This is a genomic window from Chryseobacterium sp. FR048 (genome assembly GCF_056844665.1).
In genome coordinates this window covers 461,372-576,714 of the sequence record NZ_JBXDSE010000003.1, presented here as the reverse complement: position 1 = coordinate 576,714, position 115,343 = coordinate 461,372, and the positions used below count along the sequence as shown (strand labels likewise).

The 115,343-nt window shown below is 36.0% G+C and carries 107 protein-coding genes, 2 tRNA genes, 1 other RNA gene and 1 pseudogene (2 of these 111 running past the window's edge); 75 read left to right on the top strand and 36 right to left on the bottom strand.

The features are described from left to right. The 10 genes from AC106K_RS12000 to AC106K_RS11955 form a co-directional block, all read right to left on the bottom strand. On the bottom strand, positions 1–383 hold the 5' portion of the coding sequence (locus tag AC106K_RS12000; protein WP_482445556.1) for a class I SAM-dependent methyltransferase. Its footprint begins 349 nt before the window's first position; the window shows 383 of its 732 coding nt (coding positions 1–383); its start codon is at positions 381–383; its stop codon lies beyond the left edge, outside the window. Positions 384–434: 51 nt separating this feature from the next. Then, positions 435–1,661, bottom strand: coding sequence for a hypothetical protein (locus AC106K_RS11995; RefSeq protein WP_482445554.1), 1,227 nt, complete (start codon positions 1,659–1,661; stop codon positions 435–437). A 131-nt stretch (positions 1,662–1,792) separates the two neighbouring features. After that, positions 1,793–1,993 carry a YqaE/Pmp3 family membrane protein gene (locus AC106K_RS11990; RefSeq protein WP_185114465.1) on the bottom strand — a complete coding sequence of 67 codons (201 nt, stop codon included), beginning with the start codon at positions 1,991–1,993 and terminating at the stop codon, positions 1,793–1,795. An 80-nt stretch (positions 1,994–2,073) separates the two neighbouring features. Then, positions 2,074–2,769: a M949_RS01915 family surface polysaccharide biosynthesis protein gene (locus tag AC106K_RS11985; protein WP_482445552.1), complete on the bottom strand. Its 696-nt coding sequence runs from the start codon at positions 2,767–2,769 to the stop codon at positions 2,074–2,076. A gap of 20 nt (positions 2,770–2,789) precedes the next feature. After that, positions 2,790–2,862: transfer RNA gene (locus AC106K_RS11980), tRNA-Lys, on the bottom strand. A gap of 4 nt (positions 2,863–2,866) precedes the next feature. Continuing rightward, a tRNA-Lys gene (locus tag AC106K_RS11975) sits at positions 2,867–2,941 on the bottom strand. 14 nt (positions 2,942–2,955) lie between these two features. After that, positions 2,956–4,266, bottom strand: coding sequence for a hypothetical protein (locus AC106K_RS11970; RefSeq protein ID WP_482445551.1), 1,311 nt, complete (start codon positions 4,264–4,266; stop codon positions 2,956–2,958). Between the two features lie 45 nt (positions 4,267–4,311). Next, on the bottom strand, positions 4,312–4,728 hold the full coding sequence (locus AC106K_RS11965) for a hypothetical protein (RefSeq protein ID WP_482445549.1): 417 nt from the start codon (positions 4,726–4,728) through the stop codon (positions 4,312–4,314). A gap of 26 nt (positions 4,729–4,754) precedes the next feature. Continuing rightward, positions 4,755–5,138: a hypothetical protein gene (locus AC106K_RS11960; RefSeq protein WP_482445547.1), complete on the bottom strand. Its 384-nt coding sequence runs from the start codon at positions 5,136–5,138 to the stop codon at positions 4,755–4,757. Between the two features lie 17 nt (positions 5,139–5,155). Beyond that, positions 5,156–7,174, bottom strand: a complete 2,019-nt coding sequence (locus AC106K_RS11955) for a M3 family metallopeptidase (RefSeq protein ID WP_482445545.1) — start codon at positions 7,172–7,174, stop codon at positions 5,156–5,158. Between the two features lie 205 nt (positions 7,175–7,379). Here AC106K_RS11955 and AC106K_RS11950 point away from each other — a divergent pair, with 205 nt between their 5' ends. Further along, the gene (locus AC106K_RS11950) at positions 7,380–7,904 is read left to right on the top strand and encodes an SRPBCC family protein (protein WP_482445543.1); all 525 of its coding nucleotides are present in this window, start codon (positions 7,380–7,382) and stop codon (positions 7,902–7,904) included. A 132-nt stretch (positions 7,905–8,036) separates the two neighbouring features. Here the strand turns inward: AC106K_RS11950 and AC106K_RS11945 are convergent, their stop codons facing one another. After that, the gene (locus tag AC106K_RS11945; protein WP_482445541.1) at positions 8,037–8,483 is read right to left on the bottom strand and encodes a DUF805 domain-containing protein; all 447 of its coding nucleotides are present in this window, start codon (positions 8,481–8,483) and stop codon (positions 8,037–8,039) included. Positions 8,484–8,557: 74 nt separating this feature from the next. On the opposite strand from AC106K_RS11945, the gene AC106K_RS11940 reads away from it, so the two are divergent. The 5 genes from AC106K_RS11940 (at position 8,558) to rimM (ending at position 11,697) form a co-directional block, all read left to right on the top strand. Further along, positions 8,558–9,007: a hypothetical protein gene (locus AC106K_RS11940; protein ID WP_482445540.1), complete on the top strand. Its 450-nt coding sequence runs from the start codon at positions 8,558–8,560 to the stop codon at positions 9,005–9,007. Positions 9,008–9,117: 110 nt separating this feature from the next. Then, positions 9,118–9,753, top strand: a complete 636-nt coding sequence (locus AC106K_RS11935) for a DoxX family membrane protein (protein ID WP_482445538.1) — start codon at positions 9,118–9,120, stop codon at positions 9,751–9,753. Positions 9,754–9,863: 110 nt separating this feature from the next. Then, positions 9,864–10,376 (top strand): nitroreductase family protein, encoded by a 513-nt coding sequence (locus AC106K_RS11930; RefSeq protein ID WP_482445536.1) that lies wholly within the window; start codon positions 9,864–9,866, stop codon positions 10,374–10,376. A gap of 200 nt (positions 10,377–10,576) precedes the next feature. After that, positions 10,577–11,140 carry a 30S ribosomal protein S16 gene (locus tag AC106K_RS11925; protein ID WP_047098722.1) on the top strand — a complete coding sequence of 188 codons (564 nt, stop codon included), beginning with the start codon at positions 10,577–10,579 and terminating at the stop codon, positions 11,138–11,140. A gap of 14 nt (positions 11,141–11,154) precedes the next feature. Next, positions 11,155–11,697 (top strand): ribosome maturation factor RimM, encoded by a 543-nt coding sequence (gene rimM, locus AC106K_RS11920; RefSeq protein WP_482445534.1) that lies wholly within the window; start codon positions 11,155–11,157, stop codon positions 11,695–11,697. 110 nt (positions 11,698–11,807) lie between these two features. Here rimM and AC106K_RS11915 read toward each other — a convergent pair whose 3' ends face one another. From AC106K_RS11915 to AC106K_RS11895, 5 genes are all read right to left on the bottom strand, one after another. Then, positions 11,808–13,448, bottom strand: coding sequence for a serine hydrolase domain-containing protein (locus tag AC106K_RS11915; protein WP_482445532.1), 1,641 nt, complete (start codon positions 13,446–13,448; stop codon positions 11,808–11,810). Positions 13,449–13,533: 85 nt separating this feature from the next. After that, positions 13,534–14,448 (bottom strand): helix-turn-helix domain-containing protein, encoded by a 915-nt coding sequence (locus AC106K_RS11910; protein ID WP_482445531.1) that lies wholly within the window; start codon positions 14,446–14,448, stop codon positions 13,534–13,536. Positions 14,449–14,604: 156 nt separating this feature from the next. Then, the gene (locus tag AC106K_RS11905) at positions 14,605–15,444 is read right to left on the bottom strand and encodes an SDR family NAD(P)-dependent oxidoreductase (RefSeq protein WP_482445530.1); all 840 of its coding nucleotides are present in this window, start codon (positions 15,442–15,444) and stop codon (positions 14,605–14,607) included. Between the two features lie 120 nt (positions 15,445–15,564). Then, positions 15,565–16,371: a helix-turn-helix transcriptional regulator gene (locus AC106K_RS11900; RefSeq protein WP_482445528.1), complete on the bottom strand. Its 807-nt coding sequence runs from the start codon at positions 16,369–16,371 to the stop codon at positions 15,565–15,567. Further along, positions 16,368–17,297: a helix-turn-helix domain-containing protein gene (locus AC106K_RS11895; RefSeq protein ID WP_482445526.1), complete on the bottom strand. Its 930-nt coding sequence runs from the start codon at positions 17,295–17,297 to the stop codon at positions 16,368–16,370. The genes AC106K_RS11900 and AC106K_RS11895 overlap by 4 nt, the downstream gene beginning before the upstream one ends. 371 nt (positions 17,298–17,668) lie before the next feature. Here AC106K_RS11895 and AC106K_RS11890 point away from each other — a divergent pair, with 371 nt between their 5' ends. The 7 genes from AC106K_RS11890 (at position 17,669) to rpoN (ending at position 26,161) form a co-directional block, all read left to right on the top strand. Continuing rightward, positions 17,669–18,319 carry an LA_2272 family surface repeat-containing protein gene (locus tag AC106K_RS11890; protein ID WP_482445525.1) on the top strand — a complete coding sequence of 217 codons (651 nt, stop codon included), beginning with the start codon at positions 17,669–17,671 and terminating at the stop codon, positions 18,317–18,319. Continuing rightward, a complete protein-coding gene (locus AC106K_RS11885; RefSeq protein WP_482445524.1) occupies positions 18,316–18,777 on the top strand; it encodes a hypothetical protein in 462 nt (153 codons plus the stop codon). The genes AC106K_RS11890 and AC106K_RS11885 overlap by 4 nt, the downstream gene beginning before the upstream one ends. Before the next feature lie 19 nt (positions 18,778–18,796). Then, complete coding sequence (locus tag AC106K_RS11880) at positions 18,797–19,873, top strand: fatty acid desaturase family protein (protein ID WP_482445522.1); 1,077 nt, start codon at positions 18,797–18,799, stop codon at positions 19,871–19,873. A 37-nt stretch (positions 19,874–19,910) separates the two neighbouring features. Further along, positions 19,911–20,552: a hypothetical protein gene (locus tag AC106K_RS11875; protein ID WP_482445520.1), complete on the top strand. Its 642-nt coding sequence runs from the start codon at positions 19,911–19,913 to the stop codon at positions 20,550–20,552. Positions 20,553–20,658: 106 nt separating this feature from the next. After that, positions 20,659–22,383 carry a helix-turn-helix domain-containing protein gene (locus AC106K_RS11870; protein ID WP_482445519.1) on the top strand — a complete coding sequence of 575 codons (1,725 nt, stop codon included), beginning with the start codon at positions 20,659–20,661 and terminating at the stop codon, positions 22,381–22,383. Between the two features lie 705 nt (positions 22,384–23,088). Next, a complete protein-coding gene (gene asnS, locus AC106K_RS11865) occupies positions 23,089–24,537 on the top strand; it encodes an asparagine--tRNA ligase (protein WP_482445517.1) in 1,449 nt (482 codons plus the stop codon). Between the two features lie 160 nt (positions 24,538–24,697). Next, on the top strand, positions 24,698–26,161 hold the full coding sequence (gene rpoN, locus AC106K_RS11860) for an RNA polymerase factor sigma-54 (protein WP_482445515.1): 1,464 nt from the start codon (positions 24,698–24,700) through the stop codon (positions 26,159–26,161). A gap of 253 nt (positions 26,162–26,414) precedes the next feature. Here the strand turns inward: rpoN and AC106K_RS11855 are convergent, their stop codons facing one another. Genes AC106K_RS11855 through AC106K_RS11845 form a run of 3 tightly spaced genes read right to left on the bottom strand, consistent with a single transcriptional unit; the run spans position 26,415 to position 29,256 of the window. Next, complete coding sequence (locus AC106K_RS11855; RefSeq protein ID WP_482445514.1) at positions 26,415–28,037, bottom strand: AMP-binding protein; 1,623 nt, start codon at positions 28,035–28,037, stop codon at positions 26,415–26,417. Between the two features lie 60 nt (positions 28,038–28,097). Beyond that, positions 28,098–28,772 carry a beta-carotene 15,15'-monooxygenase gene (locus AC106K_RS11850; protein ID WP_482445512.1) on the bottom strand — a complete coding sequence of 225 codons (675 nt, stop codon included), beginning with the start codon at positions 28,770–28,772 and terminating at the stop codon, positions 28,098–28,100. Then, on the bottom strand, positions 28,765–29,256 hold the full coding sequence (locus tag AC106K_RS11845; RefSeq protein ID WP_047098737.1) for an RNA polymerase sigma factor: 492 nt from the start codon (positions 29,254–29,256) through the stop codon (positions 28,765–28,767). Before AC106K_RS11845 ends, AC106K_RS11850 begins: the two co-directional genes overlap by 8 nt. A gap of 487 nt (positions 29,257–29,743) precedes the next feature. Between AC106K_RS11845 and rnpB the strand changes: the two genes are divergently transcribed. Beyond that, positions 29,744–30,069: RNase P RNA component class A (gene rnpB / locus AC106K_RS11840), an RNA gene on the top strand. Between the two features lie 100 nt (positions 30,070–30,169). Here rnpB and AC106K_RS11835 read toward each other — a convergent pair. Together AC106K_RS11835 and AC106K_RS11830 are read right to left on the bottom strand one after the other, a co-directional pair. Then, positions 30,170–31,039 (bottom strand): polyphosphate kinase 2 family protein, encoded by an 870-nt coding sequence (locus tag AC106K_RS11835; RefSeq protein WP_482445509.1) that lies wholly within the window; start codon positions 31,037–31,039, stop codon positions 30,170–30,172. A gap of 194 nt (positions 31,040–31,233) precedes the next feature. After that, positions 31,234–31,698, bottom strand: a complete 465-nt coding sequence (locus AC106K_RS11830) for a DUF1573 domain-containing protein (RefSeq protein WP_047098740.1) — start codon at positions 31,696–31,698, stop codon at positions 31,234–31,236. A 128-nt stretch (positions 31,699–31,826) separates the two neighbouring features. Between AC106K_RS11830 and AC106K_RS11825 the strand changes: the two genes are divergently transcribed. From AC106K_RS11825 to AC106K_RS11805, 5 genes are all read left to right on the top strand, one after another. Further along, entirely contained in the window at positions 31,827–34,442 is a 2,616-nt protein-coding gene (locus tag AC106K_RS11825; protein ID WP_482445507.1) for a valine--tRNA ligase, read from the top strand. A 93-nt stretch (positions 34,443–34,535) separates the two neighbouring features. Then, complete coding sequence (locus tag AC106K_RS11820) at positions 34,536–35,171, top strand: DUF4241 domain-containing protein (RefSeq protein WP_482445506.1); 636 nt, start codon at positions 34,536–34,538, stop codon at positions 35,169–35,171. Between the two features lie 68 nt (positions 35,172–35,239). Beyond that, entirely contained in the window at positions 35,240–36,130 is an 891-nt protein-coding gene (locus tag AC106K_RS11815) for a ribokinase (protein ID WP_482445504.1), read from the top strand. Between the two features lie 89 nt (positions 36,131–36,219). Continuing rightward, positions 36,220–37,062, top strand: coding sequence for an alpha/beta hydrolase family protein (locus tag AC106K_RS11810; RefSeq protein WP_482445502.1), 843 nt, complete (start codon positions 36,220–36,222; stop codon positions 37,060–37,062). Continuing rightward, a complete protein-coding gene (locus tag AC106K_RS11805; RefSeq protein WP_482445501.1) occupies positions 37,062–37,706 on the top strand; it encodes an HD domain-containing protein in 645 nt (214 codons plus the stop codon). Before AC106K_RS11810 ends, AC106K_RS11805 begins: the two co-directional genes overlap by 1 nt. Here AC106K_RS11805 and AC106K_RS11800 read toward each other — a convergent pair. Continuing rightward, positions 37,703–38,935, bottom strand: coding sequence for an outer membrane beta-barrel protein (locus AC106K_RS11800; RefSeq protein ID WP_482445500.1), 1,233 nt, complete (start codon positions 38,933–38,935; stop codon positions 37,703–37,705). The two genes, AC106K_RS11805 and AC106K_RS11800, sit on opposite strands and share 4 nt — an antisense overlap. Positions 38,936–39,005: 70 nt before the next feature. Between AC106K_RS11800 and AC106K_RS11795 the strand changes: the two genes are divergently transcribed. Continuing rightward, a complete protein-coding gene (locus AC106K_RS11795; protein WP_482445499.1) occupies positions 39,006–39,605 on the top strand; it encodes a hypothetical protein in 600 nt (199 codons plus the stop codon). A gap of 59 nt (positions 39,606–39,664) precedes the next feature. On the opposite strand, the gene AC106K_RS11790 is transcribed toward AC106K_RS11795, so the two are convergent. Together AC106K_RS11790 and AC106K_RS11785 are read right to left on the bottom strand one after the other, a co-directional pair. Continuing rightward, positions 39,665–39,895, bottom strand: a complete 231-nt coding sequence (locus AC106K_RS11790) for a hypothetical protein (RefSeq protein WP_482445498.1) — start codon at positions 39,893–39,895, stop codon at positions 39,665–39,667. A 178-nt stretch (positions 39,896–40,073) separates the two neighbouring features. After that, positions 40,074–40,964, bottom strand: coding sequence for a DUF72 domain-containing protein (locus AC106K_RS11785; RefSeq protein ID WP_482445496.1), 891 nt, complete (start codon positions 40,962–40,964; stop codon positions 40,074–40,076). Between the two features lie 365 nt (positions 40,965–41,329). Between AC106K_RS11785 and AC106K_RS11780 the strand changes: the two genes are divergently transcribed. Continuing rightward, positions 41,330–44,515, top strand: coding sequence for a TonB-dependent receptor (locus AC106K_RS11780; RefSeq protein ID WP_482445494.1), 3,186 nt, complete (start codon positions 41,330–41,332; stop codon positions 44,513–44,515). Positions 44,516–44,864: 349 nt separating this feature from the next. On the opposite strand, the gene AC106K_RS11775 is transcribed toward AC106K_RS11780, so the two are convergent. The 3 genes from AC106K_RS11775 to AC106K_RS11765 all read right to left on the bottom strand — a co-directional run bounded on the left by AC106K_RS11775 (position 44,865) and on the right by AC106K_RS11765 (position 47,968). Then, on the bottom strand, positions 44,865–46,523 hold the full coding sequence (locus AC106K_RS11775; protein WP_482445493.1) for a ribonucleoside-diphosphate reductase subunit alpha: 1,659 nt from the start codon (positions 46,521–46,523) through the stop codon (positions 44,865–44,867). A gap of 55 nt (positions 46,524–46,578) precedes the next feature. Beyond that, positions 46,579–46,869 (bottom strand): hypothetical protein, encoded by a 291-nt coding sequence (locus tag AC106K_RS11770; RefSeq protein WP_482445492.1) that lies wholly within the window; start codon positions 46,867–46,869, stop codon positions 46,579–46,581. Positions 46,870–46,993: 124 nt separating this feature from the next. Further along, on the bottom strand, positions 46,994–47,968 hold the full coding sequence (locus AC106K_RS11765; protein ID WP_047095854.1) for a ribonucleotide-diphosphate reductase subunit beta: 975 nt from the start codon (positions 47,966–47,968) through the stop codon (positions 46,994–46,996). A 424-nt stretch (positions 47,969–48,392) separates the two neighbouring features. On the opposite strand from AC106K_RS11765, the gene AC106K_RS11760 reads away from it, so the two are divergent. The 37 genes from AC106K_RS11760 (at position 48,393) to AC106K_RS11580 (ending at position 89,703) form a co-directional block, all read left to right on the top strand. Continuing rightward, a complete protein-coding gene (locus AC106K_RS11760) occupies positions 48,393–49,082 on the top strand; it encodes an ABC transporter ATP-binding protein (protein ID WP_482445490.1) in 690 nt (229 codons plus the stop codon). 92 nt (positions 49,083–49,174) lie between these two features. Further along, positions 49,175–50,404 carry an ABC transporter permease gene (locus AC106K_RS11755; protein WP_482445488.1) on the top strand — a complete coding sequence of 410 codons (1,230 nt, stop codon included), beginning with the start codon at positions 49,175–49,177 and terminating at the stop codon, positions 50,402–50,404. A 138-nt stretch (positions 50,405–50,542) separates the two neighbouring features. After that, positions 50,543–51,814 carry an ABC transporter permease gene (locus AC106K_RS11750; RefSeq protein ID WP_482445486.1) on the top strand — a complete coding sequence of 424 codons (1,272 nt, stop codon included), beginning with the start codon at positions 50,543–50,545 and terminating at the stop codon, positions 51,812–51,814. Between the two features lie 119 nt (positions 51,815–51,933). Further along, positions 51,934–53,145: an efflux RND transporter periplasmic adaptor subunit gene (locus tag AC106K_RS11745; RefSeq protein ID WP_482445484.1), complete on the top strand. Its 1,212-nt coding sequence runs from the start codon at positions 51,934–51,936 to the stop codon at positions 53,143–53,145. Positions 53,146–53,262: 117 nt separating this feature from the next. Next, a complete protein-coding gene (locus AC106K_RS11740; protein ID WP_482445482.1) occupies positions 53,263–53,829 on the top strand; it encodes a hypothetical protein in 567 nt (188 codons plus the stop codon). 94 nt (positions 53,830–53,923) lie between these two features. After that, positions 53,924–55,438 carry a glycosyltransferase family 39 protein gene (locus AC106K_RS11735; protein WP_482445480.1) on the top strand — a complete coding sequence of 505 codons (1,515 nt, stop codon included), beginning with the start codon at positions 53,924–53,926 and terminating at the stop codon, positions 55,436–55,438. A 112-nt stretch (positions 55,439–55,550) separates the two neighbouring features. Next, a complete protein-coding gene (locus AC106K_RS11730; RefSeq protein ID WP_482445478.1) occupies positions 55,551–56,456 on the top strand; it encodes an NAD(P)/FAD-dependent oxidoreductase in 906 nt (301 codons plus the stop codon). 150 nt (positions 56,457–56,606) lie between these two features. Next, entirely contained in the window at positions 56,607–57,872 is a 1,266-nt protein-coding gene (gene glyA, locus AC106K_RS11725; protein ID WP_482445477.1) for a serine hydroxymethyltransferase, read from the top strand. A gap of 55 nt (positions 57,873–57,927) precedes the next feature. Beyond that, entirely contained in the window at positions 57,928–58,386 is a 459-nt protein-coding gene (locus tag AC106K_RS11720) for a regulatory protein RecX (RefSeq protein ID WP_482445475.1), read from the top strand. Between the two features lie 643 nt (positions 58,387–59,029). Next, positions 59,030–60,958 carry a polysaccharide biosynthesis protein gene (locus tag AC106K_RS11715; RefSeq protein WP_482445474.1) on the top strand — a complete coding sequence of 643 codons (1,929 nt, stop codon included), beginning with the start codon at positions 59,030–59,032 and terminating at the stop codon, positions 60,956–60,958. A 38-nt stretch (positions 60,959–60,996) separates the two neighbouring features. Continuing rightward, positions 60,997–61,821 (top strand): polysaccharide biosynthesis/export family protein, encoded by an 825-nt coding sequence (locus AC106K_RS11710; RefSeq protein ID WP_482445472.1) that lies wholly within the window; start codon positions 60,997–60,999, stop codon positions 61,819–61,821. Between the two features lie 6 nt (positions 61,822–61,827). Further along, complete coding sequence (locus AC106K_RS11705) at positions 61,828–64,224, top strand: GumC family protein (RefSeq protein ID WP_482445470.1); 2,397 nt, start codon at positions 61,828–61,830, stop codon at positions 64,222–64,224. Beyond that, a complete protein-coding gene (locus AC106K_RS11700) occupies positions 64,224–65,519 on the top strand; it encodes a nucleotide sugar dehydrogenase (protein WP_482445468.1) in 1,296 nt (431 codons plus the stop codon). The genes AC106K_RS11705 and AC106K_RS11700 overlap by 1 nt, the downstream gene beginning before the upstream one ends. 6 nt (positions 65,520–65,525) lie before the next feature. Beyond that, a complete protein-coding gene (locus AC106K_RS11695) occupies positions 65,526–66,212 on the top strand; it encodes an FAD-dependent oxidoreductase (protein WP_482445465.1) in 687 nt (228 codons plus the stop codon). Then, on the top strand, positions 66,172–66,717 hold the full coding sequence (locus AC106K_RS11690; protein WP_482445463.1) for an FAD dependent oxidoreductase family protein: 546 nt from the start codon (positions 66,172–66,174) through the stop codon (positions 66,715–66,717). Before AC106K_RS11695 ends, AC106K_RS11690 begins: the two co-directional genes overlap by 41 nt. 42 nt (positions 66,718–66,759) lie before the next feature. Further along, positions 66,760–67,884 (top strand): DegT/DnrJ/EryC1/StrS family aminotransferase, encoded by a 1,125-nt coding sequence (locus AC106K_RS11685; protein ID WP_482445461.1) that lies wholly within the window; start codon positions 66,760–66,762, stop codon positions 67,882–67,884. Between the two features lie 12 nt (positions 67,885–67,896). Then, positions 67,897–68,469, top strand: a complete 573-nt coding sequence (locus tag AC106K_RS11680; RefSeq protein WP_482445459.1) for an acyltransferase — start codon at positions 67,897–67,899, stop codon at positions 68,467–68,469. A gap of 9 nt (positions 68,470–68,478) precedes the next feature. Further along, on the top strand, positions 68,479–69,489 hold the full coding sequence (locus tag AC106K_RS11675; protein ID WP_482445457.1) for a Gfo/Idh/MocA family protein: 1,011 nt from the start codon (positions 68,479–68,481) through the stop codon (positions 69,487–69,489). A 2-nt stretch (positions 69,490–69,491) separates the two neighbouring features. Further along, the gene (locus AC106K_RS11670) at positions 69,492–70,775 is read left to right on the top strand and encodes an oligosaccharide flippase family protein (RefSeq protein WP_482445455.1); all 1,284 of its coding nucleotides are present in this window, start codon (positions 69,492–69,494) and stop codon (positions 70,773–70,775) included. Between the two features lie 6 nt (positions 70,776–70,781). Continuing rightward, positions 70,782–71,243, top strand: coding sequence for a GNAT family N-acetyltransferase (locus AC106K_RS11665; protein ID WP_482445453.1), 462 nt, complete (start codon positions 70,782–70,784; stop codon positions 71,241–71,243). Positions 71,244–71,253: 10 nt separating this feature from the next. Further along, positions 71,254–72,210: a hypothetical protein gene (locus tag AC106K_RS11660; RefSeq protein ID WP_482445451.1), complete on the top strand. Its 957-nt coding sequence runs from the start codon at positions 71,254–71,256 to the stop codon at positions 72,208–72,210. Between the two features lie 46 nt (positions 72,211–72,256). Next, the gene (locus tag AC106K_RS11655) at positions 72,257–73,561 is read left to right on the top strand and encodes a polysaccharide deacetylase family protein (RefSeq protein WP_482445449.1); all 1,305 of its coding nucleotides are present in this window, start codon (positions 72,257–72,259) and stop codon (positions 73,559–73,561) included. A 155-nt stretch (positions 73,562–73,716) separates the two neighbouring features. Continuing rightward, positions 73,717–74,985, top strand: coding sequence for a hypothetical protein (locus AC106K_RS11650; RefSeq protein ID WP_482445447.1), 1,269 nt, complete (start codon positions 73,717–73,719; stop codon positions 74,983–74,985). A 3-nt stretch (positions 74,986–74,988) separates the two neighbouring features. Continuing rightward, a complete protein-coding gene (locus AC106K_RS11645; RefSeq protein WP_482445445.1) occupies positions 74,989–76,152 on the top strand; it encodes a glycosyltransferase in 1,164 nt (387 codons plus the stop codon). A gap of 6 nt (positions 76,153–76,158) precedes the next feature. Continuing rightward, on the top strand, positions 76,159–77,988 hold the full coding sequence (locus AC106K_RS11640; RefSeq protein WP_482445443.1) for a hypothetical protein: 1,830 nt from the start codon (positions 76,159–76,161) through the stop codon (positions 77,986–77,988). Between the two features lie 126 nt (positions 77,989–78,114). Beyond that, positions 78,115–79,257, top strand: coding sequence for a hypothetical protein (locus AC106K_RS11635; RefSeq protein ID WP_482445442.1), 1,143 nt, complete (start codon positions 78,115–78,117; stop codon positions 79,255–79,257). 8 nt (positions 79,258–79,265) lie between these two features. Further along, the gene (locus AC106K_RS11630) at positions 79,266–80,489 is read left to right on the top strand and encodes a glycosyltransferase family 4 protein (protein ID WP_482445440.1); all 1,224 of its coding nucleotides are present in this window, start codon (positions 79,266–79,268) and stop codon (positions 80,487–80,489) included. A 40-nt stretch (positions 80,490–80,529) separates the two neighbouring features. Beyond that, the gene (locus AC106K_RS11625; RefSeq protein ID WP_482445438.1) at positions 80,530–81,747 is read left to right on the top strand and encodes a hypothetical protein; all 1,218 of its coding nucleotides are present in this window, start codon (positions 80,530–80,532) and stop codon (positions 81,745–81,747) included. A 20-nt stretch (positions 81,748–81,767) separates the two neighbouring features. After that, positions 81,768–82,370 carry a sugar transferase gene (locus AC106K_RS11620; protein WP_482445436.1) on the top strand — a complete coding sequence of 201 codons (603 nt, stop codon included), beginning with the start codon at positions 81,768–81,770 and terminating at the stop codon, positions 82,368–82,370. A 9-nt stretch (positions 82,371–82,379) separates the two neighbouring features. Next, a complete protein-coding gene (locus AC106K_RS11615) occupies positions 82,380–82,973 on the top strand; it encodes an acetyltransferase (RefSeq protein WP_482445434.1) in 594 nt (197 codons plus the stop codon). A 20-nt stretch (positions 82,974–82,993) separates the two neighbouring features. Further along, on the top strand, positions 82,994–84,130 hold the full coding sequence (locus AC106K_RS11610; RefSeq protein WP_482445432.1) for an aminotransferase class I/II-fold pyridoxal phosphate-dependent enzyme: 1,137 nt from the start codon (positions 82,994–82,996) through the stop codon (positions 84,128–84,130). A 13-nt stretch (positions 84,131–84,143) separates the two neighbouring features. Further along, the gene (locus AC106K_RS11605; RefSeq protein ID WP_482445430.1) at positions 84,144–84,713 is read left to right on the top strand and encodes a sugar transferase; all 570 of its coding nucleotides are present in this window, start codon (positions 84,144–84,146) and stop codon (positions 84,711–84,713) included. 14 nt (positions 84,714–84,727) lie between these two features. Beyond that, positions 84,728–85,273: a dTDP-4-dehydrorhamnose 3,5-epimerase gene (rfbC, locus tag AC106K_RS11600; protein WP_047095889.1), complete on the top strand. Its 546-nt coding sequence runs from the start codon at positions 84,728–84,730 to the stop codon at positions 85,271–85,273. 95 nt (positions 85,274–85,368) lie between these two features. After that, entirely contained in the window at positions 85,369–86,670 is a 1,302-nt protein-coding gene (rimO, locus tag AC106K_RS11595) for a 30S ribosomal protein S12 methylthiotransferase RimO (RefSeq protein ID WP_047095890.1), read from the top strand. Between the two features lie 374 nt (positions 86,671–87,044). Then, on the top strand, positions 87,045–87,794 hold the full coding sequence (locus tag AC106K_RS11590; protein WP_482445427.1) for a hypothetical protein: 750 nt from the start codon (positions 87,045–87,047) through the stop codon (positions 87,792–87,794). Positions 87,795–87,801: 7 nt separating this feature from the next. Continuing rightward, the gene (locus AC106K_RS11585) at positions 87,802–88,518 is read left to right on the top strand and encodes a hypothetical protein (RefSeq protein WP_482445425.1); all 717 of its coding nucleotides are present in this window, start codon (positions 87,802–87,804) and stop codon (positions 88,516–88,518) included. Positions 88,519–89,331: 813 nt separating this feature from the next. After that, positions 89,332–89,703 carry a septal ring lytic transglycosylase RlpA family protein gene (locus AC106K_RS11580; RefSeq protein ID WP_482445423.1) on the top strand — a complete coding sequence of 124 codons (372 nt, stop codon included), beginning with the start codon at positions 89,332–89,334 and terminating at the stop codon, positions 89,701–89,703. Between the two features lie 834 nt (positions 89,704–90,537). Here AC106K_RS11580 and AC106K_RS11575 read toward each other — a convergent pair. The 4 genes from AC106K_RS11575 to AC106K_RS11560 form a co-directional block, all read right to left on the bottom strand. Continuing rightward, the gene (locus tag AC106K_RS11575) at positions 90,538–91,302 is read right to left on the bottom strand and encodes an exodeoxyribonuclease III (RefSeq protein ID WP_482445421.1); all 765 of its coding nucleotides are present in this window, start codon (positions 91,300–91,302) and stop codon (positions 90,538–90,540) included. Next, positions 91,299–91,592 (bottom strand): YciI family protein, encoded by a 294-nt coding sequence (locus AC106K_RS11570; RefSeq protein WP_482445419.1) that lies wholly within the window; start codon positions 91,590–91,592, stop codon positions 91,299–91,301. Before AC106K_RS11570 ends, AC106K_RS11575 begins: the two co-directional genes overlap by 4 nt. Positions 91,593–91,703: 111 nt before the next feature. Further along, positions 91,704–93,248 (bottom strand): T9SS response regulator signal transducer PorX, encoded by a 1,545-nt coding sequence (gene porX, locus AC106K_RS11565; protein ID WP_482445417.1) that lies wholly within the window; start codon positions 93,246–93,248, stop codon positions 91,704–91,706. 132 nt (positions 93,249–93,380) lie between these two features. After that, positions 93,381–95,021, bottom strand: a complete 1,641-nt coding sequence (locus tag AC106K_RS11560; protein WP_482445415.1) for a S41 family peptidase — start codon at positions 95,019–95,021, stop codon at positions 93,381–93,383. Between the two features lie 286 nt (positions 95,022–95,307). On the opposite strand from AC106K_RS11560, the gene AC106K_RS11555 reads away from it, so the two are divergent. The 9 genes from AC106K_RS11555 to AC106K_RS11515 all read left to right on the top strand — a co-directional run bounded on the left by AC106K_RS11555 (position 95,308) and on the right by AC106K_RS11515 (position 103,378). Continuing rightward, positions 95,308–96,534, top strand: coding sequence for an HD domain-containing protein (locus tag AC106K_RS11555; RefSeq protein WP_482445728.1), 1,227 nt, complete (start codon positions 95,308–95,310; stop codon positions 96,532–96,534). 71 nt (positions 96,535–96,605) lie between these two features. After that, the gene (gene lpxD / locus AC106K_RS11550; protein ID WP_482445413.1) at positions 96,606–97,637 is read left to right on the top strand and encodes a UDP-3-O-(3-hydroxymyristoyl)glucosamine N-acyltransferase; all 1,032 of its coding nucleotides are present in this window, start codon (positions 96,606–96,608) and stop codon (positions 97,635–97,637) included. Then, the gene (locus tag AC106K_RS11545; protein WP_047095899.1) at positions 97,630–99,027 is read left to right on the top strand and encodes a bifunctional UDP-3-O-[3-hydroxymyristoyl] N-acetylglucosamine deacetylase/3-hydroxyacyl-ACP dehydratase; all 1,398 of its coding nucleotides are present in this window, start codon (positions 97,630–97,632) and stop codon (positions 99,025–99,027) included. The genes lpxD and AC106K_RS11545 overlap by 8 nt, the downstream gene beginning before the upstream one ends. After that, positions 99,028–99,816 (top strand): acyl-ACP--UDP-N-acetylglucosamine O-acyltransferase, encoded by a 789-nt coding sequence (gene lpxA / locus AC106K_RS11540; protein ID WP_047095900.1) that lies wholly within the window; start codon positions 99,028–99,030, stop codon positions 99,814–99,816. It abuts the gene before it with no gap. Positions 99,817–99,823: 7 nt separating this feature from the next. Further along, positions 99,824–100,177: a hypothetical protein gene (locus tag AC106K_RS11535; RefSeq protein ID WP_482445410.1), complete on the top strand. Its 354-nt coding sequence runs from the start codon at positions 99,824–99,826 to the stop codon at positions 100,175–100,177. A 12-nt stretch (positions 100,178–100,189) separates the two neighbouring features. Beyond that, complete coding sequence (gene efp / locus AC106K_RS11530) at positions 100,190–100,756, top strand: elongation factor P (RefSeq protein WP_047095902.1); 567 nt, start codon at positions 100,190–100,192, stop codon at positions 100,754–100,756. 67 nt (positions 100,757–100,823) lie between these two features. Continuing rightward, positions 100,824–101,726, top strand: a complete 903-nt coding sequence (locus tag AC106K_RS11525) for a UDP-3-O-(3-hydroxymyristoyl)glucosamine N-acyltransferase (protein ID WP_482445408.1) — start codon at positions 100,824–100,826, stop codon at positions 101,724–101,726. A gap of 90 nt (positions 101,727–101,816) precedes the next feature. Continuing rightward, positions 101,817–102,689, top strand: coding sequence for a succinate--CoA ligase subunit alpha (gene sucD / locus AC106K_RS11520; protein WP_123910440.1), 873 nt, complete (start codon positions 101,817–101,819; stop codon positions 102,687–102,689). 17 nt (positions 102,690–102,706) lie between these two features. Then, a complete protein-coding gene (locus AC106K_RS11515; protein ID WP_482445407.1) occupies positions 102,707–103,378 on the top strand; it encodes a porin family protein in 672 nt (223 codons plus the stop codon). 251 nt (positions 103,379–103,629) lie between these two features. Here the strand turns inward: AC106K_RS11515 and AC106K_RS11510 are convergent, their stop codons facing one another. The 3 genes from AC106K_RS11510 to AC106K_RS11500 form a co-directional block, all read right to left on the bottom strand. Then, positions 103,630–104,940, bottom strand: coding sequence for an ABC transporter permease (locus AC106K_RS11510; RefSeq protein WP_482445405.1), 1,311 nt, complete (start codon positions 104,938–104,940; stop codon positions 103,630–103,632). 4 nt (positions 104,941–104,944) lie between these two features. After that, positions 104,945–105,856, bottom strand: a complete 912-nt coding sequence (locus AC106K_RS11505) for an ATP-binding cassette domain-containing protein (protein ID WP_047095907.1) — start codon at positions 105,854–105,856, stop codon at positions 104,945–104,947. A 104-nt stretch (positions 105,857–105,960) separates the two neighbouring features. Further along, positions 105,961–106,311 carry a T9SS type A sorting domain-containing protein gene (locus tag AC106K_RS11500; protein ID WP_047095908.1) on the bottom strand — a complete coding sequence of 117 codons (351 nt, stop codon included), beginning with the start codon at positions 106,309–106,311 and terminating at the stop codon, positions 105,961–105,963. A 118-nt stretch (positions 106,312–106,429) separates the two neighbouring features. Between AC106K_RS11500 and hemB the strand changes: the two genes are divergently transcribed. Further along, positions 106,430–107,419 carry a porphobilinogen synthase gene (gene hemB / locus AC106K_RS11495; protein ID WP_482445403.1) on the top strand — a complete coding sequence of 330 codons (990 nt, stop codon included), beginning with the start codon at positions 106,430–106,432 and terminating at the stop codon, positions 107,417–107,419. An 81-nt stretch (positions 107,420–107,500) separates the two neighbouring features. Here the strand turns inward: hemB and AC106K_RS11490 are convergent, their stop codons facing one another. Continuing rightward, the gene (locus AC106K_RS11490; RefSeq protein ID WP_482445402.1) at positions 107,501–107,689 is read right to left on the bottom strand and encodes a hypothetical protein; all 189 of its coding nucleotides are present in this window, start codon (positions 107,687–107,689) and stop codon (positions 107,501–107,503) included. Between the two features lie 122 nt (positions 107,690–107,811). Continuing rightward, positions 107,812–108,105 carry a TM2 domain-containing protein gene (locus tag AC106K_RS11485; protein ID WP_482445400.1) on the bottom strand — a complete coding sequence of 98 codons (294 nt, stop codon included), beginning with the start codon at positions 108,103–108,105 and terminating at the stop codon, positions 107,812–107,814. A gap of 227 nt (positions 108,106–108,332) precedes the next feature. Here AC106K_RS11485 and lptB point away from each other — a divergent pair. The 7 genes and pseudogenes from lptB to AC106K_RS11450 form a co-directional block, all read left to right on the top strand. Further along, a pseudogene (gene lptB, locus AC106K_RS11480) lies at positions 108,333–109,058 on the top strand (LPS export ABC transporter ATP-binding protein); the annotation flags it as partial. A gap of 682 nt (positions 109,059–109,740) precedes the next feature. Further along, positions 109,741–110,586 (top strand): RteC domain-containing protein, encoded by an 846-nt coding sequence (locus AC106K_RS11475; RefSeq protein WP_482398010.1) that lies wholly within the window; start codon positions 109,741–109,743, stop codon positions 110,584–110,586. A 251-nt stretch (positions 110,587–110,837) separates the two neighbouring features. Beyond that, positions 110,838–111,191, top strand: coding sequence for a helix-turn-helix domain-containing protein (locus tag AC106K_RS11470; RefSeq protein ID WP_130143472.1), 354 nt, complete (start codon positions 110,838–110,840; stop codon positions 111,189–111,191). Positions 111,192–111,202: 11 nt separating this feature from the next. After that, a complete protein-coding gene (locus AC106K_RS11465; RefSeq protein WP_482398009.1) occupies positions 111,203–111,493 on the top strand; it encodes a helix-turn-helix domain-containing protein in 291 nt (96 codons plus the stop codon). A gap of 98 nt (positions 111,494–111,591) precedes the next feature. After that, on the top strand, positions 111,592–113,076 hold the full coding sequence (locus AC106K_RS11460; RefSeq protein ID WP_482398008.1) for a DUF3945 domain-containing protein: 1,485 nt from the start codon (positions 111,592–111,594) through the stop codon (positions 113,074–113,076). Positions 113,077–113,082: 6 nt separating this feature from the next. After that, complete coding sequence (locus tag AC106K_RS11455; RefSeq protein ID WP_482398007.1) at positions 113,083–115,167, top strand: type IA DNA topoisomerase; 2,085 nt, start codon at positions 113,083–113,085, stop codon at positions 115,165–115,167. Then, positions 115,167–115,343: the 5' end (the start) of an ORF6N domain-containing protein gene (locus AC106K_RS11450; RefSeq protein ID WP_482398006.1), read on the top strand. It continues 708 nt past the right edge of the window; the window shows 177 of its 885 coding nt (coding positions 1–177); it begins with the start codon at positions 115,167–115,169; its stop codon lies beyond the right edge, outside the window. The genes AC106K_RS11455 and AC106K_RS11450 overlap by 1 nt, the downstream gene beginning before the upstream one ends.

Here is a 115,343-nt window from a genome sequence, read left to right as displayed (position 1 = left end):
TTCTGCACCAGGGTATCAAATGACTCTACATAATGTAAGGTCAGTGAGCTCAGGACAAGATCAAACTGCTCAGCAGGATAATCTACATCTTCCAGGGCTTTTCTTTCATAATGTATGCCTTCCAGATGGTTTATTTCCTGAGCTTTTGCCAGCATTCGTTGTGAAAGATCAATTCCGATTACAGATTTTGCTCCGTTTTCCATCGCATAGCGGCAATGCCATCCAAAACCACAGCCCAGATCAAGGACTTTCTTTTCTTTAAAATCCGGCAGCATTGTTCTGAGGGCATGCCATTCTCCGGCACCTTCCAGTCCCAACTGGGATCGGAGCATTTTCTCATACTGGTCAAAAAATGACGGGTTGTCGTATTTATTTTCTTTCATAAGATCAAATGGATTGGTTACATTATATGGGGGTTGGTTCACCCTCTGTTGTTAATAAAGCTCATAGCGTATCGTCTCTTTCCCCTGATTTTTTACGATCACAGATTTTGCCTCATAAATATACTCTGTTTCACTAGAGGTTGTAAATTCAGTACCTGAAGCATTTTTGGGGTATAAAAGGCTGGCTTTGGTAAGATGGTTCTTATCATTATATTCAAAGACCATTTTAGCATTGAGAGTAGGGCCGAAATAGGATTTCATTTCTGTCAGCAATCCGTTTTTATAGGTATACTGATCCTGATATGATTTTGCCCCACCTTTTATTTCAGAAACTTTGGTCAGAAGATTTTTTTCATATTCAAATTGTTTCTTTCCCAGATCAATACCGCCGGAATAATCAGTCATTGAAGATATATTGCCAGCGTTGTCATAAGTATATTGGGTGAAGCTTTGCCCGCTGCCATATTTTACCATTCTGTTTTTGGAATCATAGGATATAGGATCTATCATTCCTGAGCTTTTACCCATTATTTCTCCATTGCGGGTCGCTTCCTCTTTGTATTGGATGCCAATCAGGTTTTTATTGGTATCATACAGAAATTCTTCTGAGATGGTCTTTTCCATCATGTTGTCCTTTATTTTTCTGTCTCTTTTGGCAAGCAATCCGTTTTTGTAGGTATATTGTTCGGTGCCGTTCGCAGATTTTACAGAAGAAATCTTACCATTCAGATAAGTAATATCGGTCTGTTGTTCGGAAGTGAGTTTCTTATCATTTCCTGTGAAGGTAAACTCCTGAGTACGGAAAGAAGTCACCTGATTTTTATTGTTGAGAGTTGCCGTATACAGACTTTCTGTTTTGTTGGATTCGGCATAGGCCACACTGCCCATTCCATTTTTTGCTGTTTCAGCTTCTCCCGTTCTTAGAGACTCCCGGTTGGCTGCTTCTGTTTTTTCTTTATCTGGGAAGTAGAGGTATTGTCTTTCGGTAAGAATCCCATTGGTGTAGGTACATTTTATGGTCTTTTTGAAACTGCCCTGTTGGGTTTCCTCCTTGATGACATTGCCATTTTTATCATATTCCGTTACCCCTGCAGAAGTAATTTTTTTCTTGATAGGCAATTTTTTTAAATTCAGATCTTCCACTTCCATATTGGGAGTGACCAGGAAATTTATTTTGTTGACCCTTACTTCGGGAATAGCGTAAGTAGGGCATATGTTCATTTGTGCAGAAGCCGTGAGAGAGGCTGTTATCAATAATAAAGGTAAGTATTTCATCATAGGTTTAATATTTAATAAGGGATAAAATTACAACTATTGGCTGAATAAAGTTTTGAAAAATCCAGCTTTTAAAAACAAAAAAATCCTTTACAGAACTAAAGGATTTTAAGGTATAGGGGTAAAAACTATTTTTATTTTTGACTTTCACGTACTGCGCGAATCAAATCTTCGTTGCGTTTATTGGCTCTTTCATTATTTAAAGACATAACCGCCCAGATCGCTGCAGGAAGCCAGCCAATCAGTGTGATCTGTAAGAAAAAGCAGATGATTCCGGTAAGCACTTTTCCCCGAACGATAAAAGACAGAAAGGGGAGTACAACAGCTAAAAACATGATTTAAAGTTTTTTAAGGTTATTATTGAGTTGGTTTATCAAATGTATTGATTTTTGGTTTAATGAAAAAAGAGGGCCAATTACTCCTCCATGTGCTCATTCCACAATTTTTCAGCATAGTCTCTGAAAGCTTTTGGACCTTGTTGAAACGCTTTATCAAAGGTATAAGAGCCGCCTTCAAATACCGGTTTGCCGTGGCTTTCCATTCCAGTTCGTATTTTGGATTGCCCACGCATGGCAAATTTTTGTTTTCCTTCATACATGATGATCTTTAAATCTGAAGGACTTATATCACCTTTACAGGCCATTTCATACATCACCCAGATTTCAGCAATACCATTTTTATCAAGATCTGTTACCCTTAAAGAGTTTTTCTTAAATGCGGCATCAATATCTACTATACAGTCTTTGATAAAGTCATTCACCTTCCACACTTGTTGGTTATTTTCCAGAGAATAGCAATGGGCAAAAACTTCAGCATCACTTCCGTCATTTTCATGCGAAAAGCTTTCATTGATGTAAACTCCGGTTTCGGAGGTAAGCACTAAATACTCGCCTGTCTTATCTTTCCATCGGAATCCGTCTTTAAAATTTCCTTTGTATTTCAATGCATTCGGAACCTGAGCAGAATCAATTCTTGTAGTGACCAAAGAATCTGTTTTTTCCACCTGATTGGTTTCCGGAACTTTTGTCTCAGCGATTGAATCTTTCTTTTCGTTTTTGCAGTTTAAAAATAACAGGAGGGGAAGGGTATAAAGGAAGTACGTTTTTTTCACAATCATTATATTTCTTATTGGTCTGATAACAGGGCTCGAACCTGTGTCCTCCCGGACCAAGAGCCGGGTGCTCTGCCACTGAGCTATATCAGAAATCAGGATAGGTGCAGGGCTCGAACCTGCGTCAACCCGGTTAAAGAGCCAGGTGTTCTACCACTGAACTAACCTATCCTTTTATTTTTCTTTTCAGAGTTTTCCTGAAAAATATTTGTTTTGTCTTAAAATCTTAGCCAGGAACGGATTGGAGACGGTGACTCCATGTACCAGTTCCGGGGTTGGCCTGAACGGGCTCACTCCATGCGGCCGAGGGGCAATCCATCCTGATTTTTCAGGATCAATGTCTGCCTGCTGACATGCGTTGGCAATCATTTCCCTGTTACAGAAAGCTTTTTCCTGAAAAACTTCCCATGGCAAAGGTACAATATTCCAGACTTCTGTATTGGGATCGATCTTTCCGCCGGTTGATAAATGCCAGGCAATAACATCGGCGGCCATAAGGCGCATTACTTTTCCGAAGCAGACCTCGTCAAGAATAAATTCCATTCCAAGGGCATAGATGAGATTCATCCAGTTGTCTCTGGCTTTATTCCAGGCTCCGGCAGTATTGTTCCAGGTCGTTGAATCATTACCTTTCTTTACAGCCATCGTTTTTCGGTAGATGTCATTGTCATTCCAAAGTTCTTCCAAAAAGCCCGAAACTTCTTCAAGAATAAGAGTCCATTGGCCTAATAATTTTCCTTTCTGTTCGTCTGTAAGATGCTGCAGCACTTCTTTGTCGGAATAGCTGTAAGAAATTGCCGACCAGTTTGTCGTACCAGAATTTTGTTTACATCTGTTGAAGAGCATTTCACATATTTCATCAAAAGGTCTGTCCTGACTTTGATTGGTAAATACACTTCTGAGATTACTCCTGGCATTGAAATAAGCAATAAAACAGGCTGTATTCAGATCTTTGCTGAAGTCTTCAAAACTGATGGTATGGGAAAGCCCATGTTTGGCAATTTTCTGAAGTTCGATCTTTTTTGATTCTTGAATGAATTTTTGAAGTCTTATTTCAATCCGCTTCAAAAGCCGCCATTTCTTGTTGTAATTTCGTTTTGAAATATCCAGCCCGGCAAGTTTTCTCAGATCTTTATTCAGACGATCCTTTCTGAAATCATTTTGCCCGACATTCTTGTGAATAAGGGGAGAAACTTCATTCAGGAAGGTTTCAATTCCGTCTGCATTATAATGTCCTGAGTTTTCTTCCTGATCAATTTTAAAGATCTCAATCGCTTTTTTGATCTGTTTGTCTGCACCAATCGCTTTTCCAAAAGTTTCAAGCATTGAAGTATAGCCGTAGATGTTGTTCTTCAGAGAACGGTTGGCCGCTTTACTCAACGTTGCCAGTTCATGAATGGCTAAATGACTTCTCATTAATTCAACGATCATTTCCGCTACATCTTCGGGACGGCGGCGTTGATCCAGGGTTTGATAAAGCTGTTCAATGGTGGTCATTTCGTGATATTTTACTTTTGGTTCTGGTGTCTTCTTAATCTTTCTCTATGAAATCAATTCTTTCAATGTTTTATCCGTTTTCAACAACTCTCCCTGAGGAATCTGGTGATTAAGATAAGTAAACAATAAATTGGTTACCCAGCTGTTTTCAATATCGTGAATATAATAAGAAGAGATCAGTCCAAAATCATCGGAAATATAAGCTGGCAGTTCTGATGAACCCGTAGCCCTGAAGATGGACACAAAGATTTCTTTTCGGATGTCGCTGATTTTATCTTCGGTTTCTTCATCCGTTATTTTATCCTTAACAGCCTGGTAGGCTTTCATCCACAAATCTGAGAATGTGGAGGTATCTCTGTTATCTAAGATTTCATCAATCTTTTCCGAATCAATATGGTGAAGAGCAGCTTTTAACGATTCATTAAAAGCTGCTGCTAGTTGATGTATTTTTTCTGTTATCATTAAAAAAAGATATGATCCAAAAGTTCTTAACGGGATTGCGGTTCAAAATGCGCTTTAAAGGTAAGAGGGTTCTCTACTTTTTCTTCAACATCTTCAAGATACTCTAAATATTCTGACTGATGTTTCTCCATATAAATCATCACAATAGTCAGGTTTACAAAAAGATTTTTATCCTCTGAGCCTAAACTTAAAGCCTTTTTTAAATAATCTAAAGCTTTCTCATTTTCTCCCATATCAGAATATATTGCACCAATATTGGTAAGTGCAGAAGTATTCTCAGGTTCTATCAGTAGAATTTCATCTAATTCTTTAACTAAAAGATCGTTTAAAGTATCCCAATGGTCTTCATTTTCCCATCTTTTGGCCTGGAGTTTTTTTACGTTCTCCAGTCTTTGCACTGTATTGTTCATTTTCCTTGAAAGTTTTCCTATCCGAATGCTCTTTTCAACAAACTTTCCACCTTCGGTTCGCTTCCTCTGAAGTTTTTATACAGTTCCATAGGATCTTTTGTTCCCCCTGAAGAAAGCAATACTTTATATTTTGCTGCAATCTCAGGATTGAAAATTCCGTTTTCTTTAAAATACTGGAAAGCGTCGGCATCCAATACCTCTGCCCATTTGTAAGAATAATATCCTGCAGAATATCCGCCCTGGAAAATGTGTGAGAAACTTGGGCTCATGGCTGTTTCAGGGTTTGTAGGATACAATGCGGTAGCTTTGGTGTACTTATCTTCAAAGTCTTTTACACTTTCGTTCTCCAGCTCTCCAACTTTTGTATGGTAGTTCATATCCAGAAGTCCGAAACCTAGTTGTCTTAAGGTCTGGTAGCCCTCCATAAAGTTTTTGGACTGCTCAATTTTTTCGATTTTTTCATCAGGAAGTACTTCTCCTGTTTTATAATGCTTGGCAAAAGTTTTCAGGAACTCAGGCTCGTAGCAGAAGTTTTCCAGGAACTGAGACGGAAGTTCCACAAAATCCCATTTTACAGAAGTTCCGGAAAGGCTGGGATATTGGGTATTAGCCATCATTCCGTGAAGGGCATGTCCGAATTCGTGGAATAAAGTAGTCACTTCCTGGAAGGTTAATAAACTAGGCGTATCTTTTGTCGGTTTGCTGAAATTGCAGACAATTGAAATATGCGGGCGTGAATTTTCCCCGTTTTGCTTGTACTGATTTTTATAGCTGGTCATCCATGCGCCGGCTCTTTTCCCTTTTCTTGGGAAATAGTCCACATATAGTAGAGATTTATAATTTCCATTTTCTTTTACCTCATATACTTTTACTTCTTCATGGTATTTCGGAATATCATTTCTTTCCTCAAAAGTCAATCCGAAAAGTTTTCCTGCCAGTCCAAAAACAGCATCCTGAACCTGGTTCAACGGGAAGTAAGGTTTCAACTCCTCATCATTAAGATCGAATTTCTGCTTACGAAGTTTTTCTGCATAGAAAGCATGGTCATAGCTTTGCATATCTTCAATGCCGTCAGCTTTTGCCAGAGCTTTTAATTCTTCGATCTCTTTATCTGCATAAGGTTTTGCTTTTGTTAAAAGTTCGTTCAGAAAGTCAAAAACCTTTACCGGAGACTTGGCCATTCTTTCTTCAAGAACAAAATCTGCATAATCTTTATAGCCTAAAAGAGCTGCTTTTTGTTGTTTCAGATTAAGAAGCTCCTTGATCATATTCTGGTTGTCATATTCTCCGCCGTCAAAAGATTTTTTACCATTGGCCAACGCAAGTTCTTTTCTCAGTTCGCGGTTTTCAGCATAGGTCATGAACGGGATATAGCTTGGATACTGTAAAGTTACAACCCAGCCTTCAAGATTTCTTTCTTTAGCTTCTTCAGCATATTGCTCGATGATGGCTTCCGGAATTCCTGCAAGGTCTTCTTTATTGGTGATATGTTTAAAATAAGCATTTGTAGAGGCCAATACATTCTGCCCGAACTGTAAAGATTTTAAAGAAAGATCCATGCTGATGTTCTTTAATTTTTCTTTGTCTTCATCATTCAGTAAGGCACCACTTCTTACAAAACCTTTGTAGGTTTCATTCAAAAGCATTTCCTGCTCTTCATTCAGGTTGTATTTTTCCTTTTCATCATATACTTTTTTGATTTTGCTGAAAAGAGCTTCGTTTTGAGAGATCTTTGACGAATATTCTGTCAGGATCGGAGAAACTTCCTGAGCGATCTGCTGGATCTCATCACTGGTCTCGGCAGAATTCAGGTTGAAAAATATATTGGATACTACATCCAGCTGTTCTCCGGAATAGGCAAGTGCTTCAATAACGTTTTCGAAAGTAGGGGCTTCAGGATTATTGACGATGGCATCAATTTCCGCTTCAGACTGTTGAATCAGTTCTTTGAAAGCCGGAAGATAATCTTCGTTTTTAATGTCAGTGAATGGTGCTGAGTGGTATGGTGTAGTGAATTTCTCTGTTAAAATATTCATTTTTCGATTTTTATATAAGGTAAATTTAATGATTCACTGTGGAATCCTGACAGAAATGCTCAAAAATAATGCCCGAACAGGTTGATATGACAAAAATGCATTATCTTTAAATAATCTTGTCATATGGAAAGTGAGGTAGGAATATTTAATTTTGGAAAGAGATTCAACAGTCATCTTAAAATACATAACCTTAAATAAATAGACTATGAAAACATTCTTAAAAATCATTGGAACCATCCTTCTGCTGGTGGTAATTTATGCAGTAATTGCTATACTGTTTTTCAGTAAAGATTATCACTATGAAAAATCTATTGTCATTAACGCTCCGAAGGAGAAAGTATGGCAGCATGTAGGCTCTTTGAAAGGATACAATACCTGGGACCCGTTCTCTAAAGAAATAAAAAACTTCTCTGTTACCTATTCCGGTGAAGGGGATAAAATAGGAGATTCTTACCATTGGAAAGGAGATGACAGCGAAGGAGAACAAACCATCACTGAGATCGTTCAGAATGAAAAACTGGGTACTCAGCTTCACTTCATTAAACCTTTTGACGGAATGGCTAAGTGTAATTTTGTACTGACCCCCGAAGGAAGCGGAACGAAAGTAACCTGGATGATTGATAATGAACTGACGGCCATGATGAAGGTTATGAAGCCTATGATGAATGGCAATATGGATAAAATGTTCGGCCAGGGACTGAATGATCTCAAGAAAATTGCAGAGAAATAAAAATTATTTTCTGACCTTATAGTAAATTTAGGAAGACTGCTTTAAAATTGTAAAGCAGTCTTTTTTATGGTAAACCGTTGTGTTGAATGAAATGTTTTCAACAAAGCAAAGCTTTTTAAGGATGAAGTATAGCTATTTTCTTTTATTACAGTGGCAGTGCTGATGTCCACAATGTCTGCAATGGTTGCTGTGTACCATATTACTTAGCAGTGCATTCTGAAAGTCATCTGTAGTGGTATTGATGGTATCATTGCCTTCACCTTTAGGATTGGGGCCATATTTATTAACTCCATAATCACTGCCACCCAATACCATAAAGAAAAAATATCCCGGAATAAACTGATACAGTCCGCTGTTGCCTCTGTCATGGCATCTTCTGGCTCCTTTCAGTAAAATAAAAACAAGGAAAGGGAGTATACAGAAACCCAGCATTCCTTTTCCGTCTTCTGACAATTGATAATGCTTTTCAATTAACGTTAGCGGATAGGCTAAAGCATAAAATATAATAAGAGAAATGACATATTCTCCTCTGGTAATCCTTCCTTTGCGGGAGAACTGATTTAAAATTCTATGGATCATTAGTTTTTTTATGAAGTGACGAAAATATAAATTATTATTCTAAAAATATTATCTTTATATAAAGAATCGATTGTATGGAGAAGATTGTATTTGAAAAAAGTGATATCAGAGACTTTGTAAAAACTACCATTGCAGAGAAAATTGAGAAACTTAAAAATTTTATTGAATTTACCCTGGAGGCCAGCCGTGAAATTAAAAAAACTCCGAAATATGACAGCATAAGGGAAGAGATGCAGGAAGAAATCTATCAGATGCAACGTCAGCTTGGAGCTTTGAATGATCTTAAACGGAATATGGCAAAAGTCCTCAATACCGCTACCGAAAGAGTACAGCTGGGATCGTTGGTGATTACCAATAAAGCCCGTTTTTATATTTCAGTTTCATTAGGCGAATTCTTTTTTGAAGGAGATCGTTTCTATGCTATTTCCCCGGAAAGCCCTATGGCCAAAAAGATGATGGGAATGAAAGCCGGAGATGAATTTACTCTGAACAAGATTCATCAGAAAATCGTGGAGGTTTTATAGGAAAGATGCCAGATTATGGATTTTAGATAGAAAGGCCTGAAAGAGTGTTAAATACTCTGTAACGATTTAGCCTTAATCAGCAACTAATATCCATAAACTTACACTAATACATGAAATTTGAAAAATTAAGAACCAGCAGATTCAATCAGTGGGTAATCATTCATCTCCGCTACCTGATAGGATTTGCCTTTTTTCCATCGGGATTAGTAAAGCTTATGGGAAACAGGTTCACGAGAATCTCAACGGATAATCCCATCGGCTATTTCTTTGAAGCCTTATACCAATCTGGATTTTACTGGAATTTTTTGGGACTGGCCCAGATTACGGCAGGAATTTTACTGATGACACAACGCTATGCCACGCTTGGAGCATTGATGTTTTTAACGATATTAACCAATATCTGGATCATCACCATCAGCCTTTCATTCAAAGGAACCTGGATCATCACTTCTTTAATGATGATAGCAGTTCTTATATTGGTAATATGGGATTGGCATAAATTTCTTCCGCTTTTCAGTTATAATAAGACAAGTACAGTAAAAGAATATCCAGATCCGGCTCCTATATGGATTGTTGCAGGAATGATATATGCCGTCAGCTTTATTGCATTGTATATGCTTGATCCTGTAAAAGGGAATATATATGAAAAAGGATTAACCGGAATATTGGTTGTCATTATTTTATCAACTTTTGCGTTCAGTAATTATAAAGCTTACAGAAATCGCAGGTTAGTGTCGGATGCCTAATGCCATAATTATTTAGAGGATAAAAGCGTGCCATCTCTTCTCCAAAACTTTCAACAATTTCAATGATTTTAAATGGAACAGATTGACTTCCATGTTGTAAATTTGCAGGTATGAATAAAGCAGAAGTTTTAAAAGAAATTATAGAGCAAAGAAGAAGTATTTTCCCAAAAGATTATACCGATACAGAAATAACTCAGGCAGTCATTGATGAAATTTTACATTCAGCGACACTGGCTCCGAATCATAAACGTACGAAACCTTGGCGTTTCAAGATCTTCAAAGGAGAAGAAAAAGCAAAACTGGCTTCAGAAATGCAGGCGATCTATAAAGCGACTCAGCCTGAGCAGCTTTTCCTGGAGAAAAAATACAATGACATAGGCTTTAAAATCAATAAAGCAAACGTGGTTGTATCTATCGTGGTCAATTTCAGCGGAATGGTTCCGGAGTGGGAAGAGATTGCTGCGACTTCAATGGCAGTACAGAATATGTACCTTACCTGTACAGCAAACAATATCGGATGCTACTGGAGTTCTCCTAAAATTGTAGACTTCCTGAAAGAATCTTTGACGATAGAGGAAAACCAGAAATGTCTGGGGCTTTTCTATATGGGAAACCTGGATTAATAGCCCTGATTGAGCGGCCTGTCTGAGCTCTTTTTCTTTGCAAAAGAAAAAAGCGAGTAGCGAAAGCAGGTCCCCGGCTTCTGAGAAAATAATTGAATTTTTCAAAACTTTTTACTTGGGGCTTTTTACTTCAAACTTTTTTACTATCTTTGCACTCTTAAATATTTAACTGGGACGAGTTCCCGTAAAATTCAAACATTATGTCAGTAAAAATCAGATTACAAAGACACGGTAAAAAAGGAAAACCTTTTTTCCACATCGTGGTTGCAGATTCTAGAGCTAGAAGAGATGGTAGATTCATCGAGAAACTAGGAACTTACAACCCAATTACTAACCCGGCAACTATCGAGTTGAACGTTGATTCTGCTGTACAGTGGTTAAACAACGGTGCTCAGCCTACTGATACTGCTAGAGCTATCCTTTCTTACAAAGGTGCCCTTTACAAAAAACACTTACAAGGTGGTGTAGCTAAAGGTGCTTTTGACGAAGCTGAAGCTGAGAAGAGATTCAACGCTTGGGTAGAAGCTAAAGATGCAAAAGTTCAAGGTAAAGTAGAAGGTTTAGCTACTGCTAAAGCTGATGCTAAGAAAGCTGCATTAGAAGCTGAAGTAAAAGTAAACGAAGCTAGAGTAGCTGCTGCTGCACAAGCTGAAGCTGATGCTAAAGCTGCTGAAGAGGCTGCAAACGCACCTGCTGAAGAAGTTGCTGAAGCTACAGAAGGAGAAGCTCCTGCTGCTGAAACTGAAGAAAACACTGAAGCTTAAGAACAATTTCTGTCATGCGTAAAGAAGATTGCTATTTTTTAGGGAAAATCACACGCAGACATGGACTTGCGGGTAACGTGATCCTTAAATTGGATACCGACCAACCCGAGCTTTACAATAAATTGGAATCAATATTCGTTGAAATCAACGGATTATTGGTTCCATTTTTTATTGAAAAATCATCATGGAGCAAACTGGATGCTCTGAATCTTGCCTTCAAAAACTCTTCTGAGGCAATGGTAGACCAGGCTTTAGGTAAAAGTGTTTACCTTCCGCTGGCTTCTCTCCCAAAACTTACAGGCAAACAATTCTATTACCACGAAATCATCGGATTTGAAATTTTTGATGAAAATAACAATAACTGTGGAGTGATCAGATCCGTAAATGATCAGACTGCACAGGTGTATTTCATTACCAATCTGGATGGCAAAGAAGTGGTAATCCCTATGATCAAAGACTGGATTCTTGAAGTAGACCGAGAAGAAAGAACAATCAAAATGGAACTTCCTGAAGGTCTTATTGATGTTTTTCTGGTTCCTACGAAGAAAGACGAATAGTTTTGCAATAAGCAATAAGCAATAAGCAATAAGCAATAAGCAATAAGCAATAAGCAATAAGCTATTCTTTTTCACTTTTCTACATTACTTCATTAACGATTATTTATTACTCATTTTAAGGCGGGTAAAAGATATTCCTGTACCATCTTATCAGCCTGTGAATGGGCGTAAGGCTGGTTGTATGCCTTTGCTGTAATGACCATGACAACGGGGATTTCTGTAAATATGATAATCTTGTTTCCTCCATTTCCACTGCACTGATAGGCTTCAAAGTTTTTACTTCCTACTTTATAGACCTTTCTCCAGAATAAATATCCATAACCTTCAAAGTCTTTGTTATCGGCAAAATAATTGGTGAATGATTTTTTGACCCAGGCTTTATCTAAAATGGTTTTTCCATTCCACATTCCGTTATTTTTATACAACTGACCGAATTTGGCGAAATCAAGAACATTCATTCGTAATCCTCCGGCCAGTGAAGGCTTTCGCTGAGGAGTAAACTGCCATTGGTAACGGGTGATTCCCAGAGGCTGAAATAATTTCTGATCGGCATAATTTTCCAATCCCTTTGGAACTCTTTTATCCAGAATATCTCCGGTGGCAACAACACCTGCTGTGAAATAACTCCAGTGTTCTCCAGGTTTATTCTCTGTCATGGGTAAATCCAGTGTAAATTTTACCCAATTCTCCGTAGGATACATATTCTCTTCATTTCCGGGAGAATCTGAGTCTTCATCATTTCCATCAAACCCGGAACTCATTGTCAGCAGACTTTTTAGGGTGACGTTATCTTTCTGAGAAGAATAATTTTTAAATGCTTTCAGATCATAGAACTCTTTCAGATATTGATTTTCACTTTTCAGATAACCTTCTTTGATGGCAATCCCGGTCAAAGCAGAAGAAAAAGACTTTCCTACAGACCGTGTATCCTGTAAAGAATCTCTTCCGGAACCATTGAAATACTCTTCCAGCAACAGTTTTCCGTTTTTAATGACTGCAATGCCGGTAATATTTCTGAATCTGTTTTCAGCGATTTTTTTATTCAGATTTCTGATCATTCCGGGATCAAACTTCTCAGAAGAAGTAGTCCACCCACTGTTGGGCTGAATGGACTGAACGGCAATTTGAGCTTCATTGACATGTTTTTGGGGAACTTCCAGACTGATGGTTCCTGATGCAATGAGACTACCGATCTTTACTTCCGGTGTTTTAAGATAAGGACGGATTTCAATTTTCAAAAGATGCTTTCCAGCTGTCAGGGCATCAATTCCGTCATGTCCCATATAAAACCGCATCCATAAATACCTTCCCCATGAATCTTCATTTTGGCTGCTGAGGAGAGGAATCCTTAAAGCTGTTTTAAATTTTTTATTCTCAGGGGTTCCTGCACCTGTATTCAGATTCTCTGTGTAGATCAGCTTTCCGTCAACATAGAAAGTAAATTGATAATTTCCATTTCTGATGAGTTCCTCCACTGCCCAACCAGGTTCAAGCTGATGAAGATAATTGACCAGTGAATTGTCAAAAAAAGCATGAATGCCCAGATCTCCGTTTTCCTGAAATTGAGCAGAAGTAAGCATATCCGAATCTTTCAGGTTGTCAAGAGCAACATTTTTGGTGAGAAAGATAATTTTACCGGAATATTTTTTCTGAATCGGACTCTCAATTTTCTCAGGGTTGACTATATTGTTGCTTTGTCCCTGGTGAAGACAAGATGTAAAAATAAAAGCCAATAATAGAAATGGTTTCATCTGAAGAAGTATTTAAACAAAAATAATAAACTTCCTGACAGCAAAATAGAATGAAATTAACATGGCTATTTGGGAAACCTGTATGCTAATTGAAAAGCTTTCTGAACTCTCCCGGCGACTGATTCGTTTTTTGTTTAAAAAGTTTACTGAAAGACTGTGGATGTTCAAAACCGAGTTCATAAGCAATTTCGCTCACGGATAAACTTGTTGTGCTCAAACGTTCTTTTGCAGAATCAATTAATTTGTTCTGAATATGCTGTTGCGTGTTTTGCAAAGTATGAAGACGAAGTAAGGTTCCCAGATAATTGGGTGAAATATTCATCTGCTCGGCAATACATTTCACCGTAGGAATACCATTTTCTATGAGGTTTCCGTTTTCAAAATAGCCGGCGAGAACCTCTTCAAATTTATGAAGCAATTCATGACTTGATTTTTTTCGGGTAAAAAACTGACGTTCATAAAAGCGGTCAGAATAAATCAGTAATAGCTCAATCTGTGCAATAATCAATTCCTGGGTGAATCTATCGATGTTTGACTGATATTCTCGTTCAATATTTTTAAAAATATCAACAAGAATTCTCTCTTCCTTATCAGACAGGAAAAGAGCTTCTTTCACTTGGTAGCTGAAGAAATCGTAAGATTTTATCTTTCTGGTTAATGAAGTGTTCCACAGAAAATCAGGGTGAATGAGCAATAAAAATCCTGTGGGTTCTATCTGAATATCCTGTTTTATTTCCAGACTTAAAAACTGCTGTGGCGAAACAAAACACAATACTCCCGAATCAAAATCATACTGCTGCTGTCCATAATTGAATTTCGGATTGACATTTTTCTTCAGCCCGATCGAATAAAAATCCTGAATCCATTTCAATTCTTCATCTTCCACAATATAATGAACTTTGCTGTAATCTATCAGACTGATCAGAGGATGCTCAGGATTGGGAAGACCGCAGAAAGCATGAAAATCTGCAATAGAATTAAAACGGACAGGCTGTTTCATAATGGCTAAGTTAATTGTTTTTGGTAAAAGTTAATGCATTGTGCGAGAAAGTCTTCGGCTTCGGCCAGAATGTTTTACTTAATGAATCTATATAAATTAAAACAGTAAATATTAGGAATGTCATCCTGAGCGAAGTCGAAGGATATTATCAAACGATTAAATCGCTGTGGAAACCGTTAGGCTTTCCCATTTTTCAGCATCTTTCTTTAAAATATCGATCTTATTATGTAGAAATTCCTTGGTTCCTACCCCTAGTAACAGATGAACAGGCGGATTTTTCTCTTTACTGATCTGAATCAGAACATCAGCTGCTTTCACCGGATCATTAGGCTGATTTCCATTGATTTCATGAAGGTGAGCCTGCTCTGAACTTCTTGCAGCCTCATAAGCCTGAATAGGATTGGCAGGAGTTTTTACAGAATCCTTATTTAAAAAGTCTGTACGGAAATAGCCTGGATAGACAACGGTAGCATGAATTCCGAAATCTTTTACTTCTTCAGCTAATGCCTCCGTAAATCCCGCAACAGCAAATTTTGTTGAACAGTAAATTCCCCAACCCGGAAAGTTCCCTGAATATCCGCCCACAGATGAAATGTTAAAGATGTTTCCTGATCTTTGCTCACGCAGGTAAGGCATCGCATTTCTGATTACATTTAAGGTCCCGAAAACATTCACCGCGTAATTCTCTCTTGCTTCTTCATCGGTAAGTTCCTCCAGAGTTCCTATTTGCCCGTAGCCGGCATTGTTCACGACCACATCAATTTTTCCGAAATGTTCCACAGTTTTGTCAATTGCAGATTTTATATCATCATTATCGGTAATGTTGACGCCGAGCGGGAGGAAGTTTTCTGAAGTTTCTCCTATTGTAGAAATAAGGGATTCAACGGTACGGCTGGTGGCAGCAACCTGAAATCCTTCGGATAATAATTTCTTCACCAACTCGAATCCTAAGCCTTTAGAAGCTCCTGTCACGAACCATACTTTTCTTGTTTCCATTTTTAAATATTTTTTTGTTTAAATGATGGTACAAAGATGAAAACTTACAGGAGGGAAAATGTAGCCGAATCGGGGAAGGATGTATCCAAATCGTGAATGGTGATTTTACTCAGAAAGATTTTAGTGAGCTTTCAGAAGATTCCTGTATTTCAAAGGAGTGATTCCGATATTTTCTTTGAAACAGCGAATGAAATGGCTTTGATCTGAAAAACCACACTCCAAAGCAATATCCGTTAATGAAGAAGACGAATGGAGAAGCTCCATAGATTTATTAATCTTTAATTTCCGAAGATATTCACCCAGGTTGCAATGGAAATATTTATGAAAATCCCTGCTCAGGTGAATAGGGTGGATGTTCAGTGTTTTAGAAAGCTCGGTCAGGCTCAGGGTTTCAGCAACGTTTTCATGCAAGATTTCATGAACCTGGCTTACCCACAAAGGTTTTTTCTCTTTGATTTCCTTTTCATGGGTCAGTTGACTGAAAAGATGTAACAACAATTGATTGACAGCCATTTCAAAAGAGGTAGCATTGGTTTTCGTTTCTTTAAAAATCTGATGTACCAATAATTTGAAGGCCGGATTTTTGATATTGAAGCTGCCTTCAACCTTGTTTTTCTGAATGTCAAACCGTTCAAACCAATTTTGGGTGATCTCTATGTGGAAGCCTCTGGTAAAGACATCCGGTTTAATATTATAATGCGGATCTTCCCAATGATGATACAATAATGTACCTGCTGAGCATCCGTAGGTTTCTTTTTTGTTTCCTTCCGTCATATTACCCTGAAGGAGAAAGGTAAAGTAAGCATTTTCGTGATAATGCCAGTCTACATAAGGGTGAGTATATTCCGTATCTGTGATGGTTAACCCTTCAAAGCTGATTTTTTCATTGGTGTGACCAAAATATTCACCGTTACGGAGACTGTTCATGATAGATTTTGTTTTAAACGTTCAATCTGTTCATACATTTTATTAAAAAATACTTTCCTTTCCCGGTTTCCGGATTCATTCAGTGATCTTGAATTTTTGATCTGATGCTCAAAATAGCTCAGAGAATCTTCACACGTCAGTTTATCATTGGTCATCATATACCCGAACATGCTGAAAGGAACAAAAAAGGAGCACTGCTGATCATTCTTAAATAAAATACTATTGTTCAAAATTACCAAATCATTCACATAAATCTGAAAATTAGTTTTTTCCAAAGTTTTGCTTTCAAGTTCTTCTAGTAATTTCCTCAGATCATCAAGGATCAGGTCAACGTCGTTTTTCCTTACCAATCCCATTTCATAATAAAAAGAAATCTGTCTCAGAGCACTCATGATGGTCGTATCATTCCATATTTCTGTTACATTTTGTTTGTCATACAGATCTTTCAGCATTTCATTTTTTACAGAATGGTATTCCATCTTAAAATCATGGAAAGGGCTCAGAAACTTATCCTGATTCAGCAAATTCATCCAGACATAAAACTTGAAACGGGAGAGGATTGAATCTGAAATAGTATAGAAAAAAGGAATGTCCTTCGCAGAATAAAATACTTTGGAATGGGTGATGTCCTGGAAGACATTTAGAATCTTCAATGAATTTTCAAAATAATTCAACAGATCTTCAGTAGTTTTTACAGGCTGTGTTCTTTTGACCACCAACTGATTTTCCGTTCCCAGAAACTGATCCAGTGAGATCTGATAGTATTTTGCAAGTTCCAGAGCCTCTTCAAAGCTGAATTTAGCTTTCAGGGAAGTTCTTCTGTGGGCGGCATCGTAGCTGATGTTAAGGATGTTCGCAATCTCATCATTTAAAGATCTTTCCCCGATTTTTCTCCGGATTTCCTTCAGTAAAGCTTCCTGGTGCATGGTTTTGTGATTTTCACAAATGTAGTGCTTTTTTGTGGAAAGCGTTGTTGAGTTTGTGAAGGCTGGAAACATTTGCCGGGATATGGGGTTTTGTTTGATGAGGTGGGAAGCTGGGAGCTGGAAGATGGAAGTTACTTTCAGTTATAAATATTAATAGTCATTATAAGGTCAATTTACAATAACAAATCGTCATTTATTATTTCAACCTTCATTACTTCCCTTCTTCCATCTCCCATCTTCCTAACTTCTATACCCCCTCTTCCTCTCATTTTGTGATTTTCGCAAATGTGATATTTTTTTTAATTTTTTTTCACATTCGGAACTGTGGTTTCTGCTGATAATTTTGAACTGTAATTTTAAAATAATGAGTTATGAAAACACGAATCTTATTAATAGCAGTTTTTGTATTCAATAGCCTGGTCTATGCATCAGATACCTTAAGAGTAGATTCTTTAAAGCCCAGATTTATTGCGGCTTCCCCTTCAAAGAATGTCAGAAATGTCAACGGAATCCTGTTTAAATACTATGATGATGAAGAAGGCTTTAAGCCTAAAAAAGTAAACGGATTAGGAATGGGCTTCAACTTTCTTGGGATTTTTCTTCCGCCGTTGTTGTTTTTCGGTTTGCCTTCCATAGGTGATTGGAGTCTTAATGATGATTATATAATTGTTCCCCGGGAAAAGATGAATAAAATCAACGGACTGCAATTGTCACTGATCAATATGGAACCTACGGTAACGAATGGTTTAGAGGTCAATGTCTCCAGTAATATCAGCACATATGCCGTGATCAACGGAGTGTCTGTTTCTCCTTTTTTTAATCTGCATCATGAGATGAAAGGCGTTTCCGTTGCCCCGTTTGCCAATGTGGGAATGAAATGCAGGGGAATTCAGATTGGGCTGTACAACAGATGTAATGATTTCAGAGGAATCCAGATAGGAATGTGGAATGAAAACGGGAAAAGGAAGTTGCCGCTGATCAACTGGAATTTTAAAAGACCCAAAAACAATAAAGCGCTATGAAAAACTCAGTGGTCATCATTGCCGTATTTCTCTGTAGTCTGATGAAAGGCCAGCTTGAGAATCTTAAAGATAGCAAAGGTCTTATGTTTCTTCTCAATACAAGAATAGAAGGAACAAGTATGGGAAACAAAACATACTTGTCCATAGGAACAAAGCTGCCGGACGGGAAAAACTATTACAGTTTAAGAGGCCATTTCAACTGGTGGGATAAAAAGAAACTGCTGGTTATTCCGGAGTTTGATTATTTCAGAACGGTCATTTCTTCTCATGATTCCAAAGATGTATTTGATGTGTATGCAGGAGCAGGCATTACGCCTTATACCGTTTCTCCGAAAGCAGGATTTGTTTTCCTCTATTTTCTTTGTGCAGAAGTGGGATGGAACTTTGAATATAATACGTTCAATCAGCTTCCGGTGAAAGGTTTCCGGTTTGGGTTGGGAATTAATACGGTTTTTTAAATTTTAAAAAAGAAACATCATGAAATCCAAGATTAAATTTAAAAAGGCAACTTCTCCCTTTTATTCGGAACTGCGGGAAGAAGTGAATATTTTGCTGACAGATGAAGTGATCAAAAAGGCAAACAGGTTACTGATCATAAAATTCTTATCCTATTCAGTTATTTTTCTGCTTTTGTATGCCAATCTTTTTAATCCTTATATGGAAGATAAAAGCTGGGCAGTAATGCTGAATTATATCCTGTTAGGGCTTACAGGAATATTGCTGGCCTTCAACTGTTCTCACGACTGTGTACACAATACATTTTCAAAATATAAGAAGATCAACCAGCTTATTTATTACATCACTTTTAACCTTCAGGGAGTAAATGCCCGTTTGTGGAAAAAAAGACACATCGCTTCCCATCATGTTTTTCCCAATGTAGATGGTTGTGATGCGGATATTGATGATAATATTTTCATCCGCTTATCAGTCAATCAGCCTAAAAGAAAAATACATGCCTACCAGCATCTGTATGCAACGGTGTTATATTGTTTTTATACGTTACACTGGATTTTGATAAAAGATTTTATCTACGTCAGGAAGAAAGAGCTGGCGAATCTCAGAAATCAAAACTATTCATGGAGATCTGTGGCAGAAGTGGTCATCCTGAAACTTGCCTATTTTACTTATATGCTGATCCTTCCGGTTCTTTTTACAGATATTCCGGTGCTGATGATCTTATTGTCTTTTCTGATCATGCACCTGACCATTTCCCTGTTTTTTGTACTGACGCTGATTATTTCTCATCTGAGCCTTGAAACGGATTTTCCCAAAGCTGATGATAATGGGTATCTGCCTTATGATTATTATGAACACCAATTAGCAGTATCCCTGGATTATCATCCTACAAGCAGGCTGGCTAACTGGATTTTTGGGGGATTCAATTCCCACGCTGCCCATCATCTTTTCCCGGGTTTGCCCCATACGGTGTACACCATTATTACTCCGGCAATAAAAAAAGCCGCCGTCAGGAACAATTTTCCTTATCATGAAAAAAGTATTGCGAGTGCAGTAATTTCCCATTATCAGTACCTCAGAAAATTGAGTAAATGCTAAGAAACTGAATATGTTGTAACCTTAAAATAATTAAATCATGAAAAATGATCAACTGATCGTATTCCTGCTGATGTTGCCGGGATGGCTTTTTTCACAAAATGCCAAAAACGATACCTTGAATACAACAATGGATGACTCTGTTGCTTATAAAAAATATGATGACTGTGATGATGGGGAAGGAAATGTATTAATTGTAATCAAAAAAGGGAAACAATTTACAGACCTCCAGGACTTAAGAAAATCAAAAAAAGGTTTTGCCATCAAAATGGAAGCGATCTATAGTATGGAATTCACTGATGGAAAAAGATATGAGACCAATGTGGTAAAAAAGATAACCGCAGACAGTATTTCTATAACGAACTTCTTTAATGAAAATGCGGCTCGTGTTGCCGGAAAACCCTTTGAACAGATTCATTATCCGCTTTCCGCTCTGAAATACGTTCGTTTTATCAATGACCGGATGCTCTCCCTGTACAGTAAAAAAAACATTATCAAAGATTATGATCTGATCGTTACAAAAATGAATGATGCAAAAATCTGTCCGGCAGTTCTTAATTTTAAAAACAGAAACGGAGAAATAAAAGTCTGTCGTTTCTACCTGACGGATCAGGGATATGATCTCCTTTACGAAGACAAAGGGCAGGTCTATTATCTGGAAGGTAAAGTAGAGTGGAGATGAGGGTACTTTCTTTTCATAGTCATATCAATATTCATCGATTAATAGAGCAAAAAGCTGGTGAGTATTGATTAAAATAATATTTTTGTAGGATAGCTAGGATTCAACGATGAAAATAAAATTTTTGATACTGTTGTTGACTGTTTGTAATGCATGGCATGCGCAAACGGGCAATATCAAAGACCATTCTCTGGAAAAACAGACCTATAAAGAAATGGAACAGGATTTCTATGGCAGCGGAGCAGAGGATCTTAACAGTAAAAGATATATTGCAGAATATTATCTTAAGAAAGCCAGAGCTGAAAAGAATACTTCTGAGATTGCAGAAGCATATGTTATGCTGCATTTTGATCAGCCTTTACCGGTTGCCTTAAAATATCTTGATAGTTTACAGACCATTACAAAAAATTCTAAAGAAAATATATACCCTGCCAGAACATATCTGCTAAGAGGAAACCTTTATTTCAGGACAGAAAACCTTCAAGCGGCATTGAACAATTATTTGCTAGGGTTGAAATATGCCAAAGAAAAAGGATACAAAAGACAGATTGCGATGGCAAACATCAGCATTGCTTATCTGAATAATTATATCGGGAAACATGCAGAGACCGCCAAAACATTAAGATATTATGCCTATAATGCTGATTATATGAATGAGTCGGAACGGCAGCTTCTTAAACTAAATTTAGCAGATGCTTACATAGAGATCAATAAAATGGATTCCGCTTATATTCTGATTCAGGAAGGGCTGCAGAATGCTGAAAAGAACAATGATAAATATGGGCGGCATCAGAATTTAGGCTTGATGGGGTATTATCATTTGAAACAGAAAAAATATAATGCTGCCATTGATGATCTGGTTCCTTGTGAAAAGTTTTATTTCGATAAAAATAATCAGAATAAAAGAAATCAGAATTATACCCTTTTATATTTAGGTCAATCCTATGAAGGGTTAAGAAATAAAGAAAAAGCAATAGGATATTTCACAAGAATAGATTCTATGGTGTTGAAGACAAATTATCTGTATCCTGAACTCAGACAGGTGTATATGAGTCTGATCAACTATTATAAAGTAAACAATGATAAAGAGAAGCAGCTGTATTATGTGGATCGCTTTTTAAAAGTAGACAGCGTACTGGATTCCCAGTTCAGATACATATCCAGGGAAGTACCGAGACGATATGACAGCCCGAAGCTGGAACAGGAAAAAGAATCGATTACCAATGAACTTCAAAACAGAAAGACCCTCTTTTATATTGTTCTTAGTTGCTTGCTGATCTCCCATTTGCTGTTTATCAATGTTTATTTTAAGTATAAAAAAACGGAAAAGAAATATAAGAAGATTGCCCAGGACCTGATTCAGTCTGTTAATGAAAACAAAGCAGATAAAGAATATGAGGTAAAAGATGAAATAATGCCGCTGCATCTTCCCGAAGAAAGCCACGATGATAAAACTTCAAAAGTGATTTCCGAAGATATTGTTCAGTCCATTTTAAAAGAACTTGAGATTTTTGAAAGTAAAGATCAGTTTTTACAAAAAGGAATTACACTGGGAAGCCTTGCCAAAAAAATAAAGACCAATTCCAGATACCTGTCAGAAATTATCAATACCTATAAAGGAAAGAATTTTGCCACTTACCTCAATGATCTCCGTATTGATTATGCCATCAACCGTTTGGCGAATGATAAAAAATTCAGATCCTATAAGCTTACTTTTATTGCCGAAGAATTAGGCTACAATAATGAGCAGGCCTTCACTTTAGCGTTCAAAAAACGAACCGGAACGCCACTTTCCATCTACCTGAAAGAAATCGAAAACATGAAATTGATTTAAATTTAATCTATTGATTTTTAAGTAATTAAAACCTATAGATTCATGATTTTATAGATATAAATTTATGAATCTATAGAACATCTGCTTGCATGATCATTCCTCTTTGTAGCATCTTTGTTCCAGAGGTAAGAACACAATTTTTTTATATTTTGAATTTACACTGTACAAAATATAAATACAGAAAAAGACCGGTCGGTAAGACCATCAACCCATAAACGAGATCAGATAAAAATCGGAGATGAGGGAATGAAACAATAAAAGTTAGAACGTAGTAGTGAGTAGTGATTATTTAAAAAGAATTTATGAAGTAATTTAAAACAATATACCTTGAATTGATCTGTAATATTTAAAATGATGGGCTGAAAGTGGAACAGAGAATTTATCATTAAAAACTAATAACCATTTTCTATACATTTTCTAAGACTTAACCATAAAAACTCAGGATAGACTTGTCCTTTTCAAAGTGATAAAGACTAGTCAATTTTCAGTTCAGATCAATACAGATTTTATCAAAGTTCAAGGTGATATTGGATCAATTAAACTTAAAAATGAAGGAAAAAAGACGGAAGAAAAACTAAGTTTTACTGAACTTAAAGTTTAAATACTTGATAAATGATTTTTAAAGACAGCGTAACCATGAAGTTGCGCTGTTTTTTTGTAACTTTGCAACCATTAATTTTTATATAAAAAATTTATCATCAACAAATGAAAAAGCAAACGATCAAAGAAATCCTTAGGGATTACAAGAAAGTATTACATCATGACATTACAGTTTACGGATGGGTAAGAGCATTCCGTTCTAATCGCTTTATAGCGCTTAATGATGGTTCTACGATTAATAATTTGCAGATAGTTGTTGATTTCGAAAATTTTGACGAAGAACTTATCAAAAATATCAGTACAGCTTCTTCCCTTAAAGTAGTAGGTGAAGTGGTAGAAAGCCAGGGAGCGGGACAAACTGTGGAAATTATCGCTAAAAAGATCATTATTTTAGGAGATAACTTTACGGAAGAACTTCAAAATACGATTCTTCAGCCTAAGAAACACAGCCTGGAAAAACTTCGTGAGCAGGCACACTTAAGATTCAGAACCAACCTTTTTGGGGCAGTTTTCAGAGTGCGTCACGCAGTTAGCTTTGCCGTTCACTCTTTCTTTAACAAGAACCAGTTCTTCTATATCAACACACCGGTGATTACCGGAGCAGATGCAGAAGGGGCAGGAGAAATGTTCGGAGTAACGAACTTTGACCTTAACAACATGCCGAGAACTGAAGAAGGGGATATTGATTTTGCACAGGATTTCTTCGGAAGAAAGACCAACCTTACCGTTTCAGGCCAGCTGGAAGGTGAAACTGCGGCGATGGGATTGGGAAGAATCTATACTTTCGGACCTACATTCCGTGCTGAAAATTCAAACACGACAAGACACCTTGCCGAGTTCTGGATGATTGAGCCGGAAGTGGCATTCAACAACCTTGAAGACAACATCGATCTTGCAGAAGATTTTCTGAAATATGTGATCCAGTATGTATTGGATAACTGTAAAGATGACCTTGACTTCTTAGACAAGCGTTTTGCCGAAGAACAAAAGACAAAACCGGAAAAAGAAAGAGCAAAAGAAGGTCTTATCGAAAAACTTGAGAATGTAGTGGCGAAGCGTTTCAAACGTGTAAGCTATACAGAAGCTATTGAGATCTTATTGAACTCAAAAGAAAACAAAAAAGGAAAATTTGCTTACCCTGTTGAGAAATGGGGAACTGATCTTCAGTCTGAGCACGAAAGATATTTGGTTGAAAAACACTTTGAAAGCCCGGTAGTATTATTTGACTATCCAAAAGAGATCAAAGCGTTCTATATGAAGCTGAATGAAGACAACAAAACAGTTGCTGCAATGGACGTTCTTTTCCCAGGTATCGGTGAGATCATTGGTGGATCAGAAAGAGAAGCAAGATTAGACGTATTAAAACAGAAAATGGCAGATATGCATGTAGATGAGCACGAACTTTGGTGGTATCTTGATACCCGAAAATTCGGTTCTGTACCGCATGCAGGCTTCGGATTAGGACTGGAAAGACTTGTTCTTTTCGTAACGGGAATGACGAACATCAGAGACGTAATTCCTTTCCCTAGGACGCCGAAAAGCGCTGAATTCTAGAACAATAAAAAAAAGCCTTAATCAGAAGTTAAGGCTTTTTTTATTTCTTAATAGTTTATTACGTTAGAGTATATAATGCAAAAATCATGCTAAATGTATTTTTTATCAAATAAATTTATTAAATTCGTAGAATATGTTATGTTAAAACGCAAATAAGAATATGCTTAAACAACACTTACAACTCAAATTAGGACAGAAGCTGGCCCCTCAGCAGATCCAGTTGATGAAGCTTATTCAGCTTCATACTCTTGAATTTGAAGAGGAGTTGGAGCGAGAGTTAGAAGAAAACCCTGCTTTGGAAATTGCCAAGGAGGATTCTAAGGAAGATGAATATTCTTCTTTGGAAGACGCTTATCAGGATGAGGGTACAGAAAGCATTGAAACAGATTTTGACGTCAATGAATATCTCTATGACGACGAACCAAGCTATAAAACTGCATCCAGCAACTACTCTCCGGATGATGAAGAATTTGATAACGAAAGTCTTTTAACAGAAGGCCAGTCGTTATATGATTATCTGATGGAACAGATTCACCTGGTGAATATCAATGATGAAGACCTGAAGATTGCAGAATATCTTATCGGAAATTTAGATACAGACGGATATTTAAGACGAGAAATCAAGTCGATTGTTGATGATCTTGCTTTCTCCCAAGGTATTTATACTACCAGAGAAAAAGTGGAGGACATCCTTGAAAACTATGTTCAGAAGCTGGATCCGTCAGGAGTAGGAGCAAGAGGACTACAGGAGTGCCTGCTGCTTCAGATCGAAAAGAAAGTAAGCTCAGATAAAGCCGTTTCTCTGGCTGCCAATATCTTAAGACATCAGTTTGATGCACTGACGAATAAGCACTACAATAAGATCATCCAGAAATATGATATTGAAGAAGATGATCTGAAAGATGCCTTGGATGAAATCTCCAAGCTATCTCCTAAAGTAGGAGGAAATTTTGATACACAGACTATTACGATCAACCAGGAAATTATTCCGGATTTTGTGATCCAGGTAAAAGATGGTCAGGTGGTTCCTATGCTTAACAGCAAAAATGCTCCAACATTAAGAGTTTCTGAAGAATATAAAGATATTTTATCTACCTATTCTCACGATAAAAATTCATCAGAACATAAGCAGGCTGCATTATTCATCAAGCAAAAACTGGATGCCGCAAAATGGTATATTGATGCCATCAACCAGCGTCAGAATACCTTATTGCAGACCATTACTGCTATTGTGAAATTCCAGAAGGATTATTTTATTACAGGTGACGAAAAGTCTCTGAAACCAATGATTCTGAAAGATGTGGCAGATATTACAGGATTTGATATTTCTACGATTTCAAGGGTAGTAAAAAGTAAATACGCTGATACACCAAATGGAATTGTATATCTGAAAGATCTGTTCTCAGACAGTCTAACCAATGACGATGGAGAAGAAGTTTCTACCAAAGAGATTAAAACCCATCTTCAGGAAGTGATCAGTAAAGAGAATAAAAGAAAACCACTTACGGATGACGCCTTAGTAGTGATCTTAAAAGAACAGGGGTATAATATTGCCAGAAGAACGATTGCAAAATATCGTGAACAGCTCAATATTCCTGTAGCAAGATTAAGAAAAGAACTTTAATAATAAAAAAAGCATTTCAATTTGAAATGCTTTTTTGTTTTTATAGAGAGTAGGGAAGACCACCCCGTCAAATCTTTGATTTGACACCCCTCCAGAGGAGGGGAATATGCAGTCTTTCAGGTGTGATATTTGTCTTTGTATCAATGAAAATCAAAGATTTTCAAAAACTTAAGTGCCCTTCTTAAACAGTTAGTAGTAACTTAAAAAAACTTAAGTGTTTAAAAAAAGATACGGAGATCGTATGAAAATCAACCTAAGCCTTATAACTTTCCAGTCCCAGTTCCTTCATCGAAATCTCCCGCATTTCTACCTTCCTTATTTTTCCTGAAATAGTCATCGGGAATTCATCCACAAACTTCCAGTATTTCGGAACCTTATAATGGGCAATCCTTCCCTTACAATATTCCAGCAGCTCTTCTTCTGTGATGGTAAATCCGGCTCTTACTTTTACCCAGGCCATCACTTCCTCCCCGAATTTTTCACTTGGAACGCCAATGATCTGTACATCCAGAATGTTGGTATAAGTGTATAAAAAATCTTCGATTTCCTTCGGTGAAATATTTTCTCCACCCCGGATAATAAGGTCTTTGATTCTTCCTGAAATGGTAATATATCCGTCTTTATCCATTACGGCCATATCTCCGGTGTGCATCCATCGTGCATCATCCAGTACCTTTTTTGTATTTTCAGGATCATTCCAGTATTTCAGCATGACGGAGTAGCCTCTGGTACAAAGTTCGCCATGTTCTCCGCGCTTTAAGATTCTTCCGTTTTCGTCCACAATTTTTATTTCAAGATGATCCTGAACCGTTCCGACAGTGCTTACCTGTTTTTCCAGTGGGGTTCCGATCAGGGTTTGTGTGGAAACAGGAGAAGTTTCCGTCATTCCGTAGCAGATACTCATTTCTTTGATGTTCATCAGGCTTTCCACCTTTTTCATAATTTCCGGCGGACAGACTGAGCCTGCCATGACTCCGGTTCTTAAGCTTGAAAAATCATATTGATCAAAATCTTTTACGGCTAATTCTGCTATAAACATTGTAGGAACCCCATATAATGAGGTACATTTTTCATCAGAAACCGCTTTTAATGTAATTTCAGGATCAAAACTGTCATTAGGGATCACCATACAGGCTCCATGAGCGGTACAGCATATATTGCCGATGACCATGCCAAAGCAGTGGTAAAACGGAACGGGAATACATACACGGTCTTTTTCCGTATATTTTAATCTGATCCCGATAAAATAACCGTTGTTTAATATATTGTGATGAGAAAGAGTTACTCCTTTCGGAAATCCTGTCGTTCCTGAAGTATACTGAATATTGACAGGATCATCAAATTGTACGTGTTCTTCAAAACTGTGTAATACTTCATCCGAAATATCCTGCCCGTTGTTGACGAAATCTTCCCAGTTATCATCAAAGAAAATTTCATTTTCAAGACTAGGGCATACTTCTTTGGCATATTCCACCATCTCTTTATAGTTACTGGTTTTGAAGCTTAAAGAAGAAAAAATGAAACGGATTTCAGACTGATTGAGCACATAGGTCAGTTCATGGGTTCTGTAAGCAGGATTGATGTTGACCAGAATACTTCCAATTCTGGCTGTTGCATACTGCAGAAGCACCCATTCATAACGGTTGGATGCCCATATTCCGATTCTGTCACCGGATTTTGCTCCTAAGAAAATGAGGGCTTTGGCAACAGCGGTGGTCTGGTTGTAAAATTCCTGGTAAGTAGCTCTGTAATCCTGATGAACACAGACAAGTGCTTCCTGATGAGGGTATTTTTCGACAGTACTTTTAAGATTTCCTCCAATAGTCTGTCCTAATAATGGAACTTCAGAAGTCCCATAAACATATGATAAAGGCATAGTAAAAAGATTTGGCGAAATAAAATTAACAATAATATCCCGAACTATGACCTACCCATGCTAATTTTCGTGGGAATCTATTTCTTTAAGCTGCTTTAGATTTTTATCAAGTTTTCTGATAATAGTACCATATACCAGTCTGTAGTAAAACCAGATCATAGAGATCGCAAGCAATGTACTTACCGCAATTCCAACAATAATGATAGCCAGATTAGAGCTGCTAGGCTGTATATTTTGAGAGTTTAATATATAAAATATAAAAGAAATCAGTACGAAAGTGAATATTAACAGCAATACAATGCTGATTAAAATAAATGCATTCACTGTTGTTTTGAACTTAATAATTCTGGTGATAAGTCCCTTCAGATTTTCCTCAATTTTTATTTTTCGGTAATTCTGGTAGAATTTGAGAACAAAATAAGCAGTGATTAATAAGCTTAAAACTTTTATGGTCAGATAAGCATATCCGAAGTTGTTTTCTATTTCAGGAGCTTCCTGGGCACCCAGTCTCTCCAGCATTTTACGGAAGCTGTCAGATTCCTCTTCCGGGAATAAGTAAAATAACCCCAAAACGGAGAAGAACAGGAATTCTACCACACTGATCCAGAAAATATACTTTACATAATTACGCGACTTTCTATTCAACATCTGAAGGATCTCAGTGTTGTCATATTTTGGCTGGACAGGTTGTTCCTGCCATGTTTTTTTAAAGCTATCTAAATCAAATTCAGGCATATTTTTCCATCTGTTCTTTAAGGGTTTTCTTTAATCTGTTCATTTTTACACGTGCATTAACTTCGGTGATTCCGAGGTTTTCTGCAATATCCTTGTAAGGCAGATCGTCAAGATACATCATGACAATGGCTCTTTCTACATTAGGAAGAGTCTTGATTACAGTATACAAAAGCGATATTTGCTGCTGCTTTTCATCATCATCTTCCACAAAGTCCTTATGGTTGATGTCCAGTTCATTGGTTGGCAGGCTTTTGCTTTTTTTTCTAAAAAGAGTAATGGCTGTATTGAGCGCTACACGATACATCCATGTTGAAATTTTAGAGTTTCCTTTGAATGAGTCGTAACTTCTCCAGAGTTGTAACACAATTTCCTGAAAAAGATCCTCTTCATCTTCCAGAGAATTGGTATACAGACGAGATACCTTAATAATCAGACCCTGATTATCTTTGATAAGCTGCGCAAATTCTTTCTCTCTGGAATCCATAGATGTATAATGAGCACGAAGATAATAATAATGTGGTAATTGGAAGAATAATTGTGGCAAAATAGTGAAAAGGTGAAAGGGTGAAAAGGTGAAATTGCGGAAGGGCTGAGAAAGCAAAGGAAGCTTAGATGGCAAATAGGCAAATATGAAGAAGGAGGCTAATAGGGTGAGTTGATTTCTTTTTCAGTATAAAGCCTTTCAAAATGTTGAATAAATACATAGAGATATTGCTGTTCTAAATAATAAAAAGTTGTAAAAGTTCTTCATCAAGAATGAGAATACAGCAAATTTTTATTAACAGCATACCATAGCTCCATATTAGCAAAGTATATTAACTAATCTGCCTTCTCAGCTTCCTCAACCTTCCTCAGCCTTCTTCACCTCCTTTGCTATCTCAGCTATCTTAGCCTTTTCGCCCTTCCACAAATTTGCCCTTTCACCCCTCCCTTTCCCTTTTTCCCACAAAATTTACGTACCTTTGCCTCTACGAGAAGATCGGCTTGTTGATTTCCCGTTTTGGCGGGAGGTAGGAAAGTCCGGACACCATAGAGCAGCAAAGCGGATAACATCCGTCACCCGTGAGGGTAGGACAAGTGCAACAGAAAGCAGGTACAGTTCGGCTGTAGTGAAACCAGGTAAACTCTTTGCGGTGCAATGGTAAGTATATCGGTTCTTTTCAGCAATGGAAATAGGGGCGGCTCGTCCTGAAAACCGAGGGGTAATCAGCTCAAGTTTTGCAGCAATGTAAAACGTAGATAAATAACAGGCACTTCTTCGGAAGTACAAAATCCGGCTTATAGATTTTCTCGTGATTTTTCTTTATACCATCAGGATCTTCATATTCCTGAGCGGATTACAAAAGCAAAAAGTCAGATACATAAAAAATCCTCAGATCGATCTGAGGATTCTTTTATTATTCATTTTCAAGAGTTTTCTTGGCATCGATAAGTTCCTGTTTATCTTTTTCAGAAAGAGTAGGATACTTAAGATTCATTTTTTCCAGTGTATCGATGATGATCTGGATTGCAGCGACTCTCGCAAACCATTTGTTGTCAGCCGGAAGTACATACCATGGTGCATGATCTTTCGAGGTTTCGTTGATGGCTGTTTCGTAAGCTTCCATATATTGAGGGAAAAGTGCTCTTTCCGGAAGATCTCCTGCAGAAAATTTCCAGTTTTTTTCCTGTTCATCAATTCTGTCTAAAAGCCTTTTTTTCTGTTCATCCTTAGATACATTCAAAAAGATCTTGATAATGGTTGTCCCGTTTTGGGAAAGATGTTTTTCGAAATTTCTGATACTTTCATATCGGTTATCCCAGAATTTATCATCGAAATCTTTTACGGAAGACCATGTTTTTTCACTTAAATTATATTCAGGATGCACTTTACAAACCAGCACACTTTCATAATGAGAACGGTTGAAAATTCCGATCATTCCTTTCTGAGGCAGAGCAAGATAATGTCTCCATAAAAAATCGTGAGAATATTCTTTAGAGCTTGGGGTCTTAAAGCTGGTCACATTACATCCCTGAGGATTTACCCCTCCGAAGACATGTTCTATCATACTGTCTTTTCCTGCAGCATCCATCGCCTGAAGAACCACTAATAAAGATTGGCTTCCATCTGCGTAAAGTTTTTCCTGAAGCTCACGCAATTTTTCTTTTTCCTGAATTAATAATTGTACACCTTCTTCTTTGGTGAGTTTTCCTTTATAGGAAGTTGAAGCTTTTTTGATGGAAAATTTTCCTTTTACCTGAAAGTCGTCTGAGAAATTGGTGTCCATATTTTTTATAAAGATTAAAAGATTAAAAGATTAAAAGATTAAAAGATTAAAAGATTAAAAGATTTTGGCTATCATTCAAATTCCGGTATATAGTATCTAATATCTGACTTCTAGCCTCTAACATCTATTTCAACATAAATATAATAAAAAAACCGCCTCAATAGAGACGGTTCCTTTATTTTTTTGAGTAGAGCTTACTTCGCAGCAGCCTTTTTAGCTAGTTTTGCAGCTTTTTTCTCAGCCTTAGCAGCTTCTTTCTGCTCAGCAGGAGTCAATGGTTTTGGCTCAGGAGCATTAGCATCTACGTTTCCTTTGATGTAGATTACGCTTCTGTTGTTAGCCGGGTCGTTAGAAAATACCTCAATCATTTTGTTGAATGGTCCGGCAATAGCCGTATTGTATCCTACTTTGATCTTAGCAGATTTTCCTGGCATGATCGGATCCTGGCTGAATTCAGGAGTTGTACATCCGCAAGAAGGTTTTACATTAGAAAGGATCAAAGGCTTGTCACCTGAGTTAGTTACTGTAAAGAATCTGGTACCATCAGCGTTAGGTTTGATTGTACCATAGTCAAAAGTAGTTTTATCAAACGTAATAGTTTGTGCAGATGCTAGGGCAAATGTTCCGAATAATGCAATTCCTGCGATTAATTTCTTCATATTCTTGAATGTTAATATGTTTGTTAGATAAATTTTGTGAAACAAAGTTAAAAATTATTTTAATTCATGCTTAAAAATTTTTTTCTTTAGACTATTTTTGCAAATTGCAAGCCAAAGAAATAGAATTTATGCAGATTTCAGAAAAGTACAATCCACAGGAAACAGAACAGAAATGGTACAATTACTGGTTGGAAAACAAATATTTCCACTCAGAACCTAATGACAAACCACCATATACCGTGGTCATTCCTCCGCCAAACGTAACGGGGATATTACACATGGGACATATGTTGAACAATACCATTCAGGATGTTCTGGTCCGTCGTGCAAGAATGCGCGGGTTTAATGCCTGCTGGGTTCCGGGAACAGATCACGCTTCTATTGCTACTGAAGCTAAAGTTGTTGCTAAACTGAAGTCTGAAGGAATCAACAAGTCAGACATTACCCGTGAAGAGTTTTTAAAACATGCCTGGGACTGGACACACAAATACGGTGGAACCATTCTTGAGCAGTTGAAAAAATTGGGATGCTCTTGTGATTGGGACAGAACCCGTTTCACAATGGAAGAGAACCTTTCAAAACAGGTAATCATCAGCTTTGTAGATCTATATAACAAAGGAATGATCTACAGAGGATACAGAATGGTAAACTGGGATCCTGAAGCAAAGACGAATATTTCAGATGAAGAAGTAATCTTTAAAGAGCAGAACGGAAAATTATATTTCCTTAAATATAAAATTGAAGGTTCAGAAGAGTTCCTTTCAGTGGCTACGACACGTCCGGAAACTATTTTCGGAGATACTGCCGTATGTATCAATCCTAATGACGAAAGATATGCACACCTGAAAGGGAAGAACGTTATTGTTCCTATTGTCAACAGAGTAGTTCCTATCATCGAAGATGAATATGTAGATATTGAATTTGGAACAGGAGCATTAAAAATCACTCCGGCTCACGACGTTAATGACTACGAAATAGGACAAAAACATCAGCTGAAAATGATCGATGCTTTAGATGATGACGGAAATCTTAACGAGCATGGTCTTCATTATGCAGGAAAAAACAGATTTGAGGTAAGAAAGCAGATCGCTAAAGAACTGGAAGAAAAAGATCTTTTGTTAAAAGCAGAAGACTATGTAAATAAAGTAGGAACTTCCGAAAGAACAGGAGCTGTTATTGAGCCTAAGGTTTCTGTACAGTGGTTCCTTAAAATGTCTGAGTTGGCTAAACCGGCTTTAGATGTTGTAATGGATGATGAAGTAAAATTCTATCCTGAAAAGTTCAAAAACACTTACAAGCACTGGATGGAGAACATCCGTGACTGGAATATTTCCCGTCAGCTATGGTGGGGACAGCAGATTCCTGCATTTTATTATGGAACCGGTGATGAAGACTTCGTAGTGGCAGCCACTGCAGAAGAAGCTTTAGAGCTGGCGAAACAGAAGACAGGAAACAATGAGTTGACAGTAGATAACCTGAGACAGGATCAGGATACTCTGGATACATGGTTCTCAGCATGGCTATGGCCAATGTCTGTATTCGAGGGACTTTTAGATCCTGAAAATAAAGACATCAACTATTACTATCCAACTTCTGATCTGGTAACCGCACCGGATATTATTTTCTTCTGGGTAGCGAGAATGATCATGTCCGGATTGGAATACAAAAAAGAAGTTCCGTTCAAAAATGTTTACTTTACAGGTATCGTAAGAGATAAGCAGAGAAGAAAGATGTCAAAATCTTTAGGAAATTCTCCGGATCCTATCGAATTGATGGAAAAATACGGTGCAGATGGAGTACGTGTAGGGATTCTATTGAGCTCTGCGGCAGGAAATGACCTTCTTTTTGATGAAGATCTGATGCTTCAGGGAAGAAACTTTATGACGAAAATCTGGAGTGCATTCCGTCTGATCAATATGTGGAATCATGAAGATAAACCGGCTATTGCTACAGATAACCAGGCTATCGAATGGTTTGAAAATAAACTGAACAAAACGATTGCTGAAATTAATGATCAGTTTGAGAAGTTCAGAATTTCTGATGCGCTGCATTTGATCTATAAATTAATTTGGGATGATTTTTGTGGTTGGTACCTTGAAGCGATCAAGCCAAACTATGGAGAAGGAATTTCTAAAGAAGTCTATGATAAAACTATCTATTTCTTTGAAGAATTGATGAAATTACTTCATCCGTTCATGCCATTCCAGTCTGAAGAGATCTGGCAGTTGATTTCAGAAAGAAGTATCGATGAGGCACTTGTTATTGCTCAGCAGAAGAATGCAGATCAGTTTAGCGAAGAAATCATTAAAAACTTTGAAATCACGGCAGAATTGATTTCCGGAGTGAGAAATTACCGTCAGACAAAAGGAATCTCTCCAAGAGAAGCGGTTGAGGTATATACCAATGCTTCAGAATTTGTTAACGAAGCGGTTGTAAGAAAATTAGCGAATGTTTCTGAAATCCATTTCGGACAGAAAACAGATAAGCCAAGCTTTACCTTCCTGGTGGGAGCAACAGAAGTTTCTATACCTTTAAGTGAGAACTTAGATTTAGGAGAAGAAAAAGCTAAAACTGAAGAAGAACTGAAATATCTGAAAGGATTCTTGATTTCAGTAGATAAAAAGCTTTCCAATGAAAAGTTTGTGGCCAATGCAAAACCGGAAATCGTAGAGGTAGAGCGTAAGAAACAAAAAGATGCTCTTGACAAGATTGCGATCCTGGAAGAGAAGCTGAAAAGCTTGTAATAACAATATAGACAATAATTAATTTTGTCATAATCTCAGGCTGGATACAGATGAATACTTGTATCCAGCCTGATGGTTTAAAGAATAAATAAAATGACACATATAGAAAACATAAAAAAACTATTCTCGAAGGATTTTGTAGAAAGTCCGTTATTAGAAAGTTTTGAAGTAGGAAAGATCTACCTTTCCAGTGGAAAGCTTGTGGCTTGTGATCCTTTGATTACCAACGATATGCTTCCTTTTTCTACAGAGTTTCCTAAAGGAGATTTCTCGGTAATGCTGTACAAAGAAAGAGAAAGCAATTGTGTAGCCTATGCAGAGATTATCTTCAGCAATTCGGAAATTACAGATTGGAAACTGGCTACTACAGCCGGGCAGAACACGAAAGAGCTGGCTGAAGGAGAAGTTTTCGGATATCCTGTGGAGAGCGGTATGGGATGTTTCATGGATGTTGATACCCAAAACAGTCTTAATGAGCTGGAGCAGAAACTGTATCAAAATAAAGGCGGAGACTTCATGGGAATCTATGAAGAATTCTTCCATGAGCATTTTTTTGATGAAAAAGGAGCCATAGATCAGTATGCTTTCCTGAAGCCTGCAAAAGAACATCCAGGAACTATATTAGCATTTGAAACGGGATATGGTGAAGGTTTTTATGCCAGCTACATCGCTTATAATAAGGATCAGCAGCCGGTAAAGATAATTACTGAATTTATTGAAATAAGTTAATTAAAAATAGTTATTTTTGAAATGCCATTTTTTCAAAATATTAAACTTTAAAGCCAATATAAAACACAATGAATTTCTCATCAGAACAACCCCGTATCATCGTTGTAGGAAGCTCATCAATAGACCTGGTCCTGGAAACAGAAAAACTTCCTTTACCTAATGAAACTGTTTTAGCTGTTAATTCAGACAGTTATTTTGGTGGAAAGGGAGCGAATCAGGCCGTAGGAACTGCAAGACTGGGGGCAAGTGTTTATTTTATAGGTTGTGTGGGAATGGATCCTCTCGGACAGCAGATCATGAGGAATCTGGTAAGCGAGAATGTAAACGTAGGCTTTGTTCATGAAACAGATAAAGAAGCAACGGGGACAGCTTATGTGACCACTTCCAACGGAAATGCTGCCATTGTGGTAGTTCCGGCAGCCAACAAATACCTTAATAACGAGCATATAGATGATGCCGATAAGTATTTTCATACTGCAGATCTTATCCTTGTACAGCTTGAGGTTTCTATGAGCGTGGTAGAATATACCATTAGAAAAGCCAGAAAGTATGGCAAAAAAGTAGGTTTGTATGCTTCTCCTGCAATGAGAATCAGTGAAGAAATTCTTGACAATGTAGACTTTATTGTGGCAAAAAGTAACGAGCTGTATACTATTTTCGGCGAAGAGAAGAGAGAAGAGGTTCTTAAAAAATATTTCAATAAGGTATTTGTAAGAGACGATACCAACTCTACCATTTATTTCGATGGTACAGAAATGAAGTATTACAGAAATGATAAAGACGAAACCGTTTATAAGATGGGAATGGGGGATGCATTCACTTCTGGGTTTGCCATAGCGCTTTGCCATGGGAATTCTATTGAAGAATGTGTGAAGTTCGGAAACGAAGTTTCATCAAGAGTTTCTGCCGGTAAAGGTTCTCAGACTGGACTGCCGAGAATTTCAGATTTTGTTTCCTAAAGCTATTTACGACATATCAAAAGTCTGAAACTTAACATAAAAATATAGGTAAAATGTCCACTTTTATAGTGGATTTTTTCTTTTATACTATGGAAAAACTAATATTGACCACAGAAGACCATGCTTCCCTTGCCGTTCACCTTTTTCGGCCGGAGAATAACAACGGAAAATTATTGCTTATTAATTCTGCAACCGGAGTGAAACAGCAGGTGTATTTCTCGTTTGCCAACTATTTTTCTGAACAGGGATTTACCGTGATTACTTATGATTATAGTGGGATAGGTCTTTCCAAACCGGAAGAGATGAAAGGCTTTCATAGCTCTATGAGAATATGGGGTTCAAAAGATTATAAAACATTAACCCGATACATTCAGCAGAACTATTCTGAATATCGTAAATATTGCCTGGGACATTCTGTAGGAGCATTGATTTTGGGAATGAATGAAGACTCAGCGATGTTTGAAGAATTCATTTTTGTAGGAACGCAGAATGCTTTTGTAGGAAATCTGAGATTAAAAACAAAAATTGAAGCCTATCTTGGGTTTGGAATTGTACAGCCGCTAACCACTTCATTGCTAGGGTATTTTCCGGCACATTGGTTTGGGCTTGGAGAAAGTCTTCCAAAAAATTGTGCATATGACTGGAGAACCTTAATTTTAAACAGGAAATCAACCAACAGACTGTTGGAAAAAATTGAGGACTATTCTAAAAATTTAACACAGAAAGTATTTGTCATCCGCGCTGAAGATGATGTATGGCTCACAGAAAAAGGAGTATTGAGTTTATTAAACACTACCTATCCTAATCTTAAACCTACTTACAGACTGGTAAAAACTTCCGAATCCGATAAGAACGAAATCGGGCACGTTAATTTTTTTAGAAGCTACAACAGTAAACTCTGGAATATTATTTTAAATGAATTGATAGATTAATGAAAAGTACAATTGAAAACACCGTAGAATTTGTAAAAGAAAAATTAGAAGGAGCAGAAGCAGGACATGACTGGTTTCATATTGAAAGAGTATGGAAGCTGGCGGCTAAAATTGCAGAAACAGAAGATTGTGACAGAGAGGTAGTGGCATTATCAGCACTTCTTCATGATATTGCAGATCCTAAATTCCATAATGGAGACGAAACGATCGCTCCTAAAATATCCAGAGAATTTCTTGAAAGCCAGAATGTACCCGAAGAAACCATCGGAAAGGTTTTATTTGTGATCGAGAATATTTCATTCAAAAACAGAAGCCAGGCACCGGAGAATCCACCGATTGAATTAAAGATTGTACAGGATGCAGACCGTATTGATGCTATAGGAGCCATTGGAATTGCCAGAACATTCAACTTTGGCGGATTTAAAAATAACCCGATGCATGATCCTGAATCAAAGCCAAACTTGGGAATGTCTAAAGAAGAATATAAAAAATCTAATGGGACTACCATTAACCATTTTTACGAAAAATTACTCCTTCTGAAAGATCTTATGAATACTGAAAAAGGAAAAGAAATGGCCGAAGAAAGACATCATTATATGCTGAATTTCCTCGACCAGTTTTATAAAGAATGGAATGTAGACTAGAAAATATTATATCCTATAATTAAGGAAGTGTATTTCAGATCTGCATAAGGTCCTTTTTCTTCCAACATATTGATGCTGGTATTATATCTTGCTTCTATGCTGTATTTGTTGTTGTAATTGTAACCTATCCCAAACGTCGCACTTTTGAAACTTTGAGATGAAGACAGTTTTAATCGATCAAATACATAGCCGTCATAGTCTACTGCATAATCTTTAGACGAGCTGGTTTTAAGCGTAAGGAAGTTGATACCAGCATTGATAAAAATTTTCGATTTATCACTGATAAACATATAGTGTCTTATACTCACCGGAATGCTGATAAATGAATAATTATCTACATTGATGTTATACAGGTTGTCGGAAGTCCTGATCGTTGCTTTATTGCTGTAAAGAGAGAACGTAGGTTCTACTACAATTGACCATTTGTTTTTATTAAACGGTAATACCAATTCTGCTTCAGCACCAATTCTGAATCCTGATTTTGAAGGAAGCCCATCATTACGGTAAGCTCCTGCAATGTCCACCGGAGAATAGAAATTGATACCCGGTCTGATATTTAAGTTAAACTTAGACTTTCTTTTTTCCTCAGAAGAGAACTGTTCATCTGAAGTTCCTGAAATTTTATCATTATATGCTTTGAAGACTTTCTTTAGGTCACTACCTGTATACTTCGTTTTTGCAACCATTGTCTTAGCATTGCTGTCATCAGAAAAGATCGTTTTCAGCTGATTGATATAGTCATCATTGGTAGCAATCTGAGAGCTGCTCCCCTCGAAAAGATATTTCTTATAGATAAGCGGCTGAATCGCAGCTCCGGAATCCGCATAAAAATATCGTATTACATTCTGCCCCTGGTAAGAGTATAAATTCTTATTACCCGTTACAATTTCTTTTAAGAAGACGGACGCTTTTCTCAGTTCCGGTTCCTTGCTGGAAGAAAGATCACTGATGTTATCCGATGAATAATCAATATCACCATTGTAAGTGACATATTTTACTTCATTATAAACCCCGAATTCTTTGATGTTGGACGGATTACCTGTACTCTCTGTTGATTTTTCTTCCGTTTTGTAAACGAAACTGTTAGGGTTACTTACCCAGCCCAGGTTTTTAATAAGGACTTCTTTTTTTACATCATCACTACCGATGATATATCCTTTTTCAAATTTAATTTGTGCGTTGATAGAAATAATTAATAGACACAAAATAACTGACAGTCTTTGTTTCATGGTCAAGTTTATAGTTAAAATTTGGCGGCAAATATAGATAAAATACAGATAAGAAGTATCTTTGTAAAATATGACACTGATTATTTTTATAATATTTCTGGCTTCCGTTCTTTCTTTAGTCCTGTTCAAGGTCAAATCCGGGGGAATGGCGAAATGGGCCAAACTGTTTCGTATCGTAACAGTGGTTGCTTCGATTTCTGTTTTTACTTATTGGTTTATCAAGAAAAGTGCAGTGGCATTTGTAGCCAATTCAGTAGGATTACAGGTAGTCAATAAGTTGCCGCAGACATTGGATTTCTATCTGATCAATGTGAACAAGACAGACAAAAATACGACGCTTGAGCCTAAACATATCGGAAAAATACGCCCGGAATACTACAGAATAGAGTACCTGAAAATGGATAAATCTGATGAGTATTGGATTGCGGGGTATCTGGGGAAGAAGAATTTAGTCTATTTTTCTCAACATTCTGTACCTAATAAGAATATTGATCAGATTGTGGAAGTACAGAACTACATCAACCAGAGTATGAAGCTTTCTGATGCAGCCAAAAAACAGGTAGATGCCTATAATTATGAAAATACGAAACTGGGAATCTGGATCACATTAGATTTTCTGTTGCTGTTTCTGAATCTGGTATTGCTTTTAAAGAAAAGCAAAAGCCATTAAAATCCTGTAGAGGTAATGAGTAATCGGTTAAAATCACTCATTACCCATTCTCTTATCCGCTAGGGGTAATCCAGGATCTGCATCACCTGCTCCTTGAACTCTTCAGGGCAGCTCCGCACCAGTTTATCTTTATTCTGTTTGCTGATCTGGCTCGGTTTCAGCCACTCAACTTTGTTGGAATCTAAGCTATGATTATCGAATACTCTTTTGATTGTGTGATTGTCATAAAAGATATATTCATCGCCAAGCCAATTGCTGGCAATACTGATTTTACAAATTTCCTTTTCCATGTCTAATTTTTTTATATACATACCGTTTAGTGAAATACGGTATACTCTAATGTATGAAAAAATCTCTTATGAAAAGGGTTTTGAAGCTTTTTGGTCTTAAATTAAAATGAGTCTATTTAATTTTTTTAAGGTTGAATAATCAGTACTTTTTAAGCAATTGCTGCAATCTGCAAGTCATTTAAAAGAGGGTACCCGTACTTTCCGTTGCCATTTGTGGAATATGAATGTCGGTTTTCCATTCTTCATTCAGTTTCCTGATAAAATAAGCTGATAATAGAGGAGAAGCTTTCTCAATATTTTGGTGTACGAAGAAATAAAGATTCTGAAGGCCTTCCTTTTTCCATTTTGTAAGATGTTTCAACCAGTCGTCCAGTCTCTCGTAATCGCTTTCTGCATTGGCTCCTACGTAACGGATAAATGCATTAGGAGTGGTAAGGCGCATATGAAGCATATCTCTTCTTCCGGCAGTATCTACTATGATATTGGTGATATTGTGAGCCTCAAACAGCTCGCAGGTCGTATTGAGGATCTCTTCATCTGTAAACCATTCCGTATTTCTGAGCTCTATAGCCAAAGGAACTTCTTTGGGCCATTCTTTTACAAATTTCTCCAGCCTGTCGTAATCTTTAGGTTTAAAATTATCATGAAGCTGAAGAAAAGCCATTCCCAGTTTTTCGTCAAAATTAATAACTGCTGAAGCAAAATGAGTAACGGGATCCGTCACATCAATCAGTCTTCTGAAATGAGAAACTGTATTGGTGATTTTAGGGAAGAACTTAAAATTTTCAGGAGTTTTTTCCTTCCATGTTTTTACCTGATCAGGAGTGGGCATTCCGTAGAAAGTAGCATTCAGCTCAATGGAGTTGAACTGAGTGGCATAATACGTCAGTTCGTCTTTTGTTCCTTTAGGATAAAAGCCTTTAAGGTCGGTTTTATTCCATTTGGCACATCCGATAGAGATATTTTCCAATCCTTTTTTATTAAGGCTTAAAATTTCCTTGGTTCTGGAATGGTCCTTGGGTAGGGTGAAATCTATTTTTGATGGGTCTTCTACTTGTCCGAATTTCATATCTGTTGTGTTATAGCATTAAACAATAAACACAAATATAAACCAAAAAATTATAGAAGTTTCTATGATTTTTAAGGGAAATGATTATAGTAAAAACGACTGTTTTTTAGGTGTTTATAAATTGCTATTTAAATTCTATTACATAATTCTATTGTGAAAACAGGTTTGAGATGAATTTTATTTAAAGATTTTTAAAGAAGATAAACAATTATTAGTAATATGAAAATTATTTAAAGATGTCGGGCGATTGCTATTAAGTTTTTTTTAAGGAAATGTTAAACATTAGGTCATGTAATGTTAATTTTATGTTACCACACTTCATATTTACTAGATCTAATTTTACACCAGATTTAGTAATTAAAAAAATGAAGAAAAAATTAATCTGTGCTTTTGCCTTACTATCTTTTGGATTCGCATTTTCACAGGAAACCAGTTCTAAGATTTTTGGAAGATTAAAAGGAGTTTCTTCCGAAGTTACAGTGAAGGTCGTGCATGTCCCTACCAACAGTACTTTTGAAACCAAAAGTAACAGTAAAGGGCAATTCAGCTTAGATAACCTTCAGCCGGGTGGTCCTTATACTCTTGAAATTTCGGATGGGTCACAGGTTATTTACGAAAATAAGAACCTGCAGCTTTCTCTGGGAAATAATGATTTGCCTGTGGTGGAAGTAGGAACTAAGGAAAAAAACATTGATGAGGTGAAGCTTAGTTCGAAAAAGTCAGGTGCCAAATTCGGAGTCGGTATCAGTCAGGCTCAGATTTCAGGATTACCTAATATCAACAGGGGAATTCAGGATGTAACAAAACTGGTTCCTCAAAGTGCCAACAACTCTTTCAACGGAACTAATTTCCGTTATAATAACGTTACTATTGACGGTTCCATCAACAACGATGCTATTGGTTTCAGCCCATCTTTAGGAGGACAGACCGGAACTTCAGGGATGCCCGGAAGCAGTACCCGTTCCAATTCCATAAGTCTTGATGCGATTCAGGATGTACAGGTGTATATTGCTCCTTATGATGTGAAACTGGGGAATTTCCTTGGAGGAAGCATCAATGCTGTAACCCGAAGCGGAAGTAATGACGTTACCGGATCTATGTATGTATACGGAAGAAATGCAGCAATTACAGGGAATAACAGAGTTGGAGACAATTCCAAAATGCCAAAAGACTTCTCAGATTTTATCTATGGTGGAAGAGTAGGTCTGCCGATCGTAAGGGATAAGGTGTTTTTATTTACCAATTTAGAATATACCAAGAGAACAGATCCTGTGTTTTATAATGCCGGTGATCAGGGTGCATTAATCGATCAGGCTACCGCTCAGAACCTTTCCGATTTTATCCGTAACAAATATGGTTTCAACGTTGGAAGTTTTAATCAATACAATAACTTCTCCGAAAGTGCTAAGATTTTCAATAAATTAGATTGGAAAATCAATGACAAGCACACCTTATCCATCAAAAATAATACGGTATTCTCACAGGCCTCTAATCTTGAGAGAGATGGAGCCAATTTCAGATTTGCCAGCATGGATTTTGTTCAGAAGAATACCGCTTCTACAACTACCCTTGAATTTAAAAGCCGCTTTAATGATAAATGGAGTAATAACTTCGTAGCCGGATATTCTTCTATTCACGATTACAGGGATCCTACTTCAGGAAATGCAATGTTCCCACAGGTAGAAATCAGCTATAACGGCGGGACTATTCTCTTGGGGAATGACAGGGAGGCAACTGTTTTCAATATGAAACAGAAGACTTTGGAAATCACAGATAACCTTACATACAAAACAGGAAATCATACGTTCTTATTGGGAACTCACAATGAGTTTTACAACATCAATTATGGGTTCGTGAATGCATTAAACGGTAGAATTTCTTACAAAAGTCTGAATGATTTTTATAATGGTAACCCTTCCAGAATCAGAGGAACTTATCCTTTCAATGGAGACAGCAGACAAACTCTTTTCGACAATCCTTATGCTCAGTACAAAGTAAATCTTCTTTCAGTGTATTTACAGGATGAAATCAACTGGGGAAGAGTGCGATTGTCACCGGGAATCAGGGTAGATTACACCGATCTACCCAATAAACCGCAGCTAAGTCCATTAGTACAAAATTCGCCACAAGATCCGAATTATGGAAAAACCTATACTTATACTCCTTTAAGCCAGCTTACCAATGATTATCTGAATAAACCTACTTTATCTCCAAGATTAGGATTTACGGTTGACCTTACAGAAGACCGATCTGTAGTAATGAGAGGAGGTTCCGGAATTTTTGTAGGAAGAATTCCTTTTGCATGGCTTGGATATGCTTATTATAATGATGGAGTAGGATTTGGAAGCTATGACTATAATGCGCCAACAGCAGGACAGCTTGCAACAAACGGAGATCCGCTGGTTGGTTCCAATTTCCCGAAATGGCAGAATTCTTCAAAGGTACAGGTAGACCTTGTGGATAACAATTTTAAAATGCCAAGAGTATGGAGAAGCTCTTTAGGATTTGATTATACCGTTAAAGGTTATAAGTTTACTTTAGAAGGTATTTATACCAAAGTATTATATGATCTTAAATTCCAGCAGGTAAACAAAACGGATAATGTGACGTATTACAGCTATGATGTAAACCACGAGATGCCAATCTATACCACAAATATCAATAACAATTTCTCGAATGCTTATCTTCTTTCCAATACCAAAGAAGGGTACCGCTACAATCTGACGGCACAGCTTGCAAAATCTTATAATTTTGGATTAAATTTCTTTGTGGCCTATACTTATGGTGATGCTAAAGATATTACCAACGGGATAAGAAACTCTATGGAAAGTAACTGGCAGATGAATCAGTCCCTGACTCCTAATGATCCTAAACTGACCACTTCTAACTTTGCCATCAAAAACAGAATTGTGGCCAATATCGGCTATGGCTTTAATACTTCAAAGCTGAACCGATTATCTGCGAATATCTACTTCAATGCACAATCAGGAAATCCTTTCACCTGGGGATTTGTCAACAGTACTATTGCCAATACGGGACAGGCTGCAGGTCTATCTTATATCTTTAAAGATGCTGCCGAAGCTGCCAAATACATAGCTCCTATCAAAGACGGTTCCGGAAATATACTGGTAAGTGCTCAACAGCAGGTTGCAGATTATGAGAACTTTATCAACAATAATGATTACCTGAAATCAAGAAGAGGGAAGTTTACAGAAAGAAATGGTGATGTTACCCCTTGGAATATTCAGGCAGATATAAGGATCATGGATGAAATCAGACTGAGTGAAAAATCTAAGAACAGCATCCAGATTTCATTAAGCATTATCAACTTTACCAATTTACTGAATAAAGATTGGGGGAAAGTGTATTTTGTACCGAATACTTTCAATTCTACAGCGAGTGTAGGGCTTACCAAAGTAGGAAATATTGCAACAGGCCAGCCTTCAGCGGGAGATCCTACCTATAACTTTAAAACACCGGGATTGCCTTATACAATTGATCAGTTCGCATCAAGATTCCAGGCTCAATTGGGAATCAGATACAACTTTTAATCATTATTTTATATTACTTCATACCCTTCTTTTTCATAGGTCCGGATTTTCTTTCCGGATCTTTTTGTTATATAATGATAGGTAATGAATAAAAACATCTTAGTTCAGGTCACATGAATAAATAATGTAAAAAGACAATAAATCTGTGATTAAAATCAATATATCCTATTCAATAGGAACGGACTTTAGCCCGTTCTCAAAAAGATCAATATTCCATTGGCTTTAGCCAAAACCTATTTTGTGAACCCAATAATAAATGGATTTACCAATATTACCATGATTTATTCAAAATAAAAAAAGCACACCTTTCGGCATGCTTTTGTAAATATAGCGTGTTTATTACTTGATCCTATGCTTCACAGCTTGAGCATGATACGAAGTTCACCATCATTTCTTTCGAAACGGAAGAACTTCTTTGATAGTAAAGTGTTTTTACTCCTTTTTTCCAAGCTTCAATGTAAAGGTAGTTTACATCTTTTACAGGCATTGTAGAAGGAATCTGAAGATTCAGCGACTGTGCCTGGTCAATATATTGTTGTCTCTGTGCAGCCTGAGAAATGATCTCCATTGGAGAAATCTCTTTGAATGTTTTGAATACTGCTTTTTCTTCAGGAGTAAGTTCATTCAGGTGCTGTACAGATCCGTGGTTCAACATGATGGTTCTCCATGTTTCTTCATTGTCCAATCCTTTATCTTTCAGCAGTTTTGCCAGATATTTGTTCTTACGCATAAAGTTTCCTTTTGCAAGACCTGCTTTATAATAGTTGGAAGAGAAAGGCTCAATTCCCGGAGAAGTCTGTCCTAAGATAGCAGAACTTGAAGTGGTAGGAGCAATGGCCATTGTGGTGGTATTTCTCAATCCGTATCCTTTCAATACTTCCGGTTCTCCATAGATGTTGGCAAGCTCTCTTGAAGCCTGCTCAGCCTGTTCTTTAATATGTCTGAATGCTCTTGCGTTGAACTGAGTCGCTTCAAAGCTTTCAAACGGAATCATATTTTTCTGTAAATAAGAGTGGTATCCTAAAACACCTAATCCAAGAGCTCTGTGACGCATTGCAAAGTTTCTTGCTCCCTGTAGGTAATAGTTACCTTCAGTTTTGTCAATAAACTCAGATAAAACAGCATCCAGGAAGTATACAGCTAGTTTTACTGCATCTGTATCTTTCCATTCATCATAAAGTTCAAGGTTCATAGAAGACAGACAGCAGATGAAAGACTCATCCATTGTTGAAGGAAGCATGATCTCAGAACAAAGATTACTTGCGTTTACAGTCATTCCGTGATCTTTGTAGACCTGCGGTTTATTTCTGTTTACGTTGTCTGTGAAGAAAATATAAGGAAGTCCTTTTTGCTGGCGGCTTTCCAATACTCTTGCCCAAATTTTACGTTTGTCCATATCACCGTCGATCATATCCTGCATCCAGTAGTCGGGTACACAAATTCCGGTAAACAGATTCTGAATTGGGCTACCAATATCTTTAATGGATAAAAATTCTTCAATATCTCCGTGGTCAATATCTAAGTAAGCAGCAAAAGCACCTCTTCTTACGCCACCCTGAGAAACAACATCCATCGCTGTATCAAAAAGCTTCATGAATGAAACTGCTCCTGAAGATTTTCCGTTATCTGTTACAGCAGTTCCTCTGTTTCTCAATTCTCCGAAATATCCTGAAGTACCTCCTCCAATCTTAGTCTGCATGATTACTTCACCCATTTTGTGAGTAATACCTTCAATACTGTCCGGAATGTGAACGTTGAAACATGAGATAGGAAGACCTCTCTCTGTTCCCATATTAGCCCATACAGGAGAAGAGAAACTGATCCATCCTTTAGTGATCATTTCTTTGAATGCCGGTTGAAGTTCAGGTTTGTATAACCTTTTTGCTGCAGCAGTGGTAATTCTGTCGATAGCTCCGTCTACCGTTTCACCTTTCAACAGGTATCCTCTGTTCAGCATCTGCTCAGACTCTTCGTTGAGCCACCATATATTTGAATTTTGCTCTTCCATAGATGTTATATTTTCGAATTCCGGGATGAGATGGTCACCCCGGAATTTTGTTTTTTTATAATATTGATTGTAAAAGTTCTACTTTGTGGGAGCCGTTAAGGCCACTTTCATCCCTTAATTTCTGAAATTCTTTAAAAGACGGTACATTCAAAACTTCATGCTGAATCTCTTCATTGATGTAGTTTGAATAATGTACAAAAGTAACGCCATCTTCCTTCACATACACTTTATATTCAAAGGTGGACTGATCCAGATTTTTTAAATCCTCCAGAAACTTTTGAATATTTGTCTTATTGCTTGGGACAAATTCCGGGTTTACGGTGTAGGTTACGATTACATTGATCATCTTTTATATTTGTGTTGGTTACTATTTGCCATTCCAGGGATGAAGAATAGGGTATTCAACTTATTCGGAATGACGAAATGCTAATACGATCTGCTTTGACGCTCGCTTCGCTCGCGCCCTTATATTAAAACAAATCGTTGGCTGTAATACTCTTATCGTGTTTTGTATAGTCAACAGGTCTTTTCGCAAAGAAATCGTCTAATGAATTGGCGAAAACTTCTTCCTCGAACCATACCATTGGTCTGTATTGTTCAGGAGTGATGTTGTATCTTGTTTTCATGTTGATTTTCTTCAAGCTGTCATCCACACGGTATTTCATGAAGTTAAGAAGGTCTTCTTTAGATACGTTGTCAATTTCACCCAATTCAAAGATCCAGCTCAGAATATCTCCTTCTCTTTCGATAGACTCGTCTACAAGAGTGTAGATGTCTTCAATATCGCTGTCTGTCAATAGATCCGGTTGTTCTTCGCGGATTTTATTGATCAGGTAGATTCCTGCATTGGCGTGAATTTGCTCATCTACAGAAGTCCATGCAATGATATTGGAAACATTTTTCATAAATCCTTTGAATCTTGTGAAAGAAAGGATAATGGCAAATTGAGAGAAAAGAGAAACGTTTTCTACTAAAATACTGAATAATAATAATGCCGAAACGTATTCTTTAGGTGTAGCAGAATTGGCGTGTTTCAAAGCATTTCCAAGAAACTCGATTCTTCCTTTTACAGCAGGTATTTCAATTACGTTAAGGAATTCGTCATTATATCCCAATACCTCCAATAGACGGGAATAAGCTTCAGAATGACGGAATTCGCATTCCGCAAAAGTAGATCCTAATCCATTGAATTCCGGTTTTGGCAGGTGATTGTATAAATTTCCCCAGAATGTCTTTACAGACACCTCGATCTGTGCAATGGCTAACAGCGCATTTTTCACAGCGTGCTTTTCATGTGGTTCCAACTGCGAATGAAAATCCTGAACATCTGCAGTAAAGTCCACTTCCGAATGCACCCAGAACGATTTGTTGATGGCTTCTACAAATTGAAGAACCTCCGGGTATTCAAATGGCTTATAACTTACTCTTTTATCAAAAATTCCCATATTAAATATCTTTATAATTAAATAATTTAGATCCCTGTGGATAACGTTCCGGAAATACTTAACTTTTTGTTTTTCTGCTTATTGTGAATCGTACTTATTCACTTTCGCAATTCCATATTTCTTGTAAAGAACTAGATACAAAGTTCGAAAAAAAGAACTGATTTTAAAAGAGGTAAATACTAATAGGCTGACTTTTAGCTGTAAAAGTTTTCCACATTTACATGAAACGGGCTCGGGTAATAGGCTAGACGGCAATCTTGGGGATAAAAGGTAGCAAATCTGTAGTTACAGTTAAACATTAAAATGTAAATCACTATAAATAAAGGGTTAGTAGATTAAACAAAAAAATATTTGAATAAATTTTCATTCTTGTAACAATTTGAAAATATCATCTACTTATTGGGTATAAAACATACATCACTTAATGTTAGTAATTCAGGATTTAAATAAATCATACGATACAGGGAAAAGCAAGCTTCATGTTCTCAAAGGAATTAATCTGAATATTTCTGAAGGGGAGTTTGTTTCTATTATGGGAAGTTCTGGTTCCGGAAAATCTACGCTGCTTAATATTATTGGGATTCTGGATGAAAAAGATTCAGGAACCTATGAATTGGATGGAGTGCCTATCGAACATTTATCTGAAATAAAAGCTGCAGAATACAGAAGTAAGTTTTTAGGATTTATTTTTCAGTCTTTTAACCTTATCAATTACAAAACAGCTTTGGAAAATGTAGCACTTCCTCTGTACTATCAGAATGTACCGAGAAAAGAGCGAAATAAGAAAGCACTGGAATATCTGGAGAAAGTAGGACTTGCACAATGGGCAAATCATCTTCCGAGTGAACTTTCCGGAGGGCAGAAACAGAGGGTCGCTATTGCAAGGGCGCTGATTACTGATCCAAAAGTAGTATTGGCAGATGAACCTACAGGAGCATTAGATTCAAAAACTACCCATGATATTATGAAACTTCTTCAGGATATTAACAATGAAGGAAAGACCATCATAGTAGTAACCCACGAACCCGATGTTGCTGCACAGACCAAGAGGAATGTCGTACTGAAAGACGGGATTATTGAAAGTGATGAGTTTATTAAGCAGATTGTGCTTTAGACCATTTGATAATTTGAAAATGAGATAATTTGAAAATTTAATGATTCGGTTTTTAATCTTTAAATTTTTCAATCTTTTAATACCAATAAAAAATGTTTGACCTAGATCGTTGGCAGGAAATATTCAGTTCTATCCGCAGTAATATACTTCGGACGGTTCTTTCCGGATTTACTGTGGCTTTGGGATTATTTATTTTCATTGTCCTTTTCGGAATCGGAAAGGGGCTTCAGAATGCTTTCTCGGAAGGGTTTGCAGGAGATGCCAAAAATCTGATTACCATTTATACAGGGAAGACCACTTTGGCTTATAAAGGGCTGCAGTCTGACAGAAATGTTACCATGAATAATGATGATTACGATTTTCTGGTCAAAACAGATAAAGAAAAGGTGGGAGCATCCAGCCCAAGATATGCTGCTAACCTGATGGTAAAATATGGTAAAGAGAGTGGTCTTTATCAGGTACATGGAGCAGAGCCCGGAGAACAGATTATTGAAAATAGAAATGTTATTGACGGTCGTTATATCAATTCTTTTGACCTGGAAAGGAAGCAGAATGTTGCGGTAATCGGAAGAATGGTCCAGAGAGATCTGATTAAAAACGGAAGTTCTATAGGAAAAGAACTGGACATTAACGGAACCATGTTCAAAGTGATAGGGGTATTCTCTGATGACGGAGGAGATAGAGACGAAAGACATATCACTGTTCCGATCACGACCTTACAGCAAATGAAAAAAGGGTCTGATACAGTCAATACCGCTTATATTGCATACAATGAAAAGCTTACTCCTGAACAGGCCATCAAGTATGGTGATGAGCTGAGAGATAAATTGAAAGCCAGAAAGAATGTTTCTCCCGATGACGAAAACGGAGTCCGTGTCTGGAATAATGCTAAAAATATGAACGATACCTTTGTATTTATGGCTGTTCTTACAGCAATCGTAGGATTTATTGGTCTTGGAACCTTGTTAGCCGGAATTATCGGGATCAGTAATATCATGGTTTACATTGTGAAAGAAAGAACCAAAGAAATCGGGGTAAGAAAAGCGATAGGTGCAAAACCTGGAGGAATTGTTGCCCTTATTGTTCAGGAAAGTGTGGTCATTACGGTTATTTCAGGATTTGTAGGAGTTGGAGTAGGTGTTTTGACGCTGAATATGCTTGGGAATAGCCTGGAGGAATTCTTTATTAAAAGCCCAAGTGTAGGCTGGGGAACTATTATCATGGCATTTATTGCATTGGTTTTCTCAGGATTGGTAGCAGGATTTGTTCCGGCATACAGAGCTTCGAAAATTAAACCGATTGAAGCCTTGAGAACGGAATAATTATTTGGCTAAAAGGCGAAATTGCAAAATGGCAAAAAGTGAAAAGGCTAAAGAAGCTTTTGGGCTGAGGTAGCTAAGACATAAAAAGAATAAAAGGGGGCATCATGTGCTCATTGTTTAAACTTATAATTCAGAAAGGTGAATATCATATTCAAAAAAGATACTTGGCAGGAGATCTATTATTCATTGAGGAATAATAAACTCCGTACATTTCTTACCATGATTGGTGTAGGATGGGGGATGTTCTTATATGTAAGCCTTCTTGGGGCAGCAAAAGGAATGGAAAATGGTTTTAATAAATTGTTTTCCGGTTTTGCGACCAACTCCATTTTTCTATGGGCGCAAAAAACATCTATTCCGTACGAGGGCTTTCCCAAAGGAAGAGATGTTCATCTGAACCTTTCTGATATGGAGGTGCTGAAAAAGAAAATAACGGATATAGATTATATTTCTCCTCAGAATTCAAGAGGAAGCTTTACCGGATTGCCGGGAGAATCAATGTCACGAAACGGTAAAAATGCAACCTATGCTCTAACGGGTGACTACTCTGTAGGGAATAAAATATCAGAAAAGAAACTTATTTTCGGACGCTATATCAATGATGCAGATGTCTCCGGGAATAAAAATGTAGTGGTAATCGGAGAAGAGATTTATAAGAACTTTTTTGATGCTAAGAAAAATGAAAATCCACTTGGAAAATCGATCAATATCAAAGGGATCTTCTTTAATGTGATTGGTGTTTTCCGGGTGAAAAAGGGAGGCGGTTTTGAAAGCGATCAGTCAGCTTTTATTCCACTTTCTACCTATACCAAAATGTATAATGCGGGCGAGCAGGTAGATTTATTTGCGATTGTAGGTAAACCTACTGCTGACCTTAATGTGGTGGAAGATCAGGTAAAACAGATCTTAAAATCCAAAAATAAAGTTTCCCCTGAGGATACCAATGCTTTCGGAAGTGCCAATGTGCAGAAAGAATTTAAAAAACTGACAGGTTTCCTTACGGGAATGCAGCTGCTGACGATCATTGTGGGAACCCTTACAATCCTTGCCGGAGTTATTGCCATTTCAAATATCCTTTTGATCACGGTAAAAGAAAGAACCAAGGAGATCGGGATCAGAAGGGCATTAGGAGCAAAGCCGGCCGAAGTAAGAAACCAGATCTTGCTGGAAAGTGTGGTGATTACACTGTCCTCGGGGCTCTTAGGTTTTATGTCCGGAATTTTTGTGCTGATGATTTTAAATGCGGTGACACAGGGACAGGATTCATTTCCTTTCTATAACCCGACAGTAAACTACGGAAATGTATTTGCTGCAATGGCAGTCATGGTGATCTTAGGATTGATTATCGGGATGATTCCGGCGCAGAGAGCGGTGAAGATCAGGCCGATTGAAGCATTAAGATCAGAATAATTAATTTGAAAATGATATAATCTGAAAATTTGAAAATGAAAAACGATCAGTAACCATGAGGTATGAATCTTTTAATTTTTAAATCTTTCAATCCATTAATTAAAAAATAAACTATACATATGAAAAAGAAATTCACTTGGAAAAAAGCCATTTATATTGTGTTAGGGCTTTTCTTTGCAGTGGCATTGTTCTCAGGGATTGGCTATCTTATAAAATCGAATTCCAAAGAAGGTGAGGCTTTCCTTACCCGTAAACCTACCATTCAGAATATGGATGATAAGGTAATGGCAACAGGGAAGATCGTACCAAGAGAAGAAATTGAAATAAAACCCAATATTACAGGGATTATCGATAAAATTTTAGTGAAGGAAGGAGATAAAGTAGAAGTAGGGCAGCTGATTGCTACCGTGAGAATCGTACCAAGTATTTCTGAAGTAAATGCTGCTCAGCAGGAAGTTCAGAATGCACAGATTCAGATCAGCAACGCGCAGATGAATGTAGGAAATATGCAGAAGCAGTTCGAAATGCAGGATAAACTCTATAAGCAAGGGGTGGCTTCTAAACAGGATTTTCTGAATGCTCAGCAACAATTATTCTCTCAACAGCAAACCCTTAAAAATGCTCAGCAGCAGCTGAATACTGCACAAAAAAGATTACAGATCGCTAAAACAGGTGCTACTCCTGAACTTCAGGGTCAGGGACTAGCCACTACGCAGATCCGTTCAAAAGCTTCAGGAACCGTGCTTGAAGTTCCGGTGAAATTGGGAAGCCAGGTAATTGAAGCGAACAACTTCAACGCAGGAACAACAATCTGTTCCGTAGCAGATCTGAACTCTCTGATCTTTAAAGGTGAAATTGATGAAGCTCAGGCCGGAAAACTGAAACAGGGAATGGATATGAATATCGTGATCGGGGCACTACAAAACAAGACTTTCCCGGGTAAACTTACCATGATTGCTCCTAAAGGAAAAGATAATGCAGGTACCATCAAGTTCCCGGTAGAAGGAAATGTTGAGAACCCTAATAATGAATACATCAGAGCAGGTTTTTCTGCCAATGGAGAAATCGTATTAAGCTCCCAGAAAAATGCTTTATTGATGGATGAATCTTTGGTACAGTACGAAAAGAAACAGGGGAAAGATGTTCCTTTCGTAGAAGTGAAGCAGAAAGACGGGAAATTTAAAAAAGTATATCTTAAACTTGGAGCCAGCGATGGGATCAATGTTCAGATTCTTCCAGGGTCTGAGATTACAAAAGATTCTGAGGTGAAAGTTTGGAATCCGTCTGATAAAGACAAAGAAGAATTGAAAGAAAAAGCGAAAGCAAAATAATAAACTCACTATAAACTACTAAACTGTTAGGTCCCGGGGAAATATTTCTTCGGGATCTTTTTACTCCTGAAGATAGGAGGCAAATAATTCCTACATTTGAATTTAAATAATCAAAAAATGTGCAGATACGCCGAAAAGACTTATAAATCCCATTATGCCTGTTTTCAATGCCGAAAAGTATTTAAACAGCCGGATGCGTATGATATTCTGAAGCGGATCAGAAAAGAAAAAATATACCATGAGCCTGATGGTAAATCGATTCGTAAAGTAGGAGCTCTTTTCACAAAAGCACAGTGTGATCAGTTGGATGGATTAATCTCGGAAATAGAAAGCCGTATCATAAAATGTCCAGAATGCAGCAGTACAATGGCTGATCTTGGAAAAGATTTTAAAGCCCCCCCTAAAACAGCGGTAAAAGAATGGAAGATCATAGAAAGTCTTTTTAAAATAGGTAAAAGTTTTCATAGCTGTGGTTGCGATGGGATAGGATATATCCCCCAAAACCCTAAAGATTATGAAATTTATCTGAAGGCTGCTTTGCATAGCTATCAGGAATCTTTGGCTTCCTACCAGAACAGATCTATAGAAGAATGTGCTGATAAAATGGAGGCTGTTAACTACTGGTCGGATAAAATTACGAACATAAAAGATGAAATGATTCGTCAGAGATTGTTGCCGGCATAAAAGGAAGAATGATCCTTTTATAATAGCGAAAGATTTTGGAGTTGTAACATAAAAGGTATTTAAATTGTCTTACTCTTAGTTCAAACGATAATCTATGAAAAAAAGCTATTGGATTCTCATTCTTTTTATTCTTGCTAAATTTATACTTCAGTATTCACTGATCAGTCCGGAATATGAATTGCAGCGGGATGAGTATCTGCACCTTGACCAAGCCAATCATCTTGCCTGGGGGTATCTGTCCGTTCCTCCTGTTACTTCCTGGATTTCCTGGCTGATAAAAATTTTAGGAAACTCTGTATTCTGGGTTAAATTTTTTCCTGCTCTGTTGGGAGCGTTGACAATGTTTGTGGTCTGGAAAGCAATTGAAGAACTAAAAGGAGGACTGTTTGCTCTTGTGCTGGCTTCTCTGGGTCTTTTGCTTTCAGTATTACTCCGAATCAATATCCTATATCAGCCCAATTCTATTGATATATTTTTATGGACACTATTTTTTTATATTCTGATAAAATATGTAAATACAGAGAAAGTAAAATGGTTGTATTGGGGAGCCATTGTTTTTGGATTCGGTATTTTGAGTAAATATAATATTGCATTTCTTGCATTAGGTTTTATTCCTGCGATTTTGGTGACCAGACAAAGAAAAATATTTACGAATCCTCATGTATATTGGTCGGTTCTTATAGCTTTAATGATCATTTCGCCTAATCTTTTCTGGCAGTATAATAACGGTTTTCCGGTTATTCATCACATGAAAGAGCTTTCAGAAACACAATTGGTTAATGTAAACAGATTTGATTTTTTCAAATCTCAACTTCTTTTCTTTATAGGAGTAGCTTTTGTGATTCTTTTGGGTTTTTATGCCCTTCTGTTTTATAAGCCATTTGAGAAATTTCGTTTTTTCTTCTGGGGGTATGTTATAACCATTGGATTGTTTGTGTTTTTTAAAGCTAAAAATTATTATGCTATTGGATTGTATCCTATTTACATAGGTTTTGGTTCTGTTTATCTTGATTACCTTCTTAAAAGTGGCTGGAAGCGTTTTCTTAGACCGGTTTGTCTTTTACATCCGGTAATTTTATTTATTCCGATCTATAATGTTTCATTTCCAAACAAGAGCGCTGAGTTTATTGCAAGCCATCCTGAAGATTATAGGAAATTTGGAGATCTCCGCTGGGAAGATGGGAAAGATCATGCTATACCACAAGATTTTGCAGATATGTTGGGTTGGAAAGAGTTGGCTCAAAAAGTAGATCATGAATATTCCAGCCTGTCAAAAACAGGAAACACATTAGTGCTTTGTGATAATTATGGACAGGCTGGAGCGATTAATTATTACTCAACCAAAGGAATAAAAGCAGTTTCATTCAATGCAGATTATATCAATTGGTTTGATTTAAGTAAAAAATATAAAAACCTGATCAGAGTGAAAGATCGTCCTGAAGATGAACTTCAAAAAACCGGAGTCTTTTTTGAATATTCCAAAATAGCAGGTTTTGTTACCAACAAATATGCAAGAGAAAAAGGAAGCGTGATTTTCAGATTTGAAGGAGCTAAAATAGACATACGAAAAAGGCTTCAGGATGAAATCATAAAAGTTAAAAACAGATAGTGTAAAAAATAACTTTAAACTTAAATAGATACAATAGAAAATCACTATTGCAATTTTGTTGCAATAGTGATTTTTGTTTTAACTTTGCTCCATTAACTATCAAATATCAACTATGGAAAATAAAAACTTCGATGTCATCATTATAGGCGGAAGCTATTCAGGATTGTCTGCCGGAATGGCTTTGGGAAGATCTTTAAGAAATACTTTAATTATTGACAACGGGAAACCCTGCAACAGGCAGACTCCACATTCACACAATTTTATCACCCACGACGGAAAAACTCCAAAGGAAATCTCAGAACTGGCTAAAAAAGATGTTGAAAAATATGAAACAGTTCATTTTTACAACGGAACAGTTGTAAAAGCATCGAAAATCAACATTGGCTTTGAAGTTGAAATAGAATCCGGTGAGAAAATCTATGCAAAAAAACTGATATTGGCTTCCGGGGTCAAAGATAAGATGCCGGATATTCCCGGTTTTGCAGAATGCTGGGGAATTTCTGTGTTACATTGCCCATACTGTCATGGCTATGAAGTCAAAAATGAAGTCACCGGAATTCTTTCCAATGGAGAAATGGCTTTCGAATTTTCCAAGCTGGTTTTTAATCTGACCAAAAATCTGACCCTGTTTACCAACGGAAAAGCACTTCTCTCCGATGAGCAGATACTAAAGCTGAAACAAAATAAGATCAGTCTTAATGAAAATGAGATAGAAAAATTTGAACATCAGAACGGAACGATCCAAAGAATGATCTTTAAAAACGGAGATTCAGTTTCATTGCATGCACTTTATGCTAAAATTCCTTTTGAACAGAATATCAATGCATCGGAAAATCTGGGATGTGAACTTACCGAGCAAGGATTCATCCAGATAGACTTTATGCAGAAAACAACCGTTCCCGGAGTTTTTGCCTGTGGAGACAATGTGACGATGATGAGATCTGTGGCTAATGCTGTAGCACAGGGGAATTTTACAGGAGCGATGGTGAATAAAGAACTTTCAGAAGAGGAATTCTAACTCTTTTTTTTATGAAAATAAAAGCAAAAACAGTTTAAATTTACTTTGGATTATTTCGCTTTTGGGTGTTTAAAAATCATTCTTTTCATACCAATATCTCGGCGAAAAATCCGTACATTTGGGGTGAAAATTTCAAAAACTAAAAGTAAAATGGATATTATTTTCGACCTGATTGAAAAGGAAAGACAAAGACAAACCCATGGATTAGAGCTTATCGCATCAGAAAACTTTGTTTCTGAAAATGTGATGAAAGCAATGGGAAGTGTACTGACAAACAAATATGCTGAAGGATACCCCGGAAAGAGATATTACGGAGGTTGTGAAGTAGTAGATGAGGTTGAAACACTGGCAATCAACAGAGCAAAAGAACTTTTCGGAGTAGACTATGTGAACGTTCAGCCACATTCCGGTTCTCAGGCGAATGCTGCCATTTATCTTGCCGTTTTGAAACCAGGAGATAAGATCATGGGGATGGACCTTTCGATGGGAGGGCACCTTACTCACGGTTCTGCTGTAAACTTTTCCGGAATACAATATAACGTAGTTTCTTACGGAGTTCAGCAGGAAACAGGTCTTATTGATTATGACCAAATGAGAGAAGTAGCATTGAGAGAAAAACCAAAAATGCTTATCGCAGGTTTTTCAGCATACTCAAGAGACTTAGACTATGCTAAATTCAGAGAGGTAGCAGATGAAGTTGGGGCAACACTTTGGGCAGACATCGCTCACCCGGCTGGTTTAGTGGCAAAAGGATTGCTAAACTCTCCATTTGAACACTGCCATGTAGTAACAACTACTACACACAAGACTTTAAGAGGTCCTAGAGGTGGTATGATCATGATGGGGAAAGATTTTGAAAATACTTACGGACACAAAACTCCAAAAGGAGAAATCAAAATGATGAGCCAGGTATTGGATGGAGCTGTATTCCCAGGAATTCAGGGAGGTCCGCTTGAGCATGTAATTGCCGGTAAAGCAGTTGCTTTCGGAGAAGCATTGGATGGTCAGTTCGAAACTTATGCAAAACAGGTTAAAGCAAATGCACAGGCATTATCAAAAGCGATGATCAACAGAGGTTTTGATATTGTAAGTGGAGGAACAGACAATCACCTGATGCTGGTAGACCTTAGAAATAAGGGCGTAAACGGTAAAGAAACAGAAAAAGCATTAGTGCTTGCAGATATTACTTGTAACAAAAACATGGTTCCTTTTGATGATAAATCTCCATTCACTACATCTGGTATCAGATTAGGAACGGCTGCCATTACGACAAGAGGACTTAAAGAAAATGATATGGATACTATTGCAGGGTTAATCTCTGAAGTGGTAGATAATATCAAAAATGAAGAAGTTCTTGCATCAGTAAGAAAGAATGTTAATGAGTTAATGGAAGGTAAAGCCCTATTCAACTACTAATAGGATTTATAATATCATATAAAGAATGGGCGTGAGCTCATTCTTTTTTTATACAATGGAAAAAAAATCTTTTACTTTTGACGAAATTAAGCAAAAACTGGTCAGCTACTGCGTTTACCAGGATCGCTGTCATGCAGAAGTAGAACAGAAGATGAGAGAATTTTTGCTGATTGATGAAGCGAAAGAAGAAATTATCCTGTATCTCCTGAAAGAAAACTACCTCAATGAAGAGCGGTTTACCCGAAGTTATATCAGAGGTAAGTTTTACATCAAGCATTGGGGGAGAAATAAGATCAGAATGAATCTGAAACAGAAGCAGATATCCGAAAGGCTGATCAATTCCTGTTTTGATGAAATCTATGAAGAAGACTATACCAAAACCATCACAAGAATCTATGAAGATTACTTTTCTAAGCAGAAAGGATTGCAGGAATATCAAAAAAAATCGAAAACTATAAAATATCTCATGAGCAGAGGTTTTGAATATGAGAAAATAAATGATATTTTTGACTAAAAATTAAACACAGCAAAGATAGGGGAAGAAAAAAACGAGTATTACCATATATATAAAAGGTAACAACTTGAAAACGTATAGAAATACCTGATATAAAAGAAATTTTTCAAAATAGTACTCAACATAGGTGAACTTAAGATTATTCATTCATGACGAATTTTTCTTTGTTATATTTTCAAGAATGAATTTTTATCAATTGGAAGATACGGTAAAATTCAATTGATGAAAATGTACTAAGATTAATCATCATTTTATTGAGTACAAACATTTAAATATTATTGAAGAAAATAAAAATTAAAAAATAAATTCTAATAAAATAATCAAGAACACAGAACCTTATAGTGAATGATGTATTGGTATATATGATTTGAAAAAGTCATTTTTTTTGAAATTATATTTATGGTATACTTTTTGACCGTAGTTTGTGTTTATTGATAGAATACAATTTTTTTGATGATAATAACAAGAATAGGGCAAAGAATGTTCTGATACATCTCAGAAATTGAATTTATTTTTTGAAATCTAAAGGATAGATGATATTTTATTTTAATTTTGCATGAATACCATAAATGCAAAAAAGCATTTTAAATTAGTAACCAAGATTAGTACCGTATTAATTAATATATGAACACCAATAAAGACAATGTATAATTCTCTTAGGAAAAAAATATTTGGAGGAGATAATGTTGTCAATCTCTCAGACGTAAGATATCTTCCCAGATGGATAGTACTCATAATTGATATTATTATTTTGGGAATCTCACTGTTTCTTTCAACTTATATTATCGAAAAAATTACACAGAAAGAGTTTATTTATCATGAAGATAAAAGTATTGTTTTTGCTTCTATCATTGTGGTAAATACTATATTCATGTACCTCTTTAAAACTTATGCGGGAATCATAAGGCATTCAACATTTATAGATCTGTTCAAACTGTTGGTGTCATGTTTTTGTACAATGTTTGCTATAGGGACGATTAATATGTTCTATTTCTGGACTACCGGAGGCAAATTTATTCTTGCTCCTTATTTAGTTCTATATTTTATAATTTCCTTTATGGGATTATTTCTCTTCAGACTTTATGTAAAAGAATTTTTTCATATAGTAAGAGAATACAGAAGAAGTGCTTTGAAAAAAAGAATTTTGGTGTTGGGTATTGATGAGCAGTCTATCGCCATTGCCCGTGCTATTCTTGATAATCCAAGTTTACCATATCATGTTGTAGGATTTCTTACTCAAAGAACGGATTCCAAAAGGGCATCTTTATTGGGGAAACCTATTTATGAAAAACAAAAGATTGAAGAGAATACAAAAGACGATCTTGTTATCGATGGGGTTCTTATTGTTAAAGAAATGATGGCCAGGGATGAAATGAATTCATGGGTGAATTTATTTTTGGAAAAAGATCTGAATGTTTTCAAGGCTCCCTCAGTACAAAAACTCAGAGACAGCGACTTAGGAGGGTCTATCAAAAATCTTCAAATTGAGGATTTGTTAAACAGAAAGCCTATCAAGATCCAAAATGAAAAAATTAAAAGCAGGCATTTTGAAAAAATTGTCTTAGTGACAGGAGGTGCTGGCTCTATAGGAAGTGAGATTGTAAGACAGGTGGCTTTGGTGAATCCTTCCTTAATTGTTGTATTGGATCAGGCTGAAACACCGCTTTATGAAATTGAACTTGAAATGAGGGATAAGTTTCCCCATATCGCATTCAAATTTGTTTTGGGAGATGTTTCAAATCAGCATAGAATGGAAGCTTTGTTCCAAATGTATAACTTTTCAATGGTATACCATGCTGCCGCTTATAAGCATGTTCCTTTAGTAGAAGAAAATCCGCATGAAGCTATTTTTGTTAATATATTAGGATCAAAGATTGTTGCAAAACTATCCAGTAAATATAACGTGAATAGATTTGTGATGATATCTACTGATAAAGCAGTAAACCCAACAAATGTAATGGGGGCTTCCAAGCGTGCCGCTGAATTGTTTGTACAGTCTCTTCAGAATCTGGAGGGTAATACAACCAAATTTATTACTACAAGATTTGGAAATGTATTGGGATCTAACGGTTCTGTTATACCACATTTTAAAAAACAAATTGAGGCAGGAGGACCTGTGACCATTACCCATCCTGAGATTGTAAGATATTTTATGACAATTCCGGAAGCTTGCGAATTGGTTTTGCAGGCAGGAACAATGGGTGAAGGGGGAGAAATTTTCGTTTTTGATATGGGTGAACCTGTTAAAATCTTAGATCTTGCCAATAGAATGATAAAGCTTTCAGGATTTGAACCGAATATAGATATTAAGATTGTTTATACAGGTTTAAGACCTGGTGAAAAACTTTATGAAGAACTTTTAAGTGATAATGCAAAAACTCTTCCAACGCATAATGAGAAGATTATGATTTCTAAAGATCCATCAATGGGATTCGAAGAAATAGACTTATTGACCAGACAGATCACTAAAGCTTCTTTACGAAGAGATAAAGTGGAAGTCGTAAAAATTTTAAAGACCATTGTGCCTGAATTTAGAAGTAATAATTCTATCTATGAGGCGTTAGATAAATAGAAAAATATAAATGTATATTTGTACAATTTAAAAATATAATGAAAGGAAAAATATTAGCAGTAGTATTGGCATCTTCTTTAGTGATTTCCTGTAAAGTAAATCCTAATGCTAAGAATGATTTAAATTATATGCAGAATATAGAGCAGGTTGCCATTAATGCCTCTGCAAAAAATTCAGTTAACACAATACAGGTTGGTGATCAGCTTGTCATTCTTATTACAGCAAAAGATGCAGATGTTGTAAAACCTTTTAATCAAAACTATTCTTCATCAGAGTTTATTCAGACAAATGCTGTGGCTGGAGGGAATACTCCCAATCAAGGAGCTACAACAATTACTGGACCTACATATATTGTAGATGCAAACGGAGATATTGATTTTCCGATTTTAGGTAAAATCAATACATCGGGTAAGAGTTTACTTGAACTTAAAGATGAAGTAAGAGATAAAATGACAAGATTTGTCATTAATCCGACAGTAAGTATAAGACTTGCTAATTTTAAAGTGACAGTATTAGGGGAAGTGAATAGGCAGGGAGACTATACAATTGCAAATGGACAGGCTACTATTTGGAATGCACTAGGTCTTGCCGGCGATTTGACTCAATATGGGAAAAGAGATGAAGTTTTGGTTATCAGAACCGAAAACGGAGTTGTTTCACATGGGCGTGTCAGTCTTTTGGATGCTAATCTGATTAACTCTCCTTATTATAATCTTAAACAAGGGGATGCCATTATTGTTTCTTCAAACAATACAAAGGATGTCTTGGCAAAACAAAATCCAAATACAGGTCTTTACCTGACAGCAATTTCTATTGGTGTTACAGCCATAGCAGTAGTAATAAGTTTATTTAATAAGAAATAAAAATTGATGGATAACCAGCAATCTTCACAATTTTCAGAAGAAGAAAACAACTCAAACAGTATTAATATCAGTGAAATTATAAAACCATTTATCAGAAAATGGCCATGGTTTATAGTAAGTGCAATCATTGCTGTGTTAGTAGGCTATATTTCATTGAGATTTATGGTTCCAGTATATGGGGTAGAATCTACAATTCTTATCAAAGATGCTAAAAATTCATCGTCACCAGTAATGGCAAACGATTTAGGTGTTTTGCCTGATTTATCAGGGATTGGTGGACTTAAGACAAATAGTATAGCTAATGAAATAGAAATTTTGAAGTCAAAAAAAATGATGGGTGAAGTGATCACTAATCAAAATCTTCAAACCAATATTACAGCTAAAGGAAAAGTTAGAACTTTAGAATTATACAAAGAAACTTCACCTATAGATGTAAGAATAATTACAGAAAAACCAGGAGCCAGCCCTGTAAATATGATAAATCTTGCTATAGATGGGGATAAATTAACTTTAAGTTCTGAGGGCCTTAAAAAAGAAATTATCACTACCTATAATAAGACAATAAGTTTACCTTTTGCAAATATTATAATAACAAAAAATCCTAAATTTAATCCAGTTGACGTTAAAGGTATCAATATTAAAAATCTTCAGCTTCAGATTTCATCTTTAGATGCTGCTGTAAATAGCCTTCAAGGTCCTCTTAGTGTTGATCTTGTTAATAAGGAAACTACTGTACTTAAGCTAGGTTTTAAATACCCACAGGTTTCAAAAGCAAAGGATATTATTAATAGCCTTGTAGTAGCTTATAATAATGATGCTATTTCAGACAAAAATTCAGAATCAAAAAAGACTTTAGATTTTATTGAAGACAGAATCAAAAAATTGTCTGGAGAATTAGGAGAAGTTGAGAATCAGAAAGAAAGTTTTAAATCTAAAAATAATCTTACCGATTTAGAAACAGAAGCTAAAATTAATTTAGAAAGCTCTGCTGCAGCTAGGTCTAAACAGTTGGATGTAGATGCTCAGTTGGAACTTACAACGGCTCTTATAGGTTATGTTTCTAAACAAGGACAATATCAGGTTCTACCTTCAAATGTAGGATTGAATAATGCCGAAGCAATATCAGGAATATCTGCATATAATCAACTTGTTTTACAGAGAAATAGATTGCTAGAGTCTGCTACTACGGAAAACCCTGCTGTAGTAGATGTTACAAAACAAATAAATGCAATGCGTAGTTCTATTATGCAAAGCCTTCAAAGAAACAAGGTAGGATTAGAGCTAGCGAAAAATGAATACTTAGGAGAGCAGAATAAAGTTTCTGGAAAAATATCAAGACTTCCTTCTATTGAAAAAATGTTCAGAAGTATAGAAAGACAGCAACAGATTAAAGAGAATTTGTATTTGCTTTTACTTCAGAAAAGAGAAGAAACTGCTATTGCTCAATCTATTACAGCTCAAAAAGCAAAAGTTGTAGACACCGCATATGCTTCACCTGTAGCAATTTCACCAAAAAGTAATGTTATTCTAACAGTTTATTTAGTAATAGGCTTATTAATTCCTTTCATAATTATTTATTTAACATTGCTTTTCAATAATAAAATTATTACAAAACATGACCTTGAGAAGCTCGTTCATGCTCCTATTATTGGTGAATTACCTAGTCTTGAAAAAGGTGATCCAGATATAGTAAAAGTAAATGATATTAGTCCTATGGCAGAAGCATTTAGAATTCTTATTACCAATATGAACTTCATGCTTTCAAAAGAGAAAAAAGGAAAAGTTGTATTTGTTACTTCAACAGTAAAAGGAGAAGGAAAGACTTTTACTTCTGTTAATTTAGCTTTAACGTTAGCTAATCCTAAGAAGAAAGCTATTATCATAGGTTCTGATATCAGAAATCCGCAACTTCAAAGATATAATCCTGCCAGAAAAGGACTTACCGGGCTTACTGAATACCTTTATTCTGATCATACGAATTTGGAAGATATTATTCATGTATCATCTTTTAACCCACATCTTGATGTTATTTATTCAGGAATGATTCCGCCAAACCCAACAGAACTATTGTCTAATGGCCGCTACGAAGTTCTTATAGAAGAATTGAAAGGGAAATATGATTATATTATTCTGGATACAGCTCCATTACTTCTGGTTACAGATACTCTCCTGATCGCAGAACTTGCAGATATTGTTATCTATGTTTCCAGATCAAAGTATACAGAAAAAGCATTATTAGAATTTGCCAATACTAATATTGATCAGAAAAAGATCAAAAATGTTGGATTTGTTCTTAACGACGTAAACAGAGAAAATTTAGGATACAGCAATAAATATGGTTATGGTTATAACAATCATAGCGAACAATCGTGGTTTCAAAAAATAAAAAATAAACTTAGTTAATGATGAAAACGTATAGAATAGCGGTTATAGGACAAGGTTATGTAGGCCTTCCTTTGTCCCTTGAATTTGCAGGTCATTATCCAGTTCTTGGATTCGATATTAACGCTCAGCGTGTTGACCAGCTTAATAACGGACAAGATATAACGCTTGAGGCAGATCTTGATAAATTAAATGCAGGACTTGAAAAATATAATGAATCCAATGGGGCTTTTGGGTATAAAGCTACAAGCCAGTTATCTGAAATATCAGAAGCAAACATATTTATTGTAACAGTTCCTACTCCTATTGATAAGTACAATGCACCAGATTTAAATCCTTTAATTTCAGCATCTAAAATGCTTGGTGAAATTATTAAAAATGGAGATATCGTGATTTATGAATCAACGGTTTTTCCTGGATGTACAGAAGAAGAGTGTGTTCCGGTTCTTGAAAAATATTCTGGGCTTAAATTTAATGATGACTTCTTTGTAGGATATTCGCCAGAGAGAATCAATCCGGGAGATAAAGTAAATACACTTACCAGTGTAAAAAAAGTAACCTCTGGTTCTACAGAAGCAATTGCAGAGGAAGTAGATAATCTATATAAGAAAATTATTACTGCGGGTACTCACAAAGCACCTAGCATTAAGGTTGCTGAAGCTTCTAAAGCTATTGAAAATGCACAAAGAGACGTTAATATTTCTTTTGTTAATGAACTTGCTTTGATTTTCGATAGAGTAGGTATCGATACCAACGACGTATTGGAAGCTGCAGGAACAAAATATAATTTCCTAAAGTATAAACCAGGATTAGTAGGTGGGCATTGTATTTCAGTAGACCCTTATTATCTGGCACATAAAGCAGAGCAACTAGGATACCATCCGGATGTTATTTTATCCGGTAGACGTGTAAATGACTCTATTGCTGAGTTCGTTGCCTCTAAAGTAGTGAAGCTTCTTATTGCAAAAGGAGGAGTGATCAAAGATTCTAAAGCTCTGATTTTAGGAATTACCTTTAAAGAAAACTGTCCGGATGTGAGAAATACCAAAGTAGTTGATATTTACAGAGAGCTTTCTGAATATGGTGTGAATGTGGATATTTATGATCCATGGGCAAGCAAAGAAGAAGTGAAACATGAATATGGAATTGATATTTTAGACGCTCTTGAAGAAGGTAAAAAGTATGATTCTTTAGTTATTGCAGTTTCTCATAACGAATTCCTTGAAATGGATCTTAATGAACTGAAAAAGGAAAATGCGGTGGTTTTTGATACCAAAGCATGTTTAGACAGAAATCTGGTAGATGCAAGATTGTAACAGATAATGAACTATGATATTATAATCATTGGTACAGGTTTGGTAGGGCTTGCTACGGCCTACCAAACTAAACTGAAAAATCCTGATTCTAAGATCTTAATTTTAGAAAAAGAAAATGATGTGGCATTGCACCAATCGGGACACAATAGTGGAGTGATCCACAGCGGGATTTATTATAAACCGGGAAGTCTTAAAGCAAAAAACTGTATTGAAGGTTACAATTCGATTATTAATTTTGCTGAGAAACATGGGATAAAATATGACCTTTGTGGCAAAATAATCGTGGCTACTTCACAAGAGGAACTTCCTCTTTTAGATAATATTTATAAAAGAGGAGTAGAAAACGGACTTCAAAATCTTAAATACCTTTCGAGAGATGAGTTTCGTGAAATAGAACCCCATTGTGAAGGAATAAAAGCAATAAAAGTTCCACAAACGGGGATTATTGATTATCCGGGAATTGCCAAAAAGATTAAAGAGCTTTTTGAAGAACTTGGAGGAGAAGTAAGGTTTAACAGCGAAGTAAAAAATATTATTGATAAAGGTTCTGAAATTATTGTAACCACCAATAATGCCGAATTCAAAAGTAAAAAACTGATTTCCTGCGCAGGGTTGTATTCTGATAAAGTTACCAAAATGACCAACGAAAAAAATGATGTGGTTATTATTCCTTTCAGAGGAGAATATTATTAAAATTAAAGATGAAAAAAAATACCTGGTAAAACATCTTATTTATCCTGTTCCAGATCCTAGTTTTCCCTTTCTTGGTGTCCACTTTACCAGAATGATTGATGGTAATATTGAAGCGGGACCTAATGCTGTTTTAGCTTTTAAAAAAGAAGGATATAACTTTTTTGATTTCAATTTTAGCGAAACCATGCAGACTATGCTGTGGCCTGGTTTCAGAAAAATTGTGGCGAAATATGGAAGAACCGGAATGGGGGAAATGCACCGTTCACTTTCTAAATCTGCATTTACAAAAGCATTGCAAAAGCTTTTACCGGAAATACAGGAAAATGATCTTGTACCTGGAGGTTCAGGAGTGAGAGCTCAGGCATGTGATAGAAATGGAGGGTTGATTGATGATTTCGATATTGTGAAAAACGGCAATATCATTCATGTTAGAAATGCTCCTTCTCCAGCAGCTACTTCATGTCTTTCTATAGGAAATAAGATCAGTGAGCTCATAGCAAATTAGATTTTACACTTTGGGTGATCTCAAAAAAACAAAAATATACATATGAAAATTCAAATGGTTGACCTTAAAGGTCAATATCAGAAAATAAAACAGGATATAGATGCTGGGATTCAGGAATGTATCGATAATGCTGCATTTATCAATGGTCCTGCAGTTAAGGAATTCCAACAGGACTTTGAAAAATACCTTAATGTAAAGCATGTTATTCCATGTGCTAACGGAACTGATGCTCTTCAAATTGCCATGATGGCTTTAGACCTGAAACCCGGCGAAGAGGTCATTTGTCCGGCATTTACTTATGTGGCGACTGCAGAAGTTATAGGACTTTTAGGATTAAAACCTGTAATGGTAGATGTAAACGAAGATACTTTTGACATCGATTTAAATGACCTTGAAAAATATCTTACTCCAAATACTAAGGCAATTGTTCCTGTACATTTATATGGACAAAGTGCAGATATGGAAAAGATTGTTGAATTTGCAAAAAAACATAATCTTTTTGTCATTGAAGATAATGCCCAGGCAATAGGTTCTGATTATACTTTCTCAGATGGAACAGTAAGAAAAACAGGGACTATCGGAGATATTGGATGTACTTCGTTCTTTCCTTCGAAAAACCTTGGATGTTATGGTGATGGAGGTGCATTGATGACAAATGATGATGAATTGGCTTTGAAGATCAGAATGATTGCTAATCATGGCCAGGAAAAGAAATACCATCATAAAGTATTGGGATGTAATTCAAGATTAGATACTCTTCAGGCTGCTGTTTTAAAAGTTAAACTTAAACATTTGGATGAATATTCTGCAGCAAGAAATAAAATGGCAGATTATTACGATGAAAATCTTGCCGGGATCTCAGAAATTCAGACTCCAAAAAGAGCTGAGAATTCTAACCATGTATTTCATCAGTATACCCTTAGAATAAAAAACGGGAAAAGAGATGAATTACAAAAATACCTTGCGGAAAAGAATATTCCGAGTATGGTATATTATCCTTTACCTCTTTACAAGCAGGAAGCTTTTCTGCAGTATGTAAAAGAAGGATTTAGTCTTCCTGTTACAGAACAGCTTTGTGCAGAAGTGATCTCGCTTCCTGTACATACAGAATTTGATGAGGAAGTATTGAATGTGATTGTTACGGAGATTAAGAATTTTTTTAATTAATAGAAACCAGATATGTCAGATTTTTTTGCACACGAAACGGCTGTTATTGATGAAGGATGTCAGATTGGTAATGGAACCAAAATTTGGCATTTTTCGCACCTTATGACAGGATGCATTTTGGGAGAAAAATGTAATATAGGTCAGAATGTTGTTATTTCTCCAAAAGTAATTTTGGGAAAGAATGTCAAAGTTCAGAATAATGTTTCCATCTACGAAGGGGTAACATGTGATGATGATGTCTTCTTAGGTCCATCAATGGTTTTTACCAATGTAATTAACCCAAGAAGTGCTGTAAACAGAAAGAATGAATACCTAAAAACACATGTTGGAAAAGGAGCTTCTATTGGAGCGAATGCAACGATTGTTTGTGGTCATAATATAGGTCAGTTTGCTTTTATCGGAGCAGGAGCTGTAGTCACAAAAGAGGTACCTGATTATGCTTTGGTAGTAGGGAATCCTGCCAGACAAATGGGCTGGATGAGCGAATTTGGGCAGAGACTTCAGTTTGATGCAGATAATATTGCTGTTTGTGAAGAAAGCGGAGAAAAGTACAAGTTAGAAAATAATAAAGTTTCGAAAATTTAAAATAAACAAATGTCTGAAAAAATAAAATTTGCAGTGGTAGGCTGCGGGCATATCGGAAAAAGACATGCCGAAATGATCTCAAGAAATGAAGAATGTGAATTGGTAGGATTAGTCGATGTTAAAGATAAATCTGTACTGGGAATTGAAAATTATGATGTTCCTTTTTTTGCTTCATTAGAAGAATTTTTAGCTTCCGGAATTGAAGTGGATGTTGTTAATATTGCTTCTCCAAACGGATTCCATTTCGAACAATCTTATAAAGTAATTGATGCTGGAAAACATGTTGTAGTAGAAAAGCCTATGGCTTTGAATAAACAGCATGCAGAAAAACTTATTTTCCAGGCTTTACACAAGCATAAACAAGTTTTTGCAGTAATGCAAAACAGATATTCTCCACCTTCTGCCTGGATCAAAGAGATGGTAGAAAGTGGAAAATTGGGAGAAATCTATATGGTTCAGCTTAATTGTTATTGGAATCGTGATGATAGATACTATAAGCCTGAATCATGGCATGGTAAAAAAGAATTGGATGGTGGAACCTTGTTTACACAGTTTTCTCACTTCATAGACATCATGTATTGGTTATTTGGGGATATTACTAATATTCAGGCGAAATTTGCTGATTTCAACCACGAAAATCTTACCGACTTTGAAGACTCAGGTTTTGTAAGCTTTGATTTCGTAGACGGCGGAATGGGATCATTGAATTACTCTACTTCAGTATGGAATCAAAACCTTGAAAGCTCTATGACCATCATTGCCGAAAATGGAGCCGTGAAGATTGGAGGACAATATATGGATAAGGTAGAAGTTTGTAATGTAAAAGACTACGAAATGCCAGTTTTAGCACCAACAAATCCAGGAAATGATTACGGTGCTTATAAAGGATCTGCTGCAAATCACCATTATATTATCGAAAATGTAGTAGATGTTTTGAAAGGTAGAAATACCATTACAACAAATGCTTTGGAAGGATTGAAGGTTGTGGATATTATTGAGAGGATTTACAGCTTAAAATAAAAATGATCAAGAGATTCATAAATAGTTTTATTGACAAGACCATAGCATCTAAATCTGAGTATTTTAAGAATATCCTTACATTGTTGTCAGGAACAGCTTTTGCTCAGCTAATTTTATTACTTGTAACACCAATACTTTCTAGAATTTATACTCCTGAAAGTTTTGGTGATTATACTATACTTCTAAGTATTGTTAATGTACTTACTGTATTTGCAACAGGAAGGTATGAACTAGCTATTTTATTGCCAAAAAATTCTATTTGGGCTAAACAGATTTTATATTTGGTTGGTATTATTTCTGCAACATTCTGTATTCTGTTAGTACCGATAATTATTATTTTTAACTCATCACTCCAAAATGTTTTTAATTTATCAGATGCTTCCTCTGTATTATTTTTAGTACCAATATTGGTCTTTATTAATGCCAATTTAAGTTCAATCCTTTATTGGTTTAATAGAAAGAGGCAATATAAAAAAATATCGTTTAACAAGATTTCTGAAAGTACGGTGTCGTCTGTGCTTAGTATTTGTTTAGGTTTTTTGAAATGGTCTCAGGGACTTATAATTGGAAGAGTTTCAGGACAGGTAATTGCTTTAATTTTATATAGCAGGAGTGCAAATTGGAAAGAGATTTTTTATTTTAAAATTTCTAAAATAAAACTGTCGTATGTTGCAAAAAGATATGTTAATTTTCCGAAATTTCTAGTCGTTGCTCATTTTTTCAATACTGCAGCTTATGAGGTTCCTGGTTTACTTATTAATTATTATTTTGGAAATTCTGTTTTGGGACTTTATGGATTTGCAAACAGAATTGCCACAGCACCACTTAGTTTGATGGCAGGATCAATTGGGAATGTTTTTAGAGAGGAAGCTGCAAGGTATTATATAAGTACAGGTAATTGTCAGGCTATATATAGCTCAACATTTAAAACCCTTTTAAAATTGAGTATTATCCCTTTTGTTTTGTTTTTTATTTTTGCTCCGGATATTTTTAGAATTATTTTTGGAGAAAAATGGATTACAGCAGGATATTATGCCAGATACATGACCCCAATGTACTTTTTTCAGTTTTTGTCTAATCCTCTATCTGCTGTCTTTTTGATTGCGGAGAAGCAAAGAGTAGATTTTTTATGGCAGATTTTTTTATTTGCTTTGAATATAACAATAGTTGTTTTAGGGGCTTTATTTTTTGATATAAAGACTACCTTAATTATTTTTTCATTAGGGTATTCTTTTATGTATATAATTAATTTGTCATTATCTTACTATTTTTCTAAAGGTAAATAAAAATATATGCAAAAATTAATAAGTGTATTAACTGTTATTAAATCTTTTGGATATGTTAGAAAACTAACATATAAGCAAAACGATGTCAATATTAGAGATATTATTGATTTACACAATAGGAAATTCAGCAAAATTGATAATCAAACTAAGCTATACTTATACACTCATAAAAACCGGTCTTTATATACTATAATAAAAGACGGTAAATTAATTGCCTATGCACTTTATATTGCAAGAAATGATAGGGAAGTTCATTTAAAGGGAATTGCAGTAGAGGATAATTATCAAGGTAAAGGATTTGCGAAAATATTATTATCGGACAGTATTTCTGAACTTGGAAAGTTTTTTGACATGATTAGCTTAAATGTTGTTTCTAATAATATTAGAGCAATTTCACTATATGAGTCATTCGGATTTGCTATAATATCTGAAAATGAAGATGAAATATCTATGATTTTAAAAAAATAAATTGTTACAAATGTTAGAAGAATATAAAAAGAAATATATCGAATTATGTGATAAGGAACAATCGATCCCATTGTTCTCACAATACTGGTGGTTAGATGCTGTATGTGGAGAAGGAAACTGGGATGTATTATTATGTGAGAAAGGTGATATTATCATTGGATCATTGCCGTATTACAAGAAGACAATTAAATCTTTTTTTAATATTCTTACTCTTCCGCAGGAAACTCAGACTTTAGGCCCCTGGATTAGAAGTGGTAAAGATGCTTCGAAAACAAGCAGTAGGATAAGTAATGAGATAAAAGTGATGGACGATTTGATTCAAAAACTGCCAAAATTCGATTATTTCATTCAACATTTTCATTATTCTATTACAAACTGGTTGCCTTTTTATTGGAATGGCTTTAAATGTACCACCAAGTATACATATGTTATACCAGATATTTCTGATCCCGAAAAAGTATTAGCATCTTTTTCTTATGATAAAAGAAAAAGTATTAAAGATGCACAAGGAAAATTATCTGTAAAAATAGATGAAGATTATAAAGGATTTTATCAATTTCATAAAGAATGTTTAAAAGAGATGGGGCAGACTATCTCTTATAGTGAAGAACTATTTTGTTCAATCTATGAAGCTAGTAAAAAAAGGAATAGTGGGTGTATAATGAGTGCTTATGATAATGAAGGTAATAAACATACTTCACTTTTCTTAATATGGGATAGTAACTCGGCTTATCATTTAATTTCAGCAATTAGTCCAAAATTTCGGCAATCTAATTCATTTTCCTATTTAATATTAGAATCGATTAAATTTTTAAGTGATAAAACTAAAGCTTACGATTTTGAAGGAAGTATGATAAAAAATGTGGAGAGTGCATTTAGGCTTTATGGTACAGAGCAAAAGGCTTATTTTGAAGTGTCTAAAACAAATTCTTTTCTTTTAAAAGTATTCTGGCTTTTCAAGCCATAGTTGATAATTAACTTGTTTATTATATTTGATAGTGATGTTGAAAAGCTTGAGAACAGAAAATGCAATATTGTATACAATTAAGTCTTTACTGAAAATTGCATTTGGTTATACAGTTACTCCAACTTTAGAATTTTTATCGGAAGATAATGCTGTTGTCAGGATTGAAGAAATAAATATCAGATTCAAACTGTGCTCACAGGCAAGACTGACTCAACTTCTAGAAGGAAGAGTACAGATGAAGTATATATTTTCATATGATAATTATTATAAAATACCTGTTATTGATGAAAATGAAGAAAAACTCTATGAAAATAATGGTATTATTCAAATAAACTATGATATTATTACATTACCATTCCTTTTATTATCAGGTTATGATGAATGGGTATCAGAAACAAAAGATGAGTTTGATAGATTTAAATATGAGGACAGCTTAGTGTATAAGTATAATCTGATAAGTGTACCAATTGTTGATGAATATGCATTTCTGATAAGGGAAATTCTTAAAAGTGAAATAATAAGCTTTAATCCTTTGATCAAAAAAACAGAGCTTATTCCAACTCACGATATAGATCATCTTTATAGATTTGACGGTTTTTTTAGGTCTTTAAAGAGTTTGTTGGGAGAAGTTAGAGAAAAAAGGGCCGGACAATTTGTTTATTCCTTATTTAATATGATTAAAGCAAGTTTCTCAAAAAAAGAAGATCAATATTTTAAGGGGATAGAGATTTTATATAATGATTCAAAAAAATATGGACTGAAGTCTGTTTTTTTCTTTATGACCGCAGAACCCTCCCAATATGATAAAGGGCAACGTATTGATGAAAATATTCTTAAGCTGATTGTCAGAATTCAAGATGTAGGAATGAAAGTCGGAATTCATCCAGGTTTCAATACATTTAGAAATATTGAGATAATGAGAGATGAGATAAAAAGACTAAGGGAATCTTTAAAGTCAAATATTTTGCTTTCACGGCAGCATTATCTTAGATTTGATAAGAAAGTTACTTATAAAAATCTTGAGAGTTGTGGAATAAAAGTAGATTATACCATGGGGTTTGCAGAACATGAAGGTTTTAGATGCGGTACAGCACACGCATTTAACCCTTTTAACCTAGAGAATGATGAACCTTATGATATTATTGAAAAACCATTGATTGCTATGGATTCTACGTTACAATATTATCAAAAGTATTCTATAGATAAAGCCCGTAATATATTGGAGAATTTATTCAATATAATATCAAGAGTTGAAGGTGATTTTATTATACTTTGGCATAATGATCGTGTTTTAAGAGATCAAGACTGGTATAAAGAAGTATATAGAGTATTCATTTCAAATCATACTTAAGAATGTTGAGAAAAACAATAAAAGTATAATAATAATTCTATCAATTAAACTTAAATATAAAACTTCCGAACTGTTTTGTAGTTTTGCATATCTATTTTCAGGAAAATAAAACAGTACTCTCATCAAGGTTTATAAAAACATTTAATTTTTTTTTAATGAAATTCAAATATTTATTATTACTACTACTTATATATAAATTTAGCTTAGATTATATTTATCTAGAATTTATACAACCTGTATATGCATATTTGGGGTTTGTAAATGAAGCAGATTTAGTTTCCCATATGTTGTCAATTATAGGGACAGTTATTTTTGGGGTTTTTTATAAGAAACTTTTAGAAATGAATAAACCATCTTCATTCATTATATTAGTTTTTTACTTACTTTATTTTATGCCAAATTTAACTTTTAGTAATTTTAATGGAGAAAGGGCATATATGATCTTTAGTATTCTGTATACAATAATGATTTCATATGCCTATATAAAAATGCCGAAAGTGAAGGTGGTACAAATATTACCTAAAGCCCAATCTTTAATTCTATTTTATGTTCTGCTATACGGTGTTATTATTTTGATGGTTTTATTTTCGGTTTATTATAATGGATTCAATATAAAATTTGACTTTGAAGATGTATATGCAATACGAGCAAAAGTTCAGAGCTTGGATTTGCCTCCAATTATTAATTACTTAAAACCAATTGCTGCAATGTTTGTTACAATAGGTTTAATGTTCTATTTACTTAAAAAAAATATTCTGTTTAGTACGGTTTTCTTATTTTTTGGATTAATGTTATATTCTTTTGGAGCACATAAGACAGACCTCTTTTTAATAATTTTTACTTTTTTGATCTTCTTCTTTTATAAGGATGCTTTTAAAAAGTACTTACTGATTTCGATTATTTGTCTTAACCTTTTTTTGATTATACTTACAGCTTCAGTAAGCTCTGATTTCCAAGCGGAAATGGGAGGATTTTATATAAGAACTTTCTTTACCCCTCCATTATTAGGATATTATCACTATGACTACTTTGGGTCTAGAGAGTTGCTTTACATGAAAGAGCACTTTATACATTGGTTTGATAGTTCTGCTGTACATACCAAAAATTCCCCATATATTATCGCTGAGCATTATTTTGGAGATCCAGAAATGTCTTCTAATACAGGTCTTATTGGTAATGATTTTGCACAATTCGGTTGGGCCTCCTTAATTATATTTCCTTTGTTAAGAGGTTACTTCTTTAATTTCTTTGATGCAATATGTAATGATCTTAATCCTAAATTACTGATTATTAGTGCTATAATGTTTGGTACGCAATTCATAAATGGATCTTTTTTTACGTCTTTAATCTCAGGAGGGTTTTTAATAACAAGTTTATTATTATATCTCATGCCTCGATCAAAGGCAATCCTTAAAAAAACTTAGTAAATGAAAAAAACTGAAAATAAAAGAATACTTCATCTTTCTCCTACAGATATCCGCTATGATAGTAGGATCCTAAAAGAACTGAAAGCGGTAAAGAAGATTGAAAACACAACATTAGTAGCTTATGGGATTGATGATTCTGAAGGGCATAAATATGAAACAGAAAACATACCTTTTATTAGAGTATTCAATATTGCGACAAAAAATCTGAAATTTTTACCAAGACCAATCAGGTATTTTCTTAATCTGCTAGAAGCGTTTATCAGAATGGTTTTACCTGGAATTAAATATAAGCCAGATGTTATTCATTGTCATGATACGTTATATTTACCTATTGCAAAAGCTATCAAATTATTTAGTGGGTCAAAATTGATATATGATGCACATGAGTTGGAATCAGATAAGGCAGGGCAATCAAAAATACTTTCAAAGTACACGCTATTCATTGAGAGAATAATGTGGAAAGATATTGACGTTCTGATTAGTGTGAGTCCTTCAATTATTCATTGGTATGATAAACATCTTGGAAAAAAAGAAAGTGTATTAATATTGAATTCTCCACAGCTTGATACTTCTCATAAAGAAAACGATAAAAGTAATTATCTTAGAGAAAAATTTAATATTCCTGAAGGAAAAAAAATATTTTTATATCTGGGAATAATAAGTGAAGTTGGAAGGGGAGTAGATCTATATCTTGATGTTTTTCAGAGAGAAGAAGTAGATTCTCATATCGTCTTTATTGGGTATGGTGAGTATGTTGATGAAATAAAAAAAGTAGCACTCAATAATGCAAATATTCACTATCATCCGGCAGTTCCTCATCATCAGGTAGTAGATGTATCTATGTCTGCAGATGTTGGACTTTGTTTGGTGGAAGCTGTTTCTTTAAGTGATTACTATTGCCTACCTAATAAATTATTTGAATATGCTTTTTCTGAATTATATGTTTTGGCATCAGATTTTCCAGATATCAAAAATGTTGTTGAGGAATACAGCCTAGGTAAATGCAGCAGTCTGGAAGCAGAGAATATATTCAAAATAATAAAAGATATTGAAAGTTTAGATTTAAGTAATAGACACAAAAAAGATCTTTATCCGCTTAGCTGGAACTTTCAGGAGAGTGAGTTAATAAAAATGTATAACAATATTTTAAAAAATAAAAAATAAAACAAAATGTGTGGAATTTTTGGCGTCGTATCGAAGACGAGTATAAATAAACAGAAGTTTCAAACTCTGGTAAAGCATTCCGAACAAAGAGGAGTGGATTCCAGTGGATTGATCTATTATCAAAACAATCACTATAAGGTAAACAGAGCAGATTATAGTATTGAGAAATTATTAAACAAAGTACAGCCATACAATAATAACATTGTACTGGGTCACAGTAGGTTGATTACCAATGGGCTGGGGGATAATCAGCCTGTAGTTAGAGGAAATATATGTGCTATCCATAACGGAATCATTGTAAATGAAGATGAAGTTTGGGGGAAATTATCTGTGACCAGGCAGCTGAAAATTGATTCTGAAGCGATTGTAGCTATTGCAGAAGAGTTTCTTAGTAACAAGGAAAACAAAATTGAAGATCTTCCGAAAGAGATACTTACCTTATGTAGAGGGGTGGTTGCATGTGCCCTTGTATTACCGGAAATAGGCAAACTACTTCTTTTCTCTAATAATGGAAGTTTATATGTAGGATATAATGAAGACAAAACATATTTTGCTTCAGAGAATTATGGACTTAAAATTATCGGATGTGAAAACATCAGCCAAATCAAAGAAGAGGCTTTAATTTTAGATATTCCTGCTTCAGAAGAAAAGCTGGTAATTACAGATGAGAAGAGTAGAGTAGAAAATTTAATTCCTGAATTTAAATTCAATACCATTGAAGAGGGATTACTGGAATATAAAAAGATCAACATCAAAAGATGTACAAAATGTATACTTCCAGAAACGATGCCTTTTATAAAGTTTGACGAAGTTGGAGTATGTAACTATTGTAAAAGTTATAAACCAAGAAATAATCCAAAACCAAAAGAGGAATTATTTAAATTGGTAGAGCCTTACAGAAGAAAAGGGAAAGAATTAGACTGTATCGTTCCTTTTTCCGGAGGTAGAGACAGCTGCTACGGACTTCACCTTATTGTAAAAGAACTGGAAATGAAACCTGTTACTTATACTTACGATTGGGGAATGGTAACAGACTTAGGAAGAAGGAATATCAGCCGTATGTGTGCTGATCTTGGTGTAGAAAATATTATTGTTGCTGCAGATATTTCCCTGAAAAGGAAGAATATCAGAATGAATCTTGAAGCATGGCTTAAATCCCCACATTTAGGAATGATGGCAATGCTTACAGCAGGTGACAAGCATTTCTTCAGATATGTAGAAAGTATCAAAAAGCAAACAGGAATCAATCTAAATCTTTGGGGAGTAAACCCATTGGAAGTAACTCACTTTAAGACAGGATTTTTAGATATTGAACCTGATTTTGAAGAAAAAAGAGTATACAGCCATGGTGCAATGAAACAGTTGAGATATCACTCCAAAAGATTCAGAGCAATGATGCAAAGTCCTGGATATTTTAATAGCTCACTTTGGGATACCCTTTCAGGAGAATACTACCGTAGCTTCACAGAAAAACAGGATTATTACCATATTTTTGATTATTGGAGATGGGATGAAGAACAGGTAGATAATACTCTTTTAAATGATTACGACTGGGAAAAGGCGATAGATACTACTACTACTTGGAGGATTGGTGATGGTACTGCTGCATTCTATAACTATGTATACTATACGGTAGCTGGCTTTACAGAGCATGATACCTTTAGAAGTAATCAAATTAGAGAAGGGCAAATTACAAGAGAAAGAGCTCTGGAACTTGTTGAGATAGAGAATGCACCTCGTTATCAAAATATCAGATGGTATCTAGATACTTTAGGGTTAGATTTTGAACGTGTGATAAAAATAGTAAACAATATTCCAAAATTGTATAAAGATTAAGAGGAAATCATAAATATCTATCTATAGATGAAAGATTTAATATATAAACTGAGGTTTATTCTTATGTGTTTGTTTTGTACCATCGGCACTTGCCCGATGGTACAAGCATCTGTAAGTATATCATCTATGCTATCAAATGAACCGGTGTTCAGACAGCAGAACCTGACAACCACGGAAGTCATTAATATGATCAATCGCTATAGTGATATTTTTGCTTCTGAAACGAAAATGACGAATTGGCCAAATGCTCCCTATGATTGTGCTGCTTTTTTATATATACCGATTCAATATGCTTACGATACTAAAAATCAGGAAGTGATAAAAAGCCTACAGGGGCTTTTTACCTATAATACACTACTTACTGTAAAAAATAGATCGGATGTAGATGATTTAAGCAAAAGAACTTTCTATTTTACAGTATCTGAATATTTGAGAAGAAGCGGAATACGAGGTAATACAGAAAAAACCAAAATGTTTAACTTTATAAGAAAAGAAGTTTTAAACTATTGGAACAATACATTTGCAAATATCTGGGATGAAGAGTCAAAAAAATTCTACGGTGTAAAGCAAAGGGTAAAATATTTACTGAGTGGTGAATATAATGGAAATATGAGCTATTATAATGCGTTCACCGATCTTGAATTCTATATTCTGGGAACTGGTATAAGCCTTTCACTTATAGAAAAAGAAGCATCACTTACTGCTACTCCGGATTTGATAGATATTAGAGACCTTTTTTATGAGGTAATGCAGAAAAAAGTTGTATTCAAAGATAATGTATGGTATCTACAGCCCAATGTATGGAAAGATCATCCGAATTTTCAAGACGTGGTTTTAAAGAATAATCAAAGTGTGAATTGGGATGCTTCTCACTTTTCAAGAATGCCAGCTTATCTATACCTTCTTAAATTAGCATTCCAATCTGATAATACGAAATTTAAGTATTTGGAAAAACTTAATATACTGCTTTCAAGGCAATTATTGAATAATATTGCAATGTATAATTCCAAAAACGGAATCTATACTTTCAATAATTTTGTTGATGGAAATAACAGTAATTTTAGGAGTAACCTTAAAAAAGGGATAAAAGGATTGTTACCTTCTGAGGATTATGGTCATATTTTCTATGGATGGTGGAAAATGCTGAATACCGATGAGGTCAATTTAATGTATAAAAGGATAGCTCTTAAATATTCTTACTACTCCAATCACAATCCTTATATCAATGAAAATAAAGGATATTTTCAAGAAATTGTAAACTTAAAATAAAAAACTAAATGAATATTTGGTTAATTTCAAAATATGCTTCACCACCACAATATGCAAAAGTTCCATCACGCCTATTTTATTTGGCAAGAGAGTTCAGAAAATTGGGCAATGAAGCATTGATAATAACCTCAGATGCAAATCATTTTACCAATTGTCCTGAAACGGATAAAACATATAATGATGAAGAGCAGGATGGAGTTGCTATAAAATGGATTAAAACAAAAAAATATATAAAAACCGCATCTATTGACAGAATTTTGTCTTGGCTTGATTTTGAAAGAAAGCTTTTTTCAATGGATCTTTCTAAGCTCTCAAAACCTGATGTGGTTATTATCTCCTCACTTTCAATTTTTTCTATTATTTACGGATATTATCTTAAAAGGAAATTTGGAAGTTTTTTGGTCTTTGAAATTCGTGATATTTGGCCTTTAACAATGACCGAAGAAGCAGGATTTTCCAAATCGCACCCCCTTGTTTTATTGATAGGATTCATAGAAAAGTTCGGATACAAAAAGGCAGATTTAGTTGCGGGTACAATGCCAAGACTGGATTTACATGTAGAGCAATTGTTGGGGTATAAAAAACCGTTTCATTGTTCTCCATTAGGATTTGATCCTGAAAATTATTCTGAAGACTTTTTAAAAGAAAAAAATCCGTTTTCAGAAATAGCTCCCGCAAATAAAGTGGTCATTGGATATGCTGGCAGTATGGGAGTGACCAATGCTTTGGAACCTTTTATGGAAGCTATTCAAATGATGAAAGACAATACTAATGTACATTTTGTTCTTGTTGGAAGTGGAGATCTTAGATCTTCTTATGAAGAGCAATTGAAGGATTGTCCGAATGTAACATTCATGCAAAGAATACAGCAAAGCGAAGTTAAATATTTCCTTCAGGTTTGTGATATTTTATACTTGTCTACCAAAGATTCCAAAGTATGGGATTACGGACAATCTATGAATAAAGTAGTAGAATATATGTTGGCGGCGAAACCTATCATAGCATCTTATACAGGATATCCATCTATGATCAACGAAGCTGATTGTGGACAATTTATTAATAGTACATCTGCTGAAGATATTAAAATTGCTATCTTGCATTATGCTGATATGAGTGTAGAAGAAAGAGCAAAGATTGGTAATAACGGAAGAAAATGGATCTTTGAAAATAGAACATATCCGTTACTAGGTAAGCAATATATAGAAGCAATTGTATTGCAGTCTAAAAAGTAAAACAAATGATATATTAATCCTAAAGTATAAGGACTTCTTTATGAAGATTACTATAAATAATAATTTTATTTATAAACTATTCCTGTTGTCTTTCATTGTAGGAAATGTTATTACTATTTCCTTTGCTAAGCCTCTTGAAATAGATAGTAGAAATTTTTCTATACCTTATAGGGCATTTATTATTATCTTTTCTTTATTCATTATATATAAAGAAAGAAAAAATATTAATGGTAAAAATATTTCAATTATAAGTCTTGTTGTATTTTGGATTTACTATCTGATCAAGCTTATATATTCTTTTAATCATTATGCTTTTCATGAAGAAGTTCGGTTATTGGAGAAAGAGTATATTTTTAGAGTTTTACTTATTGTTCTTTTACCGAGCATCGCATTATTAAGTATTAATTATCGTGAAATAAATTTTAAGAGCATTGCAGAATATAGCATTACTATTTTATCTGCTCTTCTTATTGCAAATTATATCTATAACTACTTTGTAACGGACTTTATTTTCAGTACATATTATATTATGTACGGGCATATAGGAGCTTCATTATATATCATATCATTATTTTTGCTATTGTTTTGTAGAGAAAATTATAACAATAGAAGTCTATTTCTTTTATTTTTTTGTCTTTCATTAGGTCTGTTTAATACTATTGAATCTATTGCAAGAAGTCCAGTTGTAGCTGTTTCTGTTTGCACTGCTTATCTATTTATTTTAAAGGGAAGTAAAAAATATTTATGGTATATAGGGGGGGGGATTATAACCTTTATAGGCTTGGTTTTTTTACACGAGCGATATGGAAACGGTCAGATTATAAGCTTTAATAGAGTTTATAAATGGATCGCCTTTGGGGATACTACAGGTAGAGGACCTTTATTTACCCAAGCTTTTGAGATCTTTAAATCAAATTGGCTTTGGGGAGGAAGAGTTCTATATCAAGATGGAAACTACCCACACAATATTTTTCTGGAACTATTAATGGCTACAGGAGTTTTAGGATTCATTATTTATTTTCTGAAATTTTTACCTGTAATAAAGAATTTTGAAATATTTTGGAATAGTAAAAAGAGTAATATATATTATAAATTAATTTTCGCCTTATTCTTACAATACTTTACTTTAATACAGACTTCATGTAACCTTTTTGATATACCAGAATTTTTGTACTTTAGTTCAATGATTATAGGAATCAGTTTTACAGTAAAAAATGGGCAGAATTTGAACACATATTCACAAAATATAAAACAATAGACATATCTGAAGTTTTAAAAATGTATAAAAATTATTTAAAGAGAAGCTTTGACTTTATATTTTCTCTAATTGGGATTACCTTTTTACTACCCATTTTTCTTGTTGTGATGGTTGCCTTATTGTTTGCAAATGATGGCAAACCCTTTTTCTTTCAATTAAGACCAGGTAAAAATGGGAAAGTATTTAAAATTATTAAGTTCAAAACAATGAACGATAAAAAAGGGGCTGATGGAAATCTTTTGTCAGATGCAGAAAGACTTACGGCAGTAGGATCATTCGTTCGTAAGACCTCTTTGGATGAAATTCCACAATTGATCAATGTTTTAAAAGGAGATATGTCACTTATCGGGCCAAGACCTCTTTTAGTACAGTATTTACCCTTGTACAATGAACACCAGGCCAAAAGACATGAGGTGAAACCAGGAATTACAGGTTGGGCACAAGTAAATGGTAGGAATGCTATATCATGGGAACAGAAGTTTGATTATGATGTATGGTATGTAGAAAATATATCACTTATTTTAGATATTGAAATATTTTTTCTTACCGTTAAGAAAGTGTTTATCAGAGAAGGAGTTTCTGCTGATGGGCACGTAACTATAGAACCTTTTAAAGGAAATTAATCTTCATATATGTATTTATTTGGTGCAAGCGGACATGGAAAAGTAATTGCAGATATTGCAATCGCTAATCATGTAAAAATTAAAGCATTTATTGATCAGGACGTCACTAAAAAAGAATGCTACGGAATTCCTGTCCTAAATGATCTGCCAGAAAATAATGAAAGGCTGATCATCTCTATAGGAAATAATCTCACCCGTAAGAAAATTGCAGATAAAATTAATAATGAAATTGGGACTTTAATCCATCCCAGATCAGTTATTTCAGAAACAGCGAAAATTGGTTCTGGTACTGTAATCATGGGAGGAGTTACAATTAATGCAGACAGTACAATAGGAAAACATTGTATTATTAATACTAATTCTTCAGTAGATCATGAATGTAATTTGGGTAATTTTGTTCACATATCCCCCAATGCAGCACTGGCAGGCAATGTTTATGTAGGAGAAGGAACTCATATAGGAATAGGCGCCGTGATAATACAGGGTATTAGAATAGGAAAATGGTGTGTAATTGGAGCTGGAGCTGTAATTATTAACGATGTTCCCGATTATTCAGTTGTAGTTGGAAATCCAGGCAAAATCATTAAAAAAAATATTATATAAACAAGTTACTAATCTAATATATGAATACTAAAATATGGTTATCCTCACCCCATATGGGAGGAAACGAATTAAAATATATCAACGAGGCATTCGAAGAGAACTGGGTGGCTCCGTTAGGACCTAATGTGAACGGATTTGAAACTGATCTGGAACAGTTTTTAGGTGAAAATGCAAAAGTAGCAGCACTTTCTGCAGGTACTGCAGCATTACACCTTGCCCTTATAGAATGTGGAATAGAGCATGGTGATGAGGTCATCTGTCAGTCGATGACATTTTCAGCATCAGCCAATCCTATTGCTTATTGCGGTGCAATTCCTGTTTTTATTGACAGTGAGCCGGATACCTGGAATATGTGTCCGGATGCTTTAAAAGAAGCAATTCAAGACAGAATACAAAAAGGAACAAAGCCAAAAGCAATTATTGTAGTCCATCTGTATGGAATGCCTGCAAAAATGAATGAAATTACAGCCATTGCTGCAGAATATCAGATTCCTATTATCGAAGATGCAGCGGAAGCCCTGGGATCATCTTATCAGGGAAAAGCATGTGGAATATTCGGACGCTTTGGGATCCTGAGCTTTAATGGGAACAAAATTATTACCACTTCAGGAGGAGGCGCTTTGGTCTGTCATACTCAGGAAGATAAAGATAAAGCGGTTTTTCTTTCCACGCAGGCAAGAGATAATGCTCCTCATTATCAGCATTCACATATTGGTTTTAATTACAGAATGAGTAATATTGTGGCAGGAATAGGAAGAGGGCAAATGGAAGTTCTTAAAGATAGAGTTGCTGCCCGTAGAGCCATGCATGATTTTTATATTGAGATTTTTAAAAATATAGAAGGAGTAACTGTATTTACAGAACCAGGAGATGATTTCTATTCCAATCACTGGTTGTCGGCAATCATTATTGATCCTGAGACGACCGGAAAAAACAGAGAAGGTCTGAGACTGGCTTTCCTAGAAGATAATATAGAGTCAAGACCACTTTGGAAGCCAATGCATTTGCAGCCTGTTTTTGAGAAAACTTCTTATTATGGTACAGATATTTCTGAAAAACTTTTTGATAATGGATTGTGTTTGCCTTCAGGTTCTAATTTATCAGATGAGGACAGAAGTAGAATTAGAACAGTAATTCATAGTTATTTCGGAATTTAATTATTGAATTTTAATGAATCAGTATACTTATTGGAAAGTAGTTTTTGATATTACCTTGGCGGTAGTATTGATTCTCTTTCTTATACCAGTACTGATTATTTTATTTGTGATAGCAAGTCTGGATACATCTTCTAATGGTATTTTTTTTCAGACTCGTGTAGGACAATATGGAAAACCTTTTACCATTTTTAAATTTAAAACAATTCATGAGCAGAAGAGAACATGTTCAAAAATTGGACAGACTCTCAGAAGGTTTAAGCTCGATGAATTTCCTCAGTTGTTTAATATCCTGAAAGGTGATATGAGTTTTGTAGGTCCCAGGCCCGATATTGAAGGCTATTACGATAGACTTACCGGAACAGACAGAAGAGTTCTGAAGCTGAAACCCGGACTGACCTGTGAAGCGAGTATAAAATACAGAGATGAAGAAGACCTGTTGAAGAAGCAAAAAGACCCTCTTGCATATAATGATGAAATATTATTTCCGAACAAAGTAAGAATGAATCTCGACTATTTTGAAAATATGTCTTTTAAAAACGACTCAAAGATTTTGTTTAAAACAGTAATAACCACATTGAAATAGATTTTTTCACGATCATGAAAATTAAAGAAACCCCGCTTAAAGATTGCTACATCATAGAACCCACTGTTTTTGAAGACGAGAGAGGGTACTTTTTTGAAAAGTTCAACGAAAAAAGATTTGAAGAACTTACCGGAATGAATGGCCATTTTGTACAGGACAATATTTCCAAATCTTCTTATGGAGTACTGAGAGGTCTTCACCTGCAGAAAGGAGAACATGCACAGGCAAAATTAGTGTCTTGCCTTGAAGGAAGCGTATGGGATATTGCGGTAGACCTTAGAGAAGATTCTCCTACATTTGGAAAATGGTTCGGTATTGAGCTTACCGCTGAAAATAAACTACAGCTTTATGTGCCGAGAGGCTTCGGTCATGGGTTTTCAGTTCTGAGCACTCATGCTGTATTTTCTTACAAATGCGATAATTTTTATAACAAAGAATCCGAAGGCAGTGTGAGATTCAATGATCCGGACCTCAATATAGACTGGAAGATTGATGATAAAGATGCTGTGCTTTCAGAGAAAGACCAGAATGCACCAAGCTTCAAAGAAAAAAACTTTTAAAGGATGTCCTTGAAAACCACTTTTATAAAGTGGTTTTTTATTTTTTAATCTAACTCTTTAATATTTTGTATCTTTGCAGACTCAAAATCAAAACGATGCGTACAAAATCTGTAGGGAAGAAGAAAATCAATGTAGTCACTCTTGGATGTTCCAAGAATGTATATGATTCTGAAGTATTAATGAGCCAGTTGAAAGCCAATGGCAAAGAAGTGGTTCACGAAGACCGTGGGGACATTGTGGTCATCAATACCTGCGGATTTATTGATAATGCCAAAGAAGAGTCTATCAATACCATCCTTGATTATGTAGAGGCCAAGAACAGAGGTGAGGTAGAAAAAGTATTTGTTACAGGATGTCTTTCAGAAAGATATAAGCCGGATTTGGTAAAAGAAATTCCGGATGTAGATCAGTATTTTGGAACAAGAGACCTTCCGATGTTGCTGAAACATCTTGGTGCTGATTACAAACATGAATTGGTGGGAGAAAGGATGACAACCACTCCAAAGCATTATGCATACCTTAAAATTTCAGAAGGTTGCGACAGACCATGTTCTTTCTGTGCAATTCCTTTGATGAGAGGAGGGCACGTTTCAACTCCTATCGAAAAACTGGTTACTGAAGCTCAGAAACTGGCGAAAAAAGGAACCAAAGAACTGATTCTTATTGCACAGGATCTTACGTATTACGGATTGGATATTTATAAAAAGAGGGCATTGGGTGATCTTTTAAAAGAACTTGTAAAAGTAGAAGGAGTAGAATGGATCCGCCTTCACTATGCTTTCCCAAGCGGATTCCCGGAAGATGTTCTGGATATTATCCGTGAAGAACCTAAAGTATGTAATTATATAGATATTCCTCTTCAGCACATCAATTCTGATTTGTTGAAATCGATGAAGAGAGGAACAACCCATGAAAAAACAGATGCACTGTTAGGAAAATTCAGAGAAAAAGTTCCTGATATGGCGATCAGAACCACGCTTATCGTAGGTTACCCTGGAGAAACAGAAGAAAGATTCCAGGAGCTTAAAGATTGGGTAAGAGAGCAGAAATTCGACAGACTGGGATGCTTTACCTATTCTCATGAGGAGAATACAACAGCTTATGTATTGGAAGACGATATTCCACAGGAGGTAAAAGAGGCTAGAGTAGAGGAGATCATGGAGCTTCAGTCTCAGATTTCGTGGGAAAAGAATCAGGAGAAGATCGGAAAAGTCTTCAGATGTATCTTTGACCGTAAAGAAGGAAACTATTTTATCGGAAGAACAGAATATGATTCCCCGGATGTAGATAATACGGTTTTGGTTTCTGCTGAAGACACTTATATCTCTATAGGAGAGTTTGCAGAGGTCAGAATTACTTCAGCTGAAGAATTTGACTTATACGGAGAATTAGTCTAAATATAAAGGTCTATTAATCAGTATAAAAAGAATCTGAAAAAAATAAGAAATTAAGTAAATTTAACATAACTTATATTTAGCTTAAATGTTTTTATATGGCTGATAATTAAATAATTATGATTGAGTGATGATGGTTTTTCTAATTTTTTTTTATAAAGTATTTAAATTAGAAAATTAAATGTTAAATTTGCAGCATAAGCAATATTTTTAAAATATGTATTTTCAATAAGTTATTTATTGAAATGAGGCTCAAAGTTAAGTGAAATAATTATTTTTTTGCCCCTTTTAGTTTCAGAATGATAATCACAAGTTGAGATACATTTTTCCCTTAAAATATTGATGAAAAAAAATGTAATTAAAATCTTTAAAAACTTATGAAAAAATTTTTATTAACAGCGACCATGCTGGTTTGCTTCACGGCAATTTCCAAGGCTCAGCAGGGGCGAGTGGGGATTAACACAACCACACCTGCCACAACTTTAGACGTAGCAGCAGATGCTACTAATGCTTCTAAACCTGATGCCTTACTAGTCCCTCGTTTGACAAGAGCTCAGCTGACAGCTAAAGATGCAGCTTATGTTGCTGCACAAAACGGTGCTCTTGCTTTCGTTACAACTATTGATGGTACTGCAAGTGCTAAAACTACAAACATTACTGCTGTAGGCTTCTATTACTATGACTCTCCATCCACTACGTGGAAAGCTTTAGGTGGAGGTGCTTCAGTTGATACCAGTATCTATGTAGGTGATGGTACTTTATCAGGCCCAAGAACCGTTAATCAGGCAAACAATAACCTGACATTTACTACGGGTACAACAGGTCAGTTTATCGTAAACGGATCAAACAACCTGAAAGGTGCTCAGTATACAAACATCAGAGTGGAAACTAATGCGAATTTTACGACTCAGCCTGGTGATTATATGGTTCATTATGCTGCAACTGGTTCCGGAGGTACTGTAACTCTTCCTTCTGCTGTTACAGAAGTAGGACGTGAATTATGTTTCTTTGCAGAAACTGCTACTCTAAATACAGGAGCTTTAGGTAATGGAGCAAATGTACAGCCAGGATTAGGAACTTGTATTATTTCAAATGGTTCAATCTGGATAACTAAAAACTCATTCTAAATATTTAATGATGAAAAACATATTTATAACAATTCTATCTGTTGCTAGTATCTCTCTATCTGCACAATTAAGAAATAACTTAACTCCTGCAAACGGAGCAATTACTTCAACTACAGCGTTTTTAGATGCTTCATCATCTATCACTTGGAATGGTGCCAATAATAATGGTAAAGGTCTGGTTTTTCCAAGAACAGACTTGGTGGCAATGACGACTTTGGTTGCTCCAGGAAATGGTAGTGCTGCCCTTTTCCCTACCCGATTAGATGGTATGATCGTTTATAATACAGCGACCGGAACAGCAAGTACCGGAACAGCGGGAGTTTCCGTTGTACCAGGTTTTTATTACTATGATAATAAATCAGCTACTCTTAACGGTGGAACATGGAAGCCTTTAGCCAGTGTTGTAGATCCTAAATTCAATGTAACCAGTGCAGCTGCTGGAACACCTACTAATACATTAGTGAATGGAAATCAGGTTTACGCTATTAAAGGGACTTTTAATGCGAGCGGTACTTCTACAGCAGTAGATATTCCTGCTCCTGCCGGTATGTCAGCGATGTACGGAATTACCATTTATAAAGCAGGTACTAATACAGTATATGATAGAAGTTTATATTCTTATACTGTTGCAACCTCTGCTGGTAATGCTATTACAGGTTCTCCAAGCATGTCTGTAGTATATCCTAACGGAACATACGAATATGTATTGGAATATTTAAAATAAAATAATCTTATTTAATTACATAAAAAACCAATGAGCAATCATTGGTTTTTTCTTTTATAAGAAGAATGATGTTTGTGGGTAATAAAAGTAGTGTGGAAGAGTCATTTGTAAATAAATTTCCAGACATCATTGAAATGCTCCAAAAAAGCGGTTTGCTTTAAAATCAAGATTTACCATAAAGTAAGCAGCTCATACAGAAAATTGGATAATACCAAGCCATTATAAAACTATATTCTTATGAGACTATAATCTATGGTTTACTTTATCTTTATAAGGTCCTGATTTTGATAAAAATGCTGAAGATAATTTTAGGGCACAATATTTTCATTGATAATATAAAATAGACTTATACAGTTTTATTTTGAGTAAGAGAGTCTGATTTTTGAAGCAGCATAAATCGCTTTATTCATTTTAACAAAATAAACGGATGTTAAAATTACTTCAGTGATCTTATTATATTAGCTTAAATGTCTTCTATAGATACCTTTACCGGGGATTGGCATCTTAAGACTTTTATTTTTTTAGATTTGATTTCTGACTTTTATTTTAACTTTTAAGATTTTGTAATACATTGATATTTAATATTTTACAAATTTTGTTTTTTTAAATTATGCGCAAATTAGTTAAATATATTAACTTTTTAGTTATTTTTTTAACACTTTTTAACGGTGTGCTTTAAAATCCCTATTCATAGGGGATTACAGTGGTTGTTAACATATTTTTAAACTTTTATTAACGGTTTTTAACATATCGAGTAGGGACTTCTAAAGATTCCTGATACTTTTGCCCTGTCAAAACCAATAAAAGTTCAAAATGATGAAAAGATTCATTCTCGTAATCATAATGATGATTTCAACCTTAGGTATTTACTCTTTTACAGCAAATGCCTTAGATGCGAAAAAAACAAGTTATGCATCGTACTACCACGATAAATTTAACGGTAGAAAAACCGCTAGCGGAGAAATCTTTGATAACTCAAAGTTTACTGCTGCAAACAGAACGCTTCCATTTGGAACAAACGTTAAGGTAACAAACCTTAAAAATGGTAAAGAAGTAATAGTGAGAATTAATGACAGAGGACCTTACCATTCATCAAGATCTTTAGACATGTCTAAAGCTGCGTTCGATGAGATCGGAGATACCAATCATGGTACAATTCCGGTTGAATATGAAATTGTCGACTAAATTTATGATTTAAATTAAAAAAAGCCAGCTGATTCAGCTGGCTTTTTGTTTTGTATTGATGACGGAAGGTATGATCCTCCTTTGGACATGGAATACCTCTCTTGTCGGATCAAGCGCAAAAGCTGGGGGACCATATTGATTGTTTTTATGGAATTTAATTGAAGCAAAGATTTTTAGCATCTTATCCCATATTCTTAAGGAAGCAAAGAATAGAATCAATGAAACTGATTTTTTCTAAGCGAATGCATCTCCATGAACTGCTCCAAGAAGTTTCGTAAATGATACAATGAATCAGGATCATGCTCAAAAGCTTTGGTAAAACAATTGAATACTGATTGATTATTCTAAAATTTATAAACGCAAAGAATTAGTAATTCGAATACTTTATTTTAGGAAGCTAAGTAATGCAACTTCGTCGCTGATGAAGCTTTGTGACTATGCGCTCGCTTCTTCAGATCGATTGAAAATCGATCCCTTCTTAGCTCACTTAAAATAAAGCATACACAAATATGAAGCTTTGCGTGAAAACCTATCTCCACAACTGTTGATTCTAATTGGTAAAGAATATAAAATTTTTTCTATTCAGATGAACTCATTTTTTTGCTTGGTCCACAACTTTTGAGATTGATCCCTCTTGTCTTTAAAATGAATAATTTCTCGTAGATTTTACAGATAATTCAGATTTCATTACCGCAGTCTATCCGCTCACTTTTTCATTCCGGAGGAATCTCAACGCATATAAATTCTTAAAAAAAGAGAATTCCTGAATGAAAGAACTGATGAAAAATCAGGGGGAGTTATCTTTTTCCTGATTGACCATCACATAACCTCTTTTTATATATCCAATTCCAATAATGCCGGGCAATGGTCAGAATGTACGGCTTCTTTTAAAATAACGGCTCTGCTTAGCTTATCTTTTAAACTGTAGGACGTAAAGTTGTAATCCAGCCTCCATCCTTTATTTTTGGCTCTTGAATTCTGTCGATAGCTCCACCAGGTATAATTATCAGGTTCATTGTTGAAAAACCTGAAACTGTCAATCAGTTCACATTCATTGATGAAGTTGGTCATCCATTCTCTTTCCATAGGAAGAAAGCCTGAGACATTCTTCAGACGCACAGGATCATGAATATCGATCGCTTCGTGGCAGATATTGAAATCCCCGGAGATGATAAGGTTCGGAATTTCTTTTTTCAGATTTTTGATGTACTCCAGAAAATCATGGCAGAACTGCATCTTAAAATCCAGTCTTTCAATATTTGAGGCAGATGGAACGTAAACAGAAATAGCAGAATATCCGTCGAAGTCAGCGCGGATGATTCTGCCCTCATTATCGTAGCTTTCAATACCGCAGCCGTACTCTACATGGTTGGGTTTTACTTTTGAGGCAATTCCGACCCCGCTGTAGCCCTTTCTTACCGCTGAGTGCCAATAACTGTGATATCCTAATTTTTCAAGACTTTCGATGTCTATCTGATCGTTTCCGGCTTTGCTTTCCTGAATGGATATGATGTCCGGGTCTGCGGTCTTCAGCCAGCCCAGAAAATCTTTGGTAAATGCGGCTCTGATTCCGTTGACGTTGTATGTAATTAATCTCATGCGTCTTTTATAAAGATTTTAAAATTTTCGTTGTATTTCGATGGGATAAACTCGGTGATCTCATAATCTGCCACTTCATGAATATGAAAAGGATCTTCTTGAATGATCTGCTCAACTTCATTTTTGTCCGAAGCATTACAGAGAATAATACCACCTGTTCTGGGTTCCTTTCTTCCCGAAGCAATAAATAGCCCGGAGTCATAATATTTTTGAAGAAAAGAATTGTGTTCCGGAATATGGGACTCTACATTTTCAAGAGAGACCTTATATGTAAGTGAAATAATATACATGATGTATTTTCTACGAAGATATGAACTCTTGAAGACTATAAAAAAAGAAGCGGAAAAAATCAATTGATTTTTTCCGCTTAAACCCAAAATTAAATAAACTATGAAAAAAAACTACTTGGGTTCTAAAATACTGATCGGAATGATACATTCTTCCAGTGAAATTCCACCATGCTGGTAGGTTTCTTTATAGTAATTTACAAAATGATTGTAGTTCTTAGGATAAGCCAGGAATATATTGTTTTTAGCAAAAATATATTTTGAACTTAAATTTCCTTTAGGAAGGAATAATTTTTCCGGATTGGTAATAGCCCACACATCACTGTCATCATAGGTTAAACTTTTACCGGTTTTGTATCGGATATTGGTAGACGTTTCTCTGTCACCTACTACTTTGCTCGGTTTTTTAACGTATACTGTTCCGTGATCGGTAGTGATCACCAGTTTATATCCGTTTTCAGCAGCCGATTTGATGATCTTCAACAAAGAAGAATTTTCAAACCAGTTCAAAGTAAGAGAACGGAATGTTTTATCATCGCGGATAAGCTGATCTACAATGTGATTATCGGTCTTGGCGTGAGAAAGAATATCGATAAAGTTGTATACAATCACCAAAAGGTCATTGTTTTTATGCTGATTGAAATCATCATAGATCTTTCTTTCAAAATCAGCATTCAGTACTTTCAGGTATTTCATCGACTTTGATCCCAGACCTATTCTCTTCATCTGGTCTTCCAGGAAGTCACGCTCGAATTCATTTTTATTACCTTCTTCATTATCATTAAACCATTTATCCGTGAAACGTTTTTCAATCTCAGACGGCATTAAACCTGCAAAGAAAGAGTTTCTGGCATATTGAGTGGCAGTAGGAAGGATGCTGTAATAATAATCTTCGGAAATCTTATTATAATATTTTGTAAACAACGGCTCAATAACCTTCCATTGATCATAACGAAGATTATCAACCATTAACAGAAGAACTTTCTCCTTTTCCACCTCAGGTTTTACCTTCTCTTTGAAAAGAGTGTGGCTCATCATCGGTTTATCAGAATCGGTAAGCCAGTGCTCGTAATTTTTTTCAATAAACTTGGCAAACTGAATATTGGCTTCTTCTTTCTGCGATTGCAAAAGATCGGCAAATTCATTGTCCGCTACTTTATCAAATTTGATCTCCCAGCTCAGGATCTTTTTATAATATTCAGCCCACTCCTGATAGGTTCTCAGATAAGAGAGTTCCATCGAAAGATTTCTGAATTCCTGTTGGTATTGTAAAATTGTTTTTTGCTCCACAAGATTTTCCTGTTGCAGGTTTTTCTTTAAAGAAAGCAATATCTGATTAGGATTGACAGGCTTAAGGATGTAATCGGCAATCTGAGAGCCAATAGCCTCTTCCATGATGTGTTCTTCTTCACTTTTGGTTACCATTACAATTTTCAGGGAATTATCTTTTTCCTTGATCATAGGGATGGCTTCCAGTCCGGAGATACCCGGCATATTTTCATCAATGAGCGTTAAAGCAAATTTCTCTGAATCCATAAGTTCCAAAGCCTCATTCACATTATTTACAGGGGTTACCTGGTAACCTTTTTTTTCTAAAAATACGATATGAGGTTTAAGTAAATCTATTTCATCATCGATCCATAATATCTTTTCTGACATAATTTATTTTTTACATGGTTATTCTATCAAAATGTTGACCAAATCCGTTTAAAATCTCACAAAACCGAAATATTAAAAGTTAAATATTAGTTAAATGAAAATACCTTTCCATAAATTCGTTTTCTGTGGCGTTCAGTCATTGGTTTTTATATATTTCAAAGCCCTTTCAAGAACTTCATCTTTTCCATTTTTAATTCCCTCTATGGTAGGTTTTACAAGAATATCCGGAACGATTCCGATTCGTTGTGTTTCTCTGCCATCAGGATAATAGGCTCCAAGACCGGTAAAACGGGTATCGAGATCCGCAATTTTAAAAGCAATCACATTTCCATTAGCTCCGGAAGTGTTACTGCCGATGATTTTTGCTCTGGGGTGCTGTTTGAACATCATTGCTGTGGTCTCTGCCTGGCTTTGGGTACTCTCATCTACTAGAACGATGACATTGCCTTTATAGTATTCCTGATTTTTTTTCCCAATGTTATTGATACGCCCGTAATATTTTCCGGGATACCTGGTTTCCGGATAGGTAAACATATAATAAGGAGTAGATTCCGGTAACAACAGATGACTTAAAGGAATAATGGTCTGCTTAGGATAATTTCTGAGATCAAAAATAATAGACTGAGCAGATTTTAAATGGGTGTACATTGTATTCAGGTCCTCTTTTTCTATGACTCCCATATTGACATAGCCTGTTTTTTTGTCTGGATCAATAAATTTCCATTTGTCCGGATTCGTACTTTTTTCCTGGAGAATATCTTTTGTCCAATAAGTTTTTGCTGTTAAAGCGATATTCTGGCCATTCCTTTCCACTTTTAAAGCCAGAGAATCTTTATTACTTAAAAGAAAATGATTCCTTACCTTATATATTTTTCCCCAGGAATTGGAGGCCGGAATATATTTTCCAAGACTGTTTACGATCTGTGGGATGGTTTTACCCTCAATATCATAAATAACATCTCCAACAGTCAAAGGGTTTTTCTCTTTAAAACGATTGGGGGTGATTCTGGTAACTACCAATTTCCCTTCAGCGTAGGAATATTCAACAGGAATTTTTCTGCTTCCATACAAACTGAGGCTGATGGGTTTTGAGTGAAGGTAAGCGTGTGAGTCATCAATTTTGGTAACCAGTTCGGCAAGGGTCAGGTGATACTGCTCTTCACTGTCTATAGCAAGAAATTTTTGCACCATTTCCGTAAGAACATCGTTCCAGTTCTGATCCGTTTCATATTTATAAGGAAAAAAGTATTCTACATAATTCCAATATCTGAATAACTCCAGGAGAGCGATCGGCTGAGACGTAAATCTGGAGCCATATGACTTTTCATTCCTGAAATAGATTTTCCGGTTACCGATACCAAAATAATAATGATCACCTGTATTTCGGTGGGTTTCAATATAATGGAGCTTTTGAGATACCTCCTTATTAAAGAGGTCAGCATTGTCTATCCAGTTCAGATCAAAGTTTTTGAGAAAATAGACTTTATCCTCTTTTTGAGTACATTCTGTGCAAACTTCTATTTTCCCCAGACTTTCAATCCATTTGGAATATAAATTATTTAGGGCTGCTTTATTATCAATGTTTTCAATTTGACTGATTTTTTTGAGCAACTGTTGATCCCATTCCAGATTTCCTTTGGCTACATTGGGATGGTAATATTTGAGAAAGCCCCAAACCCGGCAAAGGGATTCAAGTTTTTGAGTTTCAGATAGGATCTGTGCAGAGAGATTTAAACTTAAAAATATAAAAATGAAAAGAGAGTATTTTCTCATCAAAAGGACTGAGTTTTCTCAAAGATAAGTGATTAATGAAAGAATAGCAAAGGTTTTTTGATGGATTATTGGAAGAAGTAAGTTATTCAGATTATAGAGAATCATTTTTCCCCTATTTTCATCTTCTTTTAAACAATGCTCTCATGAAATTTATAGCAACCTCTATAAATGCTGAGACCGACAGTAACTTCCAGCCTCCCTCTTCCAGCTTCCTGCCTTTTAATACTAATTTAACCATCCCTCAAATTTAAAATCCCTAACTTTGTTTACTAATATTGACGTTTCAATGCAGAATAAGCTAAAAATCATCAACGATCCCGTTCACGGATTTATCAGGATTCCACACGAAATTTTATTTGATATTATTGAACATCCTTATTTTCAGAGATTGAGAAGAATAGGGCAGACCGGACTTTTGAATCTGATCTTTCCAGGAGCTACCCATACCAGGTTTCACCATGCTTTAGGAGCGATGCACCTGATGTTTACTGCATTGGAAACATTGAAGCAGAAAGGGGTTCGGATTTCTGAAGAAGAAGAGAAAGGAGCAATGTTGGCGATTCTGATGCATGATATTGGTCATGGTCCGTTTTCTCATGCTTTGGAAAGTATGCTGATGGATGACTGGCATCATGAGAACCTTTCCCTTTTGCTGATGAATAAACTGAATGAGGAATTTGATGGTCAGCTATCTATAGCCATTGAAATGTTTCAGGGGAAATACCATAGGAAGTTTTTTAATCAGCTGATTTCCTCCCAACTTGATGTAGACCGACTGGATTATCTGAAAAGAGACAGCTTTTTTACCGGAGTATCAGAAGGGAATATTAATACCCAGAGGATCATTTCTATGATGAATGTCTGTGAAGAAGGTGAACTGGTGATTGATACCAAAGGAATTTATTCCATTGAAAATTTTCTTACTGCCAGAATGTTTATGTATTGGCAGGTGTATTATCATAAAACATCAGCACTGGCAGAATTTCTTTTGGTGAAAATCCTTGAAAGAGCAAAATATCTGATTTCTCAAGGGGCAGAACTTCCTGCAACGGATAATTTGAAATACTTTTTGTACCGTGGGAAAAGTGCAGCAACGGATGAAGATATAGAACGATTCACAAAGCTGGATGATAACGATGTGATCCAGGCTATGAAAGAATGGCAGAATTCTGACGATTTTGTGCTGGCCTACTGGTGTCGTTGCGTGATCCAGAGAAATTTGCCAAAAACAATCATTTCATCCCATTCTTTTGAAGAAGGAATCATTGATGAAAAAGTGAGAAAAACCAATGAGTTTTTCGGAATTGATAATGGAAAATTGCTGGTTCATGAGATAAAAAGAAAGCTCTTACCTTACGATACAGAGAAACAGCCGATTTATTTACTGCAGAAAAACGGGAAAAAAATGAAACTTCATGAGTCTGAAGATCAGCTTCTATCAGGGCTTATGGTCAATAAGACAACCCGCCATATTCTTATGTTTCCAAGGGATATTTCAGGACTTGATTCTTAAATAATATTAAAATTTACGATCTGAAACTAAAACATGTTTGCAAATTCTAGAATTTCTTATCTTTGCAGAATATGGAATTTACAGCTTCGCAAATTGCAAGTTTTATTGACGGAAAAATAATAGGCGACGAGAACGCGCTTATTACGGGAGTTTCACCAATTGAAAATGGGGAAACAGGACATCTTTCTTTTATAGCACAAGATCGGTTTTCTCACTTTTTGGATACCTCTAAATGCTCTGTTATCATCGTTTCGGAACAACTTCTGGAGAAAAATCATTATAACCCTACCTTAATCGTTGTAAAAGATGCCTATCTTTCTTTTCAGATTCTGATGAATTTATATCAGGAAATGCAGGGAAGAAAAGAAGGCATTGAAGATGGTTCGTCCATTCACGACTCAGCGGTAATAGGAGATAAAGCCTATATCGGAGCATTCACTTATGTTTCTGAGAAAGCTAAAATCGGGGAAGGGTCACAGATCTATCCACATGTATATATAGGAAAAGGAGTAAAGATTGGTAAAAACTGTAAGATTGACAGTGGTGCCAGAATTTACGATTACTGTATCATTGGAGACAATTGTGTGATACATTCCAATACGGTAATTGGAGGTGACGGTTTTGGTTTCCAACCAACAGCCGAAGGCTTCAAAAAAATACCACAGCTTGGAAATGTTATTATTGAAGATGATGTTGAGATCGGTTCAAACTGCAGTATAGACAGAGCCACAATAGGCTCTACGATTATAGGAAAAGGGACTAAAATTGATAACCTGATTCAGATTGCCCACAATGTGAAAATCGGTCAGAACAATGTGATTGCTGCTCAGGCAGGAATTGCAGGGTCTACTACCATTGGAGACTGGAATCAGATTGGTGGTCAGGTAGGAGTTGTAGGACACATTAAAATAGGAAACCAGGTGAAAATTCAGGCTCAGAGTGGTGTGAATTCCAGCGTTAATGACAGAGAAACATTGTACGGTTCACCGGCAATCAGCTATAATGACTATTTGAGAAGTTATGTGCATTTCAGGAACCTGCCTGGAATAGTAAATAGAATAAATAATCTTGAGAATAACTCAAAAGATAATACTAATGAGTGATATGCAAAAAACACTTCAGCAAGAGGTAACTCTTTCTGGAATTGGTCTTCACACGGGTAAAGAAGTAAAACTTACCATTAAACCTGCAAAAGAAAACACAGGTTTTGTATTTGTAAGAACAGACTTAGAGGGACATCCTCAGGTAGAAGCAGATGTAAATTATGTTGTAGCAACGGAGAGAGGAACTACATTAGAAAAACTAGGGGTAAAGATTACCACTTGCGAACACCTTTTAGCAGCTTTAGTAGGTTGTGATATAGATAACGCGGTTTTAGAAATGGATGCCTCTGAACCTCCTATCCTGGATGGATCTTCAAAATACTTTGTTGAAGCGATCGAAAGTGTTGGGGTTGTAGAACAAAGCGTAGCAAGAGAATACCTTGTTGTAAAAGAAGTTCTTACCTACAGTGATCCGGCTACCGGCTCGGAAATCACGATTATTCCTTCAGATACTTACGAAGTAACTACAATGGTAGATTTTGGGACTAAAGTATTAGGAACTCAGAATGCCACTCTTAAAAATATTTCAGAATTTAAAGACGAAATCTCTTCAGCAAGAACATTCAGCTTCCTGCACGAATTGGAAATGCTTTTAGATCACGGTTTGATCAAAGGGGGAGATATTTCCAATGCGATTGTTTATGTAGATAAAGATCTTACGCCTGAAACAACAGAAAAATTAAAGAAAGCCTTTGGAAAAGATAATGTATCCATCAGACCAAACGGTATTCTGGACAATCTTAATTTAAATTATCCTAACGAAGCGGCAAGACACAAATTACTTGATGTAATTGGTGATTTAGCTTTAGCAGGAGTGAAAATAAAAGGTAAAGTTATTGCCAACAAACCAGGACACTTTGTAAATACTCAGTTTGCCAAAAAACTGAACCGTCAGTGGAAACTGCAGAAAAAGAAAAATGTTCCGGATTTTGACCTGACGAAAGAACCAGTATTTGATATTAACGGAATTATGAAGCTTATGCCTCACAGACCTCCGTTCTTATTGATCGATAAAGTTCTTGAACTTTCAGACTCTCATGTCGTAGGATTGAAAAATGTGACCATGAACGAGCCTTTCTTCGTTGGACACTTCCCTAAAGAACCTGTAATGCCTGGAGTTCTTCAGGTAGAAGCATTAGCACAGACAGGAGGTATTCTCGTACTGGCTAGCGTTCCGGATCCTGAAAACTATTCTACTTATTTCATCAAAATTGATAAGGTGAAGTTCAAGAGAAAAGTAATTCCGGGAGATACTCTTATATTCAAAATTGAATTAATTGAGCCTATCAGAAGAGGAATTGTTCATATGCAGGGATATGGATACGTGGGAGACACCGTGGCAGTAGAAGCAGAGCTTATGGCTCAAGTTGCAAAAAATAAAGTTGATTAAATGATTCATCAATTGGCAGCCGTAGATAAACGTGCGAAAATCAGCAAAAATGTAATTGTAGAACCTTTCACTACAATTGCAGGGGACGTAGAAATCGGAGAAGGAACCTGGATCGGTCCTAATGTAACCATCATGGATGGAGCAAGAATAGGAAAAAATTGTAGGATTTTTCCCGGGACCGTAATCTCAGCAATCCCTCAGGATTTGAAATTTGATGGTGAGGATACCCAGGTGATTATCGGTGATGATACGACAATCAGAGAGTGTGTAACGGTAAACAGAGGAACAAAAGCCTTAGGATATACTAAAATAGGTGCGAACTGCCTTATCATGGCTACTTCACACATTGCACATGACTGTGTCATCGGAGATCACGTTATCATAGTAAACGGTTGTGGTATTGCAGGACATGTGGAGATTGGAGATTACACGGTTATGGGAGGTTTATCAGCTGTTCACCAATTTGGTAAAATCGGGAAACATGTAATGATTTCCGGAGGTACCCTGGTAAGAAAAGATATTCCACCTTACGTAAAAGTAGCAAGAGAGCCAATGTCTTATGCAGGGATCAATTCTGTGGGATTAAGAAGAAGAGGATTTACCAATGAAAAAATCTTTGAAATCCAGAAGATCTACAGAGCAATCTTCCAAATGAAGATGAACGTTTCTCAGGCTATTTCTCACATCGAAAAAGAAATGCTTCCAACGGCTGAAAGAGATGAAATTTTACAGTTTATTCAAAACTCACCAAGAGGTATCGTAAAAGGATACGGAACAGGTAAAGAATAATAACTGTATGAAACAGGTGTTTTTCATACTGAATATGATTGTGTTTTCAACCGGTTTTGCCTTTGCTCAGGTAAAAATACAGGATGATACAGTAAATCTGGTTCAGGATATAAAACATTTGGATCCGGCGAGTATATATCAAAAACAAAATAATCCGGCAGATCAGTTTGTAAAAAATACAAATTTGAATATCAGCCAGAGTTTAAAAGCTGTTTATGTTAAAAATAACGGTTTTAAAAAAGAAGTTGATTATTTTAAATCAGACGAAAATGTTTTTGAAAATGAATTGGGAAGGATCAGAATCAATGAAACAGCACGTGACAGAATAGAATCCGTTCTAAACATAATTTTAAATAAGTAATATAACATATTAATGGCAACAAGTAACGATATTAAAAAAGGTCTTTGTATCGAGTATAGCAACGATATTTTTAAAGTAATCGAATTTCTTCACGTAAAACCAGGAAAAGGACCTGCTTTCGTAAGAACAAAATTAAAGTCAGTAACGAACGGTAAAGTAATTGATAATACTTTCTCTGCGGGACACAAAATTGATGAAGTAAAAGTAATCACAAGAAAGTTCCAGTATCTTTATGATGATGAGAATGGTTTTCACTTTATGAACAACGAAGACTTCTCTCAATTGTACATCAACAAAGAAATGATTGAGAACGCTCAGTTTATGAAAGCAGGTGAAGAAGTAACCATCATCCTTAAAGAAGCTGACGAAACACCTCTTTCTGCTGAACTTCCACAGTCAGTATACCTGGATGTAATTGAAGCTGATCCGGGAGTAAAAGGAAATACAGCAACAAACGCTCTGAAAAACGCTATCGTTGAAACAGGAGCAAGAGTAATGGTTCCTTTGTTCATTGAGCCGGGAGACAGAATTAAAGTAAGCACTGAAGACGGTAGCTACTTAGAAAGAGTAAAAGAATAAATAAAATGTACATAAATTCGGTTTGCATCAGCAGTCCGAATTTTGTTTTATAAGAAAATCTATTGTTATGAGATTCCATTCTCCGCAAAAGCTTAAAACGATTGCAGATTTAATAGGTTCCAAATTTGTGGGGCCGGAAGACTTTGAAGTATTGGGCTCTAATGAGATCCATATGGTAAAACCGGGAGAAATTGTATTTGTTAATCACCCGAAATACTACGACAAAGCCTTAAACTCTGCAGCTACTATTATTTTGATTGATAAAGAAGTAGATTGCCCGGAAGGTAAAGCACTTCTGGTTTCTGATGATCCTTTCAGAGACTTTAATAAAATCAATATCCATTTTACAAGAATTTATAACTTCACAGAAGAACTTCATGATGCTGAGATAGGAGAGGGGACGAGAATCCACCCTTCGGCAGTCATTGGAAATAACGTGAAAATAGGAAAAAATACCCTGATCTTTCCTAATGTTGTCATTGGTGACAGAACGGAGATCGGAGATAATGTGATCATCCAGTCCAATACCGTTTTAGGAGGAGATGCTTTCTATTACAGAAAATTAAATGGAAACTTTGACCGTTTAATTTCTGTAGGAAATGTTGTGATCGAAAATAATGTGGAGATCGGGAACGGATGTACCATCGATAGAGGAGTTACAGATTCTACGATCATTGGAGAAGGTTCCGTATTGGATAACCAGATTCAGGTAGGACACGACACCATTATCGGAAAAAAATGTCTGATTGCTTCTCAGGTGGGAATTGCAGGATGTTGTGTGATAGGAGATGAGGTAACATTATGGGGACAGGTCGGAATCGCTTCCGGAAATAAAATTGAGAGCGGATCTGTACTTCTGGGGAAAACCGGAGTCAACAGAGACCTGGAAAAAGGGACCTATATCGGGATGTTTGCAGAAGATTTCAAAACTTATCTGAAAAAAGAAGTAAAACTGAGAAATCTCAAATAAACAATTCCAAAGGTTTTATCCAAAATCAAAGAAATTTGAGTAAATTTGTGAGCATTAATAAAATAATAAATAAATTAAAACAACAATAAAATGTCAATTTTAGTAAACAAAGATTCTAAAGTAATTGTACAAGGATTTACAGGGAACGAAGGAACTTTCCACGCTGGTCAGATGATTGAATACGGAACAAACGTAGTAGGTGGTGTTACTCCAGGAAAAGGAGGTAGCGAGCACCTAGGAAAGCCAGTATTCAATACTGTAGCTGACGCTGTTGAAAAAGCAGGAGCTAATGTAAGTATCATTTTCGTACCACCGGCATTCGCAGCAGACGCTATCATGGAAGCTGCTGAAGCAGGGATCAAAGTAATTGTATGTATTACTGAAGGTATTCCTGTAGCTGATATGGTAAAAGTAAAATCTTATATCGCGGACAGAGACTGCAGATTAATCGGACCAAACTGCCCTGGAATCATTACTTCTGAAGAAGCTAAAATTGGTATTATGCCAGGTTTCGTTTTCAAAAAAGGTAAGGTAGGTATCGTTTCAAAATCAGGTACCCTTACTTACGAAGCTGCTGACCAGGTTGTAAGAGCAGGTTACGGTATTTCTACAGCTATCGGTATCGGTGGTGACCCAATTATCGGAACTACTACAAAAGAAGCTTTAGAATTATTCATCAACGATCCGGAAACTGAAGCGGTTGTAATGATCGGTGAAATCGGTGGTGGATTAGAAGCTGAAGCAGCAAGATGGTACAAAGCAAGCGGATCTACTAAGCCGGTTGTAGGATTTATCGCTGGACAGACAGCTCCTAAAGGAAGAACAATGGGACACGCTGGTGCTATCGTAGGTGGTGCAGAAGATACAGCTCAGGCAAAAATGGAGATCATGAGAGAAAACGGTATCAACGTTGTTGACTCTCCTGCTGATATTGGTGCTACTGTAGCTAAAATTCTAGGATAATATAAAACCCAAACCATATGAAAAAACTTTTATTAGCCTCTGCCTTAACTCTTTCTGCTTTATCTTTTGCCCAGATACAGTGGCAAAATACAAGATTTGGAGTTACTGGAGGTTTAAACTACTCCAGAGTATCAAATGCCCATAACCCTTCCGGCCCAAGATACACTTTTCAAGGTGGAGCTTTGGCATTGATCCCCGTAGGGAAGGCAAACCAATTCTTTATACAACCTGAAGTACTGTACTACGGTGCAGGAGAAACAGGAAGAGATAAAGATGTTAAAGGAAAAGATGGTTATGATGCTGTATATGCGAATAACTATCTGAGTGTGCCTCTTTATTTCAAAGGATATTTTTCAGAATCTGAATCAGAATTCTTTGGATTAATTGGACCAAGATTTAACTTTCTGTTAAGCCAGAATGTTAAGAATGTTCCGGCAAACAGACCTTATTATGATCCAGATGTTACTGATCCTTCACAACCTGCGGGAGTGAATGGAAAAGCAAATAGCTTTAACTGGGGATTAGGACTGGGAGTAGGATATAGCTATAAGAGACAACTTGAAGTTGCTGTAAAATATGATTTAGGTCTTGGAGATACCTATCCTGGTCTTGCAAAAGAAACTAAGGGTAGCGATAAGAAAAAATCAGAACAGGTACTTGCTGTTACCTTAAGCTACATATTCAAATAAAATAATATTCAGAATATTACATAGAATCCCGGAAAGTAAATTTCCGGGATTTTTATTTTGTGGAAAAACTAAATGCAAAGTAGCAAAAAAGCAAAAGGGCAAATCCGCTTATTTGCAAATTTGCCCTTTCTTTATTCTCATTGTTCAGCCTTCTTTGCCTTCTTTGCCTTCTCAGCTTCCTTTGCCTTTTCAGCTTCCTTAGCTTTTCAACTTTTTAGCCCTTCCGCCCTTTTACCTTTTCGCCTAATAAACTATCCTCTAATCCATTTCCAAAGCTCTTTCAATGTCGCTTTATTACCGTACATCAAAATTCCTACACGGTAGATTTTTCCGGCCAGGAAGATCATAAAAATCGTAGTTCCCAATAATAGGGCAATAGATAAAGCAATCTGCCACGCAGGAACTCCAAACGGAATTCTGGCAATCATGGCAACCGGAGAGGTGAATGGGATGATCGACAACCAGAATCCCAGCGGACCATCAGGATTGTTCATTAAAGTGAAACTTCCATACATTCCCAGTGTCAGTGGTAAAATAGCAAATAACGTAAACTGTTGTGTTTCGGTTTCATTATCTACTGCAGAACCAATAGCCGCATAAATAGAACTATAGAAAATATATCCTAAAAGGAAAAATACGATGAATACAAAGATGATCAGTGGAAAATTCAGCTCCAGTAAACTATGAGAAATTTGAGTGGCAAGCTGTCCCATATCCAGTTTGCTGGCAATCTCTTCATTTCCACCCGGAATACCTTTTTGAATAGGAGAGAAGCCGGTATTCAGAACCAGAGCTCCAATGACAGACATGGAAATCCAGATTAAAAACTGAGTCAGTGCAACCAAAGTTACCCCCAGAATTTTCCCCATCATCAGTTCGAAAGGTTTTACAGAAGAAATGATAATCTCTACCACACGGTTGTTTTTCTCTTCAAGAACACTTCGCATTACTCTTACCCCATAAATAATGATAAACATAAAGGTAACATACATCAGCACCATACTCAGACCTGATTTTACCCCAAAAGAAAGATCAGAATCTTCCTTATTATTGTTATTGATATTAATGGTTTTCAGACTGAAGCTTTTATCCAGATCATCCAGTTGAGTTTCCTGGATGCCCAGTTGCTTGATTTTTTCTTTTTTGACAATATTGCTGATGTCAGAAACAATTCTTTGCTTGGTGTCAAACCCTATCTTGTTGTTGATAACCAGCCTTGTATCTTTTTCAAGTTCATCAAAATTCTGGTTTTTCAGCTCAGGAAGGATAAGCATACCGTCCAGAGATTCATTCTTTTTTAAATTGTTGATCTTGGATTTTTCATCGGCAGCAGAAACAAAAATGTAATTTAATTTGTCGTTAGATTTCAGCTGGTTGGTAAACAGTCCGCTTTTATCAACCACTTCTATAATGCTGTGTGACTCATTTGCCTTGAACATTAATCCGATGACCGCTCCAAAAGCAATGATCATGACAGGAGCCAGCAGGGTCAATATGATGAAAGATTTTTTCTTAACCTGTGTAAGAAACTCTCGCTTGGTAATTAAAAAAATATTATTCATAAAATTAGGAATGGTTACTTACAGCATTAATAAACACTTCATTCATACTAGGGATTCTTTCGTCAAATGATCTCACTTTACCTACCTGTACCAGATCAAGAAGAACATTATTCTGGCTCTCCTCATTTTTCAGGTCGAAAGAGATGAGATTATTCTCATTCGATAGGTTGAAAATATCATATTTGTTTTTGAAACTTTCAAACTGATCGTTACTGACTTCAGAAAGCGTAACCCCGAAAATATTTTTCTTGAATTTTTCTCTTACATCAAAGACTCTTCCGTCGATAATTTTCTTGGAATTGTTGATCAGTGCCACATAATCACACATTTCTTCCACACTTTCCATTCTGTGAGTGGATAGAATGATGGTGGTACCATTGTTTTTAAGATCAATAATCTGGTCTTTGATCAGATTGGCATTCACAGGGTCAAAACCGGAGAATGGTTCATCAAGGATCAGAAGATGAGGTCTGTGAAGTACTGTTACCACAAACTGTATTTTCTGTGCCATTCCTTTAGAAAGTTCAGAAAGTTTTTTCTTCCACCATTGGTCGATATTAAGTTTGTCAAACCATTTCTTGGCTTCGTTCAGCGCGTCGCTTTTGCTCATGCCTTTCAGCTCTCCGAAATAAAGGATCTGATCACCTACGCTCATGTTTTTGTATAGCCCTCTTTCTTCGGGCATGTATCCAATGTCTTTGATGTGATTGGGATTCAGTTTTTCACCATTGATGAAGATGTCTCCTGAATCGGCCTGGGTAATCTGATTGATGATCCGGATAAAAGAAGTTTTTCCGGCTCCGTTGGGACCTAAAAGACCGTAAATACTGCCTTTTGGAACATGGATGCTGAAATCATCCAATGCGACCTTTTTTCCGGCATTATAGGTCTTTTTAATATGTTCAGCTTTTAGCATTAAGTTGTTTTTTACAATTAGTATAAAAAAGTCCTTAAAGTTACGGAAATATTAAACGAGATTAATGCAAAAGAAAAAATCCTGATGATTATCAGGATTCTAATTTATTGTTTTACGATTTGAGTAACTTTCTGCGTGTTGTCACTTAAAATATAACGGATCATATATTTTCCGGGTTTCAATTTTTCAATATTGATTTCTCCGGAGTTCATATTAACGGTATAGCTGGCAACCTGCATACCCAAAATAGAATAAAAAGTCACACTTTTGATTCTCAAAGAAGAATCTTTTGCCTTAATGATAAGGAAATCCTTTGCAGGATTCGGGTAGGCAAGCAACACACCATCATCTGCTTTTTGGGTGATGGAACTCGGCTCTCTAAGCTGAGCTTTTAAATTGTTGGAAAATCCAACAAAAGTGCCTACAAATAGAATTAAAAGTAAAAGTTTTTTCATCAAATTTATAATTTCTCGAATATATATAACAAATATAATAAATTCTATAATTTCTTACAATAGTTTTTTGCAGAACTTATATTAAATTTGTAGAAACTTATTCAAAAAGTATTCCAAAATGATACATTCAAGAAATAGAAGACTTAGAGTTAATGAATCTATCAGAAGTTTGGTAAGAGAAAATGTGCTTACAACTGATGATTTTGTAATGCCGATCTTCGTAATGGAGGGCGAAAACAAGCAGGAGGCAATCCCGTCTATGCCGGGAATATTTAGGCGGAGTATAGATTTAACAGTGAAGGAATGTAAGGAATTATTTTCTTTAGGTGTAAAAGCGGTCAATTTGTACATGAAAGTGTCAGATCATCTGAAAGACAATACCGGAAAAGAGGCATGGAACAAAGACGGATTGATGCAAAACACAATCAAAGCGATCAAAGATGCTGTTCCGGGAATGATCGTAATGCCGGATGTGGCTTTAGACCCTTATTCAATCTATGGACACGACGGAATCATTGAAAACGGAAAAGTTTTAAATGATGCTACCAATGATGCACTGGCAAGAATGTCAGTATCACACGCAGAAGCAGGAGCAGATCTTGTAGCGCCAAGTGATATGATGGACGGAAGAGTACTTGTCATTCGTGAAGCTTTAGAAGAAAGCGGGTTTACAGACGTAGGAATTGTAAGCTATGCTGCCAAATATGCAAGTTCTTTCTACGGACCTTTCAGAAGTGCATTAGACAGTGCCCCGAAAGATGATATGGAAATTCCGAAAGACAAGAAAACTTATCAGATGGATTTTCACAATACCCGTGAAGCATTGAACGAAGTATTTAAAGATATTGATGAAGGTGCAGATGTGATCATGATCAAACCGGGACTTCCTTATCTGGATATTGTTTCTAAGGTACGTGAGGCTATTGATCTTCCGATCGCAGTTTATAATGTAAGCGGAGAATATGCTATGGTAAAAGCAGCTGCTCAGAACGGTTGGCTGGATAATGATAAGACCATTATTGAAAGTCTTACTTGCTTTAAAAGAGCCGGTGCAGATATGATCTTTACCTATTTTGCTAAAGAAGCCGCCATTTTATTGAATAAATAAGATCGTCGGTTTAGAATAAAAAAGTCAGTTGCTCTGGAAAGAACAACCGACTTTTTTTATTAGAAAAATAAATTCTTCTGATTATCCGTTTCCAAAGCATATTCTATAACGACGATCACCAGGCTGAATCGGGCTTCGGCCTCCATCATCGTCTACACAAACCTGAGTAGGGCATAGATACCAGCCCGCAGGACAGTTTCCGTTAGCATCAGGAAACCTTAGATTTCCTCCATGAATGTTTTTCAGATCTTTTTTCGATAATTTTTTCATAGTAATTTGTATTAATTTGTAATCCTAAGATAATAAATATTTATTAATCCAGGTTAGAATTATAAATTTTTGTTACTGAAAGAATTTGATTTTCATGGATTTAAATGATAATGTCAGAATGTCTATAACCATCCTTTTCTCCCATACACATAAGTATCATCAAACTGTTTATCACTCATAAAGAGATATAAGATCCCTTCAATGAATGGGATGACGGAAGCAACACCGCAAGTCACAATGTTCAGGACCAGCTGAATAATGCCCTCTTTGGTATATCCTAGATAAAATTTATTTAAAGCCAGCCAGCCTACAAGAAGTCCTAACAGAGCCGCAGGAAGTTTTTTTTCTGAACGGTAGGGAATATTGTTTTGTTGGTTTTGTGTATTTTCTGTTTTGGTGTATCCGTAATTTTCCATTTCTTAATGTTTTAGATTGATATGAATGATAGGTCGATGAAGAGAATAAGTAGTTACAAAATAGTATCCGGGATTTATATTTTTTAAACTTAATATCAGGAGTACACCGCAAAAATTGACCTTATGTAGGTAAATAAAATTAACAATTAAGGTAATTATAGTTAAACTGGATATAAACAATGTTGGGGGTTATTCCAACTTGTTTGCATTTTTGATATATTTGCCCTATGATTTTACGAGGAGAAAACTTAATCAAAGAATACGGTCCTAAAAAAGTTGTAAAAGGCGTTTCTGTACAGGTTCAACAGGGAGAAATTGTAGGTTTGCTGGGTCCGAACGGAGCAGGAAAAACCACATCGTTTTATATGATCGTAGGGTTGGTTAAGCCCACTTCAGGAAAAATTTTCCTGGATAAACAGGAGATTACTACAGATGCGATGTACCGAAGAGCCCAAAAGGGAATTGGTTATCTTGCCCAGGAAGCTTCCGTTTTCAGGAAATTGTCTGTAGAAGAAAACATCATGGGAGTATTGCAGCTTACTAAGCTTTCCAAGCGTGAGCAGCAGATCAAATGTGATGAACTGATTGAGGAATTTTCTTTACAACACGTTCGTAAAAACAGAGGTGATCTTCTTTCCGGAGGAGAAAGAAGGAGAACGGAAATTGCCCGTTGTCTGGCTACAAGCCCGAACTTTATTCTTCTGGATGAACCTTTTGCCGGGGTAGACCCTATTGCGGTAGAAGATATTCAGAAAATCGTAAGAAGTCTGGTCGACAAAAACATCGGAATTCTGATCACCGACCACAACGTACAGCAGACACTTGCCATTACCAACAAAACATACATTATGTTTGAAGGAAAGATCCTGAAAGAAGGACTTCCGGAAGATCTGGCAAATGATCCGCAGGTAAGAGAAGCCTATCTGGGTGAAAACTTCGTCTACCAAAGTATTTTAGACAAACCAAAGAAGAAAAAGTATGCCTACAATATCTGGGCAGGGAATTTTGATTCAAAAACTCAGCTGCAGGGATTTGTTGACGAAAACTTCAAGGAATATGATAATCTGAGGTTGATGTATGGTTTTGAAGATGTAAGTTTTGCTTCATTAGGAAACTCAGAGATCGAACACATTTTTAATGAGGTGGTAGACAAGAATGCTAATAATTCATTTGTGTTCCAGAAGAAAGAAATCAATTCACAATACTCTCTGGAGCAGGCAGAAGCCGAATCTAAAAAAGTAAGCCAGCCGGAACTGCATTATCTTACGACCTATATTTACGAAGGATAAAATTCAGATTTTTCCTGAAAAAGATTAATAAAGCCTAAAGCGGCTAATAAAGAGTAGTTTACAAGAGATGGAAACTCTATCGGTAACGATTTAGTAATGGTGCTTACTACACTTGCTTTCATTCGATTACCTTGTAAATCATTACTGCAAATATAAAAAATAAAAGGGTAAAGTACATTGGTGCTTTACCCTTTTTTTATTCGTGTGAATAGAAAAATCTTTGAAAAAAAATTACCACACTGTGGGGAGCCTGTGAGATTTTTTCAAAGTTTATTCCCAAATTTTGGCATATCAACAACAGTTGCAACTCCGAAACAAGTAGTGATAACTTCTAAAAGACTAAGCTATGGAAATCGTGTTGAGTAAAATATTATCGCAAATTCAGCATCAGGAAGACAAACTTTCTTCTCAAATGATGCAAACAACGGAAGAGGCTTATCAAATGACCCTGTTCCTAAAGGAAATGTTGTTTAATATAAAAGCCCAAGTCATAAAGGATGGATTTACAAATGAGCAGCAAGAGATTGACTTTTTCAAGAACATTAAACCGCAAATTTTAGGGAAGCTCATTTACTATAATAAAGTCTTCCGCATCGAAACTACTTGCCCTGTGAGCAATGGCAAAATACACCAAAGCTATTATGAGAACCTATTAAAAACCCTCAAATTACAATATAAAGAAACTATTTGCAATGAGGATTTTTACAGATACTACCGTGCAGGCAGGATAGACCGTGACCATACTTATTTCAGGCTCGGACAAATCAATTACCACGATGGATTAAAGAGTGGTGTATTTGAAATTGACCTTAGCTTTTCAACATATTTTGATAACAAAATAGCCCACATTATAGCGAATGAATTACTTTATACTTATATGCTTACTAAAATCAGCCCCGAAGAAAATCCAGATTTGATTTTATTAAATGGAGAAGCAAACAAGGATATTTCGTGGACAAATTCTCAAAATGCACTTATCGAACTGATATATGCTCTTTATGCTTCCAATTCCATTGCCCACGGAAAAATAGGCATCCGAAAATTAGCTTTGATTTTTCAGGTGCTATTCAGAACTCCCTTAAACGATATACATCACTCTTTCCACCGAATGAAAACAAGGGCAGGTTCCCGGACGGCTTTTTTAGACCAGCTCAAAATATCCCTCGAAGAATATATGGATAAAGAACTTTAGCCATATCAACACAATAAATTTAAAGCAGTACCTAAAACGTACTGCTTTTTTCTTTACCCATATCTGCCAATTGGCAAATGTTGGCAAAACTCTATTATAAAATATCCTCAATGCCCCAAAACCCTTATTAAACAAGGGTTTTCCCTAATTGTAAAAATTTTCAAAAAACCGCCAAACCAATGGGTAAGGATTGGCAGACAAACACTGCCACCTTTAGGAGTTTTGCATAGTGAACATTTAAAAGCTGTGCAATGAAAATAATAACTATCGAAGAAGAAGCGTGGCAACAGCTCAACAGCCGTATCAATGCCATTGCCGACTACCTGAAAAGATTGGACAATACAAGCTATGATGACCTGTGGCTCAATAACCACGAGGTATGCCAATACCTGCACATCAGCGAAAAGACCTTATGGCGTATGCGTACCAAAGGCGAGATTGCTTATTCAAAAATCTACGGGCAATACTTCTATACCATTGGAGCAATTAAGGATATGCTCAATGCCAATGCCGTACAGAGCAGTGATGAGTATGTGCAGGAGCTTATGGTAAAAGGCAAAAGCTATATCGAAAAAGGCAGAAAGTTAAAATCCGGTAAACAATAAAATGTGTTCCTATGAATATTGACAGAATGGAATTTTTAGCGTGGATGGAACGCATCATTGACCGCCTTGATATGCTTAGCGACCATATTGATGATTTGCAAAAGAAACGGAATAGCATTGACGGCGAGGAATTGCTCGACAATCAGGATTTGCTCCAAATGCTTAAAATCAGCAACCGCTCCCTGCAACGGTATCGCTCTATCGGCAAACTACCTTATTATACGATAAGTGGAAAATTGTATTACAAGCTATCCGATGTACATCAGTTCATAAGAGAGAGCTTTAACCCTCCCTCAAAATGAACGCCAATGAAAGACAAAGACTGCCATTGAGTGCCACTTGATGCAATGCAGTAACCACTTGTTTTACTTTAGGCATCGAACTTTAAAATTTTCAGACTATGAGCGAAGAAACAACAAATAAGCAGGAAATGCCCGAACAATTATCGGACATCTTATTGGTGCTGGATAAAGAAAAAATGAAAATCCAAGCCGTAAAAAGCATTGATGAAAACGGGAAAATGGAAACCGTTGAACCCACGAAGAAAAACCAAAACCAGTTTATGCGTGTGGACAAAAGCGGCGATTTCTTTTCCAACTTCTTCTCCAATTTTTTCAGCCAGTTAAAGAACCCTACCAATTTTTCATTCTTCAAAGTGCCTGCACCTGTCGCAGTTGAAAAAGCACAGGAAATGCAAAAGCAGGTTGATAAGCCCACTCCCGAAGGTGAAAAAGTGATGAAAGAACACGAAGTAAAAACAGAACCGCAACAGGATAAAAAACAAGAAAATCAAAATAATATGGCAACAACACAAACAACACCGGAAGCCAGCGAGTACCGCTACAAACCGGAGCAGATTGATTGGGACACAATGAAAAACCTCGGATTAAGCAAGGAGTATCTTGAAAAAAGAAACCTGCTTGACCCTTTGTTACGAGGTTATAAAACCAATGAACTTTTGCCGATAGGCGTTAATTTCGGCGGTACTATTCTCCGCACAGATGCCCGATTGTCCTTACAGCAAGCCGAAGATGGAAATGTTATCGTAGCAATACACGGCATCAAAAAAGAACCAAACCTCCATTTTGAGTTTTTCGGACACAAGTTTACCGATGAGGATAAAAAGAACCTGCTCGAAACAGGTAATATGGGGCGTGTGGTTAACCTGACCAATTCCAAAACGGGCGAACTGATGCCGTCCATTATCAGCATAGACAGGCTAACCAATGATGTGATAGCCTTACGGACGGATTTCATAAAAATTCCCGATGAAATTAAAGGCGTAAAACTGAATGATGAGCAAAAGCAAACTTTAATGGAGGGCAAACCGCTAAAGTTAGACGGTATGATTTCTGCCAAAGGAACGGAGTTTTCGGCAACGGTACAGTTCAATGCTGACAAGCGTTATGTGGAGTTCCTGTTTGACCGCAATAATTCCAATAGGCAAACCCAAAGCAACGGTCAAACCCAAAACAATCAACAAACCAATCAGCAAACCCAACCGCAGGAAGCTCCAAAAACATTTAGGGGCAAAGAACTGACCGATGAGCAGCACAAGGATTTCAAAGCCGGGCAAACCGTTTACATTGATGGATTGAGAGATAAAAAAGGGCAACCGTATCAGGGTTATATCACTTTCAATGCAGAAACAGGAAAAACGAACTTCCAATTTCCAAGCCAGGTTAAAGCACAGGCAAAACCTGCCGAAGCCCACAAAACGCAAACCGCCGTCAATTCAGATGGCAAGACCAACGAAGCGACCAAAAATATCAACGAGCCTTTAAAATCGGGGCAACAAAGACCGAAAAACAAACAACAGCAGGAAAAACAAGAACAACAGGAAAAATCCGAAACACCTGCAAAGTCCAAAGGCAGAAAAATGTAGTAAAGTATGAAAACAATAATCGCAGAAAAACCAAGCGTAGCAAGGGAAATAGCTGGACTTGTGGGAGCATCTGATAAAAAGGACGGCTACCTGACAGGTAACGGCTATTTTGTTACGTGGGCATTCGGTCATTTAATAGGATTGGGAATGCCCGAAGATTACGGGATTTCGGGATTTGACAAAGCAGCTTTGCCAATGCTCCCCAACCCGTATTTGTTGACCGTCCGGAAAGTAAAAAAAAACAAAGGCTATACCGCTGATACAGGAGCATTGAAGCAACTGAAAGTCATCGAACAGCTTTTTAACCGTAGCAACAGCATCATCGTAGCCACCGATGCAGGTCGTGAGGGGGAATTGATATTTAGGTACATTTATGAATACCTGAAATGTAACAAGCCCTTTGAACGCCTTTGGATAAGCTCGCTTACCGAAAAAGCCATCAAGCAAGGTTTTGATAACCTTAAAGACGGAAAAGAGTTTGATGGATTGTATCAAGCGGCACAAGGCAGAAGCCGTGCCGATTGGCTCGTGGGCATCAATGCTACACAGGCATTGAGCATAGCCGTAGGTAACGGCATTTATTCACTCGGCAGGGTACAAACGCCTACATTGGCTTTGATATGCAAACGTTATCTGGAAAACAAAAATTTCTCGGTAAAGAAATATTGGCAGATACAGTTATCGCACATTAAAGAGTTGATAGATTTTAAAAGCCTTTCCAAAACCAAATGGGAAGACCAAAAACTTGCCGATGATACGCTGAAAGCCATTCAGCGAAGCGAAACGGCAACAGTTACATCAGTGGAAACCAAAAGCGTTACAGAACAACCTCCTTTATTGTTCGACCTTACCGGATTGCAGAAGGAAGCCAATAAAAAGCTGAACCTTTCTGCCGAAGAAACCCTCAACATTGCCCAAAGTCTTTATGAAAAGAAGTTTATCACTTATCCCCGTACCGGAAGCAAATACATTCCTGAAGATATGTGGGCAGAAATTCCCAACCTCGTGAGGGCTTTGCAGGACAGGGAAACCTGCAAGCAAGCCGTATCAAAAATGAAATGGGGACGTTTCAATAAACGTATCGTGAACGATTTGCGTGTTACCGACCACCACGGATTATTGATTACAGACAAAATCCCTTCAGCACTGAACGCAAAGGAAAATGCTGTTTATGATATGATTGCCTTTCGGTTGCTCGAAGCCCTTTCACAAGCCTGTATCAAAGAGATAACCGATGTCGGTTTACAGGTATTGCATTACGATTTTACTGCAAAAGGCTGTAAAATCATAGAAGCTGGCTGGCGTTCCGTTAAGGGAAGTTTCACGGACGATGATACCGAACCTATACAGGATTTACCCGAACTGAAAAAAGGGGATGAACTCAAAATAAAAGAAGCCTCCGTTCTCGAAAAGAAAACCAAACCGCCTGTGCTTTATACCGAAGCAGGGCTTTTGTCGGCTATGGAAACTGCCGGAAAGGAAATCGAAAATGAAGACGAACGCAAGGCTTTACAAAATATCGGTATCGGTACTCCGGCTACAAGAGCCGCAATAATCGAAACCCTGTTTACCCGTAACTATATCCAAAGAGAAAAGAAATCCTTAATCCCTACCGAAAAGGGATTGCAAGTGTATGAATTGGTTAAAGAACGGAAAATTGCGGACGTGGTAATGACTGCGGAATGGGAACTCGCATTGCAGAAAATTGAGAACAACAAAGCGGATGCAGAGGCATTTCAAAAGGAAATGGAAAATTATGCTTCATCTATTACTAATGAATTGCTGCAAACTTCCATTGCCCAAAACAACCTGCCCAAGTTGGTTTGCCCAAAATGCAAAAGCCAGCAACTCATTATCCGTGATAAAATAGTGAAGTGTCCTGATGAGGCTTGTAATTGGGTACAGTTCCGTAATGTGTGTGGCGTACAAATCGGCATAGCCGATATTGAAAGCCTTATCAATAAAAAGAAAACTTCACTCATCAAAGGAATGAAAAGCAAGGCAGGTAAGAAATTCGATGCGTATATCGTATTGAAAGAGGATTGTACAACCTCTTTTGAGTTTGATAAAAATAAAAGCTACAAAAAGTAATGGAAAATAAACCCATCATTATCAGCAAGGAAATCAGAAATCTGATTTATACCATACGTGGCAAACAAGTGATGCTGGACAGCGACCTCGCTACGCTGTATCAGGTGGAAACAAAAAATCTCAACAAAGCCGTAAAACGGAATATCAACAGGTTTCCTGTTTCTTTCTGCTTTCAA

Excerpts from the sequence above, each read along its gene's own strand:
- AC106K_RS11995 (WP_482445554.1), bottom strand. The coding sequence starts at position 1,661 with ATGATGAAATACTTACCTTTATTATTGATAACAGCCTCTCTCACGGCT.
- AC106K_RS11990 (WP_185114465.1), bottom strand. The coding sequence starts at position 1,993 with ATGTTTTTAGCTGTTGTACTCCCCTTTCTGTCTTTTATCGTTCGGGGA.
- AC106K_RS11970 (WP_482445551.1), bottom strand. The coding sequence starts at position 4,266 with ATGACCACCATTGAACAGCTTTATCAAACCCTGGATCAACGCCGCCGT.
- AC106K_RS11965 (WP_482445549.1), bottom strand. The coding sequence starts at position 4,728 with ATGATAACAGAAAAAATACATCAACTAGCAGCAGCTTTTAATGAATCG.
- AC106K_RS11960 (WP_482445547.1), bottom strand. The coding sequence starts at position 5,138 with ATGAACAATACAGTGCAAAGACTGGAGAACGTAAAAAAACTCCAGGCC.
- AC106K_RS11955 (WP_482445545.1), bottom strand. The coding sequence starts at position 7,174 with ATGAATATTTTAACAGAGAAATTCACTACACCATACCACTCAGCACCA.
- AC106K_RS11950 (WP_482445543.1), top strand. The coding sequence starts at position 7,380 with ATGAAAACATTCTTAAAAATCATTGGAACCATCCTTCTGCTGGTGGTA.
- AC106K_RS11945 (WP_482445541.1), bottom strand. The coding sequence starts at position 8,483 with ATGATCCATAGAATTTTAAATCAGTTCTCCCGCAAAGGAAGGATTACC.
- AC106K_RS11940 (WP_482445540.1), top strand. The coding sequence starts at position 8,558 with ATGGAGAAGATTGTATTTGAAAAAAGTGATATCAGAGACTTTGTAAAA.
- AC106K_RS11935 (WP_482445538.1), top strand. The coding sequence starts at position 9,118 with ATGAAATTTGAAAAATTAAGAACCAGCAGATTCAATCAGTGGGTAATC.
- AC106K_RS11930 (WP_482445536.1), top strand. The coding sequence starts at position 9,864 with ATGAATAAAGCAGAAGTTTTAAAAGAAATTATAGAGCAAAGAAGAAGT.
- AC106K_RS11925 (WP_047098722.1), top strand. The coding sequence starts at position 10,577 with ATGTCAGTAAAAATCAGATTACAAAGACACGGTAAAAAAGGAAAACCT.
- rimM (WP_482445534.1), top strand. The coding sequence starts at position 11,155 with ATGCGTAAAGAAGATTGCTATTTTTTAGGGAAAATCACACGCAGACAT.
- AC106K_RS11915 (WP_482445532.1), bottom strand. The coding sequence starts at position 13,448 with ATGAAACCATTTCTATTATTGGCTTTTATTTTTACATCTTGTCTTCAC.
- AC106K_RS11910 (WP_482445531.1), bottom strand. The coding sequence starts at position 14,448 with ATGAAACAGCCTGTCCGTTTTAATTCTATTGCAGATTTTCATGCTTTC.
- AC106K_RS11905 (WP_482445530.1), bottom strand. The coding sequence starts at position 15,444 with ATGGAAACAAGAAAAGTATGGTTCGTGACAGGAGCTTCTAAAGGCTTA.
- AC106K_RS11900 (WP_482445528.1), bottom strand. The coding sequence starts at position 16,371 with ATGAACAGTCTCCGTAACGGTGAATATTTTGGTCACACCAATGAAAAA.
- AC106K_RS11895 (WP_482445526.1), bottom strand. The coding sequence starts at position 17,297 with ATGCACCAGGAAGCTTTACTGAAGGAAATCCGGAGAAAAATCGGGGAA.
- AC106K_RS11890 (WP_482445525.1), top strand. The coding sequence starts at position 17,669 with ATGAAAACACGAATCTTATTAATAGCAGTTTTTGTATTCAATAGCCTG.
- AC106K_RS11885 (WP_482445524.1), top strand. The coding sequence starts at position 18,316 with ATGAAAAACTCAGTGGTCATCATTGCCGTATTTCTCTGTAGTCTGATG.
- AC106K_RS11880 (WP_482445522.1), top strand. The coding sequence starts at position 18,797 with ATGAAATCCAAGATTAAATTTAAAAAGGCAACTTCTCCCTTTTATTCG.
- AC106K_RS11875 (WP_482445520.1), top strand. The coding sequence starts at position 19,911 with ATGAAAAATGATCAACTGATCGTATTCCTGCTGATGTTGCCGGGATGG.
- AC106K_RS11870 (WP_482445519.1), top strand. The coding sequence starts at position 20,659 with ATGAAAATAAAATTTTTGATACTGTTGTTGACTGTTTGTAATGCATGG.
- asnS (WP_482445517.1), top strand. The coding sequence starts at position 23,089 with ATGAAAAAGCAAACGATCAAAGAAATCCTTAGGGATTACAAGAAAGTA.
- rpoN (WP_482445515.1), top strand. The coding sequence starts at position 24,698 with ATGCTTAAACAACACTTACAACTCAAATTAGGACAGAAGCTGGCCCCT.
- AC106K_RS11855 (WP_482445514.1), bottom strand. The coding sequence starts at position 28,037 with ATGCCTTTATCATATGTTTATGGGACTTCTGAAGTTCCATTATTAGGA.
- AC106K_RS11850 (WP_482445512.1), bottom strand. The coding sequence starts at position 28,772 with ATGCCTGAATTTGATTTAGATAGCTTTAAAAAAACATGGCAGGAACAA.
- AC106K_RS11845 (WP_047098737.1), bottom strand. The coding sequence starts at position 29,256 with ATGGATTCCAGAGAGAAAGAATTTGCGCAGCTTATCAAAGATAATCAG.
- AC106K_RS11835 (WP_482445509.1), bottom strand. The coding sequence starts at position 31,039 with ATGGACACCAATTTCTCAGACGACTTTCAGGTAAAAGGAAAATTTTCC.
- AC106K_RS11830 (WP_047098740.1), bottom strand. The coding sequence starts at position 31,698 with ATGAAGAAATTAATCGCAGGAATTGCATTATTCGGAACATTTGCCCTA.
- AC106K_RS11825 (WP_482445507.1), top strand. The coding sequence starts at position 31,827 with ATGCAGATTTCAGAAAAGTACAATCCACAGGAAACAGAACAGAAATGG.
- AC106K_RS11820 (WP_482445506.1), top strand. The coding sequence starts at position 34,536 with ATGACACATATAGAAAACATAAAAAAACTATTCTCGAAGGATTTTGTA.
- AC106K_RS11815 (WP_482445504.1), top strand. The coding sequence starts at position 35,240 with ATGAATTTCTCATCAGAACAACCCCGTATCATCGTTGTAGGAAGCTCA.
- AC106K_RS11810 (WP_482445502.1), top strand. The coding sequence starts at position 36,220 with ATGGAAAAACTAATATTGACCACAGAAGACCATGCTTCCCTTGCCGTT.
- AC106K_RS11805 (WP_482445501.1), top strand. The coding sequence starts at position 37,062 with ATGAAAAGTACAATTGAAAACACCGTAGAATTTGTAAAAGAAAAATTA.
- AC106K_RS11800 (WP_482445500.1), bottom strand. The coding sequence starts at position 38,935 with ATGAAACAAAGACTGTCAGTTATTTTGTGTCTATTAATTATTTCTATC.
- AC106K_RS11795 (WP_482445499.1), top strand. The coding sequence starts at position 39,006 with ATGACACTGATTATTTTTATAATATTTCTGGCTTCCGTTCTTTCTTTA.
- AC106K_RS11790 (WP_482445498.1), bottom strand. The coding sequence starts at position 39,895 with ATGGAAAAGGAAATTTGTAAAATCAGTATTGCCAGCAATTGGCTTGGC.
- AC106K_RS11785 (WP_482445496.1), bottom strand. The coding sequence starts at position 40,964 with ATGAAATTCGGACAAGTAGAAGACCCATCAAAAATAGATTTCACCCTA.
- AC106K_RS11780 (WP_482445494.1), top strand. The coding sequence starts at position 41,330 with ATGAAGAAAAAATTAATCTGTGCTTTTGCCTTACTATCTTTTGGATTC.
- AC106K_RS11775 (WP_482445493.1), bottom strand. The coding sequence starts at position 46,523 with ATGGAAGAGCAAAATTCAAATATATGGTGGCTCAACGAAGAGTCTGAG.
- AC106K_RS11770 (WP_482445492.1), bottom strand. The coding sequence starts at position 46,869 with ATGATCAATGTAATCGTAACCTACACCGTAAACCCGGAATTTGTCCCA.
- AC106K_RS11765 (WP_047095854.1), bottom strand. The coding sequence starts at position 47,968 with ATGGGAATTTTTGATAAAAGAGTAAGTTATAAGCCATTTGAATACCCG.
- AC106K_RS11760 (WP_482445490.1), top strand. The coding sequence starts at position 48,393 with ATGTTAGTAATTCAGGATTTAAATAAATCATACGATACAGGGAAAAGC.
- AC106K_RS11755 (WP_482445488.1), top strand. The coding sequence starts at position 49,175 with ATGTTTGACCTAGATCGTTGGCAGGAAATATTCAGTTCTATCCGCAGT.
- AC106K_RS11745 (WP_482445484.1), top strand. The coding sequence starts at position 51,934 with ATGAAAAAGAAATTCACTTGGAAAAAAGCCATTTATATTGTGTTAGGG.
- AC106K_RS11740 (WP_482445482.1), top strand. The coding sequence starts at position 53,263 with ATGTGCAGATACGCCGAAAAGACTTATAAATCCCATTATGCCTGTTTT.
- AC106K_RS11735 (WP_482445480.1), top strand. The coding sequence starts at position 53,924 with ATGAAAAAAAGCTATTGGATTCTCATTCTTTTTATTCTTGCTAAATTT.
- AC106K_RS11730 (WP_482445478.1), top strand. The coding sequence starts at position 55,551 with ATGGAAAATAAAAACTTCGATGTCATCATTATAGGCGGAAGCTATTCA.
- glyA (WP_482445477.1), top strand. The coding sequence starts at position 56,607 with ATGGATATTATTTTCGACCTGATTGAAAAGGAAAGACAAAGACAAACC.
- AC106K_RS11720 (WP_482445475.1), top strand. The coding sequence starts at position 57,928 with ATGGAAAAAAAATCTTTTACTTTTGACGAAATTAAGCAAAAACTGGTC.
- AC106K_RS11715 (WP_482445474.1), top strand. The coding sequence starts at position 59,030 with ATGTATAATTCTCTTAGGAAAAAAATATTTGGAGGAGATAATGTTGTC.
- AC106K_RS11710 (WP_482445472.1), top strand. The coding sequence starts at position 60,997 with ATGAAAGGAAAAATATTAGCAGTAGTATTGGCATCTTCTTTAGTGATT.
- AC106K_RS11705 (WP_482445470.1), top strand. The coding sequence starts at position 61,828 with ATGGATAACCAGCAATCTTCACAATTTTCAGAAGAAGAAAACAACTCA.
- AC106K_RS11700 (WP_482445468.1), top strand. The coding sequence starts at position 64,224 with ATGATGAAAACGTATAGAATAGCGGTTATAGGACAAGGTTATGTAGGC.
- AC106K_RS11695 (WP_482445465.1), top strand. The coding sequence starts at position 65,526 with ATGAACTATGATATTATAATCATTGGTACAGGTTTGGTAGGGCTTGCT.
- AC106K_RS11690 (WP_482445463.1), top strand. The coding sequence starts at position 66,172 with ATGATGTGGTTATTATTCCTTTCAGAGGAGAATATTATTAAAATTAAA.
- AC106K_RS11685 (WP_482445461.1), top strand. The coding sequence starts at position 66,760 with ATGAAAATTCAAATGGTTGACCTTAAAGGTCAATATCAGAAAATAAAA.
- AC106K_RS11680 (WP_482445459.1), top strand. The coding sequence starts at position 67,897 with ATGTCAGATTTTTTTGCACACGAAACGGCTGTTATTGATGAAGGATGT.
- AC106K_RS11675 (WP_482445457.1), top strand. The coding sequence starts at position 68,479 with ATGTCTGAAAAAATAAAATTTGCAGTGGTAGGCTGCGGGCATATCGGA.
- AC106K_RS11670 (WP_482445455.1), top strand. The coding sequence starts at position 69,492 with ATGATCAAGAGATTCATAAATAGTTTTATTGACAAGACCATAGCATCT.
- AC106K_RS11665 (WP_482445453.1), top strand. The coding sequence starts at position 70,782 with ATGCAAAAATTAATAAGTGTATTAACTGTTATTAAATCTTTTGGATAT.
- AC106K_RS11660 (WP_482445451.1), top strand. The coding sequence starts at position 71,254 with ATGTTAGAAGAATATAAAAAGAAATATATCGAATTATGTGATAAGGAA.
- AC106K_RS11650 (WP_482445447.1), top strand. The coding sequence starts at position 73,717 with ATGAAATTCAAATATTTATTATTACTACTACTTATATATAAATTTAGC.
- AC106K_RS11645 (WP_482445445.1), top strand. The coding sequence starts at position 74,989 with ATGAAAAAAACTGAAAATAAAAGAATACTTCATCTTTCTCCTACAGAT.
- AC106K_RS11640 (WP_482445443.1), top strand. The coding sequence starts at position 76,159 with ATGTGTGGAATTTTTGGCGTCGTATCGAAGACGAGTATAAATAAACAG.
- AC106K_RS11635 (WP_482445442.1), top strand. The coding sequence starts at position 78,115 with ATGCTATCAAATGAACCGGTGTTCAGACAGCAGAACCTGACAACCACG.
- AC106K_RS11630 (WP_482445440.1), top strand. The coding sequence starts at position 79,266 with ATGAATATTTGGTTAATTTCAAAATATGCTTCACCACCACAATATGCA.
- AC106K_RS11625 (WP_482445438.1), top strand. The coding sequence starts at position 80,530 with ATGAAGATTACTATAAATAATAATTTTATTTATAAACTATTCCTGTTG.
- AC106K_RS11620 (WP_482445436.1), top strand. The coding sequence starts at position 81,768 with ATGTATAAAAATTATTTAAAGAGAAGCTTTGACTTTATATTTTCTCTA.
- AC106K_RS11615 (WP_482445434.1), top strand. The coding sequence starts at position 82,380 with ATGTATTTATTTGGTGCAAGCGGACATGGAAAAGTAATTGCAGATATT.
- AC106K_RS11610 (WP_482445432.1), top strand. The coding sequence starts at position 82,994 with ATGAATACTAAAATATGGTTATCCTCACCCCATATGGGAGGAAACGAA.
- AC106K_RS11605 (WP_482445430.1), top strand. The coding sequence starts at position 84,144 with ATGAATCAGTATACTTATTGGAAAGTAGTTTTTGATATTACCTTGGCG.
- rfbC (WP_047095889.1), top strand. The coding sequence starts at position 84,728 with ATGAAAATTAAAGAAACCCCGCTTAAAGATTGCTACATCATAGAACCC.
- rimO (WP_047095890.1), top strand. The coding sequence starts at position 85,369 with ATGCGTACAAAATCTGTAGGGAAGAAGAAAATCAATGTAGTCACTCTT.
- AC106K_RS11590 (WP_482445427.1), top strand. The coding sequence starts at position 87,045 with ATGAAAAAATTTTTATTAACAGCGACCATGCTGGTTTGCTTCACGGCA.
- AC106K_RS11585 (WP_482445425.1), top strand. The coding sequence starts at position 87,802 with ATGATGAAAAACATATTTATAACAATTCTATCTGTTGCTAGTATCTCT.
- AC106K_RS11580 (WP_482445423.1), top strand. The coding sequence starts at position 89,332 with ATGATGAAAAGATTCATTCTCGTAATCATAATGATGATTTCAACCTTA.
- AC106K_RS11575 (WP_482445421.1), bottom strand. The coding sequence starts at position 91,302 with ATGAGATTAATTACATACAACGTCAACGGAATCAGAGCCGCATTTACC.
- AC106K_RS11570 (WP_482445419.1), bottom strand. The coding sequence starts at position 91,592 with ATGTATATTATTTCACTTACATATAAGGTCTCTCTTGAAAATGTAGAG.
- porX (WP_482445417.1), bottom strand. The coding sequence starts at position 93,248 with ATGTCAGAAAAGATATTATGGATCGATGATGAAATAGATTTACTTAAA.
- AC106K_RS11560 (WP_482445415.1), bottom strand. The coding sequence starts at position 95,021 with ATGAGAAAATACTCTCTTTTCATTTTTATATTTTTAAGTTTAAATCTC.
- AC106K_RS11555 (WP_482445728.1), top strand. The coding sequence starts at position 95,308 with ATGCAGAATAAGCTAAAAATCATCAACGATCCCGTTCACGGATTTATC.
- lpxD (WP_482445413.1), top strand. The coding sequence starts at position 96,606 with ATGGAATTTACAGCTTCGCAAATTGCAAGTTTTATTGACGGAAAAATA.
- AC106K_RS11545 (WP_047095899.1), top strand. The coding sequence starts at position 97,630 with ATGAGTGATATGCAAAAAACACTTCAGCAAGAGGTAACTCTTTCTGGA.
- lpxA (WP_047095900.1), top strand. The coding sequence starts at position 99,028 with ATGATTCATCAATTGGCAGCCGTAGATAAACGTGCGAAAATCAGCAAA.
- AC106K_RS11535 (WP_482445410.1), top strand. The coding sequence starts at position 99,824 with ATGAAACAGGTGTTTTTCATACTGAATATGATTGTGTTTTCAACCGGT.
- efp (WP_047095902.1), top strand. The coding sequence starts at position 100,190 with ATGGCAACAAGTAACGATATTAAAAAAGGTCTTTGTATCGAGTATAGC.
- AC106K_RS11525 (WP_482445408.1), top strand. The coding sequence starts at position 100,824 with ATGAGATTCCATTCTCCGCAAAAGCTTAAAACGATTGCAGATTTAATA.
- sucD (WP_123910440.1), top strand. The coding sequence starts at position 101,817 with ATGTCAATTTTAGTAAACAAAGATTCTAAAGTAATTGTACAAGGATTT.
- AC106K_RS11515 (WP_482445407.1), top strand. The coding sequence starts at position 102,707 with ATGAAAAAACTTTTATTAGCCTCTGCCTTAACTCTTTCTGCTTTATCT.
- AC106K_RS11510 (WP_482445405.1), bottom strand. The coding sequence starts at position 104,940 with ATGAATAATATTTTTTTAATTACCAAGCGAGAGTTTCTTACACAGGTT.
- AC106K_RS11505 (WP_047095907.1), bottom strand. The coding sequence starts at position 105,856 with ATGCTAAAAGCTGAACATATTAAAAAGACCTATAATGCCGGAAAAAAG.
- AC106K_RS11500 (WP_047095908.1), bottom strand. The coding sequence starts at position 106,311 with ATGAAAAAACTTTTACTTTTAATTCTATTTGTAGGCACTTTTGTTGGA.
- hemB (WP_482445403.1), top strand. The coding sequence starts at position 106,430 with ATGATACATTCAAGAAATAGAAGACTTAGAGTTAATGAATCTATCAGA.
- AC106K_RS11490 (WP_482445402.1), bottom strand. The coding sequence starts at position 107,689 with ATGAAAAAATTATCGAAAAAAGATCTGAAAAACATTCATGGAGGAAAT.
- AC106K_RS11485 (WP_482445400.1), bottom strand. The coding sequence starts at position 108,105 with ATGGAAAATTACGGATACACCAAAACAGAAAATACACAAAACCAACAA.
- AC106K_RS11475 (WP_482398010.1), top strand. The coding sequence starts at position 109,741 with ATGGAAATCGTGTTGAGTAAAATATTATCGCAAATTCAGCATCAGGAA.
- AC106K_RS11470 (WP_130143472.1), top strand. The coding sequence starts at position 110,838 with ATGAAAATAATAACTATCGAAGAAGAAGCGTGGCAACAGCTCAACAGC.
- AC106K_RS11465 (WP_482398009.1), top strand. The coding sequence starts at position 111,203 with ATGAATATTGACAGAATGGAATTTTTAGCGTGGATGGAACGCATCATT.
- AC106K_RS11460 (WP_482398008.1), top strand. The coding sequence starts at position 111,592 with ATGAGCGAAGAAACAACAAATAAGCAGGAAATGCCCGAACAATTATCG.
- AC106K_RS11455 (WP_482398007.1), top strand. The coding sequence starts at position 113,083 with ATGAAAACAATAATCGCAGAAAAACCAAGCGTAGCAAGGGAAATAGCT.